The organism is Mycobacterium kyorinense (genome assembly GCF_002101735.1).
Taxonomy (GTDB): domain Bacteria; phylum Actinomycetota; class Actinomycetes; order Mycobacteriales; family Mycobacteriaceae; genus Mycobacterium; species Mycobacterium kyorinense.
This window is the reverse complement of record NZ_LQPE01000159.1, coordinates 1-98240: the sequence shown is the minus strand read 5'-3', so window position 1 is coordinate 98240 and position 98240 is coordinate 1. Positions and strand designations below refer to the sequence as shown.

At 68.8% G+C, this 98240-nt stretch carries 99 protein-coding genes, 4 pseudogenes and 1 riboswitch; of the genes and pseudogenes, 58 read left to right on the top strand and 45 right to left on the bottom strand.

Annotation, left to right across the window (positions count from 1 at the left end; translation table 11 throughout):
• Positions 1–69: 69 nt before the first annotated feature.
• Positions 70–624, top strand: coding sequence for an RNA polymerase sigma factor SigC (sigC, locus tag AWC14_RS22785; protein ID WP_045381442.1), 555 nt, complete (start codon positions 70–72; stop codon positions 622–624).
• A gap of 6 nt (positions 625–630) precedes the next feature.
• On the opposite strand, the gene ahcY is transcribed toward sigC, so the two are convergent.
• The 6 genes from ahcY to AWC14_RS22755 all read right to left on the bottom strand — a co-directional run bounded on the left by ahcY (position 631) and on the right by AWC14_RS22755 (position 6060).
• A complete protein-coding gene (gene ahcY, locus AWC14_RS22780) occupies positions 631–2103 on the bottom strand; it encodes an adenosylhomocysteinase (RefSeq protein WP_045381439.1) in 1473 nt (490 codons plus the stop codon).
• A gap of 79 nt (positions 2104–2182) precedes the next feature.
• The gene (alkX, locus tag AWC14_RS22775) at positions 2183–2815 is read right to left on the bottom strand and encodes a TetR family transcriptional regulator AlkX (protein ID WP_162267205.1); all 633 of its coding nucleotides are present in this window, start codon (positions 2813–2815) and stop codon (positions 2183–2185) included.
• 17 nt (positions 2816–2832) lie between these two features.
• Positions 2833–3015: a rubredoxin gene (locus tag AWC14_RS22770; protein WP_024448548.1), complete on the bottom strand. Its 183-nt coding sequence runs from the start codon at positions 3013–3015 to the stop codon at positions 2833–2835.
• Positions 3012–3185, bottom strand: coding sequence for a rubredoxin (locus AWC14_RS22765; RefSeq protein WP_045381432.1), 174 nt, complete (start codon positions 3183–3185; stop codon positions 3012–3014). Before AWC14_RS22765 ends, AWC14_RS22770 begins: the two co-directional genes overlap by 4 nt.
• Positions 3185–4396: an alkane 1-monooxygenase gene (locus AWC14_RS22760; protein WP_045381429.1), complete on the bottom strand. Its 1212-nt coding sequence runs from the start codon at positions 4394–4396 to the stop codon at positions 3185–3187. Before AWC14_RS22760 ends, AWC14_RS22765 begins: the two co-directional genes overlap by 1 nt.
• 173 nt (positions 4397–4569) lie before the next feature.
• Positions 4570–6060, bottom strand: a complete 1491-nt coding sequence (locus AWC14_RS22755; RefSeq protein ID WP_045381426.1) for an amino acid permease — start codon at positions 6058–6060, stop codon at positions 4570–4572.
• Between the two features lie 31 nt (positions 6061–6091).
• Here AWC14_RS22755 and AWC14_RS22750 point away from each other — a divergent pair, with 31 nt between their 5' ends.
• On the top strand, positions 6092–7474 hold the full coding sequence (locus AWC14_RS22750; RefSeq protein WP_045381512.1) for an FAD-dependent oxidoreductase: 1383 nt from the start codon (positions 6092–6094) through the stop codon (positions 7472–7474).
• Here AWC14_RS22750 and AWC14_RS22745 read toward each other — a convergent pair.
• The 4 genes from AWC14_RS22745 to AWC14_RS22730 are packed head-to-tail and all read right to left on the bottom strand — an operon-like array spanning position 7429 to position 12061.
• Complete coding sequence (locus tag AWC14_RS22745) at positions 7429–8355, bottom strand: cation diffusion facilitator family transporter (RefSeq protein WP_045381423.1); 927 nt, start codon at positions 8353–8355, stop codon at positions 7429–7431. The genes AWC14_RS22750 and AWC14_RS22745 overlap by 46 nt on opposite strands.
• Positions 8352–9578: a mannose-6-phosphate isomerase, class I gene (gene manA, locus AWC14_RS22740; RefSeq protein WP_085241466.1), complete on the bottom strand. Its 1227-nt coding sequence runs from the start codon at positions 9576–9578 to the stop codon at positions 8352–8354. Before manA ends, AWC14_RS22745 begins: the two co-directional genes overlap by 4 nt.
• A gap of 9 nt (positions 9579–9587) precedes the next feature.
• On the bottom strand, positions 9588–10664 hold the full coding sequence (locus AWC14_RS22735) for a hypothetical protein (protein ID WP_045381420.1): 1077 nt from the start codon (positions 10662–10664) through the stop codon (positions 9588–9590).
• Positions 10661–12061, bottom strand: a complete 1401-nt coding sequence (locus AWC14_RS22730) for a phosphomannomutase/phosphoglucomutase (RefSeq protein ID WP_045381417.1) — start codon at positions 12059–12061, stop codon at positions 10661–10663. Before AWC14_RS22730 ends, AWC14_RS22735 begins: the two co-directional genes overlap by 4 nt.
• 140 nt (positions 12062–12201) lie before the next feature.
• On the opposite strand from AWC14_RS22730, the gene AWC14_RS22725 reads away from it, so the two are divergent.
• Together AWC14_RS22725 and tnpB are read left to right on the top strand one after the other, a co-directional pair.
• Complete coding sequence (locus tag AWC14_RS22725; protein WP_045381414.1) at positions 12202–12789, top strand: IS607 family transposase; 588 nt, start codon at positions 12202–12204, stop codon at positions 12787–12789.
• Position 12790: 1 nt separating this feature from the next.
• Entirely contained in the window at positions 12791–14170 is a 1380-nt protein-coding gene (tnpB, locus tag AWC14_RS22720; RefSeq protein ID WP_045381510.1) for an IS607 family element RNA-guided endonuclease TnpB, read from the top strand.
• A gap of 28 nt (positions 14171–14198) precedes the next feature.
• Here tnpB and AWC14_RS22715 read toward each other — a convergent pair whose 3' ends face one another.
• On the bottom strand, positions 14199–14624 hold the full coding sequence (locus AWC14_RS22715; RefSeq protein WP_193393837.1) for a DUF3499 domain-containing protein: 426 nt from the start codon (positions 14622–14624) through the stop codon (positions 14199–14201).
• A 152-nt stretch (positions 14625–14776) separates the two neighbouring features.
• Here AWC14_RS22715 and AWC14_RS22710 point away from each other — a divergent pair, with 152 nt between their 5' ends.
• Entirely contained in the window at positions 14777–15199 is a 423-nt protein-coding gene (locus AWC14_RS22710) for a metallopeptidase family protein (RefSeq protein WP_045381408.1), read from the top strand.
• Between the two features lie 65 nt (positions 15200–15264).
• Here the strand turns inward: AWC14_RS22710 and AWC14_RS22705 are convergent, their stop codons facing one another.
• Positions 15265–15606 (bottom strand): WhiB family transcriptional regulator, encoded by a 342-nt coding sequence (locus tag AWC14_RS22705; RefSeq protein ID WP_045381506.1) that lies wholly within the window; start codon positions 15604–15606, stop codon positions 15265–15267.
• 308 nt (positions 15607–15914) lie between these two features.
• On the opposite strand from AWC14_RS22705, the gene cofD reads away from it, so the two are divergent.
• Genes cofD through AWC14_RS22690 form a run of 3 tightly spaced genes read left to right on the top strand, consistent with a single transcriptional unit; the run spans position 15915 to position 18780 of the window.
• Positions 15915–16904 carry a 2-phospho-L-lactate transferase gene (gene cofD / locus AWC14_RS22700; protein WP_045381405.1) on the top strand — a complete coding sequence of 330 codons (990 nt, stop codon included), beginning with the start codon at positions 15915–15917 and terminating at the stop codon, positions 16902–16904.
• Positions 16901–18241 carry a coenzyme F420-0:L-glutamate ligase gene (locus AWC14_RS22695; RefSeq protein ID WP_045381402.1) on the top strand — a complete coding sequence of 447 codons (1341 nt, stop codon included), beginning with the start codon at positions 16901–16903 and terminating at the stop codon, positions 18239–18241. The genes cofD and AWC14_RS22695 overlap by 4 nt, the downstream gene beginning before the upstream one ends.
• Complete coding sequence (locus tag AWC14_RS22690; protein WP_045381399.1) at positions 18238–18780, top strand: NUDIX domain-containing protein; 543 nt, start codon at positions 18238–18240, stop codon at positions 18778–18780. The genes AWC14_RS22695 and AWC14_RS22690 overlap by 4 nt, the downstream gene beginning before the upstream one ends.
• Here the strand turns inward: AWC14_RS22690 and manB are convergent.
• The 3 genes from manB to rfbD are packed head-to-tail and all read right to left on the bottom strand — an operon-like array spanning position 18762 to position 21539.
• Positions 18762–19829 (bottom strand): mannose-1-phosphate guanylyltransferase, encoded by a 1068-nt coding sequence (gene manB / locus AWC14_RS22685; RefSeq protein ID WP_045381397.1) that lies wholly within the window; start codon positions 19827–19829, stop codon positions 18762–18764. The two genes, AWC14_RS22690 and manB, sit on opposite strands and share 19 nt — an antisense overlap.
• Positions 19829–20683 carry a glycosyltransferase family 2 protein gene (locus AWC14_RS22680; protein ID WP_142281800.1) on the bottom strand — a complete coding sequence of 285 codons (855 nt, stop codon included), beginning with the start codon at positions 20681–20683 and terminating at the stop codon, positions 19829–19831. The genes manB and AWC14_RS22680 overlap by 1 nt, the downstream gene beginning before the upstream one ends.
• A gap of 10 nt (positions 20684–20693) precedes the next feature.
• Entirely contained in the window at positions 20694–21539 is an 846-nt protein-coding gene (rfbD, locus tag AWC14_RS22675; protein WP_045381503.1) for a dTDP-4-dehydrorhamnose reductase, read from the bottom strand.
• Positions 21540–21614: 75 nt separating this feature from the next.
• Between rfbD and AWC14_RS22670 the strand changes: the two genes are divergently transcribed.
• The 4 genes from AWC14_RS22670 (at position 21615) to ctpC (ending at position 26331) form a co-directional block, all read left to right on the top strand.
• On the top strand, positions 21615–23087 hold the full coding sequence (locus AWC14_RS22670; RefSeq protein WP_142281798.1) for an LCP family protein: 1473 nt from the start codon (positions 21615–21617) through the stop codon (positions 23085–23087).
• Positions 23088–23112: 25 nt separating this feature from the next.
• Complete coding sequence (locus AWC14_RS22665; protein WP_045381389.1) at positions 23113–23793, top strand: TIGR03089 family protein; 681 nt, start codon at positions 23113–23115, stop codon at positions 23791–23793.
• A gap of 83 nt (positions 23794–23876) precedes the next feature.
• On the top strand, positions 23877–24158 hold the full coding sequence (locus AWC14_RS22660; RefSeq protein ID WP_045381500.1) for a DUF1490 family protein: 282 nt from the start codon (positions 23877–23879) through the stop codon (positions 24156–24158).
• 31 nt (positions 24159–24189) lie between these two features.
• Positions 24190–26331 (top strand): manganese-exporting P-type ATPase CtpC, encoded by a 2142-nt coding sequence (gene ctpC, locus AWC14_RS22655; protein WP_081968215.1) that lies wholly within the window; start codon positions 24190–24192, stop codon positions 26329–26331.
• On the opposite strand, the gene AWC14_RS22650 is transcribed toward ctpC, so the two are convergent.
• Positions 26268–26570: an STAS domain-containing protein gene (locus tag AWC14_RS22650; RefSeq protein WP_052425628.1), complete on the bottom strand. Its 303-nt coding sequence runs from the start codon at positions 26568–26570 to the stop codon at positions 26268–26270. The two genes, ctpC and AWC14_RS22650, sit on opposite strands and share 64 nt — an antisense overlap.
• Before the next feature lie 221 nt (positions 26571–26791).
• On the opposite strand from AWC14_RS22650, the gene AWC14_RS22645 reads away from it, so the two are divergent.
• From AWC14_RS22645 to AWC14_RS22620, 6 genes are all read left to right on the top strand, one after another.
• Positions 26792–27565 carry a GAF and ANTAR domain-containing protein gene (locus AWC14_RS22645; RefSeq protein WP_045381384.1) on the top strand — a complete coding sequence of 258 codons (774 nt, stop codon included), beginning with the start codon at positions 26792–26794 and terminating at the stop codon, positions 27563–27565.
• A 26-nt stretch (positions 27566–27591) separates the two neighbouring features.
• Positions 27592–27769: riboswitch (cobalamin riboswitch) on the top strand.
• A 37-nt stretch (positions 27770–27806) separates the two neighbouring features.
• Entirely contained in the window at positions 27807–28970 is a 1164-nt protein-coding gene (locus AWC14_RS22640; protein ID WP_045381380.1) for an ABC transporter substrate-binding protein, read from the top strand.
• Positions 28967–29995 carry a FecCD family ABC transporter permease gene (locus AWC14_RS22635; protein ID WP_045381377.1) on the top strand — a complete coding sequence of 343 codons (1029 nt, stop codon included), beginning with the start codon at positions 28967–28969 and terminating at the stop codon, positions 29993–29995. The genes AWC14_RS22640 and AWC14_RS22635 overlap by 4 nt, the downstream gene beginning before the upstream one ends.
• The gene (locus AWC14_RS22630; protein WP_045381374.1) at positions 29992–31626 is read left to right on the top strand and encodes an ATP-binding cassette domain-containing protein; all 1635 of its coding nucleotides are present in this window, start codon (positions 29992–29994) and stop codon (positions 31624–31626) included. Before AWC14_RS22635 ends, AWC14_RS22630 begins: the two co-directional genes overlap by 4 nt.
• Positions 31623–32183, top strand: a complete 561-nt coding sequence (locus AWC14_RS22625; RefSeq protein WP_045381371.1) for a DUF7676 family protein — start codon at positions 31623–31625, stop codon at positions 32181–32183. Before AWC14_RS22630 ends, AWC14_RS22625 begins: the two co-directional genes overlap by 4 nt.
• Complete coding sequence (locus tag AWC14_RS22620) at positions 32180–33766, top strand: PPE family protein (RefSeq protein WP_045381368.1); 1587 nt, start codon at positions 32180–32182, stop codon at positions 33764–33766. Before AWC14_RS22625 ends, AWC14_RS22620 begins: the two co-directional genes overlap by 4 nt.
• Here the strand turns inward: AWC14_RS22620 and AWC14_RS22615 are convergent, their stop codons facing one another.
• The gene (locus AWC14_RS22615) at positions 33767–34444 is read right to left on the bottom strand and encodes a cation diffusion facilitator family transporter (RefSeq protein WP_428838997.1); all 678 of its coding nucleotides are present in this window, start codon (positions 34442–34444) and stop codon (positions 33767–33769) included.
• Between the two features lie 33 nt (positions 34445–34477).
• On the opposite strand from AWC14_RS22615, the gene AWC14_RS22610 reads away from it, so the two are divergent.
• The 5 genes from AWC14_RS22610 to AWC14_RS22590 all read left to right on the top strand — a co-directional run bounded on the left by AWC14_RS22610 (position 34478) and on the right by AWC14_RS22590 (position 39963).
• Positions 34478–35389 (top strand): class I SAM-dependent methyltransferase, encoded by a 912-nt coding sequence (locus tag AWC14_RS22610; RefSeq protein WP_045381493.1) that lies wholly within the window; start codon positions 34478–34480, stop codon positions 35387–35389.
• A complete protein-coding gene (locus AWC14_RS22605; protein ID WP_045381362.1) occupies positions 35386–36558 on the top strand; it encodes a CaiB/BaiF CoA transferase family protein in 1173 nt (390 codons plus the stop codon). Before AWC14_RS22610 ends, AWC14_RS22605 begins: the two co-directional genes overlap by 4 nt.
• Before the next feature lie 123 nt (positions 36559–36681).
• Complete coding sequence (locus tag AWC14_RS22600; protein WP_045381359.1) at positions 36682–37080, top strand: hypothetical protein; 399 nt, start codon at positions 36682–36684, stop codon at positions 37078–37080.
• 91 nt (positions 37081–37171) lie between these two features.
• Positions 37172–38323 (top strand): PPE family protein, encoded by a 1152-nt coding sequence (locus tag AWC14_RS22595; protein WP_045381356.1) that lies wholly within the window; start codon positions 37172–37174, stop codon positions 38321–38323.
• Between the two features lie 104 nt (positions 38324–38427).
• The gene (locus AWC14_RS22590) at positions 38428–39963 is read left to right on the top strand and encodes an HNH endonuclease signature motif containing protein (protein ID WP_052425627.1); all 1536 of its coding nucleotides are present in this window, start codon (positions 38428–38430) and stop codon (positions 39961–39963) included.
• Positions 39964–39970: 7 nt separating this feature from the next.
• Here the strand turns inward: AWC14_RS22590 and AWC14_RS22585 are convergent, their stop codons facing one another.
• From AWC14_RS22585 to AWC14_RS22575, 3 genes are read right to left on the bottom strand one after another with little or no spacing between them, the layout of a single operon-like run.
• On the bottom strand, positions 39971–41140 hold the full coding sequence (locus AWC14_RS22585) for an acyl-CoA dehydrogenase (protein ID WP_045381350.1): 1170 nt from the start codon (positions 41138–41140) through the stop codon (positions 39971–39973).
• Between the two features lie 14 nt (positions 41141–41154).
• Positions 41155–41661, bottom strand: coding sequence for a 5-(carboxyamino)imidazole ribonucleotide mutase (purE, locus tag AWC14_RS22580; protein ID WP_045381347.1), 507 nt, complete (start codon positions 41659–41661; stop codon positions 41155–41157).
• Complete coding sequence (locus AWC14_RS22575) at positions 41654–42829, bottom strand: 5-(carboxyamino)imidazole ribonucleotide synthase (protein WP_045381345.1); 1176 nt, start codon at positions 42827–42829, stop codon at positions 41654–41656. The genes purE and AWC14_RS22575 overlap by 8 nt, the downstream gene beginning before the upstream one ends.
• Before the next feature lie 132 nt (positions 42830–42961).
• Here AWC14_RS22575 and AWC14_RS22570 point away from each other — a divergent pair, with 132 nt between their 5' ends.
• Positions 42962–43615: a GtrA family protein gene (locus tag AWC14_RS22570; protein ID WP_045381343.1), complete on the top strand. Its 654-nt coding sequence runs from the start codon at positions 42962–42964 to the stop codon at positions 43613–43615.
• Here AWC14_RS22570 and AWC14_RS22565 read toward each other — a convergent pair.
• Together AWC14_RS22565 and AWC14_RS22560 are read right to left on the bottom strand one after the other, a co-directional pair.
• Positions 43570–44088, bottom strand: a complete 519-nt coding sequence (locus AWC14_RS22565; protein ID WP_045381340.1) for a PH domain-containing protein — start codon at positions 44086–44088, stop codon at positions 43570–43572. The genes AWC14_RS22570 and AWC14_RS22565 overlap by 46 nt on opposite strands.
• 9 nt (positions 44089–44097) lie before the next feature.
• Positions 44098–44904, bottom strand: coding sequence for a biotin--[acetyl-CoA-carboxylase] ligase (locus tag AWC14_RS22560; RefSeq protein WP_045381337.1), 807 nt, complete (start codon positions 44902–44904; stop codon positions 44098–44100).
• A gap of 68 nt (positions 44905–44972) precedes the next feature.
• Between AWC14_RS22560 and AWC14_RS22555 the strand changes: the two genes are divergently transcribed.
• The 9 genes and pseudogenes from AWC14_RS22555 to AWC14_RS22515 all read left to right on the top strand — a co-directional run bounded on the left by AWC14_RS22555 (position 44973) and on the right by AWC14_RS22515 (position 51795).
• Positions 44973–46613: an acyl-CoA carboxylase subunit beta gene (locus tag AWC14_RS22555; RefSeq protein WP_057003322.1), complete on the top strand. Its 1641-nt coding sequence runs from the start codon at positions 44973–44975 to the stop codon at positions 46611–46613.
• Positions 46614–46624: 11 nt separating this feature from the next.
• Positions 46625–46834 (top strand): annotated as a pseudogene (locus AWC14_RS22550) (acyl-CoA carboxylase subunit epsilon); the annotation flags it as partial.
• On the top strand, positions 46831–47460 hold the full coding sequence (locus tag AWC14_RS22545; protein WP_057003323.1) for a Maf family protein: 630 nt from the start codon (positions 46831–46833) through the stop codon (positions 47458–47460). The pseudogene AWC14_RS22550 and the gene AWC14_RS22545, both read left to right, overlap by 4 nt.
• A gap of 87 nt (positions 47461–47547) precedes the next feature.
• Positions 47548–47775: a hypothetical protein gene (locus AWC14_RS22540; protein WP_235215969.1), complete on the top strand. Its 228-nt coding sequence runs from the start codon at positions 47548–47550 to the stop codon at positions 47773–47775.
• 27 nt (positions 47776–47802) lie between these two features.
• Entirely contained in the window at positions 47803–48696 is an 894-nt protein-coding gene (locus tag AWC14_RS22535; protein ID WP_045381331.1) for a sulfurtransferase, read from the top strand.
• Positions 48693–49109, top strand: a complete 417-nt coding sequence (locus AWC14_RS22530; protein ID WP_045381329.1) for a SufE family protein — start codon at positions 48693–48695, stop codon at positions 49107–49109. Before AWC14_RS22535 ends, AWC14_RS22530 begins: the two co-directional genes overlap by 4 nt.
• Before the next feature lie 65 nt (positions 49110–49174).
• Entirely contained in the window at positions 49175–50971 is a 1797-nt protein-coding gene (locus tag AWC14_RS22525; RefSeq protein WP_045381325.1) for an acetyl/propionyl/methylcrotonyl-CoA carboxylase subunit alpha, read from the top strand.
• A gap of 3 nt (positions 50972–50974) precedes the next feature.
• Positions 50975–51223, top strand: coding sequence for a hypothetical protein (locus AWC14_RS22520; RefSeq protein WP_045381322.1), 249 nt, complete (start codon positions 50975–50977; stop codon positions 51221–51223).
• A 140-nt stretch (positions 51224–51363) separates the two neighbouring features.
• Complete coding sequence (locus AWC14_RS22515) at positions 51364–51795, top strand: STAS domain-containing protein (protein WP_045381319.1); 432 nt, start codon at positions 51364–51366, stop codon at positions 51793–51795.
• On the opposite strand, the gene AWC14_RS22510 is transcribed toward AWC14_RS22515, so the two are convergent.
• Both AWC14_RS22510 and AWC14_RS22505 read right to left on the bottom strand, forming a co-directional pair.
• The gene (locus AWC14_RS22510) at positions 51766–52554 is read right to left on the bottom strand and encodes an RNA polymerase sigma factor SigF (protein ID WP_045381316.1); all 789 of its coding nucleotides are present in this window, start codon (positions 52552–52554) and stop codon (positions 51766–51768) included. The genes AWC14_RS22515 and AWC14_RS22510 overlap by 30 nt on opposite strands.
• Complete coding sequence (locus tag AWC14_RS22505) at positions 52551–52988, bottom strand: ATP-binding protein (protein WP_045381313.1); 438 nt, start codon at positions 52986–52988, stop codon at positions 52551–52553. The genes AWC14_RS22510 and AWC14_RS22505 overlap by 4 nt, the downstream gene beginning before the upstream one ends.
• 128 nt (positions 52989–53116) lie before the next feature.
• Between AWC14_RS22505 and AWC14_RS29055 the strand changes: the two genes are divergently transcribed.
• The 4 genes from AWC14_RS29055 to usfY all read left to right on the top strand — a co-directional run bounded on the left by AWC14_RS29055 (position 53117) and on the right by usfY (position 54309).
• The gene (locus AWC14_RS29055) at positions 53117–53266 is read left to right on the top strand and encodes a hypothetical protein (RefSeq protein ID WP_162835659.1); all 150 of its coding nucleotides are present in this window, start codon (positions 53117–53119) and stop codon (positions 53264–53266) included.
• Between the two features lie 95 nt (positions 53267–53361).
• Complete coding sequence (locus tag AWC14_RS22500; RefSeq protein WP_045381310.1) at positions 53362–53556, top strand: hypothetical protein; 195 nt, start codon at positions 53362–53364, stop codon at positions 53554–53556.
• A gap of 25 nt (positions 53557–53581) precedes the next feature.
• Positions 53582–53962: a phage holin family protein gene (locus tag AWC14_RS22495; RefSeq protein WP_045381307.1), complete on the top strand. Its 381-nt coding sequence runs from the start codon at positions 53582–53584 to the stop codon at positions 53960–53962.
• 35 nt (positions 53963–53997) lie between these two features.
• Positions 53998–54309: a protein UsfY gene (usfY, locus tag AWC14_RS22490; protein ID WP_235215968.1), complete on the top strand. Its 312-nt coding sequence runs from the start codon at positions 53998–54000 to the stop codon at positions 54307–54309.
• Here the strand turns inward: usfY and AWC14_RS22485 are convergent.
• The 3 genes from AWC14_RS22485 to AWC14_RS22475 all read right to left on the bottom strand — a co-directional run bounded on the left by AWC14_RS22485 (position 54298) and on the right by AWC14_RS22475 (position 56646).
• Positions 54298–54684 (bottom strand): hypothetical protein, encoded by a 387-nt coding sequence (locus AWC14_RS22485; RefSeq protein WP_045381301.1) that lies wholly within the window; start codon positions 54682–54684, stop codon positions 54298–54300. The two genes, usfY and AWC14_RS22485, sit on opposite strands and share 12 nt — an antisense overlap.
• 100 nt (positions 54685–54784) lie before the next feature.
• Positions 54785–56146, bottom strand: a complete 1362-nt coding sequence (gene lat / locus AWC14_RS22480) for an L-lysine 6-transaminase (RefSeq protein WP_045381298.1) — start codon at positions 56144–56146, stop codon at positions 54785–54787.
• Between the two features lie 53 nt (positions 56147–56199).
• Positions 56200–56646: an Lrp/AsnC family transcriptional regulator gene (locus AWC14_RS22475; protein WP_045381295.1), complete on the bottom strand. Its 447-nt coding sequence runs from the start codon at positions 56644–56646 to the stop codon at positions 56200–56202.
• Positions 56647–56665: 19 nt separating this feature from the next.
• On the opposite strand from AWC14_RS22475, the gene hglS reads away from it, so the two are divergent.
• Together hglS and amaB are read left to right on the top strand one after the other, a co-directional pair.
• Positions 56666–57907, top strand: coding sequence for a 2-oxoadipate dioxygenase/decarboxylase (gene hglS / locus AWC14_RS22470; RefSeq protein ID WP_057003324.1), 1242 nt, complete (start codon positions 56666–56668; stop codon positions 57905–57907).
• A complete protein-coding gene (amaB, locus tag AWC14_RS22465) occupies positions 57904–59418 on the top strand; it encodes an L-piperidine-6-carboxylate dehydrogenase (RefSeq protein WP_057003325.1) in 1515 nt (504 codons plus the stop codon). Before hglS ends, amaB begins: the two co-directional genes overlap by 4 nt.
• Here the strand turns inward: amaB and AWC14_RS22460 are convergent.
• Complete coding sequence (locus AWC14_RS22460) at positions 59411–60094, bottom strand: hypothetical protein (protein ID WP_045381292.1); 684 nt, start codon at positions 60092–60094, stop codon at positions 59411–59413. The genes amaB and AWC14_RS22460 overlap by 8 nt on opposite strands.
• Positions 60094–62202: a catalase gene (locus AWC14_RS22455; protein ID WP_045381290.1), complete on the bottom strand. Its 2109-nt coding sequence runs from the start codon at positions 62200–62202 to the stop codon at positions 60094–60096. Before AWC14_RS22455 ends, AWC14_RS22460 begins: the two co-directional genes overlap by 1 nt.
• Positions 62203–62338: 136 nt before the next feature.
• On the opposite strand from AWC14_RS22455, the pseudogene AWC14_RS22450 reads away from it, so the two are divergent.
• From AWC14_RS22450 to AWC14_RS22430, 5 genes and pseudogenes are all read left to right on the top strand, one after another.
• Positions 62339–62993: pseudogene (locus AWC14_RS22450) on the top strand (TetR/AcrR family transcriptional regulator).
• Positions 62994–63068: 75 nt separating this feature from the next.
• Entirely contained in the window at positions 63069–63731 is a 663-nt protein-coding gene (locus AWC14_RS22445; RefSeq protein WP_045381284.1) for a TetR/AcrR family transcriptional regulator, read from the top strand.
• Between the two features lie 28 nt (positions 63732–63759).
• A complete protein-coding gene (locus AWC14_RS22440; protein ID WP_045381486.1) occupies positions 63760–68250 on the top strand; it encodes an ATP-dependent helicase in 4491 nt (1496 codons plus the stop codon).
• The gene (nei2, locus tag AWC14_RS22435; protein ID WP_045381281.1) at positions 68250–68999 is read left to right on the top strand and encodes an endonuclease VIII Nei2; all 750 of its coding nucleotides are present in this window, start codon (positions 68250–68252) and stop codon (positions 68997–68999) included. The genes AWC14_RS22440 and nei2 overlap by 1 nt, the downstream gene beginning before the upstream one ends.
• 44 nt (positions 69000–69043) lie before the next feature.
• Positions 69044–69370, top strand: coding sequence for a DUF732 domain-containing protein (locus AWC14_RS22430; protein ID WP_045381278.1), 327 nt, complete (start codon positions 69044–69046; stop codon positions 69368–69370).
• Positions 69371–69381: 11 nt separating this feature from the next.
• Here AWC14_RS22430 and AWC14_RS22425 read toward each other — a convergent pair whose 3' ends face one another.
• The 4 genes and pseudogenes from AWC14_RS22425 to AWC14_RS22410 all read right to left on the bottom strand — a co-directional run.
• Positions 69382–70434: a PPE family protein gene (locus AWC14_RS22425; RefSeq protein ID WP_045381276.1), complete on the bottom strand. Its 1053-nt coding sequence runs from the start codon at positions 70432–70434 to the stop codon at positions 69382–69384.
• 95 nt (positions 70435–70529) lie between these two features.
• Complete coding sequence (gene pstS, locus AWC14_RS22420) at positions 70530–71615, bottom strand: phosphate ABC transporter substrate-binding protein PstS (RefSeq protein ID WP_045381273.1); 1086 nt, start codon at positions 71613–71615, stop codon at positions 70530–70532.
• A 64-nt stretch (positions 71616–71679) separates the two neighbouring features.
• On the bottom strand, positions 71680–72603 hold the full coding sequence (locus AWC14_RS22415) for a pseudouridine-5'-phosphate glycosidase (protein WP_052425631.1): 924 nt from the start codon (positions 72601–72603) through the stop codon (positions 71680–71682).
• A gap of 172 nt (positions 72604–72775) precedes the next feature.
• Positions 72776–73042: pseudogene (locus tag AWC14_RS22410) on the bottom strand (pseudouridine synthase); the annotation flags it as partial.
• Positions 73043–73389: 347 nt separating this feature from the next.
• Here AWC14_RS22410 and AWC14_RS29275 point away from each other — a divergent pair.
• The 5 genes and pseudogenes from AWC14_RS29275 (at position 73390) to AWC14_RS22390 (ending at position 77110) form a co-directional block, all read left to right on the top strand.
• A complete protein-coding gene (locus AWC14_RS29275; protein WP_211282311.1) occupies positions 73390–73566 on the top strand; it encodes a hypothetical protein in 177 nt (58 codons plus the stop codon).
• Between the two features lie 304 nt (positions 73567–73870).
• Positions 73871–75094, top strand: a pseudogene (locus AWC14_RS22405) (MFS transporter); the annotation flags it as partial.
• A 349-nt stretch (positions 75095–75443) separates the two neighbouring features.
• Complete coding sequence (locus AWC14_RS22400) at positions 75444–76064, top strand: hypothetical protein (RefSeq protein WP_045381268.1); 621 nt, start codon at positions 75444–75446, stop codon at positions 76062–76064.
• A complete protein-coding gene (locus tag AWC14_RS22395; protein ID WP_045381266.1) occupies positions 76049–76603 on the top strand; it encodes a PadR family transcriptional regulator in 555 nt (184 codons plus the stop codon). The genes AWC14_RS22400 and AWC14_RS22395 overlap by 16 nt, the downstream gene beginning before the upstream one ends.
• 177 nt (positions 76604–76780) lie before the next feature.
• A complete protein-coding gene (locus AWC14_RS22390; protein ID WP_045381264.1) occupies positions 76781–77110 on the top strand; it encodes a hypothetical protein in 330 nt (109 codons plus the stop codon).
• A gap of 70 nt (positions 77111–77180) precedes the next feature.
• On the opposite strand, the gene AWC14_RS28405 is transcribed toward AWC14_RS22390, so the two are convergent.
• The 3 genes from AWC14_RS28405 to AWC14_RS22380 form a co-directional block, all read right to left on the bottom strand.
• Positions 77181–77543: a hypothetical protein gene (locus AWC14_RS28405; protein ID WP_142281797.1), complete on the bottom strand. Its 363-nt coding sequence runs from the start codon at positions 77541–77543 to the stop codon at positions 77181–77183.
• Positions 77544–77791: 248 nt separating this feature from the next.
• Positions 77792–79525, bottom strand: a complete 1734-nt coding sequence (locus AWC14_RS22385; RefSeq protein WP_057003544.1) for a glycerol-3-phosphate dehydrogenase/oxidase — start codon at positions 79523–79525, stop codon at positions 77792–77794.
• A gap of 52 nt (positions 79526–79577) precedes the next feature.
• On the bottom strand, positions 79578–80984 hold the full coding sequence (locus AWC14_RS22380; RefSeq protein ID WP_045381260.1) for an NAD(P)H-quinone dehydrogenase: 1407 nt from the start codon (positions 80982–80984) through the stop codon (positions 79578–79580).
• A gap of 40 nt (positions 80985–81024) precedes the next feature.
• On the opposite strand from AWC14_RS22380, the gene AWC14_RS22375 reads away from it, so the two are divergent.
• Positions 81025–81501, top strand: coding sequence for a gamma-glutamylcyclotransferase family protein (locus AWC14_RS22375; protein ID WP_045381257.1), 477 nt, complete (start codon positions 81025–81027; stop codon positions 81499–81501).
• Positions 81502–81579: 78 nt separating this feature from the next.
• Here AWC14_RS22375 and AWC14_RS22370 read toward each other — a convergent pair whose 3' ends face one another.
• From AWC14_RS22370 to AWC14_RS22360, 3 genes are all read right to left on the bottom strand, one after another.
• Positions 81580–82464, bottom strand: a complete 885-nt coding sequence (locus AWC14_RS22370) for a hypothetical protein (protein WP_045381478.1) — start codon at positions 82462–82464, stop codon at positions 81580–81582.
• A 134-nt stretch (positions 82465–82598) separates the two neighbouring features.
• Positions 82599–83768 (bottom strand): amidohydrolase, encoded by a 1170-nt coding sequence (locus AWC14_RS22365; protein WP_045381255.1) that lies wholly within the window; start codon positions 83766–83768, stop codon positions 82599–82601.
• Entirely contained in the window at positions 83765–84949 is a 1185-nt protein-coding gene (locus tag AWC14_RS22360; RefSeq protein WP_045381252.1) for a M20 family metallopeptidase, read from the bottom strand. The genes AWC14_RS22365 and AWC14_RS22360 overlap by 4 nt, the downstream gene beginning before the upstream one ends.
• A gap of 34 nt (positions 84950–84983) precedes the next feature.
• Here AWC14_RS22360 and AWC14_RS22355 point away from each other — a divergent pair, with 34 nt between their 5' ends.
• Positions 84984–85787: a purine-nucleoside phosphorylase gene (locus AWC14_RS22355; protein WP_057003543.1), complete on the top strand. Its 804-nt coding sequence runs from the start codon at positions 84984–84986 to the stop codon at positions 85785–85787.
• Positions 85784–87337: a phospho-sugar mutase gene (locus tag AWC14_RS22350; protein ID WP_045381249.1), complete on the top strand. Its 1554-nt coding sequence runs from the start codon at positions 85784–85786 to the stop codon at positions 87335–87337. The genes AWC14_RS22355 and AWC14_RS22350 overlap by 4 nt, the downstream gene beginning before the upstream one ends.
• Before the next feature lies 1 nt (position 87338).
• Here the strand turns inward: AWC14_RS22350 and upp are convergent, their stop codons facing one another.
• Entirely contained in the window at positions 87339–87962 is a 624-nt protein-coding gene (upp, locus tag AWC14_RS22345; RefSeq protein ID WP_045381475.1) for a uracil phosphoribosyltransferase, read from the bottom strand.
• A gap of 82 nt (positions 87963–88044) precedes the next feature.
• Here upp and AWC14_RS22340 point away from each other — a divergent pair, with 82 nt between their 5' ends.
• Both AWC14_RS22340 and satS read left to right on the top strand, forming a co-directional pair.
• Positions 88045–88941 (top strand): alkaline phosphatase family protein, encoded by an 897-nt coding sequence (locus AWC14_RS22340; protein WP_081968208.1) that lies wholly within the window; start codon positions 88045–88047, stop codon positions 88939–88941.
• Between the two features lie 41 nt (positions 88942–88982).
• Positions 88983–90239, top strand: a complete 1257-nt coding sequence (gene satS / locus AWC14_RS22335) for a protein export chaperone SatS (protein WP_045381472.1) — start codon at positions 88983–88985, stop codon at positions 90237–90239.
• A 39-nt stretch (positions 90240–90278) separates the two neighbouring features.
• Here satS and AWC14_RS22330 read toward each other — a convergent pair whose 3' ends face one another.
• The 5 genes from AWC14_RS22330 to AWC14_RS22310 are packed head-to-tail and all read right to left on the bottom strand — an operon-like array spanning position 90279 to position 94452.
• Positions 90279–91052 carry an ABC transporter permease gene (locus AWC14_RS22330; protein WP_045381243.1) on the bottom strand — a complete coding sequence of 258 codons (774 nt, stop codon included), beginning with the start codon at positions 91050–91052 and terminating at the stop codon, positions 90279–90281.
• Positions 91049–91708 carry an ABC transporter ATP-binding protein gene (locus tag AWC14_RS22325; protein ID WP_085241464.1) on the bottom strand — a complete coding sequence of 220 codons (660 nt, stop codon included), beginning with the start codon at positions 91706–91708 and terminating at the stop codon, positions 91049–91051. Before AWC14_RS22325 ends, AWC14_RS22330 begins: the two co-directional genes overlap by 4 nt.
• A gap of 4 nt (positions 91709–91712) precedes the next feature.
• Entirely contained in the window at positions 91713–92801 is a 1089-nt protein-coding gene (locus tag AWC14_RS22320; protein ID WP_045381238.1) for an adenosine deaminase, read from the bottom strand.
• A complete protein-coding gene (locus AWC14_RS22315) occupies positions 92798–94069 on the bottom strand; it encodes a thymidine phosphorylase (RefSeq protein ID WP_045381236.1) in 1272 nt (423 codons plus the stop codon). Before AWC14_RS22315 ends, AWC14_RS22320 begins: the two co-directional genes overlap by 4 nt.
• The gene (locus tag AWC14_RS22310; protein ID WP_045381234.1) at positions 94066–94452 is read right to left on the bottom strand and encodes a cytidine deaminase; all 387 of its coding nucleotides are present in this window, start codon (positions 94450–94452) and stop codon (positions 94066–94068) included. The genes AWC14_RS22315 and AWC14_RS22310 overlap by 4 nt, the downstream gene beginning before the upstream one ends.
• 306 nt (positions 94453–94758) lie before the next feature.
• Between AWC14_RS22310 and sdhC the strand changes: the two genes are divergently transcribed.
• The 4 genes from sdhC to AWC14_RS22290 are packed head-to-tail and all read left to right on the top strand — an operon-like array spanning position 94759 to position 98111.
• Complete coding sequence (sdhC, locus tag AWC14_RS22305) at positions 94759–95097, top strand: succinate dehydrogenase, cytochrome b556 subunit (protein WP_045381469.1); 339 nt, start codon at positions 94759–94761, stop codon at positions 95095–95097.
• Positions 95094–95561 carry a succinate dehydrogenase hydrophobic membrane anchor subunit gene (locus AWC14_RS22300; RefSeq protein ID WP_045381232.1) on the top strand — a complete coding sequence of 156 codons (468 nt, stop codon included), beginning with the start codon at positions 95094–95096 and terminating at the stop codon, positions 95559–95561. The genes sdhC and AWC14_RS22300 overlap by 4 nt, the downstream gene beginning before the upstream one ends.
• 7 nt (positions 95562–95568) lie before the next feature.
• Positions 95569–97323: a succinate dehydrogenase flavoprotein subunit gene (gene sdhA / locus AWC14_RS22295; protein WP_045381230.1), complete on the top strand. Its 1755-nt coding sequence runs from the start codon at positions 95569–95571 to the stop codon at positions 97321–97323.
• Entirely contained in the window at positions 97323–98111 is a 789-nt protein-coding gene (locus AWC14_RS22290; RefSeq protein WP_045381227.1) for a succinate dehydrogenase iron-sulfur subunit, read from the top strand. Before sdhA ends, AWC14_RS22290 begins: the two co-directional genes overlap by 1 nt.
• Positions 98112–98240: the final 129 nt, after the last annotated feature.

The window sequence follows — 98240 nt, the reverse complement described above, 5'->3', positions numbered from 1 at the left end:
TCACCCCGGCTCCCGTCCCATCCCTACCACAGACGCACTCTTCGCGCCTGCAAGAGAAGAGGTACAGGAGTGACCGCGCGTAGCGACGATGAGGCCGTTACCGCACTCGCCCTCGCCGCTGCACGCGGCAACGCCGGGGCACTCGAGACATTCATCAAAGCCACCCAGCAGGACGTGTGGCGGTTTGTCGCCTACCTCTCCGACGGGTCCCACGCCGACGATCTGACCCAGGAGACATTTCTGCGGGCCATCGGCGCCATCCGGCGATTCTCCGGACGGTCCACCGCCCGGACCTGGCTGCTGGCCATCGCGCGTCACGTCGTCGCCGACCATGTGCGCCACGCCCAAGCCCGGCCGCGCACCGCGCACGGCGCCGATCCCGAACAGCTCCTCAACCGCGACCGACCGACCCGCGGATTCGAAGACGTCGTCGAAGTCACGACGATGATCGCCAACCTCACCGCCGACCAGCGCGAGGCGCTGCTGCTCACCCAGCTGCTGGGGCTGTCCTACGCCGACGCGGCCGCGGTGTGCGGATGCCCGGTGGGCACCATCCGCTCCCGCGTCGCCCGCGCCCGCAGCGCGCTGCTGGCCGGCCTCGACGTCGACGAGGCAACCGGCTAAGCCGGGTCAGTACCGGTAGTGGTCCGGCTTGTACGGACCCTCGACGTCGACGCCGATGTACTCGGCCTGGTCCTTGGTCAGCTTGGTCAGCTGTCCGCCGAGCGCCTCGACGTGGATGCGGGCCACCTTCTCGTCGAGGTGCTTGGGCAGCCGGTACACCTCGTTGTCGTACTCGTCGTTCTTGGTCCACAGCTCGATCTGAGCGATCACCTGGTTGGAGAAGCTGTTGCTCATCACGAACGACGGGTGCCCGGTGGCGTTGCCGAGGTTCAGCAGCCGGCCCTCGGACAGCACGATGATCGAGCGGCCGGTGTCGGGGAACGTCCACTGGTCGACCTGCGGCTTGATGTTGAGCTTGGTCGCCCCCGACTTCTCCAGCGCGGCCATCTGAATCTCGTTGTCGAAGTGACCGATGTTGCCCAGGATCGCCTGGTCCTTCATCGCCTTCATGTGCTCGAGCGTGATGATGTCCTTGTTGCCGGTCGCGGTGACGACGATGTCGGCCTCGGCGATGGCCTCCTCGACGGTCTTGACGTCGTAGCCCTCCATCAGCGCCTGCAGCGCGTTGATCGGATCGATCTCGGTGACGGTCACCCGGGCGCCCTGGCCGGCCAGCGATTCCGCGCAGCCCTTGCCGACGTCGCCGTACCCACAAACCAGCGCCTTCTTGCCACCGATCAGCACGTCGGTGCCGCGGTTGATGCCGTCGATCAGCGAATGCCGACAGCCGTACTTGTTGTCGAACTTGGACTTGGTCACCGAGTCGTTGACGTTGATCGCCGGAAACGCCAGATCACCGGCGGCGGCGAACTGGTAGAGCCGCAGCACGCCCGTCGTCGTTTCTTCGGTGACGCCCTTGACCGACTCGGCGATCTTGGTCCACTTCGTCTTGTCGGATTCGAGGCCCTCACGGAGCCGGTTCAGGAAAATCTTCCACTCGGCGGAGTCGTCCTCCTCGGCCGGAGGCACCACGCCCGCCTTCTCGTACTGCATGCCGCGCAACACCATCATGGTGGCGTCGCCGCCGTCGTCGAGGATCATGTTCGCCGGCTCGCCCGGCCAGGTCAGCGCCTGCTCGGCGGCCCACCAGTATTCCTCGAGGGTCTCGCCCTTCCAGGCGAACACCGAGGTGCCCTTGGGCTCCTCCGGGGTGCCGTGCGGTCCGACGACCACCGCCGCCGCGGCGTGGTCCTGGGTGGAGAAGATGTTGCACGACGCCCAGCGGACCTCGGCGCCCAGCGCAGTCAGCGTCTCGATCAGCACCGCGGTCTGCACGGTCATGTGCAGCGACCCGGAGATGCGGGCACCCTTCAGCGGCCGCACCTCGGCGTATTCGCGCCGCAGCGACATCAGGCCCGGCATCTCGTGCTCGGCCAGCCGGATCTCCTTGCGGCCGAAGTCCGCCAGCGACAGGTCGGCGACCTTGTATTCGATGCCGTTGCGCACGTCGGTGCTCAGCGCGTTCTCGGTGGTCGTCATCTCGGGCGCACTCCTCATCGGTCAACTAGTTAGCTTGCATATACATTAGTCCCCGATGCGGCGGGCGTGCGATGCCGGGTCAGGGGGCTTCGATCACACCGTAGCGTTCGACGGCGGGCGTCATCAGCCGCGCAAGATCGGCGGCGACGTCGTGGTCGGCTTCGGGTGGCATCGACACGTAGCTCATCGCCAGCCGCACGATGGCGCGCGCGATGATGCCCGCATCGTCGTCGCTGGCCTTGACCCAGCTGTGCTGGAACGTGTTGGTCAACCGCTCCGAGCAGTGGGTGATGATCGGCCCGCTGTCGGTGGTGATCAGCTGCAGCAGGTCGGGCTTGGCGACACCGGTGAGCAGCGAGATCACCAGCGGGTCGGCGGCCGACTCGGTGAAGAACATCCGGAAACCCTGCAGGAACGCCGCGTAGACGTCGCCGACGTTCGAATAGATGGCGTCGTCGACGGCGTCCACCAGCCGATCGGCCAGCCGGAGCGCGTAGCCCTGCGCCAGGCCTTGCCGCGAGCCGAACTCGTTGTAGATGGTTTGGCGGCTGATGCCCGCGGCGCGGGCCACGTCGGCCAGCGTGATCGCCGACCAGTCACGGGCCAGCAAAAGCTCGCGCATCGCGTCGAGCACCGAATCGCGCAACAGGACCCGCGACGCCTCGGCGTAGGGGACTCGTACGGGCCTGCCCGTACCATTTGGTCCTGTCACATGCGCGAGACTAGCCGTCACGGACGCGCGACTTCTACCATCTCGAAGTCGGACTTGGCCGCGCCGCAGTCCGGGCAGCTCCAGTCGTCGGGGATGTCGTCCCACCGGGTGCCGGGCGCGATGCCGTCTTCCGGCCAGCCCTTGGCCTCGTCGTACTCGAAGCCGCACTGCACACACACGAACAGCTTGTAGTCGCTCATCTGGCTACCTCCGTCTCTTCGAAATCGATCTTCTCGCGGACCCCGCAGTCCGGGCAGCACCAGTCGTCGAGAATCTCATCCCAGCGTGTCCCGGCCGGAAAGCCTTCCCGCGCATGGCCTTTGGACTCGTCGTAGACGTAGTCGCAGATCGGGCAGCGGTACGACGCCATCACGCCACCGTCCCGTAACGGGCCAACACTCGGTCGCGGACGCGCGGCTGGATGTTGGCTTTGGTGATGTCGCCGTCGTAGTGGGCCAGCACGCGGTGGTCCATCAGCTTGCGCCACAGTGGCGGGAGGTAGGTCAGCCCGATCAGCGACGCGTAGCCACTGGGCAGGTTCGGTGCGCCGTCCATGCTGCGCAGCGTCTGGTAGCGGCGCGTCGGGTTGGCGTGGTGGTCGCTGTGCCGCTGCAGGTGGTACAGGAACAGGTTGGTCACGATGTGGTCGGAGTTCCAGCTGTGCTGCGGCGTGCAGCGCTCGTAACGGCCGTTGTCCAGCTTCTGCCGCAGCAGCCCGTAGTGCTCGAGGTAGTTCACCGACTCCAGCAGCGAGAAGCCGTAGATGGCCTGGATGATGAGCAGCGGGATCAGCGCCGGGCCGAACACGGCGATCAGCACAGCCCACAGCACCACCGACATCGCCCAGGCGTTGAGCACGTCGTTGGAGGGGTGCCACGGGCTCTTGTTCAGCCGGCGCAGCCGCTGCGCCTCCAAAATCCACGCCGAGCGCAGGCTGCCAATCACGCTGCGCGGCAGGAATTCCCAGAACGTCTCGCCGAACCGTGCCGACGCCGGGTCTTCCGGGGTGGCCACCCGCACGTGGTGGCCGCGGTTGTGCTCGATGTAGAAGTGCCCGTAGCAGGTCTGGGCCAGCGTGATTTTGGACAGCCAGCGTTCCAGCCTTTCCTTCTTGTGGCCCATCTCATGCGCGGTGTTGATGCCGATGCCGCCCAGCGCGCCGACCGACAGCGCCAGGCCGATCTTCGCCGGCCAGCTCAGCGGCCCGTCGTATCCGAGCCAACTCAGGTCCGAGGCGGTGAACAGGTAGGCCCCCAGCACCACGCTGGCGTATTGGAACGGGATGTAGATGTAGGTGCAGTAGCGGTAGTACCTGTCGTTCTCCAGCCGTTCCATCACCTCGTCCGGCGGGTTTTGCCCATCGGGTCCGTAGCGCAGGTCCAGCAGCGGTAACAGCACGTAGACCAGGAGCGGACCGATCCAGAACAGCACCTGCGACGCGGTCTGCCAGCCGGCCTGATTCATCGCCCACACGATCGGCAGGATCAGCATCAGGGCCGTCGGGGCGATCAACCCCAGCAGCCACAGATAGCGCTTGTTGTCTCGCCACACCGCGGTCTCGGGGCTCGTCGTGGTGGTCATGTCGCAACCTCCGTTGTGAGTCACAGCACGTTGGAGTTGACAATACCGCGCTTTGCGTCTCCTGTCTAGACAATTAGCTATGGCATGTAAAGCACCGCAGCGCCGAGTGTGCGGATTCATACGGCCTCGTCGGCGCGTCGCGTATGAAACCGCACAGTCGCGGTGAAGAAGGGTCAGGAAGCGACCTGGACGGCGGGCCGCTCGTCGGCCCGGCCCGCCAAGACCGAGTGGCGGCGGCTGTAGCCGAAGTAGATGGCGACGCCGACGACCATCCACACGGCGAACCGGATCCAGGTCACCCCGGTCAGGTTGAGCATCAGCCACAGGCAGGCGCACACCGAGGCGATCGGCAGCAGCGGCACCCACGGCGCGCGAAAGCCCCGCGGCAGGTCCGGGCGGGTGCGGCGCAGGATGATCACCCCGGCGGACACCAGGACGAATGCGAACAGCGTTCCGACGTTGACCATCTCCTCGAGCTTGGCCATCGGAAACACCGACGCCGCCAGCGCCACCAGCAGCGCGACCAGCACCGTGATCCGCACCGGCGTGCCGCGGGTGCTGGTCTGCGCCAGCGCCCGGGGCAGCAGCCCGTCGCGCGACATCGCAAACAGCACCCGGCACTGGCCGAGCATCAGCACCATCACCACCGTGGTCAGCCCCGCCAGCGCCCCGATCGAGATGACGCCGGAGGCCCAGTGCACCCCGTTCGCCGCGAACGCGGTGGCCAGGTTCGCGTGCTTGCCGCCGGGGCGGTCCCGAAGCGCGGTGTAGGGCACCATCCCGGACAGCACGACGGAGACGGCGACGTAGAGCACGGTGACGATGCCCAGCGTCGCCAGGATCCCGCGCGGCACGTCGCGCTGCGGGTGCTTGGTCTCCTCGGCCATGGTGGCGACGATGTCGAACCCGATGAACGCGAAGAACACGATCGACGCCCCGGCCAGTACCCCGAACCAGCCGTAGTGGCTGGTGTGCGCGCCGGTCAGCAACGACAGCACCGACTGGTCGAGGCCGGTGCCGGCGTGGTCGGCCTCCGGCGGCGGGATGAACGGCGAGTAGTTGTCGGCCTTGACGTAGAAGGCGCCGACGACCACCACCAGCGCCACCACCGACACCTTGATCGTGGTGACCACCGCCGAGAAATGCGCCGACAACTTGGTGCCCAGCGCCAGCAGCGTCGCCACCAGCGCCACGATCAACAACGCACCCCAGTCGAGCTGGAATGAGCCGAGAGTGATTGTGCCCCTTGTGATTCCGAACATGGTGTCGAGGTAGCTCGACCACCCCTTGGCCACCACCGCCGCGCCGATGGCCAACTCGAGCACCAGGTTCCAGCCGATCACCCACGCCAGGAACTCGCCGAAGGTGGCGTAGGAGAAGGTGTAGGCGCTACCGGCCACCGGCAGCGTCGAGGCGAACTCCGCGTAGCACACCGCCGCCAGCCCGCAGGTGATCGCCGCGATCAGAAACGAGATCCAGATGGCCGGGCCGGTGATGTTGCCCGCGGTGGAGGCGGTGACCGTGAAGATGCCGGCGCCGATCACCACCGAGACACCGAACACGGTCAGGTGCCACCAGCTGAGGTTTTTGTGCAGCCGGCTGTCCGGTTCGTCGGTGTCGGCAATCGACTGCTCGACGGATTTGATGCGCCATCGATCGGCCATGCACCGGGACAGTACCGACTACTGTGCGGACATGCGCGCCGAGAACCCAAGGCGTCATGCGGTCGTCATCGGCGCCAGCATTGCGGGGCTGTGCGCCGCCCGCGTGCTGGCCGATTTCTACGACCGGGTCACGCTGTTCGAGCGCGACCAGCTGCCGGCCACGCCCGCTCAGCGCACGGCAGTCCCCCAGGGCCGCCATGTTCACCTGTTGATGGCGCGAGGCGCCGCGGAATTCGAGGCGTTGTTCCCGGGCCTGCTCGACGACATGGTCGCGGCCGGGGTGCCGATCCTGCAGAACCGGCCGCAGGCCATCTACTTCGGCGCCGCTGGCCACGTGCTCGGGACGGGCCAGAACCTGCGCGACGAGTTCACCGCGTACGTGCCGAGCCGTCCGCAGCTGGAATGGCAGATCCGGCGGCGCGTGATCGCGCTGCCCAACACCGAGATTCGGCAACACGCGGTGGTCGAACCGCGCTTCGACCCCACCGCCCGCCGGGTGACCGGCGTGGTGCTCGACTCCGGTGAGCTCGTCGCCGCCGACCTCGTCGTCGAGGCCGCCGGGCGCGGCACCAGACTGCCGGTGTGGCTGCAGCAGTGGGGATATCCGAGGCCGCCCGAAGAGGTGGTGGACGTGGGTATCGGCTATGCGACGCAACAGCTTCGGATTCCCGACGGCCTGATCGAGCAGAAGGTGGTGGTGGCCGGGGCGTCGCGCGAGCAGCCGCTCGGACTGGGCATGCTGCAATACGAGGACGGCACCTGGACACTCACGACGTTCGGTGTCGCCAAAGTCGAACCGCCGCACACCTTTTCGGAGATCAGAGTACTGGCGGAAAAGCTGCTGCCCCCGCAGTTCACCGCCGCCCTCGAACAGGCCGAACCGGTCGGCGAGGTGGCCTTCCACCGTTTCCCCACCAGCCGCTGGCGCCGCTACGACAAACTGGACCGCTTTCCGGACGGGATCGTGCCGTTCGGCGACGCGGTGGCCAGCTTCGACCCCACCTTCGGGCAAGGCATGACGATGACGTCGCTGCAGGCCGGGCATCTCGGCGACGCGCTGGCCGACCCGGGTGCCGACGTGGCCCGCGAGCTGAACCGGGCCACCGCGAAGACCACGTACCCGGTGTGGGTGATGAATTCCGTCGGCGATTTCACGTTCCATCACGCCGGCGGGCCGATGCCCTGGTGGTATCGCCCGGTCGGCAACCTCTACGACCAGCTTCTCGGCGCGGCCGAGACCGATCCCGTTCTCGCAGAATGGTTTTTGCGCCGGTTCTCGTTGCTGGACAGCCTCTACATGATCCCGTCGGCCAAACTGATCGCTCGCACGATTCGGCACAACATGCGGCTGTGGCTCGCCGAGCGTCGTCAGATACTGCGCGAGCGGGTGCGATCCAGGTCGGGCTCGAGGTAGATGACCCGGGCGGCCGGCACCGCCGCACGGATGTTGGCTTCGGCGGCGTCGATGGTGGCCGCCACGGTGGCCAGCTCGACGTGCGGGCCCACCGCGATCTTGGCGCCCACCAGCATCTCGTCCGGGCCGAGATACTGCGTGCGCAGATGAATCAGGCGATCGACATGCTCGGTGTTTTCCAGCGCCGCCCGGATGGCAGCGACTTCGGCGGCAGTGCCGCTCTCACCGATCAGCAGGCTGTGCATCTCGACCATCAGGATGGTCGCGATGGCGCCGAGCAGCAGACCGATGGCGATGGTGCCGACGCCGTCCCAGACCGGGTTGCCGGTGAGCGTCGTCAAGCCGACGCCGGCGAGCGCGAACGCCAATCCGACCAGCGCGCCGGTGTCCTCCAGCAGCACCACCGGCAGCTCGGGATTGCGGGAGTTGCGAATGAACCGCCACCAGCTGCCGTTGCCCTTCAGCGGCCGGGACTCGACCACCGCAGTGCGAAAACTGAACGTCTCCAACGTGATTGCCACCACCAGGATCGCCAGCGCCACCACCGGGGACGTCAGCTCCGCAGGGTGGACGATCTTGTGGTAGCCCTCGTAGAGGGCGAACACCGCGCCGAGGGTGAACAACACCAGCGCCACCACAAACGACCAGAAGTAGCGGCTGCGGCCGTAGCCGAACGGGTGCAGCGCGTCGGCCTCCTTGCGCGCGGCGCGCTGCCCGAACAGCAACAGCGCCTGGTTGGAGGTGTCGGCTACCGAGTGCACCGCTTCGGCAAGCATGGACGAGCTGCCGGTGACCGCGAAGCCGACGAACTTGGCGGCGGCGATGCCGGCGTTGGCGGCCAGCGCGGCCAGGATCGCGCGGGTACTGCTGGATGCACTCACAGGCCGACGGTGGCCCGGAACAACGTCGTCGGCTGATGCGCCACCAGCCGGATCGGCCCGTCGTCGGCGGCCACCCACGCCGCGGCGCCCCGCTCGAGTTTCAGCGTCCCGGATTTTCCGTGCACGGTGGTGCAGCCCTCGGTGCACAACAGGATCTGCGGGCCGTCGTGCCGCGACGGCGCGTCCACCTCGTGGCCGACGTGCTCGCCGTCGAGAGTCAGCACACACAACGCGAACTCGTCGGTCGGGGTGTCGTAGACCAGCCCGAGCCCGTCGCGATGCGTCGGCGGTCGCAGCTGGTCCTCGGTGGTGGGCGTGAAGTCCAGCACGCGCAGCAGCTCCGGCACGTCGACGTGCTTGGGAGTCAGGCCGCCGCGTAACACGTTGTCGGAGTTGGCCATAACCTCCAGCGCGACGCCGCGCAGGTAGGTGTGCAGGTTGCCGGCCGCCAGGAAGATCGCCTCCCCGGGGGCCAGGCTGATGCGGTTGAGCAACAGCGCCGCCAGCACACCGGCGTCGCCGGGGTAGCGCTCGCCCAGCTCCAGCACCGTCTTGGCCTCGGCCGCGAATTCCGTTGCGCCGGAGGTGATGTAGTTGATCGCGCCGTCGATAACGGCCGGGACCAGCACGTCGATGTCGGGCTGCGGGGCGGTGATCCAGGTGGTGAACAGCGCGCGCAGCCCGTCGGCGTCGGACTGGTCGTTGAGCAGGTGGATGAACGGATCCAGGTCGGAGACCGCCAGCGCCCGCAGCAGCTCGACGGTGCGGGCGGCCGGCCGGAAGCCGGCCAGCGCCTCGAACGGCTGCAGCGCCACCAACAGTTCGGGTTTGTGACTCTTGTCGCGGTAGTTACGCACCGGCGAGTTGATCGGGATGCCCAGCCGCTCCTCGCGCAGGTAACCCTCGGCGGCCTGCTCAGCGCTGGGGTGCGCCTGCAGCGACAACGGCTCGTCGGCGGCAAGCACTTTCACCAGGAAGGGCAGCACGTCACCGAATCGGGACCGCGCCGCCCCGCCGAGCTGGCCGTCCGGGTCGGCGACCAGGGCGTCCAGCAACGTCGTTTCGCCGCCGCCGGTCTCCAACCACGCCGGGTCGGCCGGATGCGCGCCGAACCAGAGCTCGGCTTCGGGGTGAGCCGCCGGGACCGGTCGCCCGGTGAATTCGGCGATGGCCGTACGCGATCCCCAGGCGTACGTCCGTATCGCTCCGCGTAGCAGTTCCACGTCTGTTGTCTATCCCCGCACCAGCCGCAAATAAACGGCGGCCATCTCCAGTCGAACGGCCAATATTGCCAGTTGCTGCTCGGCCCGCTGCGCGCTGACCTGGCCGGCGGCGCCGACGGACACGTCGGGCACGTCCTCGGCGCCGACGATGTCCACGTCGCCGAGCGGGGCGACTCTGGCGGCGACGACGGTCCGGTCGGCGGCCAGCGTCAGCGCCAGCACCCGCAGCCGCTCGGGCAGCGGGCCGTCGATCGCCTCGTCGTGAAACAGCGCATCCGCCGCATCGGCGAATGACGGTGTGGTGCGCAGCGCGATCAGCGCGTCAGCCAAGCCGGTGGCGGCCACCACCTGATTGCCGATCCGCAGCAGCGCCGACGAGCCGTGCCGGGCCAGCGCCAGCGTCGCGGCGGAGTCGCCGGCCAGCACGATGCTGCGCCCCGTCATCCGCTGGGCCAGCGCCTTGGCCGGATTGGTGAACACTTCGCGTCCCGCGCTGTTGCGCAGCGCCTCGGCGTCCAGCTCGTCGGCCAGCACACCGAGATCCGTCCGCAGCTTGGGGTCGATACTTTCCAGCGCGGCCAGCCCGGCGGCCAGGTAGCGGCCCAGACCGAACTCGTCGGGGACCCGCATCCGCGGCTCCAGCACCGCGACCCGCCCGGCCGTGCTGTCGCGCAACGGTCCCTCGTAGGGTGCCGCGACGACCACGCGAGCGCCGCGGCGCACCCCGGTGGCGGCGGCGCCGACCAGCGCCGGATCGCCCGGGTCGTCGCCGGCCACGATCAGCACGTCGAGCGCGCCGATCCACGGCGGCGCCTCGGCGGCGACCACGATCGGCGCGGCGGTCGTGCCGCCCAGCGTCGCGGCCAGCATGGTGCCGGCGGTTTCGGCGGTGCCGCGGCCGGCCACCCAGATCAGCGTGCGGGGGGTGTCCCCGCGCACCGGGTCGAGCGCGCCCTCTTCGGCTGCGGCGGCGGTGGACCGCACCTGCGCGCCGGCCATCGACGCGGCCCGCAGCAGCCCGTCGCGATCGGCGGCGATCAGGGCGTCGGTGTCGTCGAAGTCGATGGTGGCGTGTATGGCGTTCACGTGACTGCCTGTGTCAGCCCGGCTGTTTCGGCTCGAATTGTTGCACTCACCTGCTGGACCACCGCATCGACGTCCTCGGTGCAGCGTGCTTCCACGTTGAGCCGCAGCAGCGGCTCGGTGTTGGAGCTGCGCAGGTTGAACCAGCTTCCGTCGCCGAGGTCGACGGTCACTCCGTCCAGATGGTCGATGGAGTGGATGCGGCTGCCGAAGGACTTCAGCACCGCCTCGGTGGCCGACGCGGCATCGGCGACGGTGAAGTTGATCTCGCCGGAGGATTCGTAGCGCTGGTAGTCGGCGGTGAGCTCGGAGAGCGGCCGGTCTTGCTCGCCCAGCGCGGCCAGCACGTACAACGCGGCCAGCATCCCGGAGTCGGCGCCCCAGAAGTCGCGGAAGTAGTAGTGCGCGGAGTGCTCGCCGCCGAAGATTGCGCCGGTGTCGGCCATCAGCGCCTTGATGTAGGAGTGCCCGACGCGCGAGCGCACCGGTGTGCCGCCGCGTTCGACCACCAGCTCCGGCACGGCGCGGGAGGTGATCAGGTTGTGGATCACGGTCGCGCCGATCTCGCGGGTGAGCTCGCGGGCGGCGACCAGCGCGGTCACCGTCGACGGCGACACCGGCCGGCCGCGTTCGTCGACCACGAAGCAGCGATCGGCGTCGCCGTCGAATGCCAGCCCGATATCGGCGCCGCTCTCCTGCACATAGGCCTGCAGGTCCACCAGGTTCGCCGGGTCCAGCGGGTTGGCCTCGTGGTGGGGAAACGAGCCGTCGAGCTCGAAGTACAACGGCAGCAACGTGATTGACTCGATTGCGCCGAGCACCGCCGGCGCGGTGTGACCGGCCATCCCGTTGCCCGCGTCGACGGCCACCCGCAGCGGGCGCAGCGCCGACAGGTCCACCAGCGAGCGCAGGAATTCCCCGTAGTCGGCGAGCACATCCCGATCGGCGATGCTGCCGGCCGGCCCGTCGTAGCCGGGCACGCCGGCGACCACGTCGTCGCGGATGGTGCTCAACCCGGTGTCGGCGCCGACCGGCTTGGCGCCCGCCCGGCACAGCTTGATGCCGTTGTAGGCGGCCGGGTTGTGGCTGGCGGTGAACATGGCGCCGGGGCAGTCCAACAGGCCCGAGGCGAAATAGAGCTGATCGGTCGATGCCAGACCGATCCGGATCACGTCGAGCCCCTGCCCGGTGACCCCGGACGCGAAGGCTGCCGCCAGGGCCGGCGAACTGTCCCGCATGTCGTGGCCGAGAACTACCCGCCCGGCGCCCTCGTCACGCATCAGCCTGGCGAAGGCGGCGCCGACGTCGGCGACGAACGGCTCGTCGATCTCGTCACCGACGACGCCTCGCACGTCATAAGCCTTGATCACACGGTTGACAGCCGCGGCGGGCCGAGACATGAAAGGGCTCCTGACTATCGGGACTCTTGGTGGTCAGCCTAACGGTTTCGGCGGGACCGGCTGACAGCTAAGCAGGGGTTGTCATCTGTTGCGTTCCGAGTGGTCGGTAGTTGTCAGTGGTGTGCGGTAGGAACAAAGACATGAATCTTGCGGCGTGGGCTGAGCGCAACGGTGTTGCGCGGGTGACTGCGCATCGCTGGTTTCACGCTGGGCTGCTGCCGGTCGCAGCGCAACGAGTAGGTCGGCTGATCCTCGTCAATGATGTGGCAGCTGAGGCGGCCCGGCAGGGGCTGGCGGCGGTGTATGCGCGCGTGTCCTCAGCGGACCAGAAAGCTGATCTGGATCGGCAGGTGGCGCGGGTGACCGCGTGGGCCACGACCCAGCAGATCCCGGTCGACAAGGTGGTGACCGAGGTCGGTTCGGCGCTAAACGGGCATCGCCGCAAGTTCCTTGCCTTGTTGCGCGACCCGTCGGTGGGCCGGATCGTGGTGGAACACCGAGACCGGTTCTGCCGGTTCGGCTCTGAATACGTCGAAGCCGCACTCGCTGCCCAGGGCCGCGAGTTGGTCGTGGTCGACTCAGCCGAGGTCGATGACGACCTGGTGCGCGATATGACAGAGATCCTCACCAGTATGTGCGCTCGGCTCTACGGCAAACGCCCTGCTGCGAACCGTGCAAGGCGTGCTGTGGCTGCGGCGGCCGGCGCCGGGGATGGCGAGGTGGCCTGAGGTGGCGAAGTTCAAGATTCCTGAGGGCTGGACGGTGCAGGCGTTCCGGTTCACCCTGGACCCGACCGACGATCAATTGCGGTCGCTGGCGCGGCATTTCGGTGCCCGGCGTAAAGCATACAACTGGACCGTCGCCACGCTGAAAGCCGATATCCAGGCGTGGCGTGAGACGGGCGTTGAGACGGACAAGCCGTCGCTGCGGGTGTTGCGGAAACGCTGGAACACGGTCAAGGACGACGTGTGTGTCAACGCTGAGACCGGTGTCGTGTGGTGGCCTGAGTGTTCCAAAGAGGCCTACGCCGACGGTATTGACGGCGGGGTCGACGCGTACTGGAACTGGCAGAACTCCCGATCAGGCACACGTGACGGCAAGAGAATGGGCTTCCCCCGGTTCAAGAAGAAGGGACACGACCAGGACCGCGTGACGTTCACGACCGGAGCGATGCGCGTCGAACCTGACCGCCGCCACCTCACGCTTCCGGTGATCGGGACCGTCCGTACACACGAGAACACGCGCCGGATTGAGCGGCTCATCACGAAAGGCCGGGCGCGGGTGCTGGCGATCACGGTGCGCCGAAACGGCGCCCGGCTGGACGCGAGTGTGCGGGTCCTCGTGCAGCGCCCCCAGCGACCGACGGTCGTACACCCCGGTTCAGGGGTTGGCGTTGACGTCGGGGTGCGTCGCCTCGCCACGGTCGCCAGCGAGGACGGCACAGTGCTCGAGCAAGTGCCGAATCCACGGCCACTCGACGCGGCACTGAAAGAGTTGCGGCATGTCAGCCGGGCCCGCTCGCGCTGCACGAAAGGCTCACGGCGTTACCGTGAGCGCACCACCGAGATGTCCCGGCTGCACCGCCGGGTCAACGATGTCCGAACGCATCATTTGCATGTCCTGACAACACGATTGGCCAAAACTCACGGCCGGATCGTTGTCGAAGGTCTGGACGCGGCGGGGATGCTGCGGCAAAAGGGCCTGCCGGGTACCCGCGCTCGCCGGCGCGGCCTGTCCGATGCGGCCTTGGGCACACCGCGCCGCCACCTGTCCTACAAGACGGGCTGGTACGGATCAGAGCTGGTGGTCGCCGACCGCTGGTTCCCGTCATCGAAAACCTGCCATGTTTGCGGCCACGTGCAAGACATCGGCTGGGATGAGCACTGGCACTGCGGCGGGTGCTCGGCATCGCACCAGCGTGATGACTGCGCGGCCATCAACCTCGCACGCTACGAGGAAACACCTAGCGTCGTCGGCCCAGTTGGGGCCGCCGTCAAGCGTGGAGCCGACCGTAAGACCGGGCCTCGCCCGGCAGGTGGCCGTGAAGCGCGGAAGGGACGCAGCCGCAAGGCTGCCAAACAACCCCGAGACGGGGTGCAAGTCGCATGATCACTAAAGATCACTCACTTGCAACGGTCTAGTCGGCGGGGTCGGGCAGCACCCGCAGATGGCCGCGGCGGCGCCCGGCGCCGGCGGGACGCGGCGCCGCCGGGGTCAGCACGGCACCGCTTCCAGCGGACGCCGGTGTCGCGTCGGGGTCGGCAAACCCGTTGACCGGTGGTCCGGCGGGGACCGCGGCGCGGCCCTCGCGCACGGCGTCGGCCAGCGCCACTAGATCGTCGTCGTCGGACGGCACGGACAGCGGGCCGGAGTGGCGGACCAGCTCCCAACCCCGGGGCGCCGTGATGCGACCGGCATGGCTGACGCACAAGTCCCAGGAGTGCGGCTCTCGGGCGGTGGCGAGCGGGCCGATCACCGCGGTGGAGTCGGAGTAGACGAACGTCAGCGTTGCCACCGCGTAGTGCGGGCACCCAGGCCGACAGCAGCGACGCGGAACAGTCACGATCGAGAGGCTATCGTGCGCAAACGTCCTCGCATCGGGTGACACGCGCATACCGCCGGACCGCGATGTCCAACCGTTACCATCGGCGCGTGAGCGATTCGCGCAGCTCCGGGCGCTCGGTGCGCAGATCTGCTTCGCGGCGGGGGCGCGACATGCGCGGCCCGCTGCTGCCGCCGACGGTGCCGGGGTGGCGCAGCCGCGCCGAGCGGTTCGACATGGCGGTGCTGGAGGCGTACGAGCCGATCGAGCAGCGCTGGGCTGACCGGTTGTCCGGGCTCGACGTCGCGGTCGACGAGATTCCCCGGATCTCGGCCCGCGACCCCGACAGTGTGCAGTGGCCGCCCGAGGTGATCGCCGACGGGCCGATAGCGCTGGCCCGGTTGATCCCCGCCGGGGTGGACGTGCGCGGAAATGCCACCCGGGCGCGGATCGTGTTGTTCCGCAAGCCGATCGAGCGGCGCGCCAAGGACACGGTGGAACTCGCCGAATTGCTGCACGAAATTCTGGTGGCTCAGGTGGCCACGTATCTGGACGTCGAACCCTCCGTCATCGACCCCACGATCGACGACGATTAGGCCCGGGCGATCGCAAGCGCGGCGGAGCCGGGCGCAGCGGGTCGCCCGCAGACTAGCGCCGCGCGTTAAACGATGCCGCGCTTGAGGCGACGGCGTTCCCGCTCGGAAAGCCCGCCCCAGATGCCGAACCGCTCGTCGTGCGCCAGCGCGTACTCCAGGCACTCGGTGCGCACCTCGCAGCCCAGGCAGATCTTCTTGGCCTCGCGGGTGGAGCCGCCCTTCTCGGGGAAGAACGCCTCGGGATCGGTTTGCGCGCACAGCGCGCGGTCCTGCCATTGGTCGGCGGTAACCGGCACCGGCTCAAAGACTTCGGGCACTTCGGGCGCGCTGGGCACCAAACTCAAGTGGGGTCGCGCTGCGGCCCCCGCCGTCGCCGCGCCGGTATTGGTGTGCGGTGTGCTTCCCATCAGGCCCCGTAGGTGCTCATAGGACATGCTCCGCCTCCTCACCTGATTTCGTTGCTTCGTGAATGTCGCCCACTGTTTTGATGTGCGGCCATCTCAATTCGAACAGATGATCGAATCTCGGTCTGCGACACCGAATCCGGCCGGCCAACCGGGAAATGACACTGATGAGATTACACACGTGTTATCAGCCGTGGTCAAGCGATTGGGAAGATTTCCATACCATCTCGTGACCGATTTTTGACGGCACTGCCACAGTTTGGCCGTCGGCGTGTCGGGCCGCACCGTCGCCGCGCGTACTGTCGTGCGATGTGAAGGTCACGGTTCTGGTCGGCGGGGTCGGCGGCGCCCGCTTTCTTCTCGGCGTGCAGCAGCTGCTCGGCTTGGGCCAATTCGCGGGCGCGGGTGCAGCCGGCGATCACCAGCTGACGGCCGTCGTCAACATCGGCGACGACGCCTGGATGCACGGGGTGCGGATCTGCCCCGACCTGGACACCTGCATGTACACCCTGGGCGGCGGGGTCGACCCGCAGCGCGGCTGGGGACATCGCGACGAAACCTGGCACGCCAAGGAGGAACTCAAGCGCTACGGCGTCCAGCCGGACTGGTTCGAGCTCGGCGACCGCGATCTGGCGACACATTTGGTGCGCACCCAGATGCTGCGGGCCGGCTACCCGCTCTCACAGATCACCGCCGCTCTGTGCGACCGCTGGCAGCCGGGAGCGACGTTACTGCCGGCCAGCGACGACCGATGCGAAACCCACGTTGTCATCACCGATCCCGCCGACGGCGACCAGCGCGCAATCCACTTCCAGGAGTGGTGGGTGCGCTATCGCGCACAAGTCCCGACCCACAGCTTCGCCTACATCGGGGCCGAAAACGCCCATGCCACAGCCGAAGTGCTCGACGCCATCGCCGATGCCGACATCGTCCTGTTGGCGCCGTCGAATCCGGTGGTGAGCATCGGCGCCATCCTGGCCATTCCGGGCATCCGCGGCGCACTGCGCTCGGCCGATGCGCCCGTCGTCGGCTACTCCCCCATCATCGGCGGAAAACCGTTGCGCGGCATGGCTCAAGAATGCCTCACGGTGATCGGCGTGGAATCCACCGCCGAGGCGGTCGGCCGGCATTACGGGGCACGGTCGGGCACCGGCATCCTGGACTGTTGGCTGGTCCACGAGGGCGACCACGCCGACATCGACGGTGTGGCAGTGCGATCGATACCGCTGCTGATGACCGATCCGAGTGCGACGGCCACGATGGTGGGCGCCGGACTGGAGCTCGCGGGCGTCGCGGCGTGAGCGAGCACGGTACCGCGGCGGCGGTCGAGATCCTGCCCGTCACAGGACTTCCCGAGTTCCGGCCCGGCGACAACCTGGGCGACGCCGTCGCCGCGGCCGCGCCGTGGCTGCGAGACGGCGACGTGGTGGTGGTCACCAGCAAGGTGGTGTCCAAGTGCGAGGGCCGGCTGGTGCCGGCGCCCGACGACCCCGAGGCACGGGATGCGCTGCGGCGCAAGCTCGTCGACACCGAGGCGGTTCGTGTGCTGGCCCGCAAGGGCCGTACGCTGATCACCGAGAACCGGCTCGGGCTGGTGCAGGCCGCCGCCGGGGTGGACGGCTCGAACGTCGGCGTGACCGAACTGGCCCTGCTGCCACAAGATCCCGACGCGAGCGCCGCTGCGCTGCGTGCGGCGCTGCGCGAGCGGCTGGGTGTGACGGTCGCGGTGGTGATCACCGACACGATGGGCCGGGCATGGCGCAACGGGCAGACCGACGTCGCGGTCGGCTCGGCCGGCTTGGAGGTGCTGCACGGGTATGCCGGCGCGGTCGACGCGCACGGCAACGAGTTGATCGTGACCGAGATCGCCGTCGCGGACGAGATCGCCGCGGCCGCCGATCTGGTCAAGGGCAAGCTCACCGGAATACCGGTGGCCGTGGTTCGCGGATTGCCGGCGTCCGACGACGGCTCGACGGCGCGGAAGCTGGTGCGCGCGGGCACCGAGGACCTGTTCTGGCTCGGCACCGCCGAAGCGGTGGAACTCGGCCGCCGCGAAGCACAATTGCTGCGGCGGTCGGTGCGCCAGTTCGCCGACGAGCCGGTGCCGCAGGATCTGGTCGAGGCCGCGGTGGCCGAGGCGTTGACCGCGCCGGCCCCGCACCACACCCGGCCGGTGCGGTTCGTGTGGCTGCAGACTCCCGCGGTGCGCACCCGGTTGCTGGATCGCATGCGTGAGAAGTGGCGCGCCGACCTGGCCGGTGACGGCAGGCCCGCCGACGCGATCGAGCGGCGGGTGGCCCGCGGTCAGATCCTTTACGACGCAGCGGAAGTCGTCATCCCGATGCTGGTGCCCGACGGCGCGCACAGCTACCCCGACGCCGCCCGCACCGATGCCGAGCACACCATGTTCACCGTCGCGGTGGGCGCGGCGGTGCAGGCGCTGCTGGTCGCGCTCGCGGTCCGCGGCGTGGGCAGCTGCTGGATCGGTTCGACGATCTTCGCCGCCGATTTGGTCCGCGACGAGCTGGGGCTGCCCGTCGATTGGGAACCGTTGGGCGCCATCGCGATTGGTTATCCACTGCAACCTCAGGAGCCCAAAGATCCGGTGCCCGTCGCCGACCTGCTGGTGCGCAAGTGAGCGTCCGGGAGTCGGCGATCGCGCTGTTGTCCGACTGGCAGGCCCCGGATGCGGCGCAGGACTCGGTGCGCCACGCCGTGCTGGCGTTTCTGCTTGCCCGCGACGACGCCTGCCGCCGCGAATGCGTGCCCGGTCATGTCACCGCCTCGGCCCTGGTGCTCGACGACTCCGGCAGCCGGGTGCTGCTCACCCTGCATCCGCGGCTGGGCCGCTGGGTGCAGCTCGGCGGGCACTGCGACGACGGCGACGACGACATCGCGGCGGCCGCGCTGCGGGAGGCGACCGAGGAGTCCGGGGTCGCCGGTCTGCGGCTGGCCGAGTTGGCGGCGATCCATGTCCATCCCGTCACCTGCTCGCTGGGTGTGCCGACCCGCCACCTCGACCTGCAGTTCGTCGCCCACGCGCCGCCCGGCGCGCAGATCGCGATCAGCGACGAATCGGTGGATCTGCGGTGGTGGCCGGTCGACGAGTTGCCGGCCGACGCCGACGACGCGCTGGCCTACCTGGTCGCCCGCGCGGCTCAGACGTCGCTCGAGTAGCGGATTCCGCCGTCGGGAATCGAGACGCCGGGCCAGACCCGCGCGCCGCGCAGTAGCTCGCAGCGTGCGCCGATGTCGGCCCCGTCGCCGATCACGCCGTCGCGGATCAGCGCCCGCGGGCCGATCCGCGCGCCGAAGCCGATGATCGAGCGCTCGATCACCGAGCCGGCCTCGACCTTCACCCCGTCGAAGATGACCGCACCGTCGAGCCTTGCGCCGGGCCCGATCTCGGCGCCGCGCCCGACGACCGTGCCGCCGATCAGCACCGCGCCCGGGGATACCGCCGCGCCGTCGTGCACCAACTGCTCGCCGCGCTGTCCGCGCAGGGCCGGCGACGGCGCGATGCCGCGCACCAGATCCGCCGAGCCGCGCACGAAGTCCTCCGGCGTGCCCATGTCCCGCCAGTAGGTGGCGTCGACGTAGCCGCACACCTTGACGCCGTCGGACAGCAGCGCCGGAAACACCTCGCGCTCAACGGAAACCTCGCGGCCCCGCGGTATCCGGTCGATGATCTCGCGGGAGAACACGTAGCAGCCTGCGTTGATCTGGTCGGTGGGCGGATCCTGGGTCTTCTCCAAAAACGCGGTGACCCTGCCGTTTTCGGTCGGCACACAACCGAAGGCACGCGGGTCGCCGACGCGCACCAGATGCAGCGTGAGATCGGCCTGCTGCTCGTGGTGGTAGTCCAGCAGCTGACCCAGATCGGCGCCGGAGAGCACGTCGCCGTTGAACACCATCACGGTGTCGTGGCGCAGCCGGCCGGAGACGTTGGCGATTCCGCCGCCGGTGCCCAGCGGATGCTCCTCGGTGACGTATTCGATCTGCAGCCCGAGTTTGGAGCCGTCGCCGAACTCCGCCTCGAACACCGCCGGCTGATACGACGTGCTCAGGACCACGTGCTCGATGCCGGCGGCCGCGATCCGCGACAACAGATGCGTGACAAACGGCAACCCGGCCGTGGGCAGCATCGGCTTGGGCGCCGACAGCGTCAACGGCCGCAACCGGGTGCCTTTGCCGCCGACCAGGACGACGGCGTCGACGTCTGTCACTAGCGCCGCCTTTCTGCGCCGCGCACCATCAGGCGCGCCCGGATCGCCAGCCCGGCGCGAAACGCCCACCGCAGCGGCGCCCGCCACCACCCAGAATGCCGGTCCGCGAGAAAGAGGTAGGTGCTGTTGTGGTGGGCGATCAGGTTGCTCGCCGACTCGCGGCCGGTGGCGTGACCTTTGTGGTGCAGGACTTCGGCCGACGGCACATAGACGTTGAGCCAGCCTGCCCGGCCCAGCCGATCGCCGAGGTCCACGTCTTCCATGTACATGAAGTAGCGCTCGTCGAAGCCGCCGACCTGGTCGAACGCCGCCCGGCGTACCAGCAGGCACGACCCCGACAGCCAGCCCACCGGCCGCTCGCTCGGTTCCAGCCGCTCCTGGCGATACGCCGTCGACCAGGGATTGCCCTTCCACAGCTGGCCGAGGACGGCGTGCATGCCGCCGCGCACCAGGCTTGGCAGGTGGCGCGCCGACGGGTACACCGAGCCGTCGGGGTCGCGGATCAGCGGGCCCAGCGTGGCCGCCCGCGGCCACCGGGCCGCCGCGTCCAGCAGCGCGTCGATGCTGCCCGGCCCCCACTGCACGTCCGGGTTGGCCACCACCACCCACTCGCCGGGATCTTCTAAAGCCTCCCCCAACTGCGCGACCGCCCTGTTAACCGCGCTGCCGTAGCCCAGGTTGGCGCCCGTGGAGAACAGCCGGACGTTCGGATAGCGCTCGACCGCCGCCTCGGGCGCCCCGTCGGTGGAGCCGTTGTCGGCCATCACGACGCTCAGCGGCCGTTCGGTAGCCAGCGACAGCGAGGCCAGGAAACGGTCCAGGTGCGGGCCCGGCGAATAGGTCACCGTCACCACCGGCAGGACGTCACTCACGCGTAGAGGGTAGCGATAAGGCTTCGGCCAGCGCGTCGCGCCACGGCCGCAACGGCGTCAGCCCCGCCTCGGTCGAGACCCGCGCGCCCAGCGCGGAATAGGGTGGCCGCGGCGCCGGCCGGGGCTTCTGGTCGCTGCCGATCGGCCGCACCCGGTCCGGGTCGGCTCCCACTTCCGCGAACACCGCACGGGCCAGCTCGAACCGGCTGACCGCACCGGCGTTGGCGGCATGCACGACGGGCGCGTGCACGCCGTCGTCGGCCAGCTGCAGCAGCGCGTCGGCCAGATCGCCGACGTAGGTCGGTGAGCCGGTCTGGTCGTCGACCACCTCGACGCCGCCGTCCCCGGCGGCCAGTCGGCGCATGACGGCGACGAAGTCGTTGCCGGTGCCGCCGGTGTAGACCCACGCGGTGCGCACCACGGTGGCCTCCGGCAGCGTTTTCAGGACGGCCACCTCGCCGCACAGTTTGGTACGCCCGTACACGCTGAGCGGCCCGGTTTCGTCGTCGGGCTCGTAGGGGCGGCGTGCCGAGCCGCTGAACACGTAGTCGGTGGAGATGTGGATCAGCCCCGCGCCGACGTCCGCGCACACCCGAGCGATGTGTCCCGGGCCCTCGGCGTTGACGGCGTGTGCTCTGGCCTCGTCGCTTTCCGCGCCGTCGACGTTGGTGTAGGCGGCGCAGTTGACCACCATGTCGCCGCCTCGGATGATCCGCTCGGCGGCGCCGGGGTCGGTGATGTCCCACTGCGACGACGTCAGGGCCAGCACGTCGCGGCCCTGCTCGGTGGCTCGGGCCGCCAAAACGCTGCCGAGCTGTCCGCCGGCGCCGGTGATCACGATTCGCACGTGTCGAGTCTGGCACGCCGACGCGCGCAGCTACCGGCGATACCGCTGTGACGCAAGTAGCCTGAAGTGATGCCTGCGCAACGTGTGGTTCGTGTGGTTGCCACCGTGGCGGCTGTGGCCGTCGTGCTCGGTACCGGGGTGGCGTGGAGCCAGGTCCGCTCGTTCGAGGACGGGATCTACCACATGTTCGCGCCGTCGCTGGGCCAGGGCGGCGACGACGGCGCCGTCGACATCCTGCTGGTCGGCATGGACAGCCGCACCGACGCCCACGGCAACCCGCTCTCGGCCGATGAACTGGCGACCCTGCGGGCCGGCGACGAGGTGGCCACCAACACCGACACGATCATCCTGGTGCGCATCCCCAACAACGGGAAGTCGGCCACCGCGATCTCGATTCCGCGCGACACCTATGTCTCGGCGCCGGGTTTGGGCAAGACCAAGATCAACGGCGTCTACGGCCAGGTCAAGGAGGAGAAGCGGGTCAGCCTCGTCGAATCCGGCGTCGACCCCGCCCAAGCCGAGGCGCGCGGTACCGAAGCCGGCCGGGAGGCGCTGATCAAGACGGTCGCCGACCTCACCGGCGTCACCGTCGACCACTACGCCGAGATCGGGCTACTGGGCTTCGCCTTGATCACCGACGCCCTCGGCGGCGTCAACGTCTGCCTCAAAGAGGCGGTGTACGAACCGCTTTCGGGCGCCGACTTTCCGGCCGGCTGGCAAAAGCTCAACGGCCCGCAGGCGCTGAGCTTTGTCCGGCAGCGCCACGACCTGCCCCGCGGCGACCTGGACCGGGTGGTGCGCCAGCAGGTGGTGATGGCGTCGCTGGCCCACCAGGTGATCTCCGGCAAGACGCTGTCGAGCCCGGCGACGCTGGAGCGGCTGCAAGGCGCCATCCAGCGCTCGGTGGTGCTGTCTTCGGGTTGGGACATCATGGATTTCGTGAAGCAGCTGCAGAAGCTGGCCGCCGGCAACGTCGCGTTCGCCACCATCCCGGTGCTCGACGAGGCCGGCTGGAGCGATGACGGCATGCACAGCGTGGTGCGGGTCGATCCACACCAGGTCCAGGAGTGGGTCGGCGGGCTGTTGCAGGATCAGGCCCAGGGCAAGACCGAGGAAATCGCCTACACGCCGGCCAAGACCGCCGCGAGCGTCTTCAACGACACCGACATCAACGGGCTGGCCTCGGCGGTGTCGCAAGTGTTGAGCACCAAGGGTTTTGCCACCGGCACCGTCGGCAACAACGAAGGCGCGCACGTGACGGCCAGCCAGGTGCAGGCCGCCAAGGCCGACGACCTGGGCGCGCAGGCGGTGGCCAAAGAGCTCGGCGGTCTGCCCGTGGTCGCCGACTCGTCGGTGCCGGCCGGCACGGTGCGGGTGGTGCTGGCCAACGACTACACCGGCCCGGGATCCGGGCTCGACGGCGGCGCCTCGCCGATGGCGGTCTCGTCGAACTCCGGCAGCGCCACCAACAACCCCGACGCTCCCCCGCCGTCGCCGATTCTGACCGCGGGGTCGGATCATCCGGAGTGTGTCAATTAACCTCAGCCAAGCGGTTCTCGACCCGATGCTGCGCGCCGACCCGGTCGGGCCGCGCATCACCTACTACGACGACGCCACCGGCGAGCGCATCGAGCTCTCCGCGGTGACGCTGGCCAACTGGGCCGCCAAGACGGGCAACCTGCTGCGCGACGAGCTCGGCGCGGTCTCGGGCAGCCGGGTGGCGGTGCTGCTGCCGGCCCACTGGCAGACGGCCGCGGTGCTGTTCGGGGTGTGGTGGATCGGCGCCGAAGTCCTGCTTGGCGGCTCCTGGGACGCCGACGTCGCGTTGTGCACCGCGGAACGGCTGGACGAGGCGGACGCGACCGGGGCCGGCGAGGTGGCGGTGTTGTCGCTGGATCCGTTCGGCCGCCCCGCCCCCGACCTGCCGGTCGGCGTCACCGACTATGCGACCGCGGTGCGGGTGCACGGCGACCAGATCGTCGGCGAGGCCGATCCCGGCCCGGCGCTGGCCGGCCGCTCGGCCGACGAATTGCTCGCCGACTGCGAAATATCAGCTGCCACAAGAGGTTTGACGTCGGGCGACCGAGTGCTTTCGTCGATGTCGTGGGACCGGCCCGACGGGCTGGTCGACGGGCTGCTCTCGGTGTTGGCGGCCGGTGCGTCGCTGGTGCAGGTGGCCAATCCCGATCCGGCGGCGCAGCCGCACCGGATCGAGACCGAGAAGGTCACGCGCGTTATCGACTAATGCCCGCCGGCCAATCCATATTGGTATCGCAATATTTCTATGTTAGCGTCGGGTGCGGATCGACCTGACGAAGGAGTGTGGCGATGGTGGTGCACGGGCTACTCGCGAAGGCGGCCGGAACGGTCGTCACCGGGCTGGTCGGAGTAAGCGCTTATGAAGTGCTGCGGAAGGCCGTGCGCTCGGCTCCGATGCACAATGCCGCGGTGACCGCGACGGAGTGGAGCCTGCGCGGAACCCGCCGCGCCGAGGAAGCAGCCGAGTCCGCCCGGCTCAAGCTCGCCGACGTGGTCGCCGAAGCGCGCGAACGCATCGGCGAAGAGGCCCCGCCGCCGGCAGTCGGAGGCAACCACGACCACGAGCACTGACGTGCACGTCGTTTCCGACGCGGCCGGGCGGATGCGCGTACAGGTTCCCTGGATGCGTTCGAACTCGCGGCGCGCGGTCGCGGTCGAAGAGGCCGTCGACAAGCAGAACGGGGTGCGCACAGTGCACGCCTATCCGCATACCGGGTCGGTGGTCGTGTGGTATTCGCCGCAGCGCTGCGACCGCGCCGCGGTGCTGGAAGCGATCCAGTCCGCCGAACACGTTGCGGCCGAACTGATTCCCGCCCGCACGCCGCGCTCGTCGGATGTCCGCAACGCCGAGGTGTTGCGCATGGTGATCGGCGGCGCGGCGCTGGCGTTACTGGGGGTGCGCCGCTACGTCTTCGCGCGCCCGCCGCTGCTCGGCCCGACGGGCCAGCTGGTGGCGACCGGCGCCACGGTGTTCATGGGCTATCCGTTCCTGCGCGGGGCGCTGCGCTCGCTGCGTTCCGGGCGTGCCGGCACCGATGCGTTGGTCACGGCGGCGACGGTGGCCAGCCTGGTGCTGCGCGAAAACGTGGTCGCGCTGACCGTGCTGTGGCTGCTGAATATCGGTGAGTACCTTCAGGATCTGACGCTGCGACGGACCCGGCGGGCGATCTCCGACCTGCTGCGCGGCACCGCGGACACGGCCTGGATCCGGGCCGACGGCAACGAGGTCCAGGTGCCGATCGACACCGTGCAGATCGGCGACGAGGTGGTGGTCCACGACCACGTGGCGATACCGGTGGACGGCGAGGTGGTCGACGGCGAGGCGATCGTCGACCAGTCCGCGATCACCGGCGAGACCCTGCCGGTCAGCATCGTCGCCGGCGCACGGGTGCATGCCGGCTCGGTGGTGTTGCGCGGGCGTTTGGTGGTGCGCGCGAGCGCCGTCGGCAACGAAACCACCATCGGCCGCATCATCACCAGAGTCGAAGAGGCCCAACATGACCGGGCACCGATTCAAACCGTCGGCGAGAACTTCTCCCGTCGCTTCGTTCCCATCTCGTTCGTCGTCTCGGCGATCACCCTGGCGATCACCGGCGACGTCCGGCGCGCGATGACGATGCTGCTCATCGCGTGCCCGTGCGCGGTGGGCTTGGCCACACCGACCGCGATCAGCGCCGCGATCGGCAACGGCGCCCGCCGGGGCATCCTGATCAAGGGCGGCTCGCACCTCGAGCAGGCGGGCCGGGTGGACGCGATCGTGTTCGACAAGACCGGGACGCTGACCGTCGGGCGTCCCGTGGTGACGAATATCATTGCACTGCACAAGGATTGGCAGCCCGAACAGGTGCTTGCCTACGCGGCCAGCTCGGAGCTGCACTCGCGGCACCCGCTGGCCGAGGCGGTGATCCGCTCCACCGAGGAACGCCGCATCATCATCCCGCCGCACGAGGAGTGCGAGGTGCTGGTCGGGCTGGGCATGCGGACGTGGGCCGACGGGCGCACACTGCTGCTGGGCAGCCCGTCGCTGCTGCAGTCCGAGGACGTCCAGGTGTCCCCCGAGGCGGCCAAGTGGGTGGACAAGCTGCGACGCCAGGCCGAGACGCCGCTGCTGCTGGCCGTGGACGGCACCCTGGTCGGGCTGATCAGCCTGCGCGACGAGGTTCGCGCCGAGGCAACCGAAGTTTTGAAACAGCTGCGCGCCAACGGAATCCGCAGGATCGTCATGCTCACCGGCGACCATCCGGAGATCGCCAAGGTGGTGGCGGCCGAGCTGGCCATCGACGACTGGCGCGCCGAGGTGCTGCCCGAGGACAAGCTCGAAGTGGTACGCCGGCTCCAGGAAGACGGCCACGTCGTCGGGATGGTCGGTGACGGCATCAACGACGCGCCCGCGCTGGCGGCGGCCGACATCGGGATCGCCATGGGGCTGGCCGGGACCGACGTGGCCGTCGAAACCGCCGACGTCGCGCTGGCCAACGACGACCTGCAGCGCCTGCTCGACGTGCGGGACCTGGGTGCGCGGGCAGTCGAGGTGATCCGGGAGAACTACGGCATGTCGATCGCCGTCAACGCCGCCGGGCTGCTGATCGGGGCCGGCGGGGCGTTGTCGCCGGTGCTGGCGGCGATCCTGCACAACGCGTCGTCAGTCGCGGTGGTCGCCAACAGTTCCCGGCTGATCCGCTACCGGCTAGACCAAGCGACAGCGCGCGCCGCCTCCAACGAGGCGAAGACCCTGAGTCGCTGAGCCAGTCCGGTCGCCTCCAGCGGCCGCAGCACCGCCCGTTGCATGGCCACCAGCACCAGATCCAGCCCCTTCGCCTGTGCCTGCATCAGCGCCGCCACCGCGGCCATCGACAGGAACGTGACGGCGGTGGCGTCGACGATCACCCGCCGGGCGATGCCGGAGCAGATCTGGTCGAGCGCCAGTTCCAGAACTTCGACATTGGACAGGTCGACCTCACCGCGCAGGTGCAACAGCACCACGTCGTCGAGTTCTTTGTGGTGAACATCCAGCAGAGTCGTCGCGGGCTCCTTTCCCGTCGGTGATCAGAGAGGGAACCGACGTCGGGCACCGCGATCACGACCACTGAGCCAGCGAGATTTCGGGAAACACCGAACGTCGTATGGGCTGTTGGTCCAACCGCGCCACCACCCTATCAACCGTTTGCATTCCGCAACCCGGGGGGAGCACGTAGCCTGGGCCGATGAACGAGCAGCTTCATTCGCTGTCCCGCGAGTTGGCGGAAGTGGGCCGCCTTGTCGACGACGACGACGTCATCAGCGTGGTCGAGCGGATGGTCAGACGTGCGGTGCGCACGATTCCGGGTTGCGAGCACGCCACAGTCACCGTCGAGGTTGCGCCGGGCAAGCTCGAGACGGTGGCCGGCGGTGAGATCGCCGCGCTGGCACACCATCCCGACGAGCCACGCCCGTGGGAAGGCCCGATCCTGGACGCGATCCGCTACCGCGAGCCGCGCCGGGTCGAGGACGCCGAGACCGAGCAGCGCTGGGCGGGGTTCGCCGAGCGGATGCGCAGCGCCGGTTTTCGCAGTTGCCTCGCGTTGCCGCTGCCCGCGTTCCGCCGGCCGTCGGTGGGTTGCACGCTGTTCTCGTCGCGCCCCAACCAATTCACCGAGCACGTCATGGATTTGGTGATGCTCTTCGCGTTGCATGCGGGCACCACCTTCGACAACGCCGCCCTGTACGACGATTCGCGCCGCCTGGTTGACCACCTGCACGCCGCGTTGGCCACCCGCGACCTGATCGGTCAGGCGAAGGGGCTGCTGATGCGGCACTACTCGTGCGACTCCGACGACGCATTCGACCGGCTGCGGCATGCCTCGCAACATCACAACGTCAAGCTGCGCCACCTGGCCGCCGAACTGGTCGAGGCTCAAGAGCAGGGCCGGCTGGAGCCGGTGCTGAACCGGTGGTTCGCCACCGGCGAGGAGCCCAGCGGGGCGGCCGCCGCGACCTGAACGCACGTTGCCGTCGCCCACATGCGAACGGCATGCAACAATGTCGCCCGTAAGGCGATGACGACGCAGGAAGCCGGTGCGAATCCGGCGCGGTCCCGCCACTGTCATCGGGGAGCGACCCTCACACGCCACGGCCCGCGGGCTGGAAGGCGAGGCGAGCAACGATCCGAGAGCCAGGAGACTCGCGTCATCGCGTCCTGCGACCCGGGGCGGTGTACCCCGAGAGAGCTGACCGACGTCCGTGTCCCGCGTGTCATGGGCGGCCCTCGCCGCTGCCATCGCCCTGGCGCTGATTCCAAGCGCCTGCGCCTCCCCGCCCCATACCGGCGCCCCGCGCCATGCCTGCATCACCGACTTCGACCCAAATGCCGACTACTTCCCGGATAAGTCGACGGTGGTCGACGCCACCAACTTCACGCTGAGCTACCACCGCAGCTATCAGGTGCTGACCGTCAAGCAGCCCTACCCCAACGCCTCTCCGGAGTCGTACGTGTTGTTGCGGTGCGGCGCCCCGGCCCCACAGCTGACCGGCGAGTTGGCCCACGCGCAGCAGATCACGGTGCCGGTGGCCAGCCTGTACTCGGCGTCGACCACCCACCTGGGCATGCTCGCCGAGCTCGACCAGACCGACGTGGTCAGCGGTGTCGCCGCTGCCGCCACCGTCGTCAATCCGGCGCTGCGCCAACGCATCCAGGCTGGCAAGGTCACCGAATACGCGCCCGGCGCGCAGGTCAGCGTCGAAGCCGTGGTCGCCGCGCGCCCCGGCGTGCTGGTGACCGCCGGTACCGACGACCCGAGCTACGCGAAACTGCGCGACGCCGGCATCGACGTGCTCGCCGATGCCGAGTGGCTGGAGGCCACCCCGTTGGGCCGCGCCGAGTGGGTCAAGGTGTTCGCCGCCTTGACCGGCACCGAGAAGAAGGCCGGCGAACTGTACGGCAGGCTGCGCGGAGACTACGGCAAGGCCGCCGAAAAGGCCGCCACCGCACGGCCTGTCGAGGTGCTGTCCGGAACCATGCAGCAGGGCACCTGGTCGATGCCCGCCGGCGGCGGCTATGCCGGGCAGCTCATCGTCGACGCCGGCGGCAGCTACCCGTGGGCCGGCGACACGAGAACCGGCAGCCTGCAGTTGAACTTCGAGTCGGTGTATGCCAAGGCCGGCTTCGCCCCGCGCTGGCTGGTGACCAGTGACTGGAAAACGCTGGACGACGTGCTGGCGGCCGACATCCGCTACGGCCGGCTGGCCGCGGTCCGCGAAGGCCAACTGTGGTCGGCGAGCAGCGATTACTGGGAGCGTGGTGCGGCGCGGCCCGACCTGGTGCTGGCCGACCTGGTGGCGATCCTGCATCCCGAACTCGATCCCGATCACGAGTTCGTGTTCTACCGACAGGTGACTCGCGGATGAGCCGGGCGGCGGCGGTGTTGGCCGGATTGGCCTGCGGGGTGGTCGTCCTGGGCCTGGCGGGGCTTGCGCTCGGCCCTGTGCGGGTGCCGCTGGCCGACACCGCCCGGGTTCTCGTCGGCGCGGCGCCGTCCGACCCGCGCTGGCAGGTGATCGTGGCCGACATGCGGCTGCCGCGGGTACTCACCGCGATCGCCGTCGGCGCCGGGCTCGGGGTCGCGGGGCTGCAGATGCAGACGCTGTTTCGTAACACGCTCGCCGACCCGTACGTGCTGGGCGTCAGCTCCGGCGCAAGCCTGGGCGTCGCGGTCGTGGTGATGGCCACCGGAACCGGTTTCACCGCAGGGCTTTCCGCGGGCGGGCGCGCGAGCGTCGTTGTCGCCGCAGCGCTGGGCGCAGCGCTGGTGCTGGCCGCGGTGCTGCTGTTCGCCCGCCGGGTGCGCTCGGCGGCAACCCTGCTGCTGATCGGGGTGATGGTCGGCGCCGCCGGCGCCGCGGTCGTCGGCGTGCTGTTGGTCTACGCCGATCCGCAACGCGTCCAGCAGTACTTGCTCTGGGGCCTGGGCAGTTTCGCGGCCACCAGCTGGGCCGACCTGCGGCTGCTGTTGCCGCTCGTGGCGGTGGGGCTGATGGCGTCCGCGCTGACGGTGCGGCCCCTGAATGCGCTGCTGCTCGGCGAGAGCTACGCCCGCACGATGGGCATCGACGTGCGACGGGTGCGGTTGGTGACCGTCGCGTCGGGTTCGCTGCTGGCCGGGGCGACGACGGCGTTCTGCGGGCCGATCGCCTTTCTCGGGCTGGCGGTTCCGCATCTGTCGCGTCTCGCGCTGGGCACCTCCGATCACCGGGTGGTGCTGCCCGGTGTGGTGCTGACGGGTGCCGCGGTCGCGCTGGGGTGCGGGCTCGTCAGCCAGGTTCCGGGCAGCGACGCGGTGCTTCCGGTCAATGCGGTCACCGCGCTGATCGGGGCGCCGATCGTGGTCGCCGTGCTGCTGCGCAGTCGCCGCGGTGTGGGGATGGCGCAATGATCGAATTGCGTGATCTCGCAATCGGTTACCGCGGCAGGCGCCGCCGCGGGGTGATCGCCACGGGCCTGCACGGCCGGGCGAACCGCGGCGAGCTTACCGTGCTGCTGGGCCCCAACGGCTGCGGCAAGTCCACGCTGATCCGCACCCTGTGCGGGCTGCAGCCCGCGCTCGGCGGGCGGGTGATGCTCGACGGCGACGATCTCGCCCGGGTGGGGCCCGCCGACCTGGCCCGGCGGGTCGCGGTCGTGCTGACCGACCGGATCGATCCTGGGCTGCTATCGGCGCGCGAACTCGTTGGGCTGGGCCGCATTCCACATCTCGGGTTTACCGGCCGGCTGACCCGCGACGACCACGCCGTCGTCGACTGGGCCCTGCGCGCCGTGGGTGCCGCACACCTGGCGATGCGGCCCGCCGCCGAGCTCTCCGACGGCGAACGTCAGCGAGTGCTGACCGCCCGCGCGCTCGCCCAGCAGCCGTCGGTGCTGTTTCTCGACGAGCCGACCGCCTTTCTCGACGTGCCGTCGCGCGCCGGCCTGGTCGAGGTGTTGCGCGGCGTGGCCCGTGACCACGGCCTGGCGGTGGTGATGTCCACCCACGACGTCGAACTGGCGCTGCGCGTCGCCGACCGGGTGTGGGTGCTGGGCACCGACGGCACACTGGTCGACGCCATCCCCGAGGAGCACCTGCTGTCCGGCCGCATCAGCGAGCTGGTCGCGGAACCGGACAGCGGCGGGCGTGCTGCGCGTGTCCACGCACCGGACCCGTTGCACAGGGCGCTGCAGCGGCTGCTGGCCCGAGAAGGCTGGAGCACAAGCGAACCCGCGGAGATCGTCGTCACGGCGGCCGAGCCCGAGTGGATCACCGTCCGCGCCGCCGGGTGCGCCGCGTCGGCCACATTGAGCAGCCTGCCGGCGCTGCTTCGCGAGATTCCACCGGCCGGCCATCGATGCGCGCCCGAGCCGCAGACCATGGCGATGCTGGCCGAATTGTCCACAGTCAGCCAGTATTTCGCCATCGGCACCGGGCCGGTCGACGACGGCTGGCGGCCGGTGCAGCGGCTCTACACCGACACAGAACTGCTCGACGGCATCGTGCGCCGCGTGCAGGCGCGCATCGACGCCTCGGAGCGCCGGGTGGCGGCCTCGACGCTGTTCCTCGGCTTCGCCGCCCGGTTGTGGTCGGTCGGGCTCGGCAGCGTGGCCGGGTATCGGCTGTTGCCCGACCTGGCCGCCGAGCAGCTGCTGTTCCGGGAGAACGACGGCCAGATCCAGCTGCACATCGAGCGTCCAGTCGCGTGGCGGGGCGATGATCTCGAGCCGATGCTGGCGGACATGGTCCTCGAGACGCACCTGGCCGCGCTGGCGGCGGCGTTGCGCCGGCTCGGCCCGATCTCGGACAAGGTGCTGCGCGGCAACTCGGCAGCAGCGCTGCTGGGCGCCGCGCGCGTGTACGGCCGCGAGGCCGGCCGGCACCTGGCCCACAGGTTGTGCGCCGACGAAAGGCTCTCGGGCGCCATCCGGTTCGACCACAACGGCTATCGCCGGACCAGCTGTTGTCTGTATTACCGCACACCCGGCGGCGGGCTGTGCGGCGAGTGCGTGCTCACGTGTAACAGAAAGGATGCGTCATGACCCAGAGCATCAGCCCGCCCGTCGTCGAAACCGAAGGCGGAGGGCGAGAACAGATCTGGCCGTTGCCCACCGACGAGCAGCACCTGCTCGACCTGATCCACTTGTGCTTCGACGAGTACTGGGACAACATCTGGTTCGGCGTCCTCATCGAGGGTGCGGCCTGGGAAGTGGCGGCGCCCTGCCCGCCCGAACGCATCTCGATGTACGACGGGTACGTCACGGTCGACTTCGGCCGCTGGCATTTCCATCTGTGCATCGGCGAGCACACGGCCAGTGGACCCGAGCTGGGCCGGATCCGCAAGTGTTCGCGGGCCGAGATGTATCGCCGGCTCGGCAGCGACGGATGCCCCACCTCGTGGGGTGTACGGCTCTACAACGGGCGCGACGAACAAATGATGACGCTGATGCTGCCGAACCCGTTCCTGACCAACGACCAGCAGATCCGCGACGAGCCCGTCTGGGGCCAACTGGAGTTGTGGGACCGGCTGCGCGAGACCTATCTCGGGCTGGGCCCCGATCCACTTGACCGCGCCGGCAAGGGATTTCGGCACGGATGACCGCGCCGATCTGGATGGCCTCACCCCCGGAGGTGCATTCGGCGCTGCTGTGCAGCGGCCCGGGTCCGGGCTCGTTGCTGGCGGCCGCGGGGGCCTGGAACTCGTTGAGCACCGCATACGCCGAGACGGCCGAGGAACTCACGGCGGTGTTGGACGCCCTGCGGGCCGGGGCGTGGGACGGTACGACGGCGGAGGCCTATGTGGCCGCCCATGCGCCGTATCTGGCGTGGCTGGTGCAGGCCAGCGCCGACAGCGCCGCAACGGCCGCCCAACACGAAACCGCCGCCACCGCCTATACCACCGCGCAGGCGACCATGCCGACGCTGGCCGAGCTGGCCGCCAACCACGCCACCCACGCGGTGTTAATCGCGACGAATTTCTTTGGCATCAACACGATTCCGATCGCGCTGAACGAAGCCGACTACGTGCGGATGTGGATTCAGGCCGCCACCACGATGGCCACCTATCATGCGGTCGCGACCGCGGCCGTGGCGTCGGCGCCGCAAACCGCACCCGCACCGCAGATCGTCAAATCCGATGCGGTGACCACGTTCGCCGACCAGGGCTCGGCGGGGGAATCGCAAAACATATTCCAATGGCTGGACGGACTGGTCCAACAGCTTCTGCCGCCCGAGCTTCGCGACCTGATCGGCAGCCCGTTCTACAGCTTCGAAAACCCCGAGCAATTCCTGAGTTGGTTCAACTGGAACCTGGTTCCGCAGCCCGGGGTGACGCTGGCCGACGCGATCAACGAATTCCTCGCGGGGCCTGGCTATTACATCGAGTTCTATCCGACGATCGTGCAGGCCGCCAACGGCAATGTCGCGGTCTTGGTGTTCGCGTCGCTGATCTATTTCTCCGAGATCGGCTTCGAGATGTTCAGCGAGACGCTACGGGTGATCACCTACCTGGTCGCGACGACGCCGTTCGTGCCGCTGGCAGCCGCCGCTGCGCTTCCCCTGGCCGCCGCCCCGGTGGGCGCGGTCGGCGGCTTCGCGGGCCTGGCGGGGCTGGCCGGTCTGGCGCATCCGGTCGCGGTGCCCGTCGCACCGCCCGCGCCGTTCGCCCCGGCCGTCGTCGCACCCGCCGTCGCGGCTACCGCCCCGGCCGCCAGCCCGGCTCCAGCGCCAACTCCCGCTCCTGCATCTGCGTCGGCGCCCACACCACCCCCGGCGCCCGGTGCACCACCTCCTCCGCCCACGCCGGCCGGTCCGGAGCTGTTCTCCTACGCGGTCGGCAATCTGGGCATGGGTTCCCACAGCGCCGCTGCCTCCGGCGCCAAGCGGAAGACACCCCGGCCCGACGCGGCCGCGGCGCCGGCGGCCGCCGCCACGCCCGAGGAGGAAGCCCAGGCGCGTCGGCGCCGCCGGATGAAGGTTAGCCAGCTCGGCCGCGGCTATGAGTACATGGACGCCGAGCCGGACGAGCCGTTGGCGTCGGATCGGGGTGCGGGAAACCTCGGTTTCGCCGGAACCGTCCGCAAGGAGACCGCCACCGCAGCGGGATTGACCACGCTGTCCGACGACTTCGGCGGCGGCCCGCGCATGCCGATGATGCCGGGCACCTGGGACGTCGAGGGCTGATCAGCAGGCGCAGTTCTCGCCGCGCCAGGACCGGATGCCCTGCCAGACGGCGACGACGGCGACGGCCAGCCCGATCGCGGGGTCCAGCCACCAACCGCCGGACCACCACGCCGTCACCACCAGGCCGAGCATGACCGCGGCGGCCTGGGCCCCGCACAGGTAGTTCTGGGTGCCCTCGCCCGCAGTTGCCGCCGAGCCCAACCGCACGGCCAGAATGTGCTTGGCCCGGCCGAGCGTGGGCATCAGGACCAGGGCGATCGCCGTCAACGCAATCCCGATCACCGAGGTGTCGGCGTGGCGCTCGTCGAGCAGGTGGTGCAGGGATTCCGCGGTGATGTAGGGGGCGGTCAGCCAAAACGACAACGCGACACCGCGCTGGGCGCGTCGTTCGGCGGTGTCCGAGAGGGTGCGTCGGCCGCTGAACCGCCACACCACCATCGCACTGGCCAGCCCCTCCGGGGCACTGCCCAACGCCCAGCCGGTCAGCGCGATCGACCCGACAGCCAGGCCTTCCGATAGCCCGATCACGCCCTCGGCGAGCATCGCAACCAGGCTGACCCACGCCAGCCGTCGCGCCCACCGGGCCCGCCGATGCCAGGCGGCGTCCCGCGGAGGCGCGGCGTGTGCGGACTCGTCGTGACAGACATGGTCGAGGCCGGCGGGGCTGGAGGAGGTCACCAGGCGATCTTAGAGGTCGTTAGGCTGCTGAACATGGCGCGGACCGACAACGACACCTGGGACTTGGCGACCAGCGTGGGTGCCACCGCAACCATGGTGGCCGCCGGAAGGGCCCGCGCCACCAGGGCCGGGCTCATCGACGACCGGTTCGCCGAGCCGCTGGTTCGGGCCGTCGGCGTCGACTTCTTCACCCGGTGGGCGGCCGGCGAACTCGACGCGGCGGAGGTCGACATCCCCGACCACCCGTGGGGCATGCAGCCGATGACCGACCTGCTGACCGTGCGCACCCGCTTCATCGACAGCTTTGTCGCCGAAGCGGCGGCGGCCGGCGTCCGCCAGACGGTCATCTTGGCCTCCGGGCTGGATGCGCGTGGGTACCGGCTGTCGTGGCCCGCCGACATGACGGTCTACGAGATCGACCAGCCGCAGGTCCTGGAGTTCAAGGCCGCGACGGTGGCCGAGCTCGGTGCCGAGCCGACGGCCTTGCTGCGAACGGTGCCGATCGACCTGCGCCATGACTGGCCGGCCGCACTGCGGCAGGCCGGTTTCGACGCGCGGCAGCCCGCCGCCTGGATCGCCGAGGGCCTGCTGGCGTTCCTGCCGCCCGAAGCTCAGGATCGCTTGCTGGACAACATCACTGCGCTCAGCGCCGACGGCAGCCGGCTGGTCGCGGAGATTTTTCTGAATTCCCCGGAATCCCTGCGGGTCATGCACGCGGCCGCGCAAAAGTGGTACGAGCACGGGTTGGACGCCCACATCGACGACCTGTGGTACGCCGGCGGGCGTCACGACGTGGCAACCTACCTCGACGAGCGGGGCTGGCGCACCACGCGCACCCTGGCCAGTCAGTTGTTGTCCGACAACGGTTTACCGATTCCGCCGCGCAGCGACGCCGAGTCCGCGGAGAACTACTACTGCACCGCGGTGCGGGGCGCGGGTTCGTGACTACCGGCGGCCCCAAGCCTCTTGACGGTTTCCGGGTGCTCGACTTCACCCAGAACGTGGCGGGCCCGCTGGCGGGGCAGGTGCTGGCAGACCTGGGCGCCGAGGTCATCAAGGTGGAGGCGCCGGGCGGTGAAGCCGCTCGGCAGATCACCTCCGTCTTGCCCGGCCGCCCGCCGCTGGCGACGTACTTTCTGCCGAACAACCGCGGCAAGAAATCGGTCGCGGTGGACCTGACCTCCGACGAAGGTAAGCAGCAGATACTGCGGCTGGTCGACACCGCCGACGTCGTCCTCGAAGGTTTCCGGCCGGGGGTGATGGAACGACTGGGGCTGGGCCCGAGCGAATTGCAGTCGCGCAACCCACGATTGGTCTACGCGCGGCTGTCGGCGTTCGGCGGCAACGGTCCGCACGGCGACCGGCCGGGCGTCGACTTGATGGTGGCCGCCGAAGCCGGCATGACCACAGGCATGCGCACGCCGGACGGCAAGCCGCAGATCATCCCGTTCCAACTGGTCGACAACGCCAGCGGGCATGTGCTCGCCCAGGCGGTTTTGGCCGCGCTGCTCAACCGCGAGCGGCACGGTGTGGCCGACGTCGTCACCGTCGCCATGTACGACGTCGCGGTGAGCCTTCAGGTAAACCAGCTGACCGTGCACCTGAACCGGGCCAACAGCAGCGACCAACCACCGAAACCCAAGGGACGCAAGAGCGTTGGTTTCGCCACCCAGCCCTCAGACGCTTTCCGTACCGCCGACGGCTACGTCGTCATCAGCGCGTATGTGCCCAAGCACTGGGAGCTGTTGTGCCGAACGATCGACCGTCCCGATCTGCTCGACGACGAGCGGTTCGCCGACCAGCGCTCGCGGTCGATCAATTACAGCGAACTCACCGACGAACTCGAGTCGACGCTTTCCACCAAGACGTCGGCGGAGTGGGTGGAGTTGTTGCGCCGCAACGGCATCATGGCCTGTCTGCCGTACACCTGGAAGCAGGTCGTCGACACGCCGCTGTTCGCGGAGAACAAGCTGGCGCTCGAGGTCGGCAGCGGTGAGGACGCCGTCACGCTGATCCGTACCCCGGCCCGCTATTCGACGTTCACCGCCGCGGCGACCGATCCGCCGCCGGAAGTGGGCGAACACAACGCCGAGTTCCTCACGGGCATCAACTAAATGAACAGTCGGTGACCGGTTGGTGTCGTTGTTCTATGAACCGCTGCTCGATAAATATGAGCGCACATAGAATCGCGGTTGACGAAAAAATAGCCGTTGACGTGCTGTTATAGTTTCGCCACTGTGACTTTCAGCGACCGACCCAGACCGCGATGGTGGCGGTCGGCCGTTGCCGTCGTTGTCGCGATCTGCACCCTGGTCGGCGTCATCGGTTACGGGCTGGTGCAATTCGAGTTCGCGTCGTCTGCTGCGCCGTCATCGGTGTCACTGGTTGCCGACGACCTCGAGCGCGCGGAGACCGACCACGGTTCGTCGCCCATCACGCAGAAGGCGTTCGACGCCATAGCGCTGCACCGCGCGCTACCACCGCGATTGCGTTCGACGCCATTGTGGCGGTGGTCTTCGCCGCCGATCTCCGTGTCGGCAGCCTGGTCCCGTTTCGGCGGCGCCCATCGCGGTGCTCCCCCGATTTCCCTTGCCGGGCAACAACTCTTGACCCACTTCTGCATCGCTCGCCGCTGATCGGTCAGCATTCGCCCGCCTGATCCGCTGCTCGTCTGCTCTATGCAACGGCGAGCTGCTACCCCCATGTCTTTTTCTCGAGGAGAAGTCCATGTTCTTTGACTTTGGGTCATTGCCGCCGGAAATCAATTCCGCGCGAATGTATTTGGGTCCCGGCTCGGGATCGATGTTGGCCGCCGCGGCGGCTTGGGACCAGCTGGCCGCCGAACTGCACACCGCCGCCACCGGCTACCAGTCGGTCGTGTGGCAACTCGCCGACGGGCCGTGGCTGGGGTCGGCGTCGACGTCGATGGCAGCCGCCGTCGCACCGTATGTCGAGTGGATGCGCACGACCGCCAGGCAAGCCGAACAGGCCGCCGCTCAGGCCAGAGCCGCTGCGAGTGCGTACGAGTCGGCACGTGCGACGACGGTGCCGCCGCTGGTGATCGCCGCCAACCGCTCGCTGCAGGAAACACTGGTGGACACCAACATTCTGGGCCAGAACACCCCGGCGATCGCGGCCACCGAGTTCCACTACAGCGAGATGTGGGCCCAAGATGCCGCGGCGATGTACGGCTACGCCGGCGCCTCCGCCGCGGCCTCCAGGGTGACGCCGTTCACGCCGCCTCCGCCCACCACCAACCCGGCCGGCCAGGGCGCGGCGCTCGCCGAAACGCAGGGGGCGTTGTCGCGGTTGACATCGGCAATCCCAATTACCTTGCAGCAAGCAGCATCCCCGTCGCCTATGTGGCAGAACCTGGAGAAGATGTGGACGACGATCACCATGGATCCGCACTTCTGGTCCAGGACGGGTTCGACGATCACGTCGGTGATTTCGACCGGAAAGTCGCTGATGCCTGCGACCAAGGCCGCCGAAAGCGGCGTCAAGGCGTCCGGGTCGCTGCTGGGCGGAGGGTTGGGTTCGCTGCTGAGCAGTGGTGCGGGCGCGGCGGGTTCGACCGGCTGGGCAGGGGCAGGCGGATCGGGCGTCGCCGCGGGCCTGGGCCGGGCGGCGTCCATCGGGGCGCTGTCGGTGCCGCAGAGTTGGGCCGCGACTGTGCCCGCGACGAATTCCGTTGCGGCGGCGTTGCCGACGGGCCCCGGCGGCTTCAACGCCGTACCCGTCAGCGGCCCGGCGGGACCGGCGGGTGTGCCCGTCATGCCGATTACGGGGATGGCCGGGCACGGCGCGGGGCGACTGGCCGATGCTGCGCGATTTCTGCCGCGCCCCAACATGCTTCCGCGCTGGCCCGCCGGCGGCTAAGTTTGGGCCGGCCTGCCTGTGGACAAAGTCGCGACTGTGGATAACCCAGGCTGGAGCACTTCGGCCAGCTTCTCGCGTCGGGGGCGACGGGTAGGGTCGCTCGTATGTTCGATAACTCGCTGCCGGGTCTGAAGGCGCTCGAGTCTGCCGATGATGCGATGGTGGTGGCGGCGATTGCGGGGTGGGCGCGCGTGGAAGCTGCCGCGGCGGCGCGGCGGCTGGCCGCGATCGGCGAGCTGGTGGCGCGCCGGGTGCAAGGCGGGTCGCCCGAGACCGGGCGGTGGTCGTGTGACAACTGGGATGCGATGGCCGCCGAAGTGGCTGCGGCCCTGGGCCTTAGCCACGGCATGGCCTCGGGGCAGATGTATCTGGCGGTCACCTTGCGTGACCGGCTGCCCGCAGTAGCGGCGTTGTTCGCCGACGGGATGATCAGCGCCCGATTGGTGTCCACCATCGCCTGGCATACCGATCTGATCAAAGACGCGGAGGCGCTGCGGCTGGTGGATAAGAGCCTGGCCCGGGACGCGGTGCGGTTTGGGCCGCTGTCGGCGACCAAGACGGCGCAGGCCATCGAGGCGATCGTCGACCAGTATGACCCGGGGGCGCTGCGCCGCACCCGCGCCCACGCACGGAGCCGCGACGTGGTTATCGACTCGGCCGATCAAGAGTCGGGCACTGCGCCGATGTGGGGGCGGTTGTTTGCGGCCGATGCCGCGGTGCTGGACCGGCGGCTGATGCAGATGGCTCACCAGGTCTGCGATGACGACCCGCGCACCATCGCGCAGCGGCGCGCCGATGCGCTGGGGGCGTTGGCGGCCGGAGCGGAGCGATTGGCGTGCGGCTGCGGCAATGCTGATTGCCCGGCCGCTGGCCAGGATGGCGAGCGGCCGGCCAACGTGGTGATCCACGTGGTGGCGCACGAATCGGCGGTGCAGGCGCAGCCCGATCCGCACCTGTCGGGGCAACCCGCGCCCGCCCCGATCGCGCGCGACGAGCCCTTGTCCGGGCCTGCGACTCCCGAGCCTGACGTGCCTGCGGTGAGGTTGCCGCCCGCCGTGCTCACCGACGGCGCGGTGGTCCCCCCGGCGGTGCTGGCCGAGCTGGTCCGAAATGGCGCCAAGCTCGAGCCGGTGCGGCACCCCGGCGACAGCGCGCCGGAGTCGGGATATCGGCCCTCCGCGGCGTTGGAGCGGTTTGTGCGCTGTCGCGACATGACGTGCCGGTTCCCCAATTGTGATCGCCCGGCGGAGTTTTGCGACGTCGACCACACGGTGCCCTATCCGCTGGGGCCGACGCACGCCTCCAACCTCAAGTGCCTATGCCGAAAACATCACTTGCTCAAGACTTTTTGGACTGCCTGGCATGACGAACAACACCCTGACGGCACGGTGATATGGACGTCGCCCACCGGGCAGACATACACCACTCGCCCGGGCAGTCGCTTGCTGTTCCCGAGCTTGTGTCTACCCACCGGCGAATTACGTTCTGCCCCAACGCCAATGCAACCACCAGGCGAGCGCGGGCTCATGATGCCCCTGCGTCGACGAACCCGCGAACAAGACCGCGCCAAACGCATCGACGCCGAACGCGCACTCAACGCCGCCCACATCGCCGAACGCAACCAACCGCCGCCCTTCTAGCGGCGAATCAGCGCAGTAGCGCCCGCGCCATCACCACGCGCTGAATCTGGTTGGTGCCCTCGTAGATCTGGGTGATCTTGGCGTCGCGCATGAAGCGTTCGACCGGGAAGTCGATCGTGTACCCGGCGCCGCCGAACAGCTGCACCGCGTCGACGGTGACCTCCATCGCCACGTCGGAGGCAAAGCACTTCGACGCCGCGGAGATGAAACCCAGGTTGGGCTCGCCGCGTTCGGCGCGGGCAGCGGCGGTGTAGACCATCAACCGGGCCGCCTCCACCTTCATCGCCATGTCGGCGAGCATGAACTGCACACCCTGAAATGTGCTGATCGACTCACCGAACTGCTTGCGGCCCTTGGTGTATTCGATCGCCGCATCCAACGCCCCCTGCGCGATGCCAACCGCCTGCGCGCCGATCGTCGGACGCGTGTGGTCCAACGTCGCCAGCGCAGTCTTGAACCCCGTGCCCGGTTCGCCGATGATCCGGTCGCCGGGAATGCGGCAGTTCTCGAAGTACAACTCGGTAGTGGGCGAGCCCTTGATGCCCAGCTTCTTTTCCTTGGGCCCCACCGAGAACCCCTCGTCGTCCTTGTGCACCACGAACGCCGAAATCCCGTTGGCGCCCTTGTCCGGATCGGTCACCGCCATCACCGTGTACCACGTCGACTTGCCGCCGTTGGTGATCCAGCTCTTGGCCCCGTTGAGAATCCAGTCGTCGCCGTCGGCCACCGCCCGGGTCCGCATTGACGCCGCATCACTGCCGGACTCCCGCTCCGACAGCGCATACGACGCCATCGCTCCCTCGGTGGCCAGCGTCGGCAGCACCTGCTTCTTGAGCTCCTCCGACCCCCGCATGATCAGGCCCATCGTGCCCAGCTTGTTCACCGCAGGAATCAACGAAGCCGACGCGTCGACGCGCGCCACTTCCTCGATCACAATGCAGGTCGCCACCGCGTCGGCGCCCTGACCGCCGTACTCCTCGGGCACGTGCACGGCGTTGAAGCCCGACGCATTCAGCGCCGCCAACGCCTCCTCGGGAAAGCGCGGCGTCTCATCGACTTCCGCGGCGTACGGAGCGATCTCTTTTTCCGCCAGCGCCCGAATCGCCGCCCGCAGCTCCTCGTGCTCCTCGGGCAGCTTGAACAGATCAAACGACGGGTCTCCAGCCCACCCAGCCATCTCGGCCTCCTCAGTTACTCGCCGGTAACTTTACCGCGCAGCGCCTCGTCCTTGGCGAGCACCGACTCTGCCAGCTGGTCCTGGAAGGCCACCACTCGGCCGCGCAGCGCCGGATCGAATGCGCCCAGGATCCGCACCGCCAGCAGGCCGGCGTTGCGGGCACCGCCGATCGACACCGTGGCCACCGGCACCCCCGCCGGCATCTGCACGATCGACAGCAGCGAGTCCAGCCCGTCGAGCCGCGCCAGCGGCACCGGAACCCCGATCACCGGCAGCGGCGTGGCCGAGGCCACCATGCCCGGCAAATGCGCGGCCCCGCCCGCCCCGGCGATGATCACCTCGATGCCGCGGTCGGCCGCCCCGCGCGCATAGTCGAACATCCGCGCCGGGGTGCGATGCGCCGAAACGACCCCGACCTCGAACGGAACGTCGAATTCGGCCAGCGCGTGGGCGGCGTCCTGCATCACCGACCAGTCGCTGTCGCTGCCCATGATCACCCCAACGCGGGGTCGTTCAGCCATGCGGATCCCATCCGTCGGTCCACTGCCCGTGCGACAACCAGTGTGCCGCCAGCGCGGCGCGCTCACGCAGCTTCGTCAGCTGCTCGCGGTCCCCGGCCGGGAAGTGGCCGAGGAAGTTGACGTGCCCGATCTTGCGGCCCGGCCGTTCGCCCTTGCCGTAGAGGTGGACGCGCGCCTCGGGCATCCGCGCGAACAGGTGGTGCAGCCGCTCGTCCACGGTCATGGTCGGCGTCTGCGCAGCGCCCAGCACATTGGCCATCACCGTCACCGGCACCGTGGCGTCGGTGTCGCCGAGCGGGTAATCCAGCACCGCGCGCAGATGCTGCTCGAACTGGCTGGTCCGGGCGCCGTCCATGGTCCAGTGCCCGGAGTTGTGGGGCCGCATCGCCAGCTCGTTGACCACCAGTTCGCCGTCGACCGTTTCGAACAGCTCGACGGCCAGCACGCCGACGACACCCAGTTCCGCCGCCAATCGCAGCGCCAGCTGCTGGGCCCCGGCGCCGACGTCGTGCAGCTCCGGCGCCGGCGCGATCACCTGCACGCAAATGCCGTCGCGCTGAACCGTCTCCACCACCGGCCACGCCGCCCCCTGCCCGAATGGCGAGCGCGCCACCAGCGCGGACAGCTCGCGGCGCATCGCGACCCGCTCCTCGACCAGCACCGGCACCCCGGAGCCCAGAAACTCCGCGGCAATCACGCGAGCCTGCGCAACGTCGTCGGCCATCCGCACCCCGCGGCCGTCGTACCCGCCACGGGCCGCCTTGACCACCAGCGGACCCTCGACACGGCGGGCGAACGCGTCCAGGTCATCGGGCCCAAGGACGGCGGCGAAGCGCGGCACCGGGGCGCCCAGCGCATCCAGCCGGCGCCGCATCACCAGCTTGTCTTGAGCGTGCACCAGCGCCTGCGGCGGCGGCGCCACGTTGACACCTTCGGCGACCAGCTTCTCCAGCAGCTCGGCCGGAACATGTTCGTGGTCGAAGGTCAGCGCGTCCGCACCGGCCGCGACGCGGCGCAAGTCGTCGAGGTTGGTGTGCGAACCGATCAGGACATCGGGGCTGACCTGGGCGGCGGGATCGTCGGCATCGGCGGCCAGCACCCGAAGGGTTTGGCCCAGCGCAATCGCGGCCTGGTGGGTCATCCGGGCGAGTTGGCCGCCGCCGACCATCGCGACCTGGGGAGCAGCGGTGGGTGTACTCGTCACGCCAAATATGGTGTCATGGCCCGCCGACCGGGGTATTTAGCGGCGGTGACACCGATGCTTCGCGGAGGCAAGCGTCAATACGTACACTGCGACACTGTGTCCTTTGCCGATGCCACGATCGAGCGGCTGCCCTCGCTGATCCGGCCTTATGCGGAACGCCACCACGAATTGATCAAGTTCGTCATCGTCGGCGCCACCACCTTCGTCATCGACTCGGCGATCTTCTACACGCTGAAGCTGACGATCCTGGAGCCCAAGCCGGTGACCGCCAAAGTCATCGCCGGCATCGTCGCGGTCATCGCGTCCTACATCCTGAACCGGGAATGGAGCTTCCGGCACCGCGGCGGTCGCGAGCGCCACCACGAGGCGCTGCTGTTCTTCGCGTTCAGCGGCGTCGGCGTGCTGCTGTCCATGGCGCCGCTGTGGTTCTCCAGCTACATCCTGCAGCTGCGGGTGCCGACGGTGTCGCTGACCGTGGAGAACATCGCCGACTTCATCTCGGCCTACATCATCGGCAACCTGCTGCAGATGGCGTTCCGGTTCTGGGCATTCCGGCGCTGGGTCTTCCCGGACGACTTCGGTCGCACCTCCGAGAAGGCGCTGGAATCGGCGCTGACCGCCGGCGGAATCGCCGAGGCCATGGAGGACAACATCGAAGGCGGCGGCACCGTCACACTGATGCGGGCGTGGCGGTCACGACGGTCTCAGCTGGAGGATTCCTCCGAGCCCAGGGTGTCGAAAACCTCGTGATACAGCAGCGCGTGGACTTGCTCCACGCGCGGAATGTCGTTGAACTCCAACGGATCTTGTGACGCCGACTCGATGATCAGCGTCCCCGTCCGCAAGATCCGGTCGACAATGCGGTGCCTGAACTCGACGCTGTTGATCCGGGCCAGCGGGATGTCGATGCCGCTGCGGGTCAGCAGTCCGTGCCGGAACATCACCCGTCGGTCGGTGATCACGAAATGCGTTGTGCGCCAGTCAAGGAACGGCCACAGCGTCAGCCACCCGACGACGACGAGCCAGACGGCCCAGATCACCGCGTAGAACACGTTTTTGGTGGTCTGATCCCAGTCGGTGGTGTTGACGACGGCCGACCCGAACGACGCCAGCCCGGTCCCCAGGATGAGCACGACGACCGCACCAATCAGCCGCTTCCAGTGCGGATGGCGATGCAGCACAACCTGTTCGTCGCCGGCCAGCACGTTGTCGGGGTAGGGCACGGCAGCACTCTAAACGCCGGGCCGCAGATGGGTGATGTCTCCGGCCGACACCGTCTCGACCTGCCCGCCGGTGTCGATGCACAGCCGGCCCAGCTCGTCGATAGCCTGTGCCACGCCGACGACCTCGTGGTCGCCGGGCAGGATCGCTCGCACCCGGGTGCCCAGCGTCCGGCTGTGGTGCTGGTAGTCGGCGAACAGCTTCGGGTCGGCGCCGCCGGCGGTTCGCCACGCGTCGATACGCGCGGTCAATTCACGAAGGACGCGGTGCGCCAACGCATTTCGATCGGTTGCCGACGATCCCAGCATCAGCAGCGAGGTGGCCACCGGGTCGGGTGCTTCGCCGGCGGTCAGCGTCACGTTGAGCCCCAGGCCGATGACGATGACCGGCGCCGGCGCGGCGACCTCGGCGAGGATGCCGGCCAGCTTCCCGTCGTCGACCACCACGTCGTTGGGCCACTTCAGCCCGGCGGTGACACCGGCGACCGCAGCCAGCGCGTCGACCACGGCCACACCGGTGGCCAGCGGCAGCCAGCCCCAGCCCGACCGGGGCACCGACGCTCCGCCCACTCCGACGGACAACGCGATCTGTGCCCGCGGCGGCGCCAGCCAGTGCCGGCCGTGGCGACCGCGTCCGGTGGTCTGGTACTCGGCCATCAGAACCACGCCGTCGATGTCCTCGCCCGCCGCGGCCCGGGCCAGCAGGTCGGCGTTGGTGGAGCCGGTTTCGTCGACCACGTCGAGCTGACGCCACGGCAGCCCGGGGCCGATCAGCCCGTCGCTGATGGCCGCCGCGTCCAGCGGCTCCCTGGGATCCATGGACACTCAGCCTAGGGCGACGCACTGGATTGGGATCGGAATCTAAGGAACCGCTAAGCTCGACAGCCATGACAAGCGTTTCCGATGCCCACGTCGAAGCCAAGGCTGAGCACGAGATCGACATCCACACCACCGCGGGCAAGCTGGCGGAACTGCGCAAGCGGACCGAGGAGACGCTGCACCCGGTCGGTGAGGCCGCCGTCGAGAAGGTGCACGCCAAGGGCAAGCTGACCGCCCGCGAGCGCATCTACGCGCTGCTGGACGAGGACTCGTTCGTCGAGCTCGACGCGCTGGCCAAGCACCGCAGCACCAACTTCGGGCTGGACCAAAAACGGCCGCTCGGCGACGGCGTGGTCACCGGCTACGGCACCATCGACGGCCGCGACGTGTGCATCTTCAGCCAGGACGTCACCGTGTTCGGCGGCAGCCTGGGCGAGGTATACGGCGAGAAGATCGTCAAGGTGCAGGACCTGGCGATCAAGACCGGCCGCCCGCTGATCGGCATCAACGACGGCGCCGGCGCCCGCATCCAGGAGGGTGTGGTCTCGCTGGGCCTCTACAGCAAGATCTTCCACAACAACATCCTGGCGTCCGGAGTGATCCCGCAGATCTCGCTGATCATGGGCGCGGCCGCCGGCGGCCACGTCTACTCCCCCGCGCTGACCGACTTCGTGGTGATGGTCGACCAGACCAGCCAGATGTTCATCACCGGCCCGGACGTGATCAAGACCGTCACCGGTGAGGACGTCACGATGGAGGAGCTCGGCGGCGCCCACACCCACATGGCCAAGTCCGGCACCGCGCACTACGTCGCCTCCGGTGAGCAGGACGCGTTCGAATACGTCCGCGAGCTGCTGAGCTACTTGCCGCCCAACAACTTCACCGACCCGCCCCGCTACCCGGTGCCGGTCCCGGAGGGCGCCATCGAGGACAACCTCACCGACGAGGACCTCGAGCTGGACACGCTGATTCCGGACTCGGCGAACCAGCCTTACGACATGCACGAGGTGATCACCCGCATCCTCGACGACGACGAGTTCCTCGAGGTGCAGGCGGGCTACGCCCAGAACGTGGTGATCGGGTTCGGCCGCATCGAGGGCAGGCCGGTCGGCATCGTCGCCAACCAGCCCACCCACTTCGCCGGCTGCCTGGACATCAACGCCTCGGAGAAGGCGGCCCGCTTCGTGCGGACCTGCGACTGCTTCAACATCCCGATCGTCATGCTCGTCGACGTGCCGGGCTTCCTGCCGGGCACCGACCAGGAATACAACGGGATCATCCGGCGCGGCGCGAAACTTCTCTACGCCTACGGCGAGGCCACGGTCCCCAAGATCACCGTGATCACCCGCAAGGCCTACGGCGGCGCGTACTGCGTGATGGGCTCCAAGGACATGGGCGCCGACGTGTGCGTGGCGTGGCCGACGGCGCAGATCGCGGTGATGGGTGCCTCCGGCGCGGTCGGGTTCGTGTACCGCCAGCAGCTCGCCGAGGCCGCCAAGAAGGGCGAAGACGTGGATGCGCTTCGGCTCCAGCTGCAGCAGGATTACGAGGACACCCTGGTCAACCCGTACATCGCCGCCGAGCGCGGGTACGTCGACGCGGTCATCCCGCCGTCGCACACTCGCGGCTACGTCGGGACAGCACTGCGGCTGCTGGAGCGCAAGATCGCTCAGCTGCCGCCGAAGAAGCACGGGAACATCCCGCTATGACCGAAGAAACTCACGAGCCGCACATCGAGGTGCTCAAGGGCAACCCGACCGACGAGGAGCTGGCCGCGCTGATCGCGGTGCTGGGCAGCGCCGGCGGTGGCGGGGGCGAAACCGGCCAGCCCGAGCGCACACGCTGGGGACTGCCCGTCGACAGGCTGCGTTACCCGGTGTTCAGCTGGCAGCGGATCACCCTGCAGGAACGGACGCACATGCGGCGATGACCCGCGTGGTGCTGGCGTCAGCCTCCCCGGGCCGCCGAAGGGTGCTGCGCCAAGCCGGCATCGACCCACTGGTCGTGGTCTCCGGGGTCGACGAGGACGCGGTCATCGCCACACTGGGGCCCAACGCCACACCGGCCGACGTCGTCTCTGTGTTGGCCCAAGCCAAAGCCGACGAGGTAGCGGCCGGACTCGACCGGTCCGTCGCGCTGGATTGTGTTGTCATCGGCTGTGATTCGATGCTGGAGGTCGACGGCAGGCTGGTCGGCAAGCCCGGCACCGCGGATGCCGCACGGCGGCAATGGCATTCGATGGGCGGCAAGGCCGGCCGACTCTACACCGGCCATTGCGTGCTGCGGCTGCGCGACGGCACAGTCACCGAACGCGAAGCCGAATCAGCCACTACCACAGTGCATTTCGCCAAGCCGACGGAAGCAGAGCTGGAGGCATACGTCGCCAGCGGTGAACCCCTGCAGGTGGCGGGCGGGTTCACGATCGACGGGCTGGGCGGCTGGTTCGTCGACCGGATCGAGGGTGACCCGTCGAACGTCGTCGGGCTGAGTCTGCCGCTGCTGCGGCGCATGCTGGGCCGCGTCGAAGTCTCCCCGGCCGCCTTGTGGACCTGCTGATTGCCGCCGCAACCGTGACCTAACTGCAATCTGGCACGCCAGCCGCGGTTGCCATGTTCGGCCGCAAAGCACCCGCACACTGGGCCGATGCCAGTCGAAGAAACCATGTGGGACGTCGGCGTCCCGCGCGACATCGACCGTTATGACACCGAACGGCTTCGCGCCGCGCTGACCGACGTCGTCCGCGACCAGCTCTCACCGGGCAAGCGACTGCTGCGCGTGGTCGCCTGGAGTCCCAACGGCGGCGCGCTGTTCCGGCCCAAGCCGGGCACCCGTCGCTTCGCCGTGGCCTACGAGGTCGCGCTGGGCATCTGAGGGTCTCCTGGCGGTAGGCTCGATACCGTGCCGCTACCAGCAGATCCCAGCCCCACACTGGCCGCCTACGCCCACCCGGAACGGTTGGTCACCGCCGACTGGCTGGCCGGCAATATGGGCAAGCCCGGCCTGGTCATCGTCGAATCCGACGAGGACGTACTGCTTTACGACGTCGGCCACATCCCCGGCGCGGTCAAGATCGACTGGCATACCGACCTCAACGACCCGCGGGTGCGCGACTACATCAACGGCGAGCAGTTCGCCGACCTGATGAACCGCAAGGGCATCTCGCGCGACGACACCGTGGTGATCTACGGCGACAAGAGCAACTGGTGGGCCGCGTATGCGCTGTGGGTGTTCACGCTGTTCGGTCACCCGGATGTCCGGCTGCTCAACGGCGGTCGCGACCTGTGGCTCTCCGAGGGCCGGGAGACGACGCTCGACGTCCCGACCAAGACCTCGACCGGCTACCCCGTCGTCGAGCGCAACGACGCACCGATCCGCGCGTTCAAAGACGATGTGCTGGCCATCCTGGGCTCCGAGCCGTTGATCGACGTGCGCTCGCCCGACGAGTACACCGGCAAGCGCACCCACATGCCCGACTACCCCGAGGAGGGCGCGCTGCGGGCCGGGCACATCCCCACCGCGGTGTCGATTCCGTGGGGCAAGGCCGCCGACGACAGCGGCCGGTTCCGCAGCCGCGACGAGCTCGAGCAGCTGTACGGGTTCATCAAGCCCGACGACAAGACCGTCGTGTACTGCCGCATCGGTGAACGCTCCAGCCACACCTGGTTCGTGCTGACCCATCTCCTGGGCATTCCGGGCGTGCGCAACTACGACGGCTCGTGGACCGAATGGGGCAACACGGTGCGGGTGCCGATCGTCGCCGGTGAAGAGCCAGGAGTTGTCCCGGCCCGATGAGCATGCCCGCTCCGCTGGCCGAGGTGGTGTCCGACTTCGCGGAAGTCCAGGGCCAGGACAAGCTGCGGTTGCTGCTGGAATTCGCGGAGGATCTGCCGGAATTGCCCGCCGAGCTCGAAGAGGCGGCCATGGAGCCGGTGCCCGAATGCCAGTCGCCGCTGTTCCTGCACGTCGACGCCCACGACCCGCAGCGGGTCCGACTGTATTTCTCGGCCCCGCCCGAAGCGCCCACCACCCGCGGGTTCGCGTCGATCCTGGCGGCCGGGCTCGACGAGCAGCCCGCGGCCGACATCCTCGCGGTGCCCGAAGACTTCTACACGGAGTTGGGGCTGGCGGCGCTGATCAGCCCGCTGCGGCTGCGCGGCATGTCGGCGATGCTGGCCCGGATCAAGCGGCGGCTGCGCGAGCCTTAGACTCTCACCGACAGACTTGTAAGAAAATCTCTTAGAGAAAACGTCCAGCCATAACAGGAGGCGCAGTGCCTAGTCACGCCAGCTCGAAGATCGCCAAGGTTCTCGTCGCCAATCGCGGGGAGATCGCGGTCCGGGTGATCCGCGCGGCCAAAGACGCCGGCTACCCCAGCGTGGCGGTGTACGCCGAACCCGACGCCGACGCGCCCCACGTACGGCTGGCCGACGAGGCGTTCGCGCTGGGCGGTCAGACCTCGGCGGAGTCCTACCTGGACTTCGGCAAGCTGCTGGAGGCCGCCGAGAAGTCCGGCGCCAACGCGATTCACCCCGGCTACGGCTTCCTCTCCGAGAACGCCGACTTCGCCCAGGCCGTCATCGACGCCGGGCTGATCTGGATCGGGCCGAGCCCGCAGTCCATTCGCGACCTCGGCGACAAGGTCACCGCCCGCCACATCGCCGCCCGCGCCCAGGCCCCGCTGGTGCCCGGCACCCCGGACCCGGTCAAGGACGCCGACGAGGTGGTCGCGTTCGCCAAGGAGTACGGCGTGCCGATCGCGATCAAGGCCGCGTTCGGCGGCGGCGGCAAGGGCATGAAGGTGGCCCGCACCATCGAGGAGATTCCCGAGCTGTACGAGTCGGCGGTGCGTGAGGCCGTCGCCGCGTTCGGCCGCGGCGAATGCTTCGTCGAGCGCTACCTCGACAAGCCCCGCCACGTCGAGGCGCAGGTGATCGCCGACCAGCACGGCAACGTCGTCGTCGCCGGCACCCGCGACTGCTCGCTGCAGCGCCGCTTCCAGAAGCTGGTCGAGGAGGCTCCGGCGCCGTTCCTCACCGACGCGCAGCGCAAGGAGATCCACGAGTCCGCCAAGCGGATCTGCAAAGAGGCGCACTACTACGGCGCCGGGACGGTCGAATACCTGGTCGGCCAGGACGGGCTGATCTCCTTCCTCGAAGTCAACACCCGCCTGCAGGTCGAGCACCCGGTCACCGAGGAGACCGCCGGCATCGACCTGGTGCTGCAGCAGTTCAAGATCGCCAACGGCGAGAAGCTCGACATCACCGAAGACCCCGAACCGCGCGGGCACGCGATCGAGTTCCGGATCAACGGCGAGGACGCCGGCCGCGGCTTCCTGCCGGCCCCCGGGCCCGTCACCAAGTTCGAGCCGCCGGCCGGGCCCGGCGTGCGGCTGGACTCCGGTGTCGAGAGCGGGTCGGTGATCGGCGGCCAGTTCGACTCGATGCTGGCCAAGCTGATCGTCTACGGCGCCAACCGCGACGAGGCGCTGGCCCGCGCCCGCCGCGCGCTGGACGAATTCCACGTCGAGGGCCTGGCCACCGTCATCCCGTTCCACCGGGCCGTGGTGTCCGACCCGGCGTTCATCGGCGACGGCAACGGCTTCTCGGTGCACACCCGCTGGATCGAGACCGAGTGGAACAACACGATCGAGCCCTTCACCGGCGGCGAGCCGCTCGACGAAGAGGACGCCCGGCCGCGGCAGAAGGTGGTCGTCGAGGTCGGCGGTCGCCGCCTCGAAGTGTCGCTGCCTGCCGACCTGGCGTTGTCCAACGGCAGCGGCGGCGACGCGGCCGGGGTCATCCGCCGCAAGCCCAAGCCGCGCAAGCGTGGCGCGCTGGCCGGCGTCGCGGCCTCCGGTGACGCGGTGACCGCGCCGATGCAGGGCACCGTGGTCAAGGTTGCCGTCGAAGAGGGCCAGGAGGTCACCGCCGGCGACCTGGTGGTGGTCCTGGAGGCGATGAAGATGGAGAACCCGGTCACCGCCCACAAGGACGGCGTCATCAGCGGCCTGGCCGTGGAGCCCGGCGCCGCGATCACCCAGGGCACGGTGCTCGCCGAGATCAAGTAACTCTTGCAGCCGGTCCAGATCAACGCGGGCGGGTGGTATTTGCTCCCGCGCGACGATGCCGACTGCTACCGGTGGTCGGTGTGCGAGGCGACGACGGGCGAACCGCAGGCCGACGTGATGCTCGACCCGGTCACCGGCGAGATCACCACCCGGGTCCGCGACGGTCACGACGACGCCGCGGCCGCGGCCGGCGCGGCGGTGCGGCGTTTTGCTGCGGCATTCGGGATGCGAACCGTGCCGGCTCAGGAGTAAGGTTCAAACCAGGTTGAGTTCACAGCCGCCCGGAACAACGTCAACGACGTGCGGGGAGGCTGCCAGCCAGTTCCCCCGCCGTGAGGGGCCACCACTTGACGTGATCCACAGCACGACACTCGTTGACTGATGGAGTCACCATGTCCACAACTGCAGGATCTGCGGCTACCGCATTTCCGTCTCAACCGTGGGAAAGCCACACCGCCCGCTTCACCGCTCATCGCGACGCGTCGGCCGCCGTGGTCAGCGCGCACGGCGAGCTCGACGCGTCCAACGCGGGCCAGCTCGCCGACTACGTGGCGAGTTGCGCCGCGCATTGCAAGTCGCTGGTCGTGGACCTAAGCGGCGTGGAATTCTTTGGCACCGCTGGTTTTTCGGCATTGCACACGATCAACGTCCGCTGCGCCGGCGCCGACGTGCGCTGGGCGGTGGTGCCCAGCCATGCGGTTTCCCGGCTGCTGCGGATCTGCGATCCGGACAAGACGCTGCCGATCACGGGGTCGGTGGCCGAGGGGCTGGCCGACAACGAAGAGCCGCGTCGCCTACTCCAGCTGATCGCGCAGACGCGTTAGCGACTTCGCCAGCAGACGCGACACATGCATCTGTGAGATGCCGACCCGCTCGGCAATCTGCGTCTGCGTCATCGACTCGAAAAACCTGAGTACCAACACCGTTCGCTCGCGCTCGGGCAGCGCGTCCAGCAGCGGACGCAGCGCCTCGCGGTTCTCGATTCGCTCGAGACCGGAGTCCACATCACCGAGCGTGTCGGCGATCGCGCGGGCGTCTTCGTCGCCGCTGCCGCCACCGCTGTCGATCGACAAGGTGTTGTAGGAGCTGCCGGCCACCAGGCCCTCGATCACCTCGGTGCGGTCCATGTCGAGCTCGTCGGCCAGCTCCGATGCGGTGGGCGCCCGGCCGAGCCGCTGGGACAGGTCCGCGGTGGCGGTGCCCAGCCGCAGATGCAGTTCCTTGAGCCGCCGCGGCACCTTGACCGACCAGCTGTTGTCCCGGAAGTGTCGGCGAACCTCCCCCATGATCGTGGGCACCGCGAACGAGACGAAGTCCGATCCGGCGTCGACGTCGAAGCGCATGACAGCGTTGACGAGGCCGACCCGTGCTACCTGGACCAGGTCGTCGCGCGGCTCGCCGCGACCTTCGAAGCGGCGGGCGATGTGATCGGCCAGCGGCAGGCAGCGCTCCACGATTTTGTCGCGCTGACGCTGGAATTCCGGTGAGTCGGCCGACAGGGTGGCCAACTCACGGAACATGTCGGGAACGTCGGCGTATTCATTGGGCCGCGAAGCCGAACCGCCGACAGCTCGCGCTGTCACCTGGCAGAGCCCGCCCGTCGCGTCGTCAACGTGATGCCGAAAACGCCGCCGGACCCTTCGGGCCCGCGACCGTCGTGGAAGGTCTGGACGTCGTCGGTCAACGAGGTCAGCACGTGCCAGCTGAAACTGCCGGGCGTCACCACGTCGGAGGTCTGGCAGGCCGCCGACGCATGCACGACCAATTCGGTGTCGCGCGGGTCGACCACCACCACCAGCGTCGCGTCGGGGGCCGCGGAGCGGATCAGCCGGGTACACACCTCGTCGACCGCCAGCCGCAGGTCGGCCACCGCGTCGAAGTCGAGGTCCTCGAAGGCGCCCACCGCGCCGACCAGAGTGCGCAGCATCGCCAGATTCTCCAACCGGGCGGCGACCCTGAACTCGATGGCACGGTCGCCTCGTTGCTGGGCTTTACCTGACACTTCGGTAGCGGTCATCTGGCCTCCCGGCAATATTTGACTGAGACTACCCCCGCGTTCCAGCCGGTCAGTCATGAGCACTTCGCCCGGCGGGGACCCGGCTGCGCCGCGCTTACGATCGCCACGCGCCGGGTATTCCAGCGGCCATGGAGGAGACCGACACCACGGAAGTTCGCCGCACGCGCAGGCTTCGGCGCACCGCGGTGATCGCGGTGATCACGCTGCTCGTCGTGGTCTTGGTGGCGATCGGGATCTACGTGATCGCGTTTGTGATTTTGGCCCCGATGCTCGGCTAGCCGGGATGCTGCGCCGTTGCCGGCTGCTGTTGACGTCATCATTGTGTAGACCTGATACCCCCTCGCCGCGGCGAGCGAAACCCAGGAAGGGTGCGATGGACGACCGCGATCCGCTGTCCGACGAGGTTCCCGTCGCCGACGCTGTCGAGCAGGAGCAGGAAACCACCCCTGTTCCGGAGATGCCCGACCGGGAGATGCCACCGGTGGAGGCGAATGCCTCGGACTGGCAGGAGCAGCGTCAGGAGATTGTCGGCGCCGACGAAGACGACCGCGACTTATACCGCGAGTGAGCAGTCCCAGACCTACGCTGGTGCCATGACGCAAATTCTGGTGCGGGCTGTCGTCGTGATGGGATCGTGGGCGATCGGGCTGCTGGTGGCGGCGTGGGTGGTTCCCGGCGTGTCGCTCTCGGCGTCGGGATTCATTGTCGCCGTAGCACTCTTCTCGGTTGCGCAGGCGCTGCTGTCGGTGCTGATCTTGAAGCTGCCTCATGCATACGCGTCACTGGTGCTTGGCGGTACCGGCCTGGTGTTGACGGTGATAGCGCTGGGTCTGGCCGCGGCGTGGACCGACGGCCTGCAGTTCGGGGACATCGCGTCGTGGGCCGCCGCGACGGTGGTGGTGTGGCTGGTGACCACGATCGGCGCGATCTGCCTGCCCGAGATCTTCGCCCGCAGCGAGGTCGGCCCGGTTTGAGAAGTCAGTGAGTAGCATTCGTGTTACCTGGTCCGATGACGGAAGGGGAGCTGATGGGCGACACGCATCACAATCCGACTGATCCATTCCGGACCACCCAGCCGCACGCCGGTATCACGATGAAGGACAACTTGTTCTGGCCAGGGTTCATCCTGATCGCCGTCGCGGTGGCCGGGATGATCAGCACGGCGGCGGTCGCCGCCTATCGGCATTACGAGTGGCTGTCGGCGACGGTCGCCATCGCCGTGCTCGGCACCATCGCCGGGGCGCTGTGGTTCGTCATCGAACTGCGCCGGGTGGCTCGCATAGAGGAGCAGTGGAAGTCCCGGCAGTCGTCAACCAGCTAGGGCCGGACCCGCGATCGGCGGGGCGCCCATCGTCAGCGTGAGCAGCATCAGCATCAGCAGGAACCATCCCGCGCCCTGCCAGGCCCACCACGTGCCCTCGTCGCGCCAAATGCGGTAGGTGCGCAGAAATGCCCACAGCCCACCGGCCAACAAGATGGCCGGAGCGCCGAATGCCAGCAGAGTGCGCTGCGGCACGCCGCAGGCCACGGTGTCGACAGCCATCACACCGTTACAGGTGCTGACCCACAGCGCCGCAACGATCAGAAACGCCACTCCGGCGACGGCAGTCAGCACCGCGAACCGCACCGCCGAAGCGACGTCGCGGTCCTCTTGACCCAGGTGGTCGCCACCTGAGCGCTGACGTGGTTTTTGCATCTGCGAACCTCTATCTTGCTGTCGGCTGCTTGTTGATGCATCGGCAAACCGGCGACTGGAGTTACATCGCCGTTGCGGACGTGCCGCGCGGAGCCTTCGGCTAGACCCGACCTCGCCGAGGGTATACCCGGTGGTAGGAGGCGGTAAACACGTCGCGGACGGCGTCCAGCGCCTCGTCGATCTCGGCGCGCGAGACGGTGAGCGCCGGACGGAAGCGCACGCTGTCGGCCCCGCTGGGCAGCACGATCACCCCGCGTCGCCACAGCTCGCGAACAACGTCGTCGCGCTCGGCGGTGCCGGGCAGGCTGAACGCGCACATCAGGCCGCGCCCGCGGACGTCGAGCATGACCGCGGGGAAGTCGCCGGCCAGGTCGTCGAGCCCTGCCCGCAGATAGCGGCCCTGCGCGGCGGCGTTGGCGAACAGCTGCTCGGATTCGATCACTTCCAGGATGCGGCGCGCTCGGACCATGTCGGTGAGGTTGCCGCCCCACGTGGAATTGAGCCGCGAGTTGACCGCGAACACGTTGTCGGCGACCTCGTCGACGCGCCGGCCGGCCATCACCCCGCACACCTGGGTCTTCTTGCCGAACGCGACGATGTCCGGCGCGACGCCCAATTGCTGGTAGGCCCAAGCGGTTCCGGTGAGTCCGCAGCCGGTCTGCACCTCGTCGACGATCAGCAGAGCATCATGCTCGTCGCACAGTGCGCGCATGGCGGCGAAGAACTCCGGGCGGAAGTGCCGGTCGCCGCCTTCGCCCTGGATCGGTTCGGCGATGAAGCAGGCGATGTCGTGCGGATGGGCGTCGAACGCCGCCCGGGCCTGCCGCAGCGACTCGGCTTCGGCCGCGTCCATGTCCGCCCCGGGTCGCAGATAGGGGGCGTCGATACGCGGCCAGTCGAATTTCGGAAAGCGGGCCACGTTGAGCGGGCTGTGTGTGTTGGTCAGCGACAGCGTGTAGCCGCTGCGGCCGTGAAATGCCCCGCGCAGATGCAACACTCGGCCGCCCAGCGCAGGGTCGATGCCGCGCGCCTCGTTGTGCTGGCTTTTCCAGTCGAAGGCGATCTTCAGCGCGTTCTCCACCGCCAGGGCACCGCCGTCGATGAAGAACAGGTGCGGCAGCGCCGGATCGCCCAGCACTCGCACGAAGGCCTCGACGAAGCGAGCCATCGGCACCGAGTACACGTCGGAGTTGCTCGGTTTGTTGATCGCGGCGTGAGCGAGTTCGGCGAGGAAGGCGTCGTCGCCGGCCAGCGCCGGATGGTTCATGCCCAGTGCCGACGACGACACGAACGTGAACATGTCCAGGTAGCGCCGGCCCGTGCGGGCGTCGACCAGATACGAGCCGGCCGAGCGCTCCAGATCGAGCACCAGGTCGAAGCCGCCGAGCTGGATGCTGCGGCCCAGCACGTCCAGCACACGGTCGGGCTGCAGCTGTTCGTCGGTGGCCGTCAGCACAGTCATGGCCACGATTTTAGCAATATGTTTACGTTTTTAACGCCACGACACCGTAAGAGTTACGGCACAAACTGCCTTCCGCTGTAAAAAGTGCGCAGAATGATCGTGCTTCGCGTCCGAACGTTGGCCGTGGTCCGGATCCGCTGCAGTAGGTCCTCCAGGGCCCGCGCGGACTCGACACGGACCAGCAGGATGTAGCTCTCCTCACCGGCCACCGAGTGACACGACTCGATCGCCTCGATGTGTTCGAGGAGGGCGGGCGCATCATCGGGTTGGGAGGGATCGAGAGGAGTGATGGCCACGAACGCCGACAGCAAGTGCCCCACCGCCTCGGGGTCGATCCGCGCCGCATACCCGGTCACCACGCCGCGCTCCTGCAAACGACGCACCCGCGACTGGACCGCCGACACCGACAGGCCGGCGCTGGCGGCCAGGTCCGACAACGTCGCGCGCCCGTCGGCGACCAGCTCGCGCACCAGGGTCCGGTCGATGTCGTCGAGAGCCATGGCCGGACGATAGCCGACGATGAGCACTGCGAAAAAGCTTGCGGCCTGGCAGCTGCGCGAGCGGTTCGCCGCCGGATTGTCGGCGATGTACGGCCGCGAGGTGCCGGCCTACCCGACGTTGGTGCAGGTCAGCACCGAGGTCAACCGTGACTACGTGCAGGCGCATCCGGATGCCTCACGCCTAGGATCGTTCGACCGGGTCACCGCCGAGCGGCACGGCGCGATCCGGGTCGGCTCCCCGGCCGAGTTGACCGCCGTCGCCGACCTGTTCGGCGCGTTCGGCATGGTCCCGGTCGGCTACTACGACCTGCGTGAGGCGGTGTCGCCGGTTCCGGTAGTATCCACCGCCTTCCGGCCGATACACGCAGATGAGTTGGCCCGCAATCCATTTCGAGTGTTCACGTCGATGCTGGCCCTGCACGATGCCCGGTTCTTCGACGCCGGCCTGCGATCGCGGGTGCAGGCGTTCCTGGCGCGACGGCAGCTGTTCGACCCGGCGCTGCTCGCTCGCGCCCGGGTGATCGCCGCCGAAGGCGGCTGCCCCGCAGACGAGGCCGACGAGTTCGTCGGGCAGGCGGTGGCGGCGTTCGCGCTGTCACGCGAGCCCATCGACAAGTCGTGGTACGACGAGTTGTCCCGGGTGTCTGCGGTGGCCGCCGACATCGCCGGGGTGGGCTCCACCCACATCAACCACCTCACCCCGCGGGTGCTCGACATCGACGAGCTGTACCAGCGGATGACGGCGCGCGGCATCGCGATGATCGACGCGATCCAGGGACCGCCGCGCACCGACGGGCCGCCGGTGTTGTTGCGCCAGACGTCGTTTCGCGCGCTGGCCGAGCCGCGGCGGTTCCGCTGCGACGACGGCTCTGTTGTCGAGGGCACCGTGCGGGTGCGCTTCGGCGAGGTCGAGGCCCGCGGCGTGGCGCTGACACCGAAAGGCCGCGAACGGTACGACGCCGCAATGGGCACCGCCGACCCGGCAGCGGTTTGGGGGCGGTACTTCCCGTCGACCGACGAGGAGATGGCTGCCCAGGGACTTGCCTACTATCGCGGCGGCGACCCGGCCAAACCCATTGTCTACGAAGACTTCCTGCCAGCATCGGCGGCCGGCATCTTCCGGTCCAACCTGGACCGCGACGCGTCGACCTGCGCCGCCTCAGACGACTCCGGCTACAGCATGGACTGGATGGCCGGCGCGATCGACCGGCATATCCACGACCCATACGACCTCTACGACGCCGAGGAGACGGCTGCATGAGCTTGCCCACCGCTGACGAACTACGCGCACGCGTGCGCCGCGCGCTGGACGCGATCGGCGTTCAGGTCACGCTCGGCGAGCCGGGCGGGCACGGCCTGCCGGCCGGTACGCCGATCACCGGCGACGTGCTGTTCACCGTGGACTCGGTCGACGACGCCGACGGCGCGATCAGCGCTGCGGCGCAGGCATTTTCGACGTGGCGGGCCACCCCGGCGCCGGTGCGCGGCGCCCTGGTGGCCCGGCTCGGCGAGCTGCTCGCCGCGCACAAGGAGGAGCTGGCCACGCTGGTCACCGTCGAGGTCGGCAAGATCACCGCCGAGGCGCTGGGCGAGGTGCAGGAGATGATCGACGTCTGCCAGTTCGCCGTCGGGCTTTCCCGTCAGCTCTACGGGCGCACCATCGCCTCTGAGCGGCCGGGGCACCGGCTCATGGAAACCTGGCATCCGCTGGGTGTGGTCGGCGTGATCACCGCCTTCAACTTTCCGGTCGCGGTGTGGGCCTGGAACACCGCGGTGGCGCTGGTGTGCGGCGACACCGTGGTGTGGAAGCCCTCGGAGTTGACGCCGTTGACGGCGCTGGCCTGCCAGGCGCTGATCGAGCGGGCGGCCGGCGACGTCGGGGCGCCGCGCGGGGTCAGCGGTCTGGTGCTCGGTGACCGCGAGGCCGGCGAGCGGCTGGTCGACGACGAGCGGGTCGCGCTGGTGTCGGCGACCGGCTCGGTCCGGATGGGCCGCGAGGTCGGGCCGCGGGTCGCGTCGCGGTTCGGCCGCGCGCTGCTGGAGCTGGGCGGCAACAACGCGGCGATCGTGACGCCGTCGGCCGACCTGGATTTGGCGTTGCGGGCCATCGTGTTTGCCGCCGCTGGCACCGCCGGGCAGCGCTGCACCACGCTGCGCCGGCTGATCGTGCACCGCTCGGTGGCCGACGAGGTGGTCGCGCGTGTCGCCGCGGCCTACCGGCAGCTGCCCATCGGTGACCCGTGCGCGCACAGCACACTGGTCGGCCCGCTGATCCACGAGACCGCCTACCGCGACATGGTGGGGGCGTTGGAGCAGGCCCGCGCCGACGGAGGGCAGGTGATCGGCGGCGAGCGCCACCACCTCGGCCCGGAAAACGCCTACTACGTCGCGCCGGCGCTGGCGCGGATGCCGGCGCAAACGGCGATCGTGGCCACCGAGACCTTCGCGCCGATTCTCTACGCGGTGACCTACGACGACCTGGACGAGGCGATAGCGTTGAACAACGGAGTGCCGCAAGGGCTTTCATCGGCGATCTTCACCACAGACCTCCGCGAGGCCAACCGCTTCATCGACGGCTCGGACTGCGGCATCGCCAACGTCAACATCGGCACCTCGGGCGCGGAGATCGGCGGCGCGTTCGGCGGGGAGAAGCACACCGGCGGCGGCCGGGAGTCCGGGTCGGACGCGTGGAAGGGCTACATGCGTCGCGCCACGAACACCGTCAACTACTCCGACCAGCTGCCGCTGGCGCAGGGCGTGACATTCACTTAGCGTCGCGGCCCTGCCGACTGCGGCCGTAGGCGCCGCGCCGCAACTCGGTCAACCAACCCGGCGCCAGCCCGGCGTCCGCAGGGCTGTGGATGGTGGGATCGACGACCAGGTCGCGGGCCTCGTCGCCGGTCAGCAGGCGGTTGAGCGTCAGCTGTCCGAGCATCTCGAAACTCCTTGTGCCCCTGGCCTGTTCGACCGCGAACATCAGGCCTCCGTCGTCGACCTGGGTGCGGACACTGTCCAGCGACACCCCGCCGTCGGCGATCTCGGTGATCAGCCGGGCCCGGATCCACCAGTAGCTCTGCCGGTAGCGAAGCGGCATCAGGCTCGACAGCGTCACCCCCGACCACGAGGTCACCGGCCGCAACCCCATACGGGTGAGCAGACCGGCACCGGTGGACGCCAACAGCACATCCCAGCCCGTCGGCGGATAGGACGAGGCGGGCATCTTCCAGGCCAGGCCGACGATGTCGGGCAGCGCGCCCGGAGTCCCCAGCCCCTTGGAGACCCGCCCGACCACCTCGCACGAGGTGATCGGCAACCCCTGCTCCGGCGGTGCCCACCGCTCGATCCAGCCGCTGGCCAACACCCCGTCCGGGTGAAACACCCGGCGGCCGCGAAGGGCCGCCGCCCACCGGAACGGCGTGGTGACCAGGTCGGAGAACGCGATGGTCATCAGGCCGGCACCGAATCGGTTTCGCGGTCCCAGGCGCGATGCTTGGCCAGCGCGGCCGCGAACGCCTCGAAGAAGTCGTCGGACAGGTCGTCCGCGGCAGCTGTTGTCGTCACGACGCCGTGGGAGTCAACAACTTTCGTGCTGTCGGCGGTCTGCTCGGCTATCCCGGCCTTCGGCAGCAGCTTGACGCCGGCGCCGAATGCGCCCACCGGCTTGTAGTGCTTGTACGCCTCGGTCACGAAATGCATGGCGTAGCCGTCGCCGGCCAGTGTCTCCATGGCGTCCGGTCCGCAGGGCACCACCACCGCGTCGTAGAGCACCGAAGCCATGCTGGTGATCGACCGGTCCACCGCGATCTCACCGCCCGATCCGCCCGACAGCGTCCCACCGCCGATCGGCGCGAGCACCTCGGCGATGGCGCCCCGTTTGCGCATCGCCTCCACGAACCGCTCGGTGCCCGCCACGTCGACGCCGTCGGCGGCCAGCACGGCGATCTTGCGGCTCTCGATGCTGTCGGTGGCGGTGTTGAGTTGCGAAAGCGCCGGCGAGGCAGGCATTTTGTCGTCGACGGGCTGTTCGTCGGGCACCGGCAGGCCGAGTTGGCCCGCGACCTGCGCGGCCAGGTCGTGGTCGACCAGGTTCAGCTGCTCGACCACCCGCGACCGGATCTCGACGGTTTCCACGTGGCCGAGTTCGAACGCGTAGGCGGCCACGATGTGTTTGGCCTCGACCGGCGACATGCTCTTCCAGAACATCCGGGCCTGGCTGTAGTGGTCCTCAAAACTCTTGGCGCGCTGGCGGATCTTCTGCCCATCGACCTTCTGGGTGTAGTGCCGGAACACACCCTCGTCCGCCAGCGCCGGGCAGCCACCGCCGAGCGAGTTCTTGAAGTAGCTCGATTTCCCTTTGGGAATGGCGATCTGCCCATACCCGTCGTGCTGGTTGGTGCGCACCTCGGCCACCGGCCGGTTGACCGGCAACTGGGCGAAATTCGGGCCGCCCAGGCGGATCAGCTGGGTGTCCAGGTAGGAGAAATTGCGGAACTGCAGCAGCGGATCGTTGGTGAAGTCGATGCCGGGCACCACGTTGGCGGTGTGGAAGGCCACCTGCTCGGTTTCGGCGAAGAAGTTGTCCGGGTTGCGGTTGAGCACCATCTTGCCCACCGGGCGCACCGGAACCTGTTCTTCCGGAATGATTTTCGTGGCGTCGAGCAAATCGAAGTCGAAGTTGAACTCGTCGCTTTCGGGCACCAGTTGCACACCCAACTCCCACTCGGGGTACTGGCCGGCCTCGATGGAATCCCACAGGTCGCGGCGGTTGAAGTCGGGGTCCTTGCCGGCGACCTTCTGGCATTCGTCCCAGACCAGCGAGTGCACACCGAGGCGCGGCTTCCAGTGGAATTTCACAAACGTGCCTTCGCCTTTGGCGTTGACCAGTCGGAAGGTGTGCACGCCGAAGCCCTGCATCATCCGGTAGCTGCGCGGCAACGACCGGTCCGACATCAGCCACATGATGGTGTGCAGCGTTTCCGGCTGCAGCGACACGAAGTCCCACAGCGTGTCGTGCGCGGACTGGGCTTGCGGAATCTCGTTGTCCGGCTCGGGTTTGACGGCGTGCACGAAGTCGGGGAACTTGATCCCGTCCTGGATGAAGAACACCGGAAAGTTGTTGCCGACGAGGTCGTAGTTGCCCTGGTCGGTGTAGAACTTGGTGGCGAAACCCCGTACATCACGCACCGTGTCGGCAGAGCCGCGGGAGCCCGCGACGGTCGAAAACCGCACGAACACCGGCGTCTGCTTACCGGGTGTCGTCAGGAATTTCGCGACGGTGTAGTCGGCAAGCGAGTCGTCGTACGGCTCGAAATACCCGTAGGCGCCGGCGCCGCGGGCGTGCACCACGCGTTCCGGGATGCGCTCGTGGTCGAAGTGGGTGATCTTTTCCCGGGCGTGGAAATCCTCCAACAGGGTGGGCCCGCGTTCCCCGACGGTCAACGCGTCGTCGGTGTGGTCCACCCGAACGCCTTGCTGTGTCGTCAAGTAGCCGGTGTCCCGCTCGACGCGGTACCCCTCGAGCTGCTGCTGTTTTGGATTCGCGTTCTTGTCAGCCATTGCGTCCCTTCCCGGATAGGAATTCCAGCCCTGAGTACCCAAGTGGGCCTTCGGCAAACGGCGCACACGCACCTGCCGCGGGCCGGTTTGCTGAGTCGCAAGCCAGCGAATTCGTTGTGGAAGTACCATCGAGCGCATGCGAACGCCTAGGCGCCGGTTATCTCCCGACGATCGGCGATCAGAGTTGCTGGCGCTCGGTGCGGAGGTTTTCGGGCAACGACCCTACGACGAGGTCCGCATCGACGAGATCGCCGAACGCGCCGGGGTGTCGCGCGCGCTGATGTACCACTACTTCCCCGACAAGCGGGCGTTCTTCGCCGCGGTGGTCAAGGCGCAGGCCGATCAGCTGTTCGAGACCAGCCATAACTTGCCGTCGCCGGGCCAGTCGCTGTTCGAGGAGGTGCGGACCGGCGTGCTGGCGTACATGCAGTATCACCAGGAGCATCCGCACGCCGCGTGGGCCGCCTATGTCGGGCTCGGTCGCTCCGACCCTGTGCTGCTCGGCATCGACGACGAGGCCAAGGATCGCCAGATGGAGCACATCATGCGGCGCATCCTCGAGGTGGAGGGGCCGGAGAACAAGCTCGAGCCCGACGTCGAGCGGGATTTGCGGGTCATGGTCCACGGCTGGTTGGCGCTCACCTTCGAGGTGTGCCGGCAACGGATCATCCACCCGTCGACCGACGCCGGCCAACTCGCCGACGCCTGCGCACGCGCTGCTCGACGCGGTCGCCCGGGTGCCCGGGATCCCCGAGCAACTCGCCAAAGCGGTCGCCCCCGACCAGCGCTGACCGCCCGCCCGGGTTTGCCAGTTGATGCCACGCTAATTTAACAAACGTTCAACAGCTTCGACGTAGCATCGGAATATGGCAGGGCGCAGGCGACGGTTGTCCCCGGATGACCGGCGCTCGGAGTTGCTGGCGCTGGGGTCGCAGGCCTTCGGCGAGCGGCCCTACGACGACGTCCGCATCGACGAGATCGCCGAACGGGCCGGGGTGTCCCGCGCGCTGATGTACCACTACTTCCCCGACAAACGCGCCTTCTTCGCCGCCGTCGTCAAGCACGAGGCCGAGCAGCTCTACGCCGCGACCGAGAATCCGCCCGACCCGGGAGGCACACTGTTCGAGCGGGTGCGCGCCGGCGTGCTGGCGTATGTGGCCTACCACCAGAACCACCCGCACGCGGCCTGGGCGGTGTATGTGCGCGCCGGCCGCTACGACCCCGTCCTGGTCGAAATCGACGACGAGGCCAAAAACCGCCAGATGCAGCGCATCATGGGTGCGGCCAGCGCGTTGGTGCCGGGCGGAATGAGCAACGGTTTCGCCCCGGCGGTCGAGCGTGACCTGCGCGCGGCGGTGTTCAGCTGGCTGTCGTTCACGTTCGAGATGTGCCGGCAGCGCATCATGGACCCGTCGATCGACGCGAACTACCTCGGCGACACCTGCGCGCATGCGTTGCTGGATGCGATCGGCCGGGTGCCCGACATTCCCGCCGAGCTGGCCGCGGCGGTCGCGCCCGATCGCCGATGATGTCGGTGCCCGTTGGCACCATGGCCAGATGAGCTCCGCCCCGCCTGACCCACTGGCACGGTTCAGCGCCGTCACCCGCGACTGGTTCGCCGGCACCTTCGCGGCGCCGACGCCCGCGCAGGCCGAGGCCTGGGCGGCCATCGCCGACGGCCGCCACACCTTGGTCATCGCGCCGACGGGGTCGGGCAAGACGCTGGCCGCGTTCCTGTGGGCGATCGATGACCTGGCCGGGTCCGCCGACCGCGAGCCGGGCACCCGGGTGCTGTACGTGTCACCGCTGAAGGCGCTGGCCGTCGACGTCGAGCGCAACTTGCGCGGCCCGCTGGCCGGAATGACCCGGGTAGCCGAGCGGCGCGGGCTGCCCGTCCCGCAGATCAGCGTCGGATTGCGATCGGGCGACACCCCGCCCGCGCGCCGTCGTCAGCTCATCAGCACGCCGCCCGACGTGCTGATCACCACCCCCGAGTCCCTGTTTTTGATGCTGACGTCGGCGGCGCGGCAGACCTTGGCCGGCGTGCAGACCGTCATCGTCGACGAGGTGCACGCCATTGCCGGCACCAAGCGCGGCGCTCACCTGGCGCTGTCGCTGGAGCGGCTCGACTCGCTGACCGAGCGGCCGGCCCAGCGGATCGGGCTGTCGGCCACCGTGCGCCCGCCCGAGGAGGTCGCCCGGTTCCTGGGCGGCGCGGCCCCGGTGACCATCGTGTCTCCGCCGGCGGCCAAGACGTTCGAGCTGTCCGTGCAGGTTCCGGTCCCGGATATGACCAACCTGGCCGAGCGCACCATCTGGCCCGACGTGGAGGCGCGGCTTGTCGACCTGATCGAGGCGCACAACTCGACCATCGTGTTCGCCAACTCGCGGCGCCTGGCGGAGCGACTTACCGCGCGGCTCAACGAGATTCACGCCGAGCGCTGCGGTGTCGAACTGGACGGCGCGGGCAACCCGCAGGTGGCCGGCGGCGCGCCCGCGCAGCTGTTGGGCAGCGGCCAGAGCTACGGCGCGCCAGCGGTTTTGGCGCGCGCTCACCACGGCTCGGTGAGCAAGGAGCAGCGCGCCGCCGTCGAGGAGGACCTGAAAAGCGGGCGGCTCAAAGCCGTGGTCGCGACGTCCAGCCTGGAGCTGGGCATCGACATGGGCGCGGTCGACCTGGTGATCCAGGTGGAGGCGCCGCCGTCGGTGGCCAGCGGCCTGCAGCGCATCGGCCGGGCCGGTCACCAGGTCGGCGAGATCTCGCGCGGCGTGGTGTTTCCCAAGCACCGCACCGATTTGATCGGCTGCGCGGTCACCGTGCAGCGCATGCTCGACGGCCAGATCGAGACCATGCGGGTGCCCACCAACCCGCTGGACATCCTCGCCCAGCACACGGTGGCGGCCGCAGCGCTGGAACCTGTTGACGCCGATCGGTGGTTCGACACCGTGCGGCGCAGCGCGCCGTTCGCGACGCTGCCGCGCAGCGCGTTCGAGGCGGTGCTGGACCTGCTGGCCGGCAAGTACCCGTCCACCGAGTTCGCCGAGCTGCGGCCGCGGCTGGTCTACGACCGCGACTCCGGGACGTTGACGGCGCGGCCGGGCGCGCAGCGGCTGGCGGTCACCTCCGGCGGCTCGATTCCCGACCGCGGGCTGTTCACCGTCTGGCTCGCCACCGAAAAGCCTTCGCGCGTCGGGGAACTCGACGAGGAGATGGTCTACGAGTCGCGGCCCGGCGACGTCATCTCGTTGGGGGCCACCAGCTGGCGGATCACCGAGATCACCCACGACCGGGTGCTGGTGATCCCGGCGCCGGGCCAGCCGGCCCGCCTTCCGTTCTGGCGCGGCGACGACGTCGGGCGGCCCGCCGAGCTGGGCGCCGCGCTCGGCGCGTTCACCGGCGAGCTGGCCGGATTGAGCCAGGGCGAGTTCGAAAAGCGTTGCGCCGAATTGGGTTTCAACGACTACGCAACCGAGAATCTGCGCCGGCTGCTGGAGGATCAGCGGGCCGCCACCGCCGTCGTGCCCACCGACACCACCCTGGTGGTCGAGCGGTTCCGCGACGAGCTGGGCGACTGGCGGGTGATCCTGCACTCGCCGTACGGGCTGCGAGTACACGGCCCGCTTGCGCTGGCGGTGAGCCGCCGGCTGGCGGAGCGCTACGGCATCGACGAGAAACCGACCGCCTCCGACGACGGCATCGTGGTGCGGCTGCCCGACACCGACGCCGCCGAGCCGCCGGGCGCGGAGCTTTTCGTGTTCGACGCCGACGAGATCGACCCGCTCGTCACCGCTGAAGTGGGCGGTTCGGCGCTGTTCGCGTCACGGTTCCGGGAATGCGCGGCGCGCGCTTTGCTGTTGCCGCGCCGCCATCCGGGCAAACGCTCGCCGCTGTGGCATCAACGCCAGCGGGCGGCGCAATTGCTGGACGTGGCACGCAAATATCCCGACTTCCCGATCGTGCTGGAGACCATCCGCGAATGCCTGCAGGACGTCTACGACGTGCCGATGCTGGCCGAGCTGATGGCACGGATCACTCAGCGCCGGGTGCGGGTGCTGGAGGCCGAGACCGCGACGCCGTCGCCGTTTGCGGCTTCGCTGCTGTTCGGCTACGTCGGGGCGTTCATGTACGAGGGCGACAGCCCGCTGGCCGAACGCCGCGCGGCGGCCCTGTCGTTGGATGCCACGCTGCTGGCGGAGCTGCTGGGCCGGGTCGAGCTGCGCGAGCTGCTCGACCCGCAGGTCGTGGCCGCCACCGCCCGGCAGTTGCAGCACCTGTCGGGCGACCGGGTGGCCCGCGACGCCGAGGCGGTCGCCGACCTGCTGCGGCTGCTGGGTCCGCTGACCGAGGAGGAGGTGGCCGCCCGGGCCGGCGGCGCCGACGTCGGCGGCTGGTTGGAGGGGCTGCTCGCCGCCAAACGCGCGCTGACGGTGTCGTTCGCCGGGCAGACCTGGTGGGTGGCCGTCGAGGACATCGGCCGGCTGCGCGACGGCGTCGGGGTCGCGGTTCCGGTCGGGGTGCCCACGAGCTTCACCGAGGCGGTCGCCGACCCGCTGGGCGAGTTGCTCGGCCGGTACGCGCGCACGCACGGACCGTTCACCACCGCCGAGGCCGCCGCCCGGTTCGGTCTGGGTCTGCGAGTGGCGGGCGACGTGCTGGGCCGGCTGGCCGCCGACGGGCGGCTGGTCCGCGGCGAATTCACCGCTGATGACCAGTGGTGCGACGTCGAGGTGCTGCGGATATTGCGGCGACGCTCGCTGGCGGCGTTGCGCGCGCAGGTGGAGCCGGTCAGCACCGCGGCCTACGCGCGGTTCCTGCCGGCCTGGCAGCACGTCGGCTCGTCGGACAATGCGGGCATCGACGCGCTGGCCGCGGTGATCGATCAGCTCGCCGGTGTGCCGCTGCCGGCGTCGGCGATCGAGCGGCTGGTGCTGGCGCCGCGGGTGCGCGACTACTCGCCGGCGATGCTCGACGAGCTGCTGGCGTCCGGGGAGGTGATCTGGTCGGGCGCCGGGTCCATCTCGGGGTCGGACGGCTGGATCGCGTTCCACTCCGCCGACTCGGCGCCGTTGACGTTGGCCGGCGGGGCCGAGATCGAGTTCACCGCCGCCCACCGCGCAATCCTGGACACCTTGACCGGTGGCGGCGCGTTCTTCTTCCGCCAACTCGCCACCGACATCCCCGACAGCGAGCTCAAAACGGCGCTGTGGGAACTGATTTGGGCCGGCTGGGTCACCGGCGACACGTTCGCGCCGGTGCGCGCGGTGCTCGGCGGCGGCCCCGGCGCCCGCAAGCGGTCCACCCCGGCGCATCGGCATCGCCGCGCGCCGCGGTTGAGCCGCTACAGCGTCGCGCATGCGGCGACCCGCGCCACCGACGCGACGGTGGCCGGCCGCTGGTCGGCGCTGCCGGCTCCCGAGCCGGATTCCACACTGCGCGCGCACTACCAGGCCGAGCTACTGCTGGGCCGCCACGGCGTGCTGACCCGGGGCGCGGTCGCCGCCGAGGCCGTTCCCGGCGGGTTCGCCACGCTCTACAAGGTGCTGACGGCGTTCGAGGACGCCGGCCGCTGCCAGCGGGGCTACTTCGTGGAGTCGCTCGGCGGCGCGCAATTCGCCGTCGCCTCGACCGTCGACCGGCTGCGCAGCTACCTGGACGGCGTCGACCCGGAGCGGCCCGCCTACCAGGCCGTCGCGCTGGCGGCCGCCGACCCGGCCAACCCGTACGGCGCGGCGCTGCCTTGGCCGCCCACCGACGGCGCGGCGCGGCCCGGCCGCAAGGCCGGGGCGCTGGTCGTGCTGGTCGACGGGGCCCTGGCCTGGTTTGTGGAGCGCGGCGGTCGGACGCTGCTGAGCTTCACCGACGACCCCGAGGCCGGCAACGCCGCGGCCGCGGCGCTGGCCGATCTGGTCGGCGCCGGACGCATCGAGTCGATTCTGGTCGAACGGGTCAACGGGGTCCCGGTGCTGCAGCTGCAGGATTCGCCGGTACACGCGGCGCTCACCGCCGCCGGGTTTGCCCGCACTCCCCGCGGGTTGCGGCTGCGGTAATGCCCGAAGGTGACACCGTCTGGCACACCGCCGCCGTGCTGCGCGACGCGCTGGCCGGAAAGACGCTGACCCGCTGCGACATCCGGGTGCCGCGGTATGCGACCGTCGACCTGACCGGGCGGCTGGTCGACGAGGTGCTCAGCCGGGGCAAGCATCTGTTCATCCGCGCCGGGCCGGCCAGCATCCACTCGCATCTGAAGATGGACGGCAGCTGGCGCGTCGGTCGCCATCGGGTCGATCATCGGGTGCGAATCATCTTGGAAGCGGGCGATATTCGGGCCGTGGGCATCGACCTCGGGGTGCTGGAGATCCTCGATCGTGAACACGACCAGGACGTGGTGGCACATCTGGGCCCCGACCTGTTGGGCGCCGATTGGGATCCGGCGGTCGCGGCGGCCAATCTGATGGCCGAGCCGCAGCGGCCGCTTGCCGAGACGCTGCTGGACCAGCGGGTGATGGCCGGCATTGGCAACGTCTACTGCAACGAGCTGTGTTTCGTCGCCGGCCTTCGGCCCACCTCCCCGGTCAGCGCCGTCGCCAACCCGGATCGGCTGGTGGCCCGGGCGCGGGACATGTTGTGGGCCAATCGCTCCCGGTGGGCGCGCTGCACAACCGGCGACACCCGTCCCGGGCGCCAGCTCTGGGTGTACGGGCGGCAAGGGATGGCCTGCCGTCGCTGCGGCACCCCGATCGCCTACGACCACACCGGGGACCGGGTTGCCTACTGGTGTCCAGCCTGCCAACGCTGAATGACCAAGTCGCCCACCCGGTCCGGGCATGCGATGATCCACTCGTGCGTTCGCCACGCCTCGCGCGATCACACCTGTCCGGGCTTGTCGTTGTTGCGCTGATCGGCCTCGGGGGTCTGGCGGCCCCGACCGCGCATGCCGACGCCGTCGACGTCAACTTCCTGTCGGCGCTGAAGTCCAAGGGCATCAACTTCGCGTCACCGCAAGCCGCGATCATCGCCGGTCACGAGGTGTGCGATGAGCTTGATCTCGGCAGGCAGAAAAGCGATGTCGCGTCCGATGTGATGAGCAACAGCAATCTCGACGGCTACCATGCCGGGTTTTTCGTCGGCGCCAGCGTGGGTGCGTTCTGCCCGCGGCATGCGGGGTAGCGCCGGATCGGTTACCCCGCCGAGGGCGGCCGATGGATCACCGTGCCCTTGAGCTCCAAGCCGTATTCGAGATCGTCGTACTTCTGCTGCTTGCGTTTGCGCCAGCCGCTGCCCGCCGACACCGGCGGCGGCATGATCGGCGGCAGCATGGGCAACCCGGATTCGCCTGCGGGAAGCGGTGTCACGGCTGACGCAAGTTGCACGGGCGCTTGGGTGGCCGGCAACAGCCCCACCACGGCGGGCGGCGCGGTCAGCTTGCCCATCGATACCCCGACACCGATCGCCGCGGTGGGCTCCGCCGAGAGTCCGGCGCCGCCCAGTGCACCCAGCGACGGCACCAGGGCGGCCTCGCCCTCCGACAGGCCCTGGCCGATTTCGCTGCCCATGCCCTGCAGCGCCTGCGCCGACGTGTTCTGCGCCAGATAGCTGAGCAGGTTGATCGGGAATCCGGACGAGACGAATTGGTTGGCATAGGTGTTCGCCAGCCCGAACCAGCCGCTGTTCGGGTCGAAGTCGGTTGCCGACGCCAATGGCGAAGCCGCCGCGGTGACCGAGGGCGGCGCTGCGAATTGTGGCAACGCGGTGGCTTGCGCCGAGGCCGCCTGATAGCGACTGATCGCCGCCGAGTTGTTCGCCCACATCGCCTGGTACTGGTCTTCAGTTTCGGCGATCGCCGAAAGATTGGTGCCGAACTTGTTGGTGGCCAACAACTCTGCCAGCCGCGTCCTGTTGGCACTGACCGCTGCGGTGGGAACCACCGCCGCGCGAACGGAGTGGTATGCCGTCGCCGCGGCCTGCGCCGAAGAGGCCAATTGCCGGCATTGCTGCGCTGTGGCGCGAAGCCAGCCCAGGTACGGTTCGACAGCGCCGACCATCGCCGTCGAGGACGGACCCTGCCACGCCGAGGTCAGGGACGACACTGCGGCAGCGTAGTTTTCGGCGGACTCTTCCAGGTGGGCACCGAGGTGTTGCCAGGCAGCGGAAGCCCCGACGAGTGATTGCGCACCTGGCCCGGAGTGGATCAGCGCAGAGGTGACTTCCGGCGGCGCCGTCATGAACTCCATGACGCAAAACCTCAGCTACCGCGGAAAAGCTTTCGGAACATTGCGTTGACGGGAGTGAAAAGAACCCTGGAACTTTGCGCACCGGGGCGAGACGGTTACGAGACGGCGCTGACCGCCGTCGACAATCGCGACTTGAACTCGTCGGGGATCGGGATGTATCCCTTGTCCGCCAGATCGCTCTGGCCGGGGCCGAGCGCGCTTTGCAGGAACGCCTTCACCGCCGTACCGGTCCCCGAATCCGAGTACTTTGAGCAGACGATCTCGTAGGTCGCTTGCACGACGGGATACGAGCCGGGCTGGTTTGGCCGGTAGAACGAGATCGTGTCAAGGGCCAGGTCGTTGCCCTCCTTGATGAACCAGGCTGCTGAGATCGTCTTGCCTACCGACTCCGGGCCGATCGCTACCGGCTCCGGGCCGGCCGACGTGACAACCTTGGCCACGTTGAGGTGTTGGGTCTGGGCGACCGACCATTCGATGTACGTGATCGAGCCTTCGGTGCCTTTGACGGCCGCGGCGGCGCCGTCGCTGCCCACAGCGCCCTCGCCCACACCGCCGTTGAACTTCTTTCCGGCCCCGTTACCCCAGGTGCCGTTGGAAGCGGTGTCGAGGTACCTCTGGAAGTTGTCCGTGGTGCCGGACTCGTCGCTGCGGAACACCACCCGGATGGGCTCTGCCGGCAACGCGACCCCTAAATTCAGCATCTGGATCGCTGCGTCGTTCCAGGCCGTGATCTGACCGTTGAAGATCTGGGCCGCCGTCGGACCGTCGAGGTTCACCGAAGTCAGGCCGTTGACGTTGTAGGCGATCGCGATGGGGCCGAACACCATCGGCAGGTTCCACGCCGGCGAGCCGCACCGCTGCTGCGCCTTGGCGTACTCCGCTTTGCTCAGCGGCGAGTCGGAGCCGCCGAAATCCGTTCGGCCACCGAGGAATTCGGTGATCCCTGCGCCGGATCCGTTGGCCGTGTAGGTCAACGACTGCCCCGGACAGGATCTTTCGAAAGCCGCGACAAACGTTGCCATGGCGTTTTCCTGGGCGGTGGACCCGCTGGCCGTCAGAGTCGGCTTGCCGCCGCAACCCGCTTTTCCCTGCACCGCGTGGTGGTCAGCGCCGCATGCCGACACCATCGCCGCACCGGTGGCCAACACGCACATCGCGGCACCAAATCGATTGGCCATCATCAGCGATGGTATTGACACCGCCCGTCGCTGGGCATCGCCGTACTCAAGGTTCAGCTACTGTTCGCTACCCGGCTACGGCCGCGTAGGCGACGGCAACTTCGGCCGCCAACGCGGCGTTGTCGGCGATCAGCTGCTGGTTGACCTCGACGCTGCGTCCCCCGGTCAGTTCTTCCACCAGCGCCAAGACGGCCGGTGTCACCGCCTGACCGGTCACCCCGGCCTGCGCGACGCGGCCGACCGCCTCGGCCAGCACCGGCTCGATGTCCAGTTCGGGCTGCGGCGGTCGCCCCAGCAGCAGCCCGGAGGCGCCCGCCAGCCGCCAGTGAAGGGCGGCGATTCGCGCGGCGTCGGCGGCACCGTCGACGCGTGCGGCCACGGGCGGGCCGCCCTCGCCGCGGTAGAAAACGGGAAGAGTGTCGGTTCGCCATCCCAGCACCGGCACGCTGAGCGTCTCGAGCAGCTCGGCCGTCGCGGGTACGTCCAGGATGGCCTTGGCGCCCGAGCACACCACCATCGCCGGCGTGCGGGCCAGTTCCACCAGATCGCTGGAGATATCCAGGCTTTCGGCGAAGCCGCGGTGGACGCCGCCGATCCCCCCGGTACCCATGAACCGGATACCGAGGACACGGCAGACGGCCAGGGTGCCGCCGACCGTGGTGACGCCCAGCAGGCGCTGGGCCACACACGCCGCAATGTCGCGGGCACCCGCCTTGCGCGCCGCAGTCCCCGCCTCGGCGAAGCGCGCAAGCTCCGCGGCATCGAGCCCGGCCCGGACCAGGCCGTCCGCAACGCCGACGGTGCACGGCACGGCCCCGGCGGCGCGCACGCGCCGCTCGGCCTGCTGCGCGGCCACAAGGCCGCGGCCCTGCGAGAAACCGTGGGAGACCAGCGTGGTTTCCAGCGCCACGACCGGGCGGCCCGACGACAGCGCCTCTGCCACCTCGTCGGCCACCCGCAGCACGCCCGCTGTGTCGGCAGCCGGTGTCATGGTGTCCATTTTGCGGGAATAGAAAGTGCGCGGTGGCAGTTGCAGACCAGCGTGTTAACTCTGCAGAACCGGGTCAGCATCGTGGGCACCTTGCGCACCGTTGCGCAGGCCATGACGCACGGCGTCACGCGCATGCCGGTACGCCACGGCGCCGACCGGACGGATCCAGCAGCTACGCGGAGTTCTGCACCGCTGCGAATCCTGCCGCGAGGCCTCGAGCGCTGCTGACGAAGCGACGGTGCGTACCCGTGATCGGGTCGTCGAATTCGAGCGTGTACGCCAGCAGCGCTAACGACTGGCCGAAATCGTCGGGTCCGACGTCAATCACCTTGGGATACAACGGATCTCCGTCGATCGGCAATCCCACCGAGGCCATGTGTACCCGCAGTTGATGAGTGCGTCCGGTTTACGGTGTCAACCGGTATAGCCCGTCACCCAGTAACCGTGGACCGCGTCACCGCTGCCCTTAGGACCACCTGACTACGACTCGCTGTGGCTGATCGTCCGGCCGGCGTTCCCAGTTTCATGGCTGGAACGCTACCGAGGCTCTTGTCGCACTCGGCATGATGCGATGTATGAGTGAGACACCTGAACCATCGATCCCTTCCACTCTCGTCGCAGCGCCGCCATCGGTCGGGGCGCCGCCACATCCGGACAGGCTTTACCGGATCGCGGCATGGGTTGTGATAGTCGCGGGGATTCTCGTGACCGTCGCAACCACCGTCTTTTCCGTCTTCGCAATCTGGTGTCTCAACGCCGGCAGGACCCCGCCTTGGTTCCGGGAAGGTGGCCACCGACAAAACCGGCAGGGCGGAGGGTAGTTATTCGCCATTCCCGGACTGCCCGGCGCCGCGTCAGCTGACGGCGCTTGATCATGGCTACCGGATGGGGCCGCGGGAAGCATTCGGCGAGCGCGCCGCACGTCATTTTGATGACGGTCAGTTTGCTGGCGCGGCGTTCTGAGATCACCATGGACAAAACGAGCCGACGCGGGTTTCTTCAGATTCATTTCAACTTCGCTGGCTACCGTCGCAGGTCGAGACGAATAGGCAGCGGGATGACCCGATGATGTTAAGCACGAAAGCGAGACCGGCAAGAGCGGCCCGGCACGCTTGCAACACACGTAGCCATCGGGATCACTGTGCGTGCAGGCCTCAACCGGAGCCAAAGGTCTCACAAACAATGCTCGACATCGAAGGAGAAACCGGTGATCACCTTATTGTGGTCGCGTGGGCTAGACGGCCACCCGGTGGCGTTGTGAACGGCCATGTCGACCGTCGCTGAGGTTCCCGCGCGGCGAGCGGCCCATGCGCTGGACTTGCTGAGCTTCTCGTTGGCCGATGTTCGTGACGGTTTAGGTCCGTACCTTTCGATCTATCTTCTGCTGACCCATCATTGGGACCAGGCCTCGATCGGGTTCGTGATGGCGGTCGGCGGCGTCGCGGCGATCGTGGCGCAGACCCCGATCGGTGCGTGGGTCGACGGGACGACCGCGAAGCGGGCGCTAGTAATCGGTGGTGCTGTGTTGGTGAGCGCCGGCGCATTGGCGATGCCGCTGTTTCCCGGCTTGTATTCGATCTCGTTGCTGCAAGCGCTAACCGGAATCGCCGGCTCGGTTTTCGCTCCGGCGTTGGCCGCGATCACGCTGGGTGTTGTGGGGCCGAGATTCTTCTCCGAACGTGTTGGGCGCAATGAGTCGTTCCGGCATGCTGGAACGGCCACGGCCGCTGCCGCTGCAGGCGGGCTGGCCTACTTCTTTGGGCCGGTGGTGGTGTTTTGGGTGCTGGCTGCCATGGCGGTGATCAGCGTGGTGGCAACACTGCGGATTTCGGCCGAGGCGATCGACCACGACGTAGCACGCGGCATGGATCACGCGCCTGCAGAGGCCCACCGGCAGCCGTCCCGATTCGCGGTGCTGCTGCACAACCGGAGATTGTTGATTTTCGCCGTTGTGGTCGTGGCGTTCCATTTCGCTAACGCCGCCATGTTGCCGCTGGTTGGCCAAGAACTGGGATTGCACAACAAGGATGTCGGCACCGCGCTGATGTCGGCGTGCATCTTCGCCGCGCAGGTCGTCATGGTGCCGGTGGCCTACATCGCCGGGGCGAAGGCCGACGCGTGGGGACGAAAGCCCATTTTTCTGGTTGGTTTCGCGGTCCTGACCGTTCGCGGGTTCCTCTACACGTTGTCGGACAACTCCTACTGGTTGGTGGGCGTGCAGCTGCTCGACGGTGTGGGAGCTGGCATCTTCGGGGTGTTGTTCCCCCTAATCGTCCAAGACGTCACACATGGAACCGGCCGGTTCAATGTCAGCCTGGCAGCGATCACCAGCGCGTGGGGTGTGGGCGCGTCACTGTCGAACTTCGCCGCTGGCTGGATCGTGGTCACCGCCGGCTACCACGCGGCGTTCATGTCACTGGGCGCCATCGCCGCCGCCGGCTTTGCGCTCTACCTCATCGCTATGCCCGAAACCGCTGGCACCGCCGGGCCGCTCGACGAGGTCGTTATTGTCACCGCGGCACATGCCGTCGACCCCGCCCTGTCAGCGCACTCGCCGAACACCCTCGACGCCAGGAACAATGCACCGGCTGATGCCCAACGCTTGGGCGACGACATCGCTCGGCTACACCAAGCATCTGCCGAAAAGCCCGACAGCACAGGCCCTCTCGGCTGCCGAGACTGATTGTCGCCGACCCTCGATCCGGCCACTCGGCCGTCGTCAGAGATTGCCCTAAGAATAGTTTCATCCACCAGAGGCTTGCATGAAAGATATGGAACGATATATCTTTCAGTATCGGAAGCAAGCAACGGCCTTCCCTATCTGAAAGCGAGAGACGACCATGAACGAACCACAAACGCCCAGCCGCCGACCCGGGCGAGCCAAGAAAGACGAGGCGGAAGAACAGATCACCGACACAGTCACAGGCGGCGCGCCCGCCGATGGCGGTGACCATGCTCCGGTCGAGCTCGAAGCTGGTCTCGAGCACCGGCGTGCGCGGCAAAACGGACCGCACCGTGAAGACCTCGACCTTTACCAGAGCGATCGCCCGATCGAGTGGGACTACGACGAGGAGTCCGAGCTGGAACCGGATTACGATGAGGAATCCGAATTCGAACCCGACTACGACGAAGACTCCGATTTCGGCCCCGGTGAAGGCCCCCATTCCCGACCCGGCCACGGTCCCCACCCCAGGCTTGCCCCCGGCCCCAAGCATGGCCCCGGTCATCATCCCGGACCTCCCCACGAGGATGGTCCCGGCCCAAAGAAAGCCCCCGCCAAGAAGGCACCGGGCAAGAAAGCACCCGGCAAGAAAGCCGGGCCGAAAAAACACCCTGGTCACCCACCGCCACCTCCGCATGAACATGGGCCAGGGCACCCGCCGCCGCCGCCGCCACCCCCGCACGAGCACCGTCCCGGCCACGGTCCAGGCGAGCCTGTGCCCGAATCGGATTTTGGCTAGGGCCCGGGACTGGTTTTGGTTTCGGGCCCGGCCCCGGCTTTGGTTTCGGTTTCGGCCCGGGCGCCCGCGGCCGACGGCGCGGGGCCGGCCGCCGGCGTCGCGTCCGCCCCGGTGATGTCCGAGCCGCCATCTTGACCCTGCTCGCCGAGGGTCCCATGCATGGCTACGAAATGATTCAGGAGATCGCCGAACGCAGCCAGGATGTGTGGCGGCCCAGCCCCGGCTCGGTGTATCCGACGCTGCAGCTGCTCGACGACGAGGGCTTGATCGTCAGCTCTGAAAGTGAGGGAAGCACGAAGCTTTTCGAGCTGACCGACCAAGGACGCGCAGCCGCTGAAAAGATCAATACCCCGCCCTGGAAGCAATTCGACGAGCACGTCGACACAAGTCAGGCCGACCTGCGGACGGCGTTGGCTTCGTTGTGCGGCGCGGTGGCGCAATCCGCATATGCGACCACCGCTGAAGTAGAACAGCGCATCGTGGCCATCCTCAAGAACGCCCGCCGCGAGATCTACAGCTTGCTCGCCGGATCCGAGTAGCTTCGCACCGGTTCTTGAGGTGTTGGCCGGCGCCTGAAGAAAGCTCGATGAGAGTGCATGTCACAAGCACGACACTCCGCCTACCGCGTCGAAGATCCAGATGGCCAGTCTGCATCGGCTTGCCACGCGGCAATTATTCTGCAAGGCGCAGGCTGACGAGGTCGGAGAGGAGCACCGATGAAGACGTTCACCGATGACGAGATGAACGAACTGGTGCCCACTGCGAATTCTTATAGCCTCGTCTTCCTCAAGCCGGGGCCGAACTGCGCTGACGACATCGCGCCTGCGCTCATGTGGGAGCATGGTCGGCGCAACCTTGGGCTGCGCGATGCCGGGATGCTGGCCGCGGCGTTCACGGTGCTCGACGGTTCGGAGGTCTGGGCCGTCCGGGCGTTCACCGGCACTGTCGATGACACCATTGCGCTCATGAACGACGACCCCGGTGTTGCGGCCGGCGTGTTCAGCTTCGAGGTGCACCCGTGTCGCGGCTTCGCCGAAGACCCCTAGCCTTGATCGGCCGGTCAACCGCGGATCAACAGGATTCGAGCCCGACGCCGAACGGGAACGCACGGCGCTCTTATTGTTCCCGATTCGCCAAAACCGGATCGATCCGCCTAACCCTAACCGAGAGTAGCCGTACCGGTCGGAATCGAACGCCAGCTGATTCTTGCTGAGCCGCCGACACGAAGCGAGTCAGGGACCAAACAGCGCCACGAACGGCCCGGCCCAACACCAGCGCGGCGATCACCGCCATGCCCAGCACCCACGGCCACAACGGAGCCCGCACCGGCGTCGTTATGTCGCCGAAGTTCTTATCGTTGGCGCTGGTTCGCCCGGCGTACGGATGTGACGCATCGTTGCGGGGATATCGACGACTTTGCGTACTTAACCAGTTGGCGCCTGCCACAACAGCGGCCAGCAATAACAGAACAATCACCATCGGTCTCCTTAAGTCTGCGAGCGCGGGTGGCGACGACTCCCCCGGATTCCTCAGGCTGATCTCAGAAACGCGGCGCTGATAATGGACCGTGACCGGTCGCGTCAACGCTGACCGCCGCGGCAGCGGTTCAGCCAAGCCCATCGGCCGGAGACGTTCGCGTCGGCACACCGCGCGTGCTGGTGGTGGAAGCGCGGCGACCATTCGCGAGCCACCGTCGGCGTCGACGACTTCCTGGCGAGCATCCTGCCTCAATTGAGCGGCACCGGCTCGAGTATCTCGGCGCGAGCCTCCGGGGCGGCGGCCCGCAGCGCGTCGGCGGACGCGTCGTCGGGCTGGGCCTGCGAGAGTATCTCCGCCTCCACCCGCGCCGTGTAGGTCTCGACCTCGCGGTCGATGTCGGCGGACGTCCAGCCCAGAATCGGTGCGACGACCTCGGCCACCTCGCGGGCGCAGTCGACGCCCCGATGCGGGTACTCGATGGAAATCCGCATTCGGCGGGCCAGGATGTCCTCTAGATGCAGCGCACCTTCCGCGGCGGCGGCGTAGGCGGCCTCGACCCGCAGGTAGACCGGCGCGGCAGCGATCGGGTTCAGCAGGTCCGGACGACCGTCCGCCATCGTCAGCACCTCGCCGATCAGCGAGCCGTAGCGGTCCAGCAGGTGACGCACCCGGTAGGGATGCAGGCCGTGCAGCTCGCCGACATGTTCGGCCTGGTTGACCAGCGCGAAGTAGCCGTCGGCGCCCAGCAGCCGCACCTTCTCGGTGATCGACGGCGCCACCCGGGCCGGAACATATTGCGCCGCAGCGTCAATCGCGTCGGCCGCCATCACCCGGTAGGTGGTGTACTTGCCGCCGGCGATCGCGACCAAGCCGGGAGCGGGCACCGCCACCGCGTGTTCGCGGGACAGCTTCGAGGTGTCGTCGCTCTCCCCGGCCAGCAACGGCCGCAGCCCGGCATACACGCCGTCGATGTCGGCGTGGGTCAACGGGGTGGTCAGCACGGTATTGACGGTGCCCAGGATGTAGTCGATGTCGGCCTTGGTGGCCGCCGGGTGGGCCAGGTCGAGGTTCCAGTCGGTGTCGGTAGTGCCGATGATCCAGTGGCTGCCCCACGGGATCACGAACATCACCGACTTCTCGGTGCGCAGGATGATCGCGACGTCGCTGACGATGCGGTCGCGGGGCACGACGATGTGCACGCCCTTGGAGGCGCGGACCTGAAATCGGCCGCGCTGCTTGGACAATGCCTGAATCTCGTCGGTCCACACCCCGGTCGCGTTGACCACCACATGACCACGCACGTCGGTGACCGCGCCGTCCTCGGAGTCACGCACCCGTACGCCGGTCACCCGGTCGCCGTCGCGCAGCAACGCGATCACCTGAGTCGACGAACGCACCACCGCGCCGTAGTGCGCGGCGGTGCGCGCCACCGTCATGGTGTGGCGGGCGTCGTCGACCACGGTGTCGTAGTAGCGGATTCCGCCGATCAGCGAGCTGCGCTTGAGCCCCGGGCACAGTCTTAAAGCGCCCGCGCGGGTCAAATGCTTTTGTGCCGGAACAGATTTCGCGCCGCCCAGCTGGTCGTAGAGGAAGATGCCGGCGGCCACGTAGGGGCGCTCCCACCACCGCTTGGTCAGCGGATACAAAAACGGCAGCGGCTTGACCAGATGCGGCGCCAGCGTCGTCAACGACAGCTCCCGCTCGTAGAGGGCCTCGCGGACCAGACCGAACTCCAGCTGCTCGAGATAGCGCAGCCCGCCGTGGAACATCTTCGACGAGCGGCTCGAGGTGCCCGAGGCGTAGTCGCGGGCCTCGACCATCGCGACCTTCAGGCCGCGGGTGGCGGCATCCAGCGCGCAGCCGGAGCCCACCACGCCGCCGCCGATGACCACCACGTCGAACTGCTCGGCGCCGAGTCGTTCCCAGGCGGAGGTGCGTTGCTGGGGCCCCAGCGATGAAGCCGGCCAGAACTGATCGCTCACGGCGCAGGACTCCTGTTACTCGTCGGTAGCACTGGCCTAAGGCTACCGGCAGCTAGTCCAGATCGTCGTGCGCCATCAACCGCCGGGCCGCCTCGGTGATCGAACCCGACAGCGACGGGTAGACCACCAGCGTGCGCGCCAACTGGTTGACGGTGATGCGGTTCTGCACCGCGACGGCGATCGGCAGGATCAGCTCCGAGGCGATGGGCGCCACCACCACGCCGCCGATCACCACGCCGGTGGCCTGCCGGCAGAACAGTTTGACGAAACCGTGCCGCAGCTCGGACATCTTGGCGCGGGCGTTGGTCCGCAGCGGCAGCATGATCGTGCGGGCCAGCACCGAGCCGTTGTCGATGGCCGACTGCGGGACCCCGACCGCGGCGATCTCCGGCCGGGTGAACACCGCCGCGGCGACCGTGCGCAGCCGGATCGGTGTGACGGCCTCGCCCAGCGCGTGCCACATCGCGATCCGGCCCTGCATCGCGGCGACCGACGCCAGCGGCAGCAAACCCGTGCAGTCGCCGGCGGCGTAGATGCCGGGCACCGACGTGCGGGACACCCGGTCGACGGTCAGGTAGTTGCCGCGGCCCAGCTCGATGCCCACCCGCTCCAGGCCCAGGCCGGCGGTGTTGGGCGTCGACCCGATCGTCATCAGCGCGTGGCTGCCCTCGACGGTGCGGCCGTCGGTCATCGTGACCAGCACTCCGCCGTCGGTGCGGGTGACGGAGTCGGCGCGGGCGTTCTTGACCAGCTTGACGCCGCGCTCGGCGAACGACTCCTCGAGCACCAGCGCGGCGTCGGCGTCCTCGTAGGGCAGCACCCGGTCGCGGCTGGCCACAACCGTCACCTCGACACCGAGTTCGGTGTAGGCGTTGACGAACTCGGCGCCGGTCACCCCCGAGCCGACCACGATGAGGTGGTCGGGCAGCGAGTCCAGGTCGTAGAGCTGGCGCCAGGTCAGGATGCGCTCGTCGTCGGGCTGCGCCGACGGCAGGATCCGCGGGCTGGCGCCGGTGGCGATCAGCACCACGTCGGCGTCGAGCTCGGTGGTGCTGCCGTCGTCGGCGGTCACCTTGATGCAGTGCCGGGCCAGGCCGGGGGTGGTGTCGACCAGCTCGCCTTTGCCGGCGATCACCTCGACACCCATCGACAGCAGTTGTGCGGTGATGTCGGCGGACTGCTCGGCGGCCAGCGTCTTGACCCGCTGGTGGATTTCGGGCAGCGAGATCTTGGCGTCGTCGATGTCGATGTCGAAGCCGAGGCGGGCGGCGCGGCGCAGCTCGGTGCGCAGCCCGGTCGAGGCGATGAACGTCTTGGACGGCACGCAGTCGGCCAGCACGGCCGCGCCGCCGATGCCGTCGGAGTCGACGACGGTGACCTGAGCGTCGCGCGCGGCGGCGACCAGCGCCGCCTCGTAGCCGGCCGGTCCTCCCCCGATGATCACGATGCGGGTCGCCACGATCCCTAACCTAGCGTGGCGTGGCGTTTAAGCTTTCCCCGTGCCGCTCTACGCCGCGTACGGGTCGAACATGCATCCCGAGCAGATGCTGCAGCGAGCGCCCCATTCGCCGATGGCCGGCACCGGCTGGTTGCACGGCTGGCGGCTGACATTCGGCGGCGAGGACATCGGCTGGGAAGGCGCGCTGGCCACCGTCGTCGAGGACCCGAACTCCAAAGTGTTCGTCGTGCTCTACGACGTCACACCGGCCGACGAGAAGAACCTCGACCGCTGGGAAGGGTCCGAGCTCGGGATCCACAAGAAGATCCGATGCCGGGTGGAGCGGTTGTCATCGGACACCACAACCGATCCCGTGCTCGCATGGCTGTATGTGGTGGACGCCTGGGAAGGCGGGTTGCCGTCGGCGCATTACCTGGGCGTGATGGCCGACGCCGCCGAAATCGCCGGCGCGCCAGAAGAATACGTGCACGACCTGCGCACCCGCCCAGCCCGAAACATCGGCCCCGGCCACGGCTGACCCCTTTGCCGCGAGCGTGCGTGTTTGTACGTCGAAACGGCGTTTCCGACGGCATTCTGCGCACCTTCGTGACGGAACTTAGGCGGCTTTGCGACGCTCCAGCCGGGTTTCGATCCGACGGACAAGCTCCCAGGACCGATATCTGACGTCCTCGGCGACCATCGGGATAGCTATCCAGTCCAGATCTAGCAGCGCCGCCGAGCGGCGGCGGTCGCGCAAGAACGCGTCCGGCCCGCTGTGCCAGTCGACTCCGTCGTACTCGGCGGCGACCCGGTAGTCGGGCCAGGCGAAGTCGAGCCGCCAGATCCGGCCGGACAGGTCGACGACCTCGTATTGCAACACCGGCATGGGCAAACCGCCGTCGATCATCACCAGCCTGGCCTCGCTTTCCATCGGAGACTCTGCCAGCGGGTTGGCCAATGGAAGCAGCTCACGCACGGCGACGATGCCGCGCCGACCGCGCTGTTGCTCGACGGCCCTCTCGAGGGCGCGGCGATCGCATGTGCCACTGCGCAGCGCGGCGTCGAGCGTGGCCAGCGCGCGCGGCCTTCGCAGGCCGCGCGCCACCTCGATCGCCGTCCACGCTGGCGTGGTAGCTGGCCGGCCCGCGACCAGCGTCAGCGGTGCTCCCTCACGCCGGTGCACGACCAGGCCGTCGGCGGACCGCAGCTGTTGGCCGGCTGGGTTAAGGACATGCAAATCCGGCCTGCCCTCGGTGTCGAAGCCGTATGCAGCGGCTGCGGTGCCAAGGCAGATGGCAACAGTTGTGCCCGTCGCTAAATCCAGGCCGCGTAGCCGCGACCCGATGCTCTTGTCCCGGCCGTAAATCCCATACCAAATCTTATGCAGCCCACCGACTTTCAACGCAGTTTCGAGTCGGCGACGGGTCAGGAAGGTCAACGCCTGGGCTGCCGTGACCGCCCCGCCTTGCTCATCGAGCAGCCTGTTCAGCTCTGGGTTCATCGCCGTCATCGTCGGCATACCGCCTACGCGGGCCAAGTCACCCCTGTGGATGAGCTCCGCCTCCCCGCGAACGTGCGCAGAATGCCGTTAGAAACGACGTTTCGGCGTACATCTGCGCACGCTCGCGGCGAAGGCTAAAGGGAACCAGCCTGTTCGACGATGTTGACCATCACCCGCACCCCGATCGCCAGGGCACGCTCGTCGAGGTCGAACGTCGGCTGGTGCAGGTCCAGCTGCGGCCCGTGACCAGACCACACGCCGAGCCGGGCCATCGCGCCGGGCACTTCCTCCAGATACCAGGAGAAGTCCTCGCCGCCGCCGGACTGCCGGGTGTCGGCCAGCACGTCGGGGCCGACGGCCTCGATGGCGTGCGCCAGGATCCGCGTCGACACCTCCTCGTTGACCACCGGCGGGACCCCGCGGTGGTAGGCCAGCGTGTGCTCGACACCGAGCGGCGCCAGCAGCGACGAGACCGCCTCGCGGATGATGCCTTCCAGGCTCTGCCAGGTTTCGCGGCTGGCGGTGCGCACGGTGCCGGCCAGCACGCCGGTCTGCGGGATGGCGTTGGCGGCCACGCCGGCGTTGACCGCGCCCCACACCAGCACGGTGCTCTTGCGCGGGTCGATGCGCCGCGACAACACGCCGGGCACCCCGGTGATCAGCGTGCCGATGCCATAGACCAGGTCGGCGGTCAGGTGCGGTCGCGAGGTGTGGCCGCCGGGCGAATGCAGGGTGATCTCCATCCGGTCTGCCGCCGACGTGATCGGGCCGGGTTTGACCGCGACCCGCCCGACCGCCAGCCGCGGGTCGCAGTGCAGCGCGAAGATCCGGGTCACCCCGGCCAGCGCGCCGGCGGCGATCGCGTCGATCGCGCCGCCGGGCATCAGCTCCTCGGCGGCCTGGAAGATCAGCCGCACACCGACCGGCAGCTCGGGTACCGAGGCCAGCGACAGCGCGGTGCCCAGCAGGATCGCGGTGTGCGCGTCGTGCCCGCAGGCGTGCGCGACGTTGGGCATCGTCGACGCGTACGGAGCGCCGGTCCGCTCGGCCATCGGCAGCGCGTCCATGTCGGCCCGCAGCGCGATCCGCGGCTCGTGCTCGGGACCGAAATCGCAGGTCAACCCGGTCCCGCCGGGCAACACCTTGGGGTTGAGCCCGGCGTCGGCCAACCGTTCGGCGACGAACTGCGTGGTGGCGAACTCCTGGCGGCCCAGCTCCGGGTAGCGGTGGATGTGCCGGCGCCACTCGACCAGGTCGTCGTGGTGGGCCGCCAGCCAGGACTCGGCCGCATCGATCAGGCTCATGACGCCGCCCGCAACTCGCGCGCCGCGAGCACCCGGTCGCGTTGCTCCGGCGACTCGGCGAGGTGAACCACTGTGCGCGCCAACATGATTGCGCCGTCGAGCACCGCTTGATCGGCGCTGGGGCCCGCCGCGGCGGCGGTGAAGGCGGGCTGGTGCAGCACCGCGCCGTCGGCCTCGACGGCGACCAGCGGATGGATGCCGGGCAGCAGCTGGGTGATGTTGCCCATGTCGGTGCTGCCCACCGGCAGCGCCGCCTCGAGCTGTTCGTCGACCGGGGCGCGCCCCAGCCGGACCATCTCGTCGCGCACGGTGCCCGCCAGCCAGGGGTCGGGTTTGAGCGCCTGGTAGGTCGGCTCGAAGTAGCCGACGTCGTAGTCGCAGCCGGTGGCCACCGCCCCGGCCAGGAAGCAGTCGCCGACCCGGCCCTCCAGATCGCGCAGCAGCGACGAGTCGGGGGCGCGCAGCGCGTACTGCAGTTCGGTGCGCGCCGGGATGACGTTGCTGGCCTGCCCGCCGTCGGTGACGATGCCGTGCACCTGCTGTCCCGGCACCAGCTGTTGGCGCAGCAGCCCGATGGCGACTTGGGCGACGGTGGCCGCGTCGGCGGCGTTGACCCCGAGGAACGGCGCGGCCGACGCGTGCGCCTCCCGGCCGGTGTAGCGCACCCGGACGCCCGCCAGCGCCAGCGAGCGGGCGGCCGCAATGTCCAGCGGCCCGGGATGCATCATCACCGCGGCCGCGACGTCGTCGAACACTCCGGCATTGAGCAACAACACTTTTCCGCCGCCTGACTCCTCGGCGGGGGTGCCGATCAGCGCGACGGTCAGACCCAGCTCGTCGGCGACCTCGGCCAGCGCCAGCGCGGTGCCGACCGCCGATGCGGCGATGATGTTGTGGCCGCAGGCGTGTCCGATCTCGGGCAGCGCGTCGTATTCGGCGCACACGCCGATCACCAGTGGGCCGCTGCCGAAGTCGGCGCGAAACGCGGTGCCCAAACCACCGGCGGCGGCGGTGATCTCGAAACCGCGCTCGGCGACCAGCGCTTGCGTCTTGGCGCAGCTTCGGTGTTCGTCGAACGCCAGCTCCGGTTCGGCGTGGATTGCGTGGGACAAGGCGACCAGGTCGCTGCCACGGCGCCGCACCGCATCCTCGACGGCATCCAACGCGGTGGCTGTGGGCATTCTCGCAGTATCTCACCGGCTAGGCTGCGGCATTGTGACTGGCCCGGCCGATCCCGACGCACTCGCCAGGCGGGCGGCCGACCTCATCGCCGAGGGCACCGGCGTCGGCGAACACGACGTCGCGATCGTGCTCGGGTCGGGGTGGGCGCCGGCCGTCGCCGCGCTGGGCTCGCCGACCGCGGTGCTGCCGATGGCCGAACTGCCCGGGTTCACTCCGCCGACCGCGGTCGGGCACACCGGTCAGGTGCTGTCGGTGCCCGTCGGTGAACACCGGGTGCTGGTGCTGGCCGGTCGCATTCACGCCTACGAGGGCCACGACCTGCTGCACGTGGTGCATCCGGTGCGGGCGGCGTGTGCGGCCGGGGCGCGCCTCGTGGTGCTGACCAACGCGGCAGGCGGGCTGCGCGACGACTTCGAGGTCGGCCAGCCGGTGCTGATCAGCGACCACCTCAACCTGACCGCGCGGTCTCCGCTGGTCGGCCCCCAGTTCGTGGACCTGGTCGACGCGTACTCGCCGCGGCTGCGGGCGCTGGCCCGGGAGGTCGACCCGGCGCTGGTCGAAGGCGTGTACGCGGGGTTGCCGGGCCCGCACTACGAGACGCCGGCCGAGATCCGGATGCTGCGGGTGCTGGGCGCCGACCTGGTGGGCATGTCGACGGTGCACGAAACGATCGCTGCCCGCGCGGCCGGCGCCGAGGTGCTCGGGGTGTCGCTGGTGACCAACCTGGCGGCGGGGATCACCGGCGAGCCGCTCAGCCACGTCGAGGTGCTGGCGGCCGGTGCAGCGTCGGCGACCCGGATGGGGTCGTTGTTGGCCGATGTGGTCGCGCGCGTGTGAACCCGCAGGAGTGGATTGCGCACGACCCCGACCCGGTGACGGCCGCCGAGCTCGCCGCATGTGACGCCGACGAGCTGGCCGCGCGGTTCGCCCGGCCGCTGAGGTTCGGCACGGCGGGGTTGCGCGGGCCGGTGCGCGGCGGTCCGGACGCCATGAACCTCGCGGTGGTGCTGCGCGCGACGTGGGCGGTGGCGCAGGTCCGCAAAGCCGGCACCGTCGTCGTCGGCCGCGACGCCAGGCACGGATCGGCTGCATTCGCCACGGCAGCGGCGGAAGTGCTTGCCGCCGCGGGGTTTTCGGTAACCCTCTTGCCCGATCCGGTGCCCACGCCGGTGGTGGCGTTTTCGGTGCGCCATCTGGGCGCGGCGGCCGGCATCCAGATCACCGCGTCGCACAACCCACCCGCCGACAACGGCTACAAGGTGTACTTCGACGGCGGCATCCAGATCGTCTCGCCCACCGACCGCGACATCGAAAACGCCATGGCCGCAGCACCATTCGCCGACGAGATACCCCGGCGCCCGGTCGAGCCCGCCGACAAAGATCTGGTCGACCGCTATATCGAACGGGCCGCGGCGGTGCGACGCTCACAGGGTTCGGTGCGGGTGGCGCTGACGCCGCTGCACGGGGTGGGCGGTGCGGTGGCGGTCGAGACGTTGCGGCGGGCCGGCTTCGACGACGTGCACCCCGTGGCTTCGCAGTTCGCACCGGATCCCGAGTTCCCCACCGTCGCATTCCCCAACCCCGAAGAACCGGGCGCCACCGACGCGCTGCTTGCCCTCGCGGCGGACGTGGGCGCCGACGTCGCGATCGCGCTGGATCCCGACGCCGACCGCTGCGCCGTCGGAATACCAGATGGCGGTTGGCGGATGCTCTCGGGCGACGAAACAGGTTGGCTGCTAGGCGATTACATCCTTTCGCACATTGCAAGCCCCGAGACCACCGTGGTGGCCAGCACCGTGGTGTCGTCGCGGATGCTGTCCGCGATCGCGGCGTACTACGGCGCGCAGCACGTCGAGACCCTGACCGGCTTCAAATGGCTGGCCCGCGCCGACGCTGACCTGCCCGGCAAAGCCCTGGTCTACGCCTACGAGGAGGCGATCGGGCACTGCGTCGACCCGGACGCGGTTCGCGACAAGGACGGAATCAGCGCCGCGGTACTGGTCTGCGACCTGGTGGCATCGCTCAAGCAGCGGGGCCGCTCGGTGCGCGACATGCTCGACGACCTCGCCCGCCGGCACGGCGTGCACATGGTCGACGCCGTGTCACGTCCGGTGTCCGACGCCGAGGAGGCGGCCGCCGTGATGGAGCGGCTGCGGGCACATCCACCAGACCGACTCGCCGGGTTCGCCACGACCACAACCGATCTGCGGCCTCGCACCGACGCACTGATCTTCACCGGCGGCGACACCCAAGCGTCGGTAAGGGCGGTGGTGCGGCCCTCGGGAACCGAACCGAAACTCAAGTGCTACCTGGAAGTTCGCTGCGCCGACCGCGCGCGGGCAGCCGGGCTGCTCGACGAGCTGCTGGGTCAGGTACGCCGCTGGTAGCTCAGCGCGGCCCGAACTGGCGATCCCCCGCGTCGCCGAGCCCCGGCACAATGTAGGCGTTTTCGTCGAGACCGTCGTCGACCGCGGCGGTGAACACCCGCACATGGGGTGCTGTCTTCTCCAGCGCCGCAAGCCCTTCCGGTGCCGCCACCACGCACAGCACGGTGATGTCGCGGGCGCCGCGGCGGTGCAGCAACCCGATGGTGTGCGTCATCGACCCGCCGGTGGCCAGCATCGGGTCGAGGACCATCACCGGCTGAGCGCTCAAATCGTCGGGCAGCGCTTCGAGATACGGCACGGGCGAAAAGGTTTCCTCGTCGCGGACCACGCCGACGAAACCCACTCGGGCTTCGGGCAGCAGCGCGTGCGCCTGATCGACCATCCCCAACCCTGCCCGCAGCACCGGCACCAGCAGCGGTGGCGTGGCCAGCCGCGCGCCGGACGTCTCGGCCAACGGCGTGCGCACCGGAACGGCTTCGCGCGGCGCATCGCGGGTTGCCTCGTAGACCAGCATCAGGGTCAGGTCGCGCAACGCGGCGCGAAACGCGACGTTGTCGGTGCGTCGGTCGCGCAGTGTCGTCAGCCGGGCCGCAGCCAGCGGGTGGTCGACGACGCGCACTTCCACGGCAAACGACCCTAGTATTTTCAGGCAGGACACGCGTGCGTTCATGTCCATCAGAGGCCGAACCCGCTCCTATACTCCCGGCATGCGGCGCCGCAGCCGGCGACACGGCAGACGACAGCGTACCGTCAGCCTATTCGGCGTATTGGCGGTCTTGACCGCGGTAATGTCCTGGCCGCCAGCACATTTCGCGCCGACCACGCCGCCGGTGAACACTGCTGCCGCTATTCCCACGCCCGCGCACGTCGTTGTCGTGGTGGAAGAGAACCGCTCCTACGCCAACATCATCGGCAACCCGGCTGCGCCCTATATCAACTCGCTGGCCGCAGGCGGCGCGTCGATGACGCAATCGTTCGCCGAAGTGCATCCCAGTCAACCGAACTACTTCGCGCTGTTCGCCGGCAGCACCCTGGGCGTCAAGGAGAACAACTGCCCAGTCAACGGTGGCAACACGGCGAACCTGGGTTCCCAGTTGCTCAGCACCGGACGCACTTTCGTCGGCTACGCCGAAAGCCTGCCCGCCGTCGGCTCGCAGGCCTGCAGCTCGGCCAAATACGCCCGCAAGCACGCACCGTGGGCCAACTTCACCAACATTCCGCCGGCCTACTCGCTGCCGTTTTCGGCGTTCCCGGCCAACTACGCGGCGCTGCCGACGGTCTCGTTCGTCATCCCCAACGTCGACAACGACATGCACGACGGCTCCATCGCCCAAGGCGACACCTGGCTGTACCGCAACCTGTCGCCGTACGCGGAATGGGCGAAGGCCAACAACAGCCTGCTGATCCTGACCTGGGACGAGGACGACAACTCCCAACACAACCAGATCCCGACCATCTTCTACGGCGCACACGTCAGACCGGGCACCTACAACGAGCCGATCAGCCACTACAACGTGCTGTCCACGCTGGAGCAGATGTACGGGCTGCCCAAGCTCGGGCTGGCCGCGCGGGCCCCGGCGATCACCGACATCTGGGCCGGCTAGCCCGCTCGGGCTGCGCGGGCGGTCGTCGTTATTCTGTGCCGGTGGCTGCTGACCTCGTGCCGATCCGCCTGAGCCTGACCGCCGGCGACCGCTACACCGTGTGGGCGCCCCGCTGGCGCGACGCCGGCGACGAGTGGGAGGCGTTCCTGGGCCGCGACGAAGACCTCTACGGTTTCGAAACCGTCGCCGACCTGGTTGCTTTCGTGCGGACCGACACCGAGCACGACCTGGTCGACCATCCGGGCTGGGCGCAGTTCAGCGCGGCCAACGCGCACAAGCTGGACCCCTCCGAGGACCAGCAATTCGACCTGATCGCGGTCGAGGAACTGGTCGCGGAGAAGCCGACGGAGGAGTCGGTCGCGGCGCTGGCGGGCACGCTGGCGATCGTGTCGTCGATCGGGTCGGTGTGCGAGCTGCCGGCGGTGACCAAGTTCTTCAACGGCAACCCGACTCTGGGCACCGTCGCCGGCGGCTTCGAGCACTTCACCGGCAAAGCCGGCCTCAAGCGGTGGAACGCGATCGCCGAGATCATCGGGCGCGGCTGGGACGACGTGCTCGCCGCGGTGGACGGCATCGTCACCACACCGGAGGTGGACGCCGCGGCGTCGTTGAAGGCGGCCGACGAACTGGCGGAGCCACCGGAGGAACCCGACGAGGTTCTGGCCGACGAGGACGTCGCCGTCGAAGAGGCGTCCGAGGAAGCTGAGGAGGAAGCCCGCGCCGACGGCGCCGCGGTGGTGCTCGGCGGCGACGAGGACTTCTGGCTGAAGGTCGGCATCGACCCGATCCGGATCATGACCGGCGCCGGCACGTTCTACACGCTGCGCTGCTATTTCGACGACCGGCCGATCTTCCTGGGCCGCAACGGGCGGATCAGCGTGTTCAGCTCCGAGCGGGCGCTGGCCCGCTATCTGGCCGACGAGCACGACCATGACCTGTCGGACCTGAGCACCTACGACGACATCCGCACCGCCGCCACCGACGGCTCGCTGGAGGTCGACGTCACCGACGACAACGTCTACGTGCTGACCGGGCTGGCCGACGATTTCGCCGCGGGGCCCGACGCGGTGGACCGCGAGCAGCTCGAGCTGGCCGTCGAACTGCTCCGCGACGTCGGCGACTACGCCGAGGACAACACCGTCGACAAGGCGCTGGCCACCGAACGCCCGCTGGGCCAGCTGATCGCCTCCGTCCTCGACCCCGGCTCGGTCGGCAAGCCCACGCCGCCGTACGCCGAGGCGGTGCGGGAGTGGGAGGAGCTGGACCGGTTCGTGGAGTCGCGGCTAAGGCGCGAGTAGCGCCGCGAGCCGCCGACGACATTCCCGTGAGAGTCGCGGCTAAGGCGCGAGTAGCGGCAGCAACCGGTGATCGCGGGTGAACACCTGTCGCACCAGACCCAGCGCGACGACCACCGTGGTGACCGCGACCGAACCCAGGATCAAAAACATCACCACGGCCTGCACGAGCACGGCCTGCACCGGCGAGACCCCGGCGAGGATGAGCCCGGTCATCGCGCCGGGCAGGAACACCAGCCCGGTCGCCTTGGTGGTTTCGATCTGCGGCGACAGCGCCGATCGCAGCGCGATCCGCAGATACGGCGAGGCGGCCTGCCGGTAGGGCTGCCCGAGAGCCAGCCGCGCCTCGACCTCGGCGCGTTTGTCGCGCAGCTCGTCGACCAGCCGCCGGGCCACCAGCACCGTGGCGGTCATCGAGTTGCCGATCATCATCCCGGCGATCGGCACCAAGGTGCGGGGCTGCAGCGGAAACACCCGCAGCCCGAATATCACTCCGAGCGTGACGATCGCCGCGGCGGTGAACGCGGCCACGGCCAAGACGCCCAGCCGCGGCACCTCGGGTGCCCGCCGGCGCGCGACGTCGCCCGCGTAGCCGACCATGCCCGCGGTCCAGGCCCACGACCACCACAGCGAGCGGCCCGGCGCAAACAGCAGCGTCAAGGCACCGCCCACCAGCAGTAGCTGGACCAGCGCGCGGGCAGCCGCCCACAGCACCTGGCGTTCCAGACCGAGCCGCTGCCACAGCGAGATCGCCGCCGCGAACGCCACCAACGCCAGCGACGTCGCCAGCCCGAGCCAGCCCACCTGACCGTTCATCTCGTCACCTCCGGTCCCAGCTCGACGCAGCGTCCGCGTTCGATGCGCAGCACCCGGTCGGCGATCCGCTCGACCTGCGCGGCATCGTGAGTGACCCACAGCGCCGGTATTTCGTGGGCCAGGTCGCGCACCGCGGCCTCGATCACTGCCGCGGCGGCGGCGTCCACCGCGGAGGTGGGTTCGTCCAGCAGCAGCACCTGCGGCCGGGCAATTAGCGTGCGGGCCAGGCACATTCGCTGTGCTTCCCCGCCGGACAGCGCGGTCGCGTCGCGGTCCAGCCACGACCCGGTCAGCGCCACCCGGGTCAGCGTTTCGGCCATCTGGGACTCGGAGACGGCCGGGTCGGCGACCCGCAAATTGTCGGCCACCGTGCCGGGAAAAGGGGTCGGACGCTGAAAGCACATGCCGACCCGGCGCCGCAGCCACAGCGGATCGATGTCGGCAATGTCCTTGCCGCAGAACGATACTCGACCGCTAGTGGGTACTTCCAGCCGATTGCACAATCGCAGCAAGGTCGACTTGCCCGAGCCCGACGGCCCGAACACCACCGTGACGCCCTGCTGCGGAACGGCGGCGGTGAATCCGTCCAGCGCGCGGATCCCGCCCCGCTCCACCACGACATCGGCGAAGTCGAACACCGAGTCGGTCGCCGCCATCGCCCTAGCCGATCAGCACGGCGAACCGCGGCTTGATCACCTCGTCGATGATCGCCAGCCGCTCGTCGAACGGAATGAACGCCGACTTCATCGCATTGATCGTGAACCGCTCGAGGTCGCTCCAGCTGTAGCCGAAAGCTTCTACCAGCCGGTGCATTTCGCGGCTCATCGACGTGTCGCTCATCAGCCGGTTGTCGGTGTTGATGGTCACCCGGAATCGCGCCCGGGCCAGCAGGTCGAACGGATGCTCGGCGATGCTGCCGACCACGCCGGAATGCACGTTGGAGCTGGGGCACATCTCCAAGGGAATTCGCTTGTCCCGCAAGATCGCCGCCTGCGGTCCGAGCCGCACCGTGCCGTCGTCGTCCACGTCGATGTCGTCGACGATCCGCACCCCGTGACCGAGCCGGTCGGCGCCGCAGAATGCGATCGCCTCGTGGATGGACGGCAGCCCGAATGCCTCGCCGGCATGAATCGTGAAGCGCGCGTTGTGGTCTCGCATGTACTCGAACGCATCGAGGTGGCGGGTCGGCGGGTAGCCGGCCTCCGCGCCGGCGATGTCGAAACCCACGACGCCCTTGTCGCGGAACCGGATCGCCAGCTCGGCGATCTCGCGGGACAGCGCGGCGTGGCGCATCGCGGTGACCAGGCAGCGCACGGTGATGGCACGGCCCGCCGCCGCGGCGGCCTTCTCACCGTCGGCGAATCCGGCCAGCACGGTGTCAACAACTTCGTCGAACGACAGCCCATGGTTGATGTGCAGCTCGGGGGCGAACCGCACCTCGGCGTAGACGACGTTGTCGGCGGCCAGGTCCTCCACGCACTCGTAGGCGACCCGGTGCAGCGCCTCGGGCGTCTGCATCACCGCCACCGTGTGCGCGAACGGCTCGAGGTAGCGCTCGAGCGAGCCGCTGTAGGACCGAGTGTGAAACCAGCGAGCGAGTTCGTCGACGTCGGTGGCGGGCAGGTCGTCGTAGCCCAGTTGCCCGGCGAGATCCAGCACGGTGGCCGGGCGCAGTCCGCCGTCGAGATGGTCGTGCAGCAGCGCCTTGGGTGCGCGCTGGATGGTCTCCGGGCTCAGCGGCGTCGTCATGCGGTGATCCGATCGATGACCAGGGGCCGCGCAGCCGGCGGCCCGTCCACGACGCTCCAGCCAGCGTCGAGCTCCGCCATCGCCGCCCCGAAGCGTTCCGCGGTGTCGGTGTACAGCGTGAACAGCGGCTCGCCGGCGGCGACGGGCTCGCCGGGCCGGCGGTGGATGCGGACCCCCGCGCCCGGCTGCACCCGCTCGCCCGGGCGGGACCTGCCCGCGCCGAGCCGCCATGCCGTCATTCCCACTGCCATCGCGTCGATGTCGCCCATTGTGCCGCCCCGAGGAGCGGTGACGCTCTCCGAACACGCACCAAGGGGCAACGGCACCGACAAGTCGCCGCCTTGCGCGGCGACCAGCGCCCGGAACCGGTCCATCGCGGTGCCGTCGCGCAGGGTCTGCGCGGGGTCGCGGCCGTCGAGCCCGGCGAGCCGCAGCATTTCGGTGGCCAGCGTCACCGTCAGCTCCACCACGTCGGGCGGTCCGCCGCCGGCCAGCACCTCCAGCGCCTCGGCGACCTCTAGCGCGTTGCCGGCGGTAAGCCCCAGCGGGCGGTTCATGTCGGTCAGCAGCGCGTGGGTCGGCACCCCGTGCGCGGCGCCGAGCGCCACCATGGTGTGCGCCAGCTCGCGGGCCTGGCTTTCCGATTTCATGAAGGCGCCGGAGCCGACCTTGACGTCGAGCACCAGCGCCCGGGCGCCCTCGGCCAGCTTCTTGCTCATCACCGAGCTGGCGATCAGCGGCAGCGACTCGACAGTGCCGGTGATGTCGCGCAGCGCGTAGAGCTTTGCGTCGGCCGGCGCCAACCGACCGGCCGCGAAGATGGCCGCCCCGATATCGCGAAGTTGTTGGCGCACTTGGCTGTTCGGCAGGTCGGCGCTGAACCCTGCGATGGATTCCAGCTTGTCGAGGGTGCCGCCGGTGTGGCCCAGCCCGCGGCCGGAAGCCTGCGGCACCGCCGCTCCGCAGGCCGTGACGACCGCCACCAACGGCAGGGTGATCTTGTCGCCGACCCCGCCGGTGGAGTGCTTGTCTACGGTGGCCAGGTCGCCGAAGTCCAGCCGCTCGCCGGAGGCGATCATCGCCGCCGTCCAGCGCGCGATCTCGTCGGCGTCCATGCCGCGCAGGAAGATCGCCATCAACAGCGCCGACATCTGTTCCTCGGCGATCTGCCCTGCGGTGTAGGCGTCGATCACCCAGTCGATCGCGGCGTCGGAGAGCCGGCCGCCGTCGCGTTTGGTCCTGATGACCGTGGGCGCGTCGAAGGTCACGGGAGGCCGAACGCGTCCGGCAGCAACTCGCCGAGCCGGCGCGGTCCCTCGAAATGGTCGATCAGCAGCTCCGGCCCGCCGTGCTCCAACAGCACTTGCCGGCAGCGCCCGCAGGGCATCAGCAGTGAGCCGTCGGCGTCGACGCACACCAGCGCCAGCAGCCGGCCACCGCCACTCGAATGTAGGGCGCACACCACACCGCATTCGGCGCAGAGACCTAGGCCATATGAGACATTCTCCACATTGCAGCCGGTGACCACGCGGCGATCGTCGACCACCGCCGCCGCCCCGACCCGCAGTCGTGAATACGGCGCGTAAGCGCGCTGTGCGGCTTGGATTGCCTTGTCCCGCAGGCTATTCCAGTCGATTGCGGCTTCCGTCATGGCGCTACCCGACATGTGTGGAACCCATCAGCGGGCCCTGTTCACTGTTGGCCAATTCACAAGGCCACCCTAGGGTTTCTGGCCGGCACCGGCAGCGGCGGCCGCGAAGTGGTTTATCCGCAGCTACAAATGGGTTTAGAGTCCACCCGACGGTTCCATGTCGGAGGCGATCGCAAGCGCGGCGAAGCCGGGCGCGCCGGGTCGCCGACCAGATACTGGAGGGGGCTGATGACGACGACGTCTGCGGCGGCGCAAGAATCGCGCATCCGACCGCCGCGCCGGACTCTGTATCGCGGCGACCCGGGCATGTGGTCATGGGTTTTGCATCGCATCAGCGGCGCGACCATCTTTTTCTTCCTGTTCGTCCACGTCCTGGACACCGCGCTGGTGCGGGTGAGCCCGCAGACCTACAACGAGGTCATCGACACCTACAAGACGCCGATCGTGGGGCTGATGGAACTCGGCCTGGTGGCCGCCGTGCTCTACCACGCGCTGAACGGCGTGCGGGTCATCCTGATCGACTTCTGGGCGCAGGGCCCCCGCTACCAGCGGCTGATGTTCTGGGCGATCGCCGGCATCTGGCTGCTGGTGATGGTTCCGGCGACGGTCGTGATCGGCATCCACATGGCGGGGCGTTTCCTATGACCACACCCGACCTACAGGGCCGCGGCGAAATCGCCCCGGTGCGGCAGCGCAGCTACGACCGCCCGGCCGGACTGGACAACCCGCGGGCACCGCGGCGTGGCTCCGGGATGCCCAACTTCGAGAAGTACGCCTGGCTGTTCATGCGCTTCTCCGGGATTGTGCTGGTGTTTCTGGCGCTGGGGCACCTGTTCGTGATGCTGATGTGGGACGACGGCGTGTACCGCATCGACTTCAACTACGTGGCGCAGCGGTGGGCCTCGCCGTTCTGGCAGACGTGGGACCTGCTGCTACTGTGGCTGGCCCAGCTGCACGGCGGCAACGGGCTGCGCACGATCATCGGCGACTACACCCGCAAGGACTCCACCCGGTTCTGGCTGAACACCCTGCTGGCGTTGTCGATGGTGTTCACCCTGGTGCTGGGCACCTATGTGCTGCTGACGTTCGACCCGAACATCTCGGGATAGGCGAGTCATGATCCAACAACATCGATACGACGTAGTGATCGTCGGCGCCGGTGGTGCCGGGATGCGGGCCGCCGTCGAGGCCGGGCCCCGGGCGCGCACGGCGGTGCTGACCAAGCTCTACCCCACCCGCAGCCACACCGGTGCCGCCCAGGGCGGCATGTGCGCGGCGCTGGCCAATGTCGAGGACGACAACTGGGAATGGCACACCTTCGACACCGTCAAGGGCGGCGACTACCTCGCCGACCAGGACGCGGTCGAGATCATGTGCAAGGAAGCCATCGACGCGGTGCTCGACCTGGAAAAGATGGGGATGCCGTTCAACCGCACCCCCGAGGGCCGCATCGACCAGCGCCGGTTCGGCGGGCACACCCGCGACCACGGCAAGGCTCCGGTGCGCCGGTCCTGTTACGCCGCCGACCGCACCGGCCACATGATCCTGCAGACGCTGTACCAGAATTGCGTCAAGCACGATGTGCAATTCTTCAACGAGTTCTATGTGCTCGACCTGATACTCACCGAAACCGGCAGCGGCCCGGTGACTTCCGGCGTTGTCGCCTACGAGCTGGCCACCGGCGACATCCACGTCTTCCACGCGAAGGCCGTGGTGATCGCGACCGGCGGCTCGGGCCGGATGTACAAGACCACCTCCAACGCCCACACGCTGACCGGCGACGGCATCGGCATCGTGTTCCGTAAGGGACTTCCGTTGGAGGACATGGAGTTTCACCAGTTCCACCCGACGGGTTTGGCCGGGCTGGGCATCCTGATCTCCGAGGCCGTGCGCGGCGAGGGCGGCCGGCTGCTCAACGGCGAGGGTGAGCGGTTCATGGAGCGCTACGCGCCGACGATCGTCGACCTGGCGCCCCGCGACATCGTGGCCCGCTCGATGGTGCGCGAAGTGTTGGAGGGCCGCGGCGCGGGCCCGAACAAGGACTACGTCTACATCGACGTGCGTCACCTCGGCGCAGACGTGCTGGCCGCAAAGCTGCCCGATATCACCGAATTCGCCCGCACCTACCTCGGTGTGGACCCGGTCAACGAGTTGGTGCCGGTGTACCCGACGTGTCACTACGTGATGGGCGGCATCCCGACGACGGTCACCGGACAGGTGTTGCGGGACAACACCAATACGGTGCCGGGGCTGTACGCGGCCGGTGAATGCGCGTGCGTGTCGGTGCACGGCGCCAACCGGCTGGGCACGAATTCACTGTTGGATATCAACGTCTTTGGCCGACGGGCCGGTATCGCTGCCGCCAACTACGCGCTGGGCCACGACTTCGTCGACCTGCCGCCCGAGCCCGCGGGCATGGTCGTCGGCTGGGTCGCCGATATCTTGTCCGAGCACGGCAACGAGCGGGTCGCCGACATCCGCGGCGCGCTGCAACAGTCGATGGACAACAACGCCGCGGTGTTCCGCACCGAGGAGACGTTGAAGCAGGCGTTGACCGACATCCACGCGTTGAAAGAGCGGTATTCCCGAATCACCGTGCACGACAAGGGAAAGCGGTTCAACAGCGACCTGCTGGAGGCGATCGAGCTGGGCTTCCTGCTGGAGCTGGCCGAGGTCACGGTCGTCGGCGCGTTGAACCGCAAGGAATCCCGCGGCGGACACGCCCGCGAGGACTACCCCAACCGTGACGACACCAACTACATGCGCCACACGATGGCCTACAAGCAGGGCAGCGAGCTGTTGTCCGACATCCGGCTGGATTTCAAGCCCGTCGTGCAGACCCGCTATGAACCCAAGGAACGGAAGTACTGATGCCGTCAGACGAGGTGATCGAGACCGCGGAACCCGGGGACCCGCCGCTGCCGCCGGTGCCCGAGGGCGCGGTGATGGTGACGCTGAAGATCGCGCGGTTCAACCCGGAAAACCCCGACGCCGCGGGTTGGCAGAGCTTCCGGGTGCCGTGCCTGCCCAGCGACCGGCTGCTCAACCTGCTGATCTACGTCAAGAGCTACCTCGACGGCACGCTGACCTTCCGGCGGTCCTGCGCGCACGGCGTGTGCGGGTCCGACGCGATGCGGATCAACGGCGTCAACCGGTTGGCCTGCAAGGTGCTGATGCGTGACCTGCTGCCGAAAAAGCCGGGCAAGCAGTTGACCATCACGGTCGAGCCGATCCGCGGGCTGCCGGTCGAGAAGGACCTGGTGGTCGACATGGAGCCGTTCTTCGACGCGTATCGGGCGGTCAAGCCATACCTGATCACCAGCGGCAACCCGCCGACCCGGGAGCGCATCCAAAGCCAAACCGACCGGGCCCGCTACGACGACACCACGAAATGCATTCTGTGCGCGGCCTGTACGACCAGCTGCCCGGTGTTCTGGCACGAGGGTTCGTATTTCGGGCCGGCCGCGATCGTCAACGCGCACCGCTTCATCTTCGACAGCCGCGACGAGGGTGCGGCCGAGCGACTGGACATCCTCAACGAGGCCGACGGGGTGTGGCGCTGCCGCACCACGTTCAACTGCACCGAGGCCTGCCCGCGCGGCATCGAGGTGACCAAGGCCATTCAGGAGGTCAAGCGCGCCCTGATGTTCGCGCGCTGATTGCGTTCCCCCGCGAGCGTGCGTGTCCCCGGGCCGACACGCCGGCTCGGTTCCCGGGTTTGCGCTCAGTGTCAGGGTGATGGTGCTGCGTTGCGGTGTGTCAGCGTGACAGGGCCGCTTCGTGGTGGT

Excerpts from the sequence above, each read along its gene's own strand:
- AWC14_RS22390 (WP_045381264.1), top strand. The coding sequence starts at position 76,781 with ATGAAGACGTTCACCGATGACGAGATGAACGAACTGGTGCCCACTGCG.
- AWC14_RS22300 (WP_045381232.1), top strand. The coding sequence starts at position 95,094 with ATGACCACACCCGACCTACAGGGCCGCGGCGAAATCGCCCCGGTGCGG.
- AWC14_RS22755 (WP_045381426.1), bottom strand. The coding sequence starts at position 6,060 with ATGGCCGATCGATGGCGCATCAAATCCGTCGAGCAGTCGATTGCCGAC.
- AWC14_RS22365 (WP_045381255.1), bottom strand. The coding sequence starts at position 83,768 with ATGAGCCTGATCGATGCGGCCGAGTCCTGGCTGGCGGCCCACCACGAC.
- AWC14_RS22555 (WP_057003322.1), top strand. The coding sequence starts at position 44,973 with ATGACAAGCGTTTCCGATGCCCACGTCGAAGCCAAGGCTGAGCACGAG.
- AWC14_RS22440 (WP_045381486.1), top strand. The coding sequence starts at position 63,760 with ATGAGCTCCGCCCCGCCTGACCCACTGGCACGGTTCAGCGCCGTCACC.
- AWC14_RS22370 (WP_045381478.1), bottom strand. The coding sequence starts at position 82,464 with ATGAACCCAGAGCTGAACAGGCTGCTCGATGAGCAAGGCGGGGCGGTC.
- ahcY (WP_045381439.1), bottom strand. The coding sequence starts at position 2,103 with ATGACGACCACCGAGAACGCGCTGAGCACCGACGTGCGCAACGGCATC.
- AWC14_RS22765 (WP_045381432.1), bottom strand. The coding sequence starts at position 3,185 with ATGGCGTCGTACCGCTGCCCGATCTGCGACTACGTCTACGACGAGTCC.
- AWC14_RS22360 (WP_045381252.1), bottom strand. The coding sequence starts at position 84,949 with ATGCCCACAGCCACCGCGTTGGATGCCGTCGAGGATGCGGTGCGGCGC.
- AWC14_RS22475 (WP_045381295.1), bottom strand. The coding sequence starts at position 56,646 with ATGGCTCTCGACGACATCGACCGGACCCTGGTGCGCGAGCTGGTCGCC.
- AWC14_RS22595 (WP_045381356.1), top strand. The coding sequence starts at position 37,172 with ATGTTCTTTGACTTTGGGTCATTGCCGCCGGAAATCAATTCCGCGCGA.
- sdhC (WP_045381469.1), top strand. The coding sequence starts at position 94,759 with ATGTGGTCATGGGTTTTGCATCGCATCAGCGGCGCGACCATCTTTTTC.
- AWC14_RS22540 (WP_235215969.1), top strand. The coding sequence starts at position 47,548 with ATGCCAGTCGAAGAAACCATGTGGGACGTCGGCGTCCCGCGCGACATC.
- AWC14_RS22500 (WP_045381310.1), top strand. The coding sequence starts at position 53,362 with ATGGACGACCGCGATCCGCTGTCCGACGAGGTTCCCGTCGCCGACGCT.
- sdhA (WP_045381230.1), top strand. The coding sequence starts at position 95,569 with ATGATCCAACAACATCGATACGACGTAGTGATCGTCGGCGCCGGTGGT.
- AWC14_RS22660 (WP_045381500.1), top strand. The coding sequence starts at position 23,877 with ATGGTGGTGCACGGGCTACTCGCGAAGGCGGCCGGAACGGTCGTCACC.
- AWC14_RS22310 (WP_045381234.1), bottom strand. The coding sequence starts at position 94,452 with ATGACGGAAGCCGCAATCGACTGGAATAGCCTGCGGGACAAGGCAATC.
- AWC14_RS22460 (WP_045381292.1), bottom strand. The coding sequence starts at position 60,094 with ATGACCATCGCGTTCTCCGACCTGGTCACCACGCCGTTCCGGTGGGCG.
- AWC14_RS22610 (WP_045381493.1), top strand. The coding sequence starts at position 34,478 with ATGGCGCGGACCGACAACGACACCTGGGACTTGGCGACCAGCGTGGGT.
- AWC14_RS22505 (WP_045381313.1), bottom strand. The coding sequence starts at position 52,988 with ATGACCGCTACCGAAGTGTCAGGTAAAGCCCAGCAACGAGGCGACCGT.
- ctpC (WP_081968215.1), top strand. The coding sequence starts at position 24,190 with ATGCGCGTACAGGTTCCCTGGATGCGTTCGAACTCGCGGCGCGCGGTC.
- AWC14_RS22545 (WP_057003323.1), top strand. The coding sequence starts at position 46,831 with ATGACCCGCGTGGTGCTGGCGTCAGCCTCCCCGGGCCGCCGAAGGGTG.
- AWC14_RS22400 (WP_045381268.1), top strand. The coding sequence starts at position 75,444 with ATGAACGAACCACAAACGCCCAGCCGCCGACCCGGGCGAGCCAAGAAA.
- AWC14_RS28405 (WP_142281797.1), bottom strand. The coding sequence starts at position 77,543 with ATGGTGATTGTTCTGTTATTGCTGGCCGCTGTTGTGGCAGGCGCCAAC.
- AWC14_RS22585 (WP_045381350.1), bottom strand. The coding sequence starts at position 41,140 with ATGGCTGGGTGGGCTGGAGACCCGTCGTTTGATCTGTTCAAGCTGCCC.
- AWC14_RS22340 (WP_081968208.1), top strand. The coding sequence starts at position 88,045 with ATGCGGCGCCGCAGCCGGCGACACGGCAGACGACAGCGTACCGTCAGC.
- AWC14_RS22455 (WP_045381290.1), bottom strand. The coding sequence starts at position 62,202 with ATGGCTGACAAGAACGCGAATCCAAAACAGCAGCAGCTCGAGGGGTAC.
- amaB (WP_057003325.1), top strand. The coding sequence starts at position 57,904 with ATGAGCTTGCCCACCGCTGACGAACTACGCGCACGCGTGCGCCGCGCG.
- pstS (WP_045381273.1), bottom strand. The coding sequence starts at position 71,615 with ATGATGGCCAATCGATTTGGTGCCGCGATGTGCGTGTTGGCCACCGGT.
- hglS (WP_057003324.1), top strand. The coding sequence starts at position 56,666 with ATGAGCACTGCGAAAAAGCTTGCGGCCTGGCAGCTGCGCGAGCGGTTC.
- AWC14_RS22575 (WP_045381345.1), bottom strand. The coding sequence starts at position 42,829 with ATGGTCGGCGGCGGCCAACTCGCCCGGATGACCCACCAGGCCGCGATT.
- AWC14_RS22630 (WP_045381374.1), top strand. The coding sequence starts at position 29,992 with ATGATCGAATTGCGTGATCTCGCAATCGGTTACCGCGGCAGGCGCCGC.
- AWC14_RS22290 (WP_045381227.1), top strand. The coding sequence starts at position 97,323 with ATGCCGTCAGACGAGGTGATCGAGACCGCGGAACCCGGGGACCCGCCG.
- AWC14_RS22485 (WP_045381301.1), bottom strand. The coding sequence starts at position 54,684 with ATGCAAAAACCACGTCAGCGCTCAGGTGGCGACCACCTGGGTCAAGAG.
- AWC14_RS22635 (WP_045381377.1), top strand. The coding sequence starts at position 28,967 with ATGAGCCGGGCGGCGGCGGTGTTGGCCGGATTGGCCTGCGGGGTGGTC.
- AWC14_RS22625 (WP_045381371.1), top strand. The coding sequence starts at position 31,623 with ATGACCCAGAGCATCAGCCCGCCCGTCGTCGAAACCGAAGGCGGAGGG.
- AWC14_RS22415 (WP_052425631.1), bottom strand. The coding sequence starts at position 72,603 with ATGACACCGGCTGCCGACACAGCGGGCGTGCTGCGGGTGGCCGACGAG.
- AWC14_RS22725 (WP_045381414.1), top strand. The coding sequence starts at position 12,202 with ATGAATCTTGCGGCGTGGGCTGAGCGCAACGGTGTTGCGCGGGTGACT.
- AWC14_RS22515 (WP_045381319.1), top strand. The coding sequence starts at position 51,364 with ATGTCCACAACTGCAGGATCTGCGGCTACCGCATTTCCGTCTCAACCG.
- lat (WP_045381298.1), bottom strand. The coding sequence starts at position 56,146 with ATGACTGTGCTGACGGCCACCGACGAACAGCTGCAGCCCGACCGTGTG.
- AWC14_RS22770 (WP_024448548.1), bottom strand. The coding sequence starts at position 3,015 with ATGAGCGACTACAAGCTGTTCGTGTGTGTGCAGTGCGGCTTCGAGTAC.
- AWC14_RS22445 (WP_045381284.1), top strand. The coding sequence starts at position 63,069 with ATGGCAGGGCGCAGGCGACGGTTGTCCCCGGATGACCGGCGCTCGGAG.
- AWC14_RS22705 (WP_045381506.1), bottom strand. The coding sequence starts at position 15,606 with ATGGGAAGCACACCGCACACCAATACCGGCGCGGCGACGGCGGGGGCC.
- AWC14_RS22750 (WP_045381512.1), top strand. The coding sequence starts at position 6,092 with ATGCGCGCCGAGAACCCAAGGCGTCATGCGGTCGTCATCGGCGCCAGC.
- AWC14_RS22325 (WP_085241464.1), bottom strand. The coding sequence starts at position 91,708 with ATGGCGGCGACCGACTCGGTGTTCGACTTCGCCGATGTCGTGGTGGAG.
- AWC14_RS29055 (WP_162835659.1), top strand. The coding sequence starts at position 53,117 with ATGGAGGAGACCGACACCACGGAAGTTCGCCGCACGCGCAGGCTTCGG.
- AWC14_RS22330 (WP_045381243.1), bottom strand. The coding sequence starts at position 91,052 with ATGAACGGTCAGGTGGGCTGGCTCGGGCTGGCGACGTCGCTGGCGTTG.
- AWC14_RS22320 (WP_045381238.1), bottom strand. The coding sequence starts at position 92,801 with ATGACGACGCCGCTGAGCCCGGAGACCATCCAGCGCGCACCCAAGGCG.
- purE (WP_045381347.1), bottom strand. The coding sequence starts at position 41,661 with ATGGCTGAACGACCCCGCGTTGGGGTGATCATGGGCAGCGACAGCGAC.
- nei2 (WP_045381281.1), top strand. The coding sequence starts at position 68,250 with ATGCCCGAAGGTGACACCGTCTGGCACACCGCCGCCGTGCTGCGCGAC.
- AWC14_RS22645 (WP_045381384.1), top strand. The coding sequence starts at position 26,792 with ATGAACGAGCAGCTTCATTCGCTGTCCCGCGAGTTGGCGGAAGTGGGC.
- AWC14_RS22425 (WP_045381276.1), bottom strand. The coding sequence starts at position 70,434 with ATGGAGTTCATGACGGCGCCGCCGGAAGTCACCTCTGCGCTGATCCAC.
- AWC14_RS22560 (WP_045381337.1), bottom strand. The coding sequence starts at position 44,904 with ATGGATCCCAGGGAGCCGCTGGACGCGGCGGCCATCAGCGACGGGCTG.
- AWC14_RS22760 (WP_045381429.1), bottom strand. The coding sequence starts at position 4,396 with ATGACCACCACGACGAGCCCCGAGACCGCGGTGTGGCGAGACAACAAG.
- AWC14_RS22495 (WP_045381307.1), top strand. The coding sequence starts at position 53,582 with ATGACGCAAATTCTGGTGCGGGCTGTCGTCGTGATGGGATCGTGGGCG.
- AWC14_RS22590 (WP_052425627.1), top strand. The coding sequence starts at position 38,428 with ATGTTCGATAACTCGCTGCCGGGTCTGAAGGCGCTCGAGTCTGCCGAT.
- usfY (WP_235215968.1), top strand. The coding sequence starts at position 53,998 with ATGACGGAAGGGGAGCTGATGGGCGACACGCATCACAATCCGACTGAT.
- AWC14_RS22730 (WP_045381417.1), bottom strand. The coding sequence starts at position 12,061 with ATGTCTCGGCCCGCCGCGGCTGTCAACCGTGTGATCAAGGCTTATGAC.
- AWC14_RS22530 (WP_045381329.1), top strand. The coding sequence starts at position 48,693 with ATGAGCATGCCCGCTCCGCTGGCCGAGGTGGTGTCCGACTTCGCGGAA.
- AWC14_RS22665 (WP_045381389.1), top strand. The coding sequence starts at position 23,113 with ATGCTGCGCGCCGACCCGGTCGGGCCGCGCATCACCTACTACGACGAC.
- AWC14_RS22710 (WP_045381408.1), top strand. The coding sequence starts at position 14,777 with ATGCGCGGCCCGCTGCTGCCGCCGACGGTGCCGGGGTGGCGCAGCCGC.
- AWC14_RS22620 (WP_045381368.1), top strand. The coding sequence starts at position 32,180 with ATGACCGCGCCGATCTGGATGGCCTCACCCCCGGAGGTGCATTCGGCG.